The sequence below is a fragment of the Corynebacterium sp. HMSC08F01 genome (assembly GCF_001807545.1).
In the GTDB taxonomy this organism is placed as follows: domain Bacteria; phylum Actinomycetota; class Actinomycetes; order Mycobacteriales; family Mycobacteriaceae; genus Corynebacterium; species Corynebacterium coyleae.
The window spans coordinates 113737-208220 of sequence record NZ_KV789323.1 but is presented as its reverse complement, the minus strand read 5'-3'; the positions used below and the strand labels follow the sequence as shown (position 1 = coordinate 208220).

Sequence of the window (94484 nt, the reverse complement as noted above, 5' to 3'; positions counted from 1 at the left end):
GATGCGCTACCAACTGCGCTACATCCGCATGCTCTCCGCGCTTACCGCGCTGATTGCGAGAACAAACCTTATCCTCATTCACCGCTTGTATCCAAATCGGCAGTTCACGGCACTTGGTGCGGGTTGGTTAATGAGGTTTCAGCGATGTAATTCTCGGGAGCCGCACGCGATTCAAGGTGTCAAACTAGGCAGGGGAAGGCTCTCTTGGGGGGAAAGTGGTTGTGGCCTGCGGATTCGTCCGTGGCGCTCCATCCGTGTAATCTAGCAACTCGTTCGGTCCTATGGCTCAGTGGAAGAGCGTTCCGTTCACACCGGAAAGGTCGCTGGTTCGATCCCAGCTAGGACCACAACGCAAACCGTCAGGAAACTGACGGTTTTTCTTTTTCTTCAGGCAGTCAGGGCGGGGGCCTGCGATTCCTAGCTGCCAATATTGGGGGTTTTGTGCCAGTGTGGGAACTATTCGGCCGTTTTAGGCGACTACTCATTTCGAGTGCGAAAATTACGCACTCAATAGTTTGAACAAGGAGACGAAATGCCCAAACCTGCACATTGCAGGCAAGTTGCACGAGTGGGCGGTATTGCTGCCGCGGCGTTGGCAACTGCTCTGGTTACCTCGGCTCCCGCGGTTGCGCATGACGTTGTTATCGGATCCAACCCCGAAAACAAGTCTGTGGTGCAGGACTTTCCTGAGCGGATCGAGCTGGAGTTTTCTGGCGAGCCCAAGGAAGGTTTCAATACCGTCGCCATCTCACGTACGGAGAATGGAAGCACGGATGTGCTGTTCACCGGCGAACCGGTAATTGAGGGCCGAAACGTCACACTCGACCTTCCGCCAGATCTGCAGCCGGAGGCCGGAGACTACAAAGTTGGCTTCCAAATCGTCTCGTCCGACGGACACGCAACTAAGGGCATGACCTCGTTTAGCTATCAGCCAGATGGCGCTGGCTCGCAATCGCAACAGAATTCGACCGCTACTAACGCTGCAGAAACGAATGAAAACTCAAGCGTTTCTGCTCTCTGGCTGCTTGCTCTTGGCGCCATCGTGCTTGCGGTCATCGCGGTGTTGGCCGTGACGAATCGTTCGAAGAAGAGCAAGACCATAACTGATGACGTGCGCAAAGGCGCGCAGTAAGGAAACATGATGAAGAATCGTTTGATGGCCACGGCAGTTGTCGCTGCTTTCGCTTTGACCCCGGCGCTGACCGCCTGCTCTAGCGACTCCAATGAGGCGGCAACCGACACAGCTACCTCGTCCGCTGCAACGTCGGCAAGTGAGACTGCCACGGATGCTGCCGCCACCTCGGACGTTGAACTCGTCGATGGCACTGTGCGTGCAAAGGCTGCCAAGGACGCAGAAAATGGCAGTGATATGACGGCGATCTTTGGCACCTTGAAAAATGGCACGGATGAAGACATCCACGTGATTGGCTTCACTACCTCGCTGGGTGAAGCCATGTACGAAATCCACGAGGTTGTGGATGGCGTCATGCAGGAGAAGGAGGGGGGCATCGTCATTCCGGCCGGTGGCACTTACGAGCTGAAGCCGGGCGGTGACCACTTCATGGTGATGGGCTACCCGGACGAGATTCCTGCTGGAGACACCGTTGATGTCACGCTGCTGACTGAGGGTGGCACCACCATTGATATTCCGGAAGTAGCCGTCCGTACCATGCTGCCGGGCGATGAGGACTACGGCGAGGATGGCCAGGTCATGGACCACAGCCAGCACAAGCACGGCGACGATGCAGCGCATGGCGAACACGCCGAGCACAGCGAAACCGCTGAGCACAAGCACTAGGAGGAGCGAATTCAATGGTTGAGCCACAGCGTGGCGGAGTTTCCCGCCGGGTGTTTCTGGCCGGTGCGGCTGGGGTGGCGGGGGTTGCGTCATCAAGCATGGCGCTCGTTGCGTGTAGCGGTGAGGATGATCGCGAAACTGCATCACGGGCACTTACCGAATCAACTATCGCATTCGATGGCGCTCATCAGGCAGGCATCCAAACGACTACACAAGCGAATCTCAACCTCGTTGGGTTCAACCTCAAGGACGGCGTGAAGGTTGATGGTCTTCGCCGTCTTATGCGGTTGTGGACGGAAGATGCGCGAGAGCTCGTCTCCGGCCGCAACCCTTTGTCAAGCCTTGAGCCAGAAATGGTAGACAAGCCGGCAAACCTTACAATCACATGCGGGCTAGGCGAGCGAATCTTTGACGTCGCCGCCCCCGAAAGTAAGCCGGCGTGGCTGCACGACATTGAGTCGATGCCACGGGAGAAACTCGTTCCAGAGTGGGGACAAACCGATATCGTTCTCCAGATCTGCTCGGATGACCCGATGGTGTGCGCATGGGTAATGCGCCACATGACCCGCGCAGGGATGGACTACGTAAAAACTGCGTGGGTGCAGCAAGGGTTCATGAACGCCTACGGCAATATTCCGAAAGGCCAAACCCCGCGCAACCTCTTCGGTCAAGTCGATGGAACCGTCAACCCACATTCGGACGATGAATTCGCGGAGCAGGTGTTTCACGAGGATGGCTCTTCCTCACTGGTAGTGCGCCGGATCGCGATGGATCTCGACGATTGGGAGCGGCTCGACCGGGCTTCACGCGAGGAGTCTGTCGGCCGCAGGTTGAGCGACGGTGCCCCGCTCACTGGCGACAGCGAATTCGACAAACCAGATCTCGATGCAATTGATGAATACGGTCTGCCCGTCATTGACAGGAACTCGCACATGGCGCGAGCAATGCCGCCGAAGGACCATCCGGAGCAGCGTTTCTTACGCAGACCGTACAACTACAACCTTCCGCCGGACCCGAACTCGAAAGGTCTCTCAAATGCAGGCTTGGTCTTTCTGACTTTCCAGAAGGACCCGGATATCCAGTTCACGCCGGTGCTTCGCCGTCTGCTGGAGATGGATCGCCTTAACGAATGGACGACTCACATTGGTTCCGCGGTGTACTGGGTGCCACCGGGCACTGTGGAGCCGGGTAGTGGTAACTCCGGTGATACGTACTGGGGCGAAGCCGTACTTTCCGGCACTCGGGGGTAGAATCCCTATCGACCGGCGTGCGTCTGCGCCGTCGGGACAGTGAACAGCACGATGGGGTTGCGTCCAGGTATGACGCAGCCCAATGACGCGCAAAGGAGCGCACGACACCTATGTCAAACGAAGCAGTAGTCGAGTTTGCAACGTTCGAGGTCCCCGCAGGCACCGCCGTGGGTGCAGCGATGCGGGAGTTGAACTTGCCAAACAAGGGCGACGACGCCGTCGTTTGCGTCTTGGATGCAGAGGGCGAACTCAAAGATCTTTCCCACGTGCCGGAGCAAACCGCCACGTTCACTCCTGTCCCGGCAAACACTGAGCTTGGTCGCTCGGTTATCCGCCACTCCTGTGCGCACGTACTTGCACAGGCTGTTCAGACGGAGTTCCCGGGAACCAAGCTGGGCATTGGCCCTGCGATTGAAGATGGCTTTTACTACGACTTTGATGTCGCCGAGCCGTTTACGCCTGAAGATCTGAAAACGCTTGAACGGCGTATGAAGAAGATCATCAAGCAAGGCCAGAAGTTTGTCCGCGGTGTCTACGCATCCGTGGAGGAAGCAGCCGAGGATCTCAAGGATGAGCCGTACAAGCTCGAACTGATCAACGACAAGGGCAACGTCGACCCAGATTCTGACGAAGCTACTGAAATCGGTGCAGGCGAGCTGACCCACTACGACAACGTCAATCCCCGCACGGGCGAGGTGGAGTGGCATGACCTGTGCCGTGGCCCGCACGTTCCAACGACGAAGTACATCCCGGCATTCGCACTGACCCGTTCGTCCGCTGCCTACTGGCGAGGCGACCAGGACAACGCTGGTCTGCAGCGTGTCTACGGCACGGCGTGGGAGTCGAAGGAAAAGCTCGACGAGTACATGACCATGCTCGAGGAGGCTGAGAAGCGCGATCACCGCCGTCTTGGCAATGAGCTGGATTTGTTCTCCTTCCCAGACGAGGTCGGTTCTGGTCTTCCGGTATTCCACCCGGACGGTGGCATCGTGCGTATGACCATGGAGCAGCACTCGCGTGAGCGTCACGTGGCAGCCGGCTACTCCTTCGTCAACACCCCGCACGTGACCAAGGGTGACCTTTTCAAGAAGTCTGGTCACCTGGATTGGTACGCGGACGGCATGTTCCCGCCGATGAAGCTCGACGGTGAGGTTGACGCTGACGGCAACGTGACTAAGCAGCCGGTGGACTACTACGCCAAGCCGATGAACTGCCCGATGCACAACCTGATCTTCGACTCTCGTGGTCGTTCCTACCGCGAACTTCCGCTGCGTTTGTTCGAGTTCGGCACGGTGTACCGCTACGAAAAGTCTGGTGTGGTGCACGGTCTGACTCGTGCTCGTGGCTTTACCCAGGATGATGCTCACATCTACTGCACTGAGGAGCAGCTGGAAGAAGAGCTCACCAGCGTTCTGGAGTTCATCATCTCGCTGCTGCAGGACTACGGTCTGGATGACTTCTACCTCGAACTGTCCACGAAGGACCCGAAGAAATACATTGGCGACGACGACATCTGGGAGCGTTCCACGAGCATTCTCGAGTCGGTGGCGAAGAAGTCTGGCCTTGAGCTGGTTCCGGACCCTGCCGGCGCCGCTTTCTATGGCCCGAAGATTTCGGTGCAGGCACGCGACGCCATCGGTCGCACCTGGCAGATGTCGACCGTCCAGTTGGACTTCAACCTTCCTGAGCGCTTTGACCTGACCTACACCGCCTCTGACGGTTCGAAGAAGCGTCCGGTGATGATCCACCGTGCACTCTTCGGCTCGATCGAGCGTTTCTTCGGCGTGCTGCTCGAGCACTACGCGGGTGCGTTCCCGGCATGGCTGGCGCCACACCAGGTTGTGGGTATTCCGGTTGCTGATGCGTTTGCCGACCACCTTGATGGGGTCGTCGCAAAGCTGCGCGAGCGCGGTATTCGTGCAGAGGTTGACCACTCGGACGACCGCATGCAGAAGAAGATCCGTACGCACACCACGAACAAGATCCCGTTCATGCTGCTTGCGGGTGAGCGTGACGTTGATGCCAACGCTGTGAGCTTCCGCTTCCTTGATGGCACGCAGATCAACGGCGTGAATGTCGATGAGGCAGTGGAGATCATCGCGGACTGGATCGCGGCGAAACGTAACGATCAGCCGAGTGAGGCAAACGTTGCAGCCCAGCGGCAGTAATCATGGCGAGGACCCCTACATCGATACCGGTGTAGGGGCTCCTGACCGTCTTGTACGTCTGTGGGCGCCCTACCGGTCGAGTTACATTGCGTCGGCGCCGAGATCGTCGAAAAGCAATGACCCGTTTCTAGAGATACCGAAACTCAGCGACGAAGACGGATTGATTATTGCCCGTGGCACGCGTGTATACGCGGTGTTGAACCTGTATCCGTACAACGCCGGACATCTCATGGTTGTGCCGTATCGCAAGGTCGCGGAGCTTGAGGCGCTTGACGACGAAGAAACAACCGAACTGATGGCGTTTGCCAAGCATGCGGTAAAGACGCTGAAGCACGTGTCGAGCCCAGAGGCAATTAACGTCGGCTTGAACCTGGGCAAGGCGTCCGGGGGGTCGGTTGGAGATCACCTGCATCTGCATGTGGTTCCGCGCTGGTCCGGTGACTCGAATTTTATGACTGTGCTTTCCGGAACCAAGGTTCTGCCGCAGCTCCTGCAGGAGACTCGCGAGCTGCTGGCGCAGGGGTGGCGCGAGGTCGAACAGGGCGAGGGGAGAAGCCACGATGCTTAGTGTGCATGGGCGTAAACCGGCAGCTGTTGTCGTGGAACCGGTGGCGAAGGGCTTGTTGAAAGCCGGCGTCACGCCGAACATGATCACTCTTGCCGGCACGATTGCCACGATGCTGGCGATGATGGTTCTCATCCCGACGGATCATCTCGTGTGGGCAGCGGTGTTGAGCACGATTTTTGCAGCGTGTGACATGGTGGACGGCACCATGGCGCGATTACGTGGTGGTGGGACGGCTTTCGGCGCAACACTAGACGCCAGTTGTGACCGTCTCACGGACGGCGCCCTGTTTGGGTCGATCGCTATGTGGATGGTCTACGTTGCGGACTTGTCTGCGGCCCATGTTGCAGCCTGCCTAGCTGTGTTGGTCCTCTCGCAGGCGATCAGCTACATCAAGGCTCGCGCAGAAGCCGGCGGCATCAGCGTCGTCGGCGGCCTCATTGAACGGCCAGAGCGTTTGATCCTTGCTTTGGGCGGGCTAGCGCTCGAGGGGTTTGGGGTGCCCAACGCTGTCGTGGTGTCAATTTGGCTTCTGTTAGCAGGGTCGCTGTTTACCGTGGCGCAGCGGCTGGTCTTCGCCGCGCGAGACGATCAGGCGAACGCGAAGATGGCGCCACCAGCAGGGGCGTAGATGAGCGGCATTGGAAAGCGTGTGTCTTCGGCGGGTTACATCGCCGGGTGGAAGATCGTCGGGGTGCTGCCGGAACGCATAACGCGTCCGTTAGCTGCTGCTGGTGCGGATTGGGTATCAAACGACGGCGCCGGAATGGACATGCTGCGCCGCAATCTCACACGCGTCGTCGGTGCAGAAAACGTCACCAAGGAGCTGGTGCGTGACAGCGTGCGTTCCTACGCAAGGTATTGGCTCGAAGCTTTCCAACTGCCTCGCATTGCGGATGATCCAAACTTGGATGAGCGACTCACTGCAGGTCTGGTTGGTAGGGAGTATTTGCAGGAGTCGATCGATGCTGGCAACGGGGTCGTACTGACTCTGCCGCATTCCGGGAATTGGGATATGGCGGGAATGTGGCTTGCAAAGCACTATGGAACGTTTACAACGGTTGCTGAGCGGCTCAGGCCTGAGAAGCTGTTTGATGCGTTCGTGGAGTATCGCGAAAGCCTGGGTTTCGAAGTACTTGCCCTCACCGGGGAGAAAACTCCTCCCTATGCAAGGCTCAAAGAGGTCCTCCAAGGCGGGGGCATCGTGTGTTTGATGGGAGAGCGCGACCTTGGGCGTCGAGGTGTGCCAGTGACATTTTTCGGCGAGGATACGACTTTTCCTGTAGGGCCAGCAAAGTTGGCATTGGAGACAGGCGCGGGCCTTCACACGGTGCATACGTGGTTTGCAGGTTCGCAGACGGATCCTGGCTGGGGGATGCGCGTTGCACCTGCGCTGAAAGTAACCACGCTTGAGCGAACGGTGCAGGCAATTGCAGACGAGTTCGCTGTCGCGATTGCCCACCACCCGCAGGATTGGCACATGCTGCAGCCGTTGTGGCCTGTCGATGTCCCGGTTCGCGGGAGGCGCTGGGCGCTCGACAATCGTTCAGTCATCTCAAGGGAGACCTAGCCGATGCGGGTTGGGCTAGTCTGCTCCTATTCTTTTGATGAACCTGGTGGGGTTCAAGCGCATGTCCTTGACTTGGCGGAGCGGTTGCGGGAAATGGGACATCACAGTGAAGTCCTTGGCCCTGCATCTGCCGATACCCCGTTGCCCGAGTGGGTAACTCGTGGCGGGCCAGCGGTTCCGATTCCTTACAACGGTTCTGTTGCGCGCTTGTCGTTTGGCCCGCGAGTAGTGAGGACGACTAAGCGATTCATCGAACTCGGCGATTTCGACGTGCTGCATATCCACGAGCCAAATTCGCCGGGCTACGCCATGGTTGCGAACCGAATAGCCGCGGGTCCGATCGTGGCTACCTATCACACCTCTGCGGAGAGCTCCTACGCGCTGAAAGTAGCACTGCCTGCGTTGCGAGCGAACTTGGAGAAGATTCGTGCCGGAATCGCAGTGAGCGAGTTGGCATGGCAGTGGCAGGCAGAACAGATTGGCACTGACCCTGTGATCATTCCGAACGGAGTTGACACGCGACGCTTCGCGCGGGCTCGTGGTGTGCGCAATGACTCTTCAGACGTGGAGGTTGTGTTCCTTGGGCGACTCGACGAGCCACGTAAAGGCCTCGATGTGTTTTTGGCTGCACTGGAGCGTCTTCCGCGCCTTCCTCAGGTGACGGTGATGGGCGGAGGTGCTGCACGCGAAATGGACGGGGTGCGTTTCGCTGGGAAGGTTACGGAGGATGAAAAGGTCGAGATTCTCGGCCGCGCCGACATTTTTGTTGCCCCGAACCTCGGCGGCGAGTCGTTTGGCATCATTCTGGTCGAAGCAATGGCGGCGGGGTGTGCCGTGGTAGCCAGCGATATCCCTGCTTTTGCCGCCGTTGGCTCTGACGCTGCGGCATTCTTCCCGCCGGGGGATCCCGATGCTTTGGCGCAGCAGTTGCAGCTGCTTATCGACGACGCCACTTACCGCAATGACTTGATTAACCGAGGCGCACGTCGGGCCAGGGGATTCGACTGGTCAGTGGTGGCGAACCGTATTTGCGCTGTGTATGAGGCTGTTTCCTACAACGAGAAGGTGAGGATTGAGCGGTGACATTTGGTGTCGTGCTTCTCGTCGTCGCGCTGATCTGCGTTGTCATTGTGGCTGCCTGGGCGTTTCACACTGCGCAGCGACTTCACCGATTGCATATTCGTTTGGATAGGTCCCGTGATGCGCTGCAGGCTGCTCTTGACCGCCGCTGCGCTGTAGTTGCGGCGCTGTTTCCGGAGCTCGCGAAGCAGGCTCACGAAACGGAGGCGCTTCGGTTCAGCTCGAAGGATCTTCGGCTGCGTCTTGGCGCTGAGGGGGATCTGATGCAGGTGGTCAGGGAGTCGTCGCAAAGCGGTGGCGACGTACCGGCTGAACTCCGTGATGCACATACCCGAGTAGAACTCGCCCGGCGGTTCTATAACGATGCGGTTGCGGATACGTTGGCGCTGCAGTTGCGACCTATGGTGCGGTTTTTCCGTCTTGGCGGTACTGCGGTAGTGCCGCAGTTTGCCACCGACGGCCAGTAACAGCGTATTTGTGCAGCTGGCGTATACTTGCGCTCTGTTAACCGTCAACAGAGGAATGAAGGGGTGCTCGATGGCAGGCCACTCAAAGTGGGCAACGACCAAGCACAAAAAAGCGGCGAACGATGCAAAGCGTTCCAAGCTCTGGGCGAAGATGATCAAGGATATCGAGGTCGCCGCCCGCACAGGCGGCGGTGACCCCGCTGCTAACCCGACCCTCGATGACATGATCCGCAAGGCGAAGAAGGCCTCGGTCCCCAACGACAATATCGAGCGCGCTCGCAAGCGTGGCTCCGGCGAGGAAGCCGGCGGATCCGACTGGGAAACTGTCATGTACGAGGGCTACGGCAACAACGGTGTTGCTGTGTTGATTGAGTGCTTGACCGACAACCGCAACCGTGCCGCAACCGAGGTACGTACCGCCATGACCAAGAACGGTGGCAACCTGGGCGAGTCCGGCTCTGTCGGTTACATGTTTGAGCGCACCGGTGTGGTCACGATCAAGAAGGGTGACCTCTCCGAAGATGACGTGCTGATGGCAGTGCTCGACGCTGGCGCTGAGGAAGTCAACGACCTCGGTGAGGAGTTCGAAATTACCTGCAAGCCGACTGACCTGCCTGCAGTGCGTGAGGCGCTGATCGGTGAAAGCATCGAGATTGAAGACGCTGGCCAGGAATTCCGTGCCGACGTTCAGGTCGATCTGGATCTCGAGGGCGCACAGAAGATGATGCGCCTGATCGACGCGTTGGAAGATTCCGACGACGTCCAGAATGTCTACACCAATATGACGATCTCTGACGAGGTTGCAGCGCAGCTCGACGCATAACACTTCGTCGTGAACCGGCGCGCCCTCTTTGAGAGGCGCGCCTTTTTCGCACGTTGTGGTAGAACATATGTGTCATGAGCGAAGGAGTGGTTGCGTGAACCTCGAAGGACTACGGGTGATGGGCATTGATCCCGGTCTGACGCGTTGTGGCTTGTCTGTTGTGCAGGCAGGTCGTGGCCGCCAGATCATTCCCGTAGCAGTTGGCGTCGTGCGAACTCCCTCAACAGCGGAGCTTGCGGAGCGCCTGCTCAGAATCTCTCGGGCGGTGGGCGAGTGGATGGATGATTACCAGCCCGATGTTGTTGCTATGGAACGTATCTTTGAACGTGGCAACGTCTCCACGGTGATGCACACAGCGCACGCTGTCGGTGTCATGGTCTTAGCCGCTGCGGAGCGTGACATCCCGGTGCACATGTACACCCCTTCAGAGGTAAAGAAAGCAATATCTGGCAACGGGCGTGCGGACAAGAAGCAAATGACCACTATGGTCACGCGCATTCTTGGTTTGAGTGAGGCGCCGAAACCAGCAGATGCTGCTGATGCGCTGGCCATTGCAGTCTGTCACTGCTGGCGCGCGCCACTTATCGCTCGAACGCAACATCTCCAACAACTTCAACACCCCAATACGAAGGCGGCAGTGCAATGATTGATTCTCTCAACGGTGAGGTGCTCACTATTGGTCTCGACCATGCGGTCATTGAGTGTTCTGGGGTGGGCTATAGGTTTCTTGCTACACCGCAAACGCTTGGCGGTCTTGTGCGTGGTGAAACGCATCGAGTGATGACCTCGATGGTGGTCAAAGATGACGGCGTCACCTTGTATGGCTTTGGCGACAATGAATCGCGCGAGATGTTCCATAAGTTGCAGACCGTGACTGGCTTGGGGCCGAAGTTGGCTATTGCCGCGTTGTCTGTTTTTGAGCCTGGCGAGCTTTCGACGCATATTGCAAACGGTGACGCGAAGAAGGTTCAAACGATCCCCGGCGTGGGCAAGAAAATGGCCGAGCGCATGATCCTCGAGCTCAAGGACAAAGTTGAAGCGATGTTGCCGGCGCAGTCACCAAACGGTGTGGGGGCTGGTACAGCAGCAAATCCAGCCACCACTTACGCCTCGGAACAGGTTGTGGAAGCGCTGGTCGGACTCGGATTCCCAGAGCGTACGGCACAGTCGGTCGTAGATCAGCTGACAACAGACCAGCCGGATCTCGACGCTTCTGCGTTGTTGCGTCAAGCGCTGACGCATTTGGGCAAGAAGTAGGCTAATGCGCAATGTCTGATGTGGAAAAGACCGAGTTCCAGCTCCCTGAAGGTTTTTCAGCGAAAGCACCGTCGCCTGTCGACGCCAACGTGCAGGCCGACGAACACGATATTGAGCGTTCGTTGCGTCCGAAGTCCATTCAGGAATTCATCGGCCAACCCAAGGTACGAGAACAACTCAGTCTTGTGCTTACGGGCGCCCGAAATCGTGGTGTGACGCCGGATCATATCTTGCTGTCTGGTCCGCCTGGACTGGGCAAGACCACAATGGCAATGATCGTCGCACAGGAATTAGGCACGTCGTTGCGCATGACCTCAGGGCCTGCTCTTGAACGGGCAGGCGACTTGGCGGCGATGTTGTCTAACTTGATGGAGGGTGATGTGCTCTTCATCGACGAGATTCACCGCATCGCACGGCCGGCTGAGGAAATGCTCTATATGGCCATGGAGGATTTCCGTATCGACGTCATTGTTGGCAAGGGCCCGGGCGCGACATCGATTCCGCTAGAGATTCCTCCGTTTACCCTCGTCGGGGCAACCACGAGGGCAGGTATGCTCACCGGCCCGTTGCGTGACCGCTTTGGGTTTACAGCTCAAATGGAGTTTTACGATGTCGACGACCTCACCAAGGTTGTTAGTCGTGCAGCGAATATCCTTGGGGTGCAGATTGATACTGATGCTGCGGTTGAGATCGCCTCGCGTTCGCGTGGAACCCCGCGAATTGCGAATCGCCTCCTGCGTCGTGTGCGCGACTGGGCTGAGGTGCATGGCGATGGCAGGGTAAACCTGGATGCCGCACGAAGTGCGCTCGAAGTGTTCGATGTCGACGAGCTAGGGCTAGATCGCCTCGACCGTGCTGTGCTTGGCGCCCTGATTAGGGGACATGGCGGTGGACCGGTAGGTGTAGGGACCCTTGCGATCGCGGTTGGCGAGGAATCCGGCACTATCGAAGAGGTCTGTGAGCCTTATCTGGTGCGCGCGGGACTGATGTCGCGAACAGGCCGGGGCAGGGTTGCTACTGCCGCCGCGTGGGAGCACTTGGGTTTGCAGGCACCTCCCGAAGCGCCTGGGCAGATGCCGCTCTACTAAGCCCACGATTGTGTTGTGCAATGATGGTTTCTCATGGAACCAATTTTGCTCATTGTCATTCTGGCCTTGTTCTTGCTGCCTTCCATCCTCATGATGCGTGGCCAGAAGAAGCGTCAGGCTCAGATTGAACAACTGCGTCAGTCGATTCAGCCTGGCGATCAGATTGTCAACGTTGCAGGCTTCCACGCCACGGTCGTGGAGCACAATGGCGAGACCATGCTTGTGGAGCTTGCCCCGGGTGTAGCCGTGACGATGGATACGGCTGGTGTGATGCGCAAGATTGAGCCTGTGGCACCTGTCGACACAAATGAGGTACCCAACTAAGTTTTTCTGGCCTGATGGCGTAGCATATTTGCGTTGTGCCATCACCGGCTCGCGCGATTGTTTGTGTCCACCGCACCTTGAAAGATGCTGCTGGATCGGCGTGTGCGCCGGTGTAAGGCGGAAAACCCGAGCCTGAACAAAGAGGAGTCTGCTCAGTGTCTACACGCACTCGGCGATCCGGCGAGGCGAAGTCGAAGCGGCAGTGGCCCGCGAAGGCGCTTGCCCTATTCGCTCTCATCGTCATCGGCGTCTACGCCCTTGTATTTTTTACCGGCACGAAGAGTGCTACCCCGAAGCTAGGTATTGACTTGCAGGGCGGTACTCGTGTGACACTGGTGCCGCAGGGTGAAGAGCCTACGTCAGAACAGCTCCAGGATGCTCGTCGGATTCTGGAGAACCGTGTCAACGGCATGGGCGTCTCGGGCGCATCGGTCGTCGTCGATGGCAACACCATCGTGATCGAAGCAGCCGGTGACGATACCTCGGAGATCCGTAACATCGGACAGACCTCCCAGCTGTTCTTCCGACCTGTGCTTGACCCTCCGGCTGCAAACCCAGCTGAAGCAGATAAAGCCATCTTGGATATGGCGAACGAGTGGGTAAAGTACGGCATCTTCACGCCCGAAGAGGGCCAGTCACTGCTGAAACAGTTCGCGGCTCGCAAGGAGCAGGCTGAGAAACAAGCCGAGGAGCAGGCCAAAGCTGCTGAGTCAGGCGATGCAAACAACCCAGAGGTTGGCAAGGACGTCGCGCCAAGCGAGGAAGAAGCGCCAGCAGAGCCGAAGAACGTCCCACAGATTTCCGCTGAACCACTGCCGGAACCGAACGGTCCGGTTGAGGCCGCTGAGCGCCGCCAGGAAACAACCGAAATGCTGCGGAAGACCCGCCAGTCGACTGACCCGACTCAGCAGTACGCTGCGTTGACGTTGATGTCCGCACGCTGCTTCGGCCAGGCAACCGACCCGCTCGCTGGCTCGGATAAGCAAGATCTTCCGCTAGTCGCTTGTGACCCGTCGACCGGTCAGGCGATGTTGCTTGACGAGGTCCCCCTGCTGAGCGGTGTAACAGATCCGGAAGGGCCCCGCCTGACCGGCGAGCAGATTGATACCAGCCGCGCGATTACCGGCGGATACAACCCGCAGTCGGGACAGATGGAGATCAGCTTCGCCTTCAACCAGGCTGGTGATGTCAACGGTTCCGCTACCTGGGCGAAACTCACCAGTGAGATGCTGCAGAAGCAGATCGCAATCACACTTGACTCCCAGGTGATCTCCGCGCCAGTTATCCAGGGCGCAACCCCAGTCGGTTCCGCAACCTCGATCACGGGTCAGTTCACTCAGGAGGAAGCTGAGGGTCTCGCGAACAACCTGCGATACGGCGCGCTGCCGCTGTCGTTCGCCGGTGAAAACGGTGAGCCAGGCGGAACTGCGATGACGGTTCCCCCTTCACTCGGTCAGGCCTCCTTGAAGGCTGGCCTGTATGCGGGGCTGGTGGGTCTTGCCATGGTGGCGATCTTCGTTTTCGCCTACTACCGCCTCTTCGGCTTCATCTCGTTGGTCACCCTGGCAGCAGCGGGTTTGCTTGTCTACGGCATGCTCGTGTTGCTCGGTCGCTGGATTGGATACTCGCTCGACCTGTCGGGCATCGCTGGTCTGGTCATCGGTATCGGTACGACCGCAGACTCGTTCATCGTGATTTATGAGCGCATCAAGGACCAGGTACGCCACGGCAAGACATTCCGTTCGGCGACCGCGTCCGGTTGGGAACGGGCCAAGGAGACGGTCATCACAGGCAACATGGTGACTCTGATTGGTGCGGTCATCATCTACTTCCTGGCAGTTGGCGATGTCAAGGGCTTCGCCTTCACCATGGGTCTGACAACCATCTTCGACCTGTTGGTCACCTTCCTGGTCACTGCGCCGCTTCTGGTGCTCGCATCTCGCAGCAATTTCTGGTCGAAGCCGTCTGTCAACGGTATGGGTGCCGCATTCCGCACCGCAGAAGAACGCCGCGCTGCAGGTGATCTTGAGGAGGGCGACGGCGTCGTCGTCAAGCAACAAGCTTCCGTGGAAGCATCCGCCGCGAATGAGGAGGCCTAATCATGTCGAGCACTGTAGCTACGACCGAAACCCCCACGACGAAGCGCGGCTTTGCACGTCGCGACCGTGAATCGCTGTATGACGGCTCCGGCGGCCTCGACTTCGTTGGGCACCGCAAGACCTGGTACAGCATCACCCTCGGACTTATGGTGGTCGCGATCCTGGCGATGTTCATTCGTGGCTTCAACATGGGTATCGACTTCGAGGGCGGCACCAAGCTGACGATGCCTGCCGGCGATTTGGTCGCGACCGAGGTCGAGGAAACCTTCGTCGAGGCCACCGGTGTGACACCTGAGCTCACCCAGATCGTTGGCGCTGGCGACGCCCGCACGCTGGAGATCAACTCTGCCCATCTTTCGCAGGAGCAGATCGATGCCGCGCGTCAGGCTATTTTCGATACCTACCACCCACAGGATCACAACGGTGAGCCGAGCGCTGACGCTATCGGTGACTCCACCGTGTCGGAGTCGTGGGGTTCCACGATTACGAACCGCATGCTCCTGGCTATGGTCGTGTTCCTTTTGGCAGCGTCCGTGTATGTCGCGGTGCGTTTGCAGCGCGCGATGGCGCTGGCTGCCATGGGGGCGCTGTTGGTTGATGCCATCCTCATCATGGGTATCTACGCATTGTTCGCCCTTGAGATCACCCCAGCGATGATCATTGGTTTCCTGACTGTGTTGACGTTCTCGCTTTACGACACGGTGATTGTGTTTGACAAGGTCAAGGAGAACACGTCGGGAGTGCTTGATTCTCGACGATCCACCTACGCGGAAGAGGCCAACCTCGCGGTCAACCAGACCGTAATGCGTTCGATTTCCACCTCGGTTATTTCTGCGCTGCCGATCATCGCACTGATGATTGTCGCGGTATGGATGCTGGGTGTGGGTACTTTGAAGGACCTTGCGCTCATCCAGCTCATTGGCGTCATTCAAGGCGTGATCTCCTCGTTGTTCTTGGCCACCCCGATGTTGGTCAGCCTGGTAAACCGCCGTCAGGAGCACAAGGACCACAATGCTGCGGTTGAGGCATTCCGTAGCCGTGGCCAGGTCGAAGAAGTTGAAGAGGAACCGGTCGAAGAGAAGAAGCGCCACGTGGCTACTCCGATTCGACCTGTGGAAGACACGGGTGCATCTTCGACAAGCACCTGGCGTCCGAACGCGTAAGAAAGCGGCTGAAAACTAGTGGTGCGTGGACTCATGAGACCGAAAATGGTGATTGGCAGCAAGGTTGCGGCTGTGTTGGCCGCAACGGCGCTGGTGCTTTCCGGGTGCGCATCTTCAGACAACGACGATGATGAGTCCACGAAACTTTTCGGTTACCAGGTAACAAGCAACCTGCGCACCACAAACGCTGGATCCCTCGAAGGATCGACAGACTTAGCGCAATCGTTGTCCGGTCGCCTGTACCCCGGGGTGTATGTTCCTGGTCCAAGCGGACAGTTGATCCCCAACACTGACCTTGTAAAAACCCAGGTGCTGCCGGGGGATCAGCGCAAGGTGATTTACACCTTGTCGGAAGCGGCAGTGTTTTCGGACGGCACTCCCGTCACCTGCGCTGACTATCTTTTGACGTTTGCTGCCGGACAATACCCGGCGACGTTCGGTTCGAATATGCCTTTGTTCGGCGACACGGACTCGCTGTCGTGCACACCCGGATCGAAAGAGTTCACTGTGACCTTCAAGGAAGGCCGTGGTGCACGCTGGCGTGGTCTTTTTGAACCAGGCACGGTCCTTCCCGCACATGCTGTTGCTGCAAAGACCAATCGATCTGTCGAGGACCTCGTCGCTGATCTACTCTCGGATGATCTGGAGCGACTCAAACCAATCGCGCAGGTGTGGCGCCACGGGTTTGACCTCAAAGAGTTCGATCCTGAACTCCAAGTCTCGTTTGGCCCGTTCAAGGTTGCGGAGGTAGGAGAAAAGGGCCAGGTTCGGCTCGTCGCTAATGAGCATTACTACGGGGACGCTCCGCAGACAGCAGCAATGGTGGTGTGGCCTGGTTCCGTAGATTCTGCGGAGCTAGCAGCATCCAAGGCGATGAAGATCGGCGACCTGCGGCAGTTGCAACCACAGTGGTACGACGAGGACGCAGAAGGCAATCGACTGGATGTGAAAACCACCATCGGTGAGCTCACCGAGATGTTGACCCTGCCGGAGGTTGGTTTTTGGGCGGATCCGGAGAACCGGAAGGCACTTGCACGTTGCATCGATCCTCGCGCTGTTGCCGCCGCTTCAAGTGAGAAGGCGGGGGTTGAAGTGCCAGTTGCACCGTTGCATGTCATTCAGCACACCGACCCGTTGGCTCAGCGTATGGCAGATATCGCTGCGCCGCTTTTGGACGTGAATATCCAGGAAGCTTCCGCACTTCGGGGTTCCACGTTGCGTATCGGTTACGTGTATCCGGACGAGCGTTGGGCCGCGATGGTGGAATCGATGCGCCACACCTGCGAGCCAGCAGGAATTACGATCATCGACGTCACAGGCGAGGGGAAGACGCTCGCTGACCTGCCTCACGCGGAGTACGACGAGTGGCGCAACGAATCCGTGCATGACGGCGAAGCCGACGCTATCTTGCGAGTCGTTGACCCGATGAGCGAGTACCCAGCGGCCAACAATCGCGCCCAGGATCTGGGGGCGTTGCGTGCCCAGGAGGGGCATCTGTGGAAGACGCTGCCATCGATTCCGCTGGCCGCACAACCCCGAACCTTTGTCGTCGATAATGCAGTGCGCAACGTGGTGCCGTATACAGGACTTTCCGGCATTGGCTGGAACATGGACCGATGGTTCAACTGACCAAACTCAATTCCCGACCCTAAAAACCCGATAAACCTGACCAGGAGACGATCCGAAATCATGTCGCCCACCCCGTCGATCAGCCCGCATGGCGGTCAGCCTTACGCTTCCGCTCTTGAGGCACTGCAGGACAAGATTCGCCGCGTTCCGGATTTTCCGGAGCCGGGAGTGCTGTTCGAGGACCTGACTCCGGTGCTTGCCGACCCAGCCGCGCTCAACGTGGTCATTGCAGAGATGGCCGAGGCGAGCAAGGAGCTCGGCGCCGATCTCGTCGGCGGTCTTGATGCCCGAGGGTTTTTGCTCGGCTCCGCTGTGGCGTACGAGATGGGCACCGGCATCCTTGCGATTCGCAAGAAGGGCAAGTTGCCGCCACCGGTGATTACCCAGGAGTACACCACGGAGTACAGCTCCGCTGCGCTGGAGATCCCCGCTAATGGGGTGGATATCTCTGGCAAGAGCATTGTGCTTGTCGACGACGTCCTGGCTACCGGCGGGACGTTGATCGCGGCGCGCGACTTGATTGAGCGCGCCGGCGGGCGAGTTGCCGGCTACGTCGTCGTCTTGGAAGTCCCGGGACTTGGAGGGCGCGAGCGACTCGACGGCGCTCCGCTTGTGGTTTTGGGGAAAGAAGAGAACTAGCCGAGTAGTATCACAGACTTAGTACCTGCTGACAGTGGAGGAGTCCTGACATGACAGATAAACCAGTCAAACGGTCGGGCCCGACCGTGCGCAGTGTCTCCGCCAGGTTGGCCCGCTCTCTTACGGGAGGTGGGCGTCCGCGAACGAACCCAGTGCTCGATCCGCTGTTGTCGATTCACCACAAGTATCACCCGAAGGCTGACGTAGAGCAGCTCGGATTTGCATACGAAACGGCAGAGCGGTTGCACGAGGGTGTATTCCGCAAGTCAGGTGATCCCTACATCACCCACCCGCTCGCCGTCGCAACGATTTGTGCCGAGATTGGTATGGATACCACCACGCTGGTGGCGGCTCTGCTCCATGACACGGTAGAGGACACCGACTACTCACTTGATGAGCTCACCCGTGATTTTGGCCCTGAAGTGGCCAAACTTGTCAATGGCGTGACCAAACTGGACAAGGTCGCGCTCGGCGCCGCCGCAGAAGCGGAAACGATCCGCAAAATGATCGTTGCTATGTCCGAGGATCCTCGCGTACTGGTGATTAAGGTCGCGGACCGATTGCACAACATGCGCACAATGCGTTTCTTGCCGCCGGAGAAGCAGGCGAAGAAGGCACAGGAGACGCTCGACGTCATCGCACCGTTGGCGCACCGCTTGGGTATGGCAACGGTGAAGTGGGAGCTAGAAGATCTCGCGTTCGCTATTTTGCAGCCGAAGAAGTACGAGGAAATCGTACGTCTTGTGGCGGATCACGCTCCGTCACGCGACCGTGCCCTGCGCGAGATCACTACCGATCTGCAGCGCGAGCTGAGCACGAATGGCATCCAGGCTGAGGTCATGGGCCGTCCGAAGCACTACTGGTCGATCTATCAGAAGATGGCTGTGCGCGGTCACGACTTCGCGGAGATCTTCGATCTGGTCGGTATCCGTGTTCTGGTGGATACGGTGTATGACTGCTACGCCGCTGTTGGTGTGGTCCACTCGCTGTATTCGCCGATGCCGGGCAGGTTCAAGGACTACATTTCCAACCCGCGTTTCGGTGTCTACCAGTCGCTGCATACGACGGTGATGACGACGACCGGTCGCCCCCTTGAAGTGCAGGTGCGTACACACGAGATGCACTACAACGCCGAATACGGTGTGGCTGCCCACTGGCGTTACAAAGAGACGAAGGGCTCCCACAAGGGCGATCAGGCCGAGGTCGACCAGATGGCGTGGATGCGTCAGTTGCTTGACTGGCAGAAGGAAGCCGCGGACCCGAATGAGTTTTTGGACTCGTTGCGTTACGACCTGACAAGCCAGCAGATTTTCGCGTTCACTCCGAAGGGCGATGTAGTGGATTTGCCGGCAGGCTCTACTCCGGTCGATTTCGCCTACGCCGTGCACACTGAAGTTGGCCACCGCTGCATTGGTGCGAAGGTTAACGGCAAGTTGGTCACCCTAGAAACCGAGCTGAAGTCCGGCGACAGGGTAGAGATTTTCACTTCAAAGGATCAAAACGCTGGGCCAACGCGCGATTGGCAGGACTTTGTTGTCTCCCCGCGCGCGAAGGCGAAGATTCGACAGTGGTTTGCCAAGGAACGTCGCGAGGAGCAGCTCGACGCGGGTCGCGATGCCCTGGCTGCTGAGGTGCAGCGTGGCGGGCTGCCGTTGCACAGGCTGTTTACCAACGAGTCGATGCGCCAGGTAGCAACGCGTTTGCACTACCAGGACGTTGATGCGCTGTATACGGCTATCGGCGCGGGAACAGTGTCTGCAGCGCACGTCGCGCACTTGCTCATGGACATGTTCGGCGGCGACGATGACGCCGTAGACGCCCTCACAGCGCGTACCCCTGTTTCTGCACTTGTTCGCCCGCAAACAACCGGCGACGGCCCTGCGATCCTGGTTGAGGGCAGCCCGGATGTGATGGCGAAGTTGGCGAAATGCTGCCAACCCGTCCCCGGCGATGCCATCTTCGGGTTTGTCACCCGTGGTGGGGGAGTTTCCGTGCACCGGACTGACTGCACGAACGCGACCAAACTTAACAACGAGCCAGAGCGTCTCGTCGAAGTGTCATGGTCCGCCCCCGGTGGCACCAAGAGTGCGTCACGCGCGACGATTCAGCTGGAAGCACTCGACCGCAATGGTCTGCTTACCGAGACCACCGGGGTGCTCTCCGAGGCGAAACTCCCAATCCTCGCGATGTCGTCTCAAGCAGGGGAGGACCGAGTGGCGACGATCCGACTGACCATTGAGGTGTCAGACATCAAACAACTCGGCTCGATCATGAACCAGATTCGCAACATTGAAGGTGTGTTCGACGTCTACAGAGTGACTGCGTAACAGTAAGGCGCCCTCCCACAAATCATGTTCGGGAGGGCGCCTTTCGCGTTGCGTCTTAGCGCATGAACTTCATGGCAACCGTAGCCACCTGGCTCAGGATGCCGATGATCGCGGTGACAACTGCGAGCCAATCCTGGATCTCGGACGGACTCATGTCGCGCATGGACGAGCCCTCTTCGTTGGACGAAGATCCATTGTCGTTAGTGGTGTTGGTGGTGTTATCGCCGACGACAGTCGGCGCAGCCTGAGCAACACCTGCACCGGTGAAGGCGACTGCGGTGACGGTAGCGGCGGCGATAAGGCTGGTGCGGGTCTTCATGAGGGTCCTCACTGAAAAGGTTTGAAACGGAATCTCTGCAGGATGCTATCGCCTGCGAGGGTTGCGTGCAATAGCGATACCGGTGTGGAAGAGCGGAGTGCTACTGCACAGTGCTACTTCACAGTGGCCTTGGTGATGCGTACTTCATCTGCCGGTGCGCCGTCAGTCCCGCCGCCTTCAACGCCCTTTTCGGCGATCTTGTCCAGGGTGGCAAGGCCCTCGTCGTCAATCGTGCCGAAGTAGGTGTACAGCGGCGGCAGGACCGAGTCGCCGTAGTTAAGGAAGAACTGGGAGCCGTTGGTGTCCGCGCCGGCGTTAGCCATGGCGATCGTGCCACGGTCATAGCGCTTAGGCTCGTTTTGCAGCATCATCTGCAGGGTTTGGTTTTTGGTTGCCTCATCCATATCGGCTGGTAGGTCGAGACCTTCGGTGTCGATGCCGTCGAGTGCCTCGTCAGTGGGAAGCTCGTTGGCGAACTGGAAGCCAGGGCCACCCGCACCGGTGCCATCCGGGTCGCCACACTGCAGCACCTTCAGCCCGTCGGCAGTGTTCAGACGGTGGCAGACCGTGTCGTTGAAGTATCCCTCGGAGGTCAGGTACTCGATGGCGTTGACCGTGCACGGGGAAGCTGCGCGATCGAGCGTCATGCCGATCGGACCCTGGTTGGTCTCGAGCTCGACGGTGACGGTGCCTTCGGTGGACACGTTCTCGGTCGGCGGGGTGCCAGCGCGCAGCTCGGCGCCGTCCTCGTTTTCATAGGTGCACGAGACGGTAGCCGGCAAGGCCTTCTCGCGCTTCGTAGCAATCGGCGCGAAGGTGGAAGCGTCGAATTCTTCCTGTTCCGCGTTGTCAGTCTCCGAAGCGGCGGAGGTATCGTCAGTTGCTAGATTGTCCTCGTCGCCCTGGTTGGCTGCGACGTAGACGCCGCCACCAATCAGCGCGATGGCAACGGCGGAAAGCGCTGCGACAGACCACGGGCGGGACTTTTCCTTGCGGTCGCGGGAATCGAGTTCCCGTTCCAGATTGGACAGGGCCTCTTTGCCACGCTGTTCGTTGCTAGCCACTGGCGATGCACCTCTTCGAGTATCGGGGAAAGCGCGTGCGTGATGTCGTCGAAAAGCACGCGCGCATTGAACGGTGCAAAAGCCTAGCAGGGCTAATCGCAACAGCGGTGGAAAGACCACAGCGACAAGTGCGCCCGCACAGGGGAGAGGTTGGTTAGACTAAGGCCTCGTGAGTGAGAATCAAGCCGAGCAGTTCCAAAAACTTTCCGCACCGAAAGGCGTGCCCGATTATGTGCCGCCCGCCTCGAGTGCGTTCATCCATGTCCGCGACGAGTTCGCGCGCCAGGCACGGATCGCTGGCTACCAACACATTGAGCTGCCGGTGTTCGAAGACACCACCTTGTTTGCCCGCGGCGTCGGTGAATCTACTGACGTAGTGAGCAAGGAGATGTACACCTTCGAGGACCGCGGTGGCCGTTCGGTAACGCTGCGTCCCGAGGGCACCGCCGGCGTCATGCGCTCCTTCATCGAGCACAACATGGACCGCGGTTACCTGCCCGTGAAGCTCAACTACTACGGACCGTTCTTCCGCTATGAGCGCCCGCAGGCCGGACGCTACCGTCAGCTGCAGCAGGTGGGCGTGGAAGCCATTGGTGTCGACGATCCGCTGCTCGACGCCGAGGTGATCGCCTTGGCAGACCGCAGCTACCGTGCGATCGGCCTGAGCGGTTTCCGTCTGGAGATCACCAGCCTCGGCGACAAGAATTGCCGCCCGGCCTACCGCGAGAAGCTGCAGAAGTTCCTGTTTGATCTCCCACTCGACGAGGAAACTCGCCACCGTGCTGAGATCAACCCACTTCGAGTGCTCGACGACAAGCGTGAGGCGGTCCGAGAGATGACCGCCGATGCGCCGTTGATGCTGGATCACCTTTGCGACGAATGCCGTGCCCACTTCGAGGCCGTCACCGCAGCGCTGGATGACTTCGGCGTGCCGTACGTCATTAACCCACGCATGGTTCGTGGTTTGGACTACTACACCAAGACCACCTTCGAGTTCGTCCACGATGGCCTCGGCGCACAGTCCGGCATCGGTGGCGGTGGACGATACGACGGCCTGATGGCCCAGATTGGCGGCCCGGACCTCTCCGGCATCGGCTACGGTCTCGGCGTTGATCGCGCGGTACTCGCCCTCGAAGCTGAACGCGTCGAGCTTGAAGCAGCAGCCCACCGTGTCGATGTGTTCGGTATCGCGATTGGCGACGAAGCACGAGTGAAGATGAGCAAGCTTGTCGACGAACTCCGCGCGGCCGGTATCAGCGCCGACATGGCTTACGGCCACCGCGGGCTCAAGGGCTCAATGAAGGGTGCTGACCGCGCGGGCGCACGCTTCGCGCTGGTGCTCGGCGAGCGTGAGCTGGAGGCAGGCGAGGTTGCAGTCAAGAACCTCGCCGAGCACTCACAGGAGGCCGTTGCGCTTTCCGCTGAAGCGGTCGCGCAGGCAATCAGCACTCAGTAATGTTCACGGGCAGGCCGAGCTGGACTGCGAGGCCACCCATGGACGTTTCCTTGTACTGAGTCATCATGTCGCGGCCGGTGGCTGCCATGGTCTCCACCACGTCGTCGAGGGTGACGATGTTGGTGCCATCTCCAAGCTTCGCCAACCGTGCCGCGTTGATGGCCTTTACGCCACCAATTGCGTTGCGTTCGATGCACGGAACCTGGACCAGACCGCCCACAGGATCGCAGGTCAGGCCAAGGTTGTGCTCGAGCGCGATCTCAGCTGCGTTTTCAACCTGCTCAGGGGTGCCGCCCAGGATTGCGCACATGCCAGCAGCGGCCATCGAAGAAGCCGAACCGACCTCGCCCTGACAGCCGACTTCTGCGCCTGAAATCGAGGCGTTGGTCTTGATGATCGACCCGATCGCACCAGCCGTAAGCAGAAATTCGCGGGCGCGCTCAGCAGTGAAGTCGTCGGTGAAGTCGCGGCAGTAATGCATAACTGCAGGGATAATGCCGGCTGCGCCGTTCGTTGGCGCGGTAACCACCTGGCCGTGAGCCGCGTTTTCTTCGTTCACGGCAAGCGCGTACAGGTTCACCCATTCCATAGCGTCAAGCCCACGGGCAGTGGATGCTTCGTACTCTGCAGTCAGTAGACGGTGAAGACGGTTCGCGCGACGCCTTACGTTCAAGCCGCCTGGAAGGATTCCCTCTGTCTTCAGGCCATGCGCAACGCATTCCTGCATGACGTCCCACACCGCATCCAAATGGGAGTTGAGTCGCTGCGCCCCGTGGATCGACTCCTCGTTCGCACGCATGATCTCTGCGATTGTCATCCCATGTGTTCGGCACTGCTCCATGAGTTCTGCGCCATTGTTAAACGGGTAGGGGACCGTCGCAATTTCACGAGCGGATGCAACACCGGATTCTTGTCGGTGCGCTTCCATCTCCCAGCGATCCAGAATGAAGCCGCCGCCGACAGAGTAATAGTCCTCGCGTTCGGCGATCATGGTGCCGTCTGTGTCCCACGCATCGAAGATGAGACAGTTCGGGTGCTCGGCCACCGGTGCCGGGTCGAAGCGAAGCTCGTACTCCACGCGCCCTGTCGGGCCTTCGATCACGCCTGTGGAAGGGATCGGCTCCCCAGGTTTTGGAGCAATGTCTGCAGAAGTGGTGGTGGGGGTGTACCCAACCAGCCCGAGCAACGCAGCACGGTCGGTGCCGTGGCCGACTCCCGTGGCGGCGAGGGAACCGCGTAACTCAACGACAACCTTCGCCGGCACCTTCCCGAGTTTCTCCACAAATGTCATTGCGGCGCGCATCGGGCCAACGGTGTGGGATGAAGAAGGACCGATGCCGATACTGAACAGGTCGACAACACTGACAAAGTTTGCTGACATGCGGCGAATCCTACCGCAGAAACAGGCTGTGGATCGTCGATAAGCGGGATGCGCTACTGCGCTTGAGAAAGCGCGGGGATGTCGGTTGCCCCCAGGACCGAGATCGGCCGCTGGTTTGACTTGCCGTGCTCGGTGATGATGGCCAGGCGAGGCACTGCGCCGGTTTCCAAAGGAGTGCTCAACGCGTCAACCGCACGTGCGGCGGTCACGGTGCGTGGCAGAAATACAGGGTGGTCGAGTTTGCCGCTGTGGGTGAGCACATCACGCACGGTGGTAGCGGGAATGTGGTCATCGTCTGTGAGTTCCGCTGCCACCCAGCGCGCGATTGCATTCGTGGTAAGCAGCCCTATGCATTTGCCTTCGTCGTAGATCGGGAATTGCGTGAGTCCCTGTGTCGCGATTGTCTTTAGCGGCTCATGGATGTCCGTCTCCGGCGTAAACGTAATCACCTTCTGGTGCGGGACCACTTCGAGCGCCAACGGCGGGGAGAGGATTGCGTCGCGCAAATGCTCGATTGTTTGAACCGTCTCGGGGAGCGGTTCTGCAATCGGGCGGAGGTTGTCGTATTCCCCATGGCTAATCGCGTTGCGTAGATCCGCAAACTCGCGCAAGGTCTCGGCCTGGTCGCGAGCAAGAATCCCTTTCTTGGCTGCGATGCCCACCATCCACATAAACGAATCGGATCGTTTGGCATCCAATTCGCTGCGCAAATGAGACTCGATCGAATTGAACGCGGCAAGAAACGGGATAGCGCGGTTTGGTGCGGACTTGGTCATAAGCGAACGGTGCCTTTTAGTTGTAGACACCGCGGTTGAGCGTGTCGCAGGCGGCCATCTGTCCAGAGTTGTACCCGGAATTAAACGCTTCCATACGCTGCTCAGAGGAGCCATGCGTCCACGCATCCGGGTCGACGTCGCCGCCTGAGCGTCGTTGAATGTTGTCGTCGCCAATCGAACGGGCGGTCTGCAGTGCCTGCTCGAGCTGTTCGTCGGTGATCGGTTCCAAAACGCCCTGCTCGGCAGCATGTTTTGCCCAGATTCCGGCGTAGCAGTCCGCCTGCAGCTCAATTGCGACAGCCGCAGAATCCTGGCCTGGGTTCTTATAGTCGCTCAGCCCCAACGTTCCTTCCAGATGCTGGATGTGGTGGCCGTACTCGTGGGCAGTTACGTACTCCTGAGTAAGCGGACCGTTCGCGCCGCCGAGTTGGCCCAGCTGCTCAAAGAAGCTCACGTCAAGGTAAGCGGTGGTATCGCGAGGGCAGTAGAACGGGCCGGTATCGGAGGTAGCGTAGCCGCAGCCAGTGGTGACATCGTTGCGGAAAAGCACCATATCTGCCGGCTCAAATTCGACATTCGCCTGCGCGGGGAGTACTTCGCTCCAAATCTGTTGGGCAGACCCGAAGGTTGCCGCCGCGCGGCAATCGTCGTAGGTGTTCGAGGATCCTTGTTCGTTGCAATGCTCGAGTGAGTAGTCACCCTGCGACTCAGACTGGGATTGAGAATTGCTCCCGCCGCCAAGGAGTCCATCTAACGCACCGCTGAAGTACAGCACCGCGAGCAATATCAAGATGACAGTCCCTCCGCCACCGCCGCGAAGCAGCATCGGAAGAATTGCCATTGCGCCGGGGCTGACCCCGCCGCCTCCGCGACCGGAGCCGGAGCTTGTCCTGACGTTGCCGCCCTGACCCTGCGCGTAATCACCACGAAATGTCATGGCTGAATTGTGCCAAAGATCCCTACCGAGTGTCGCGGTTGGGCCAAAACATCGTGTCTCGAGCGACTGGGGTGGTGTGGGGCGGACCTCGCCGAGGCACCACTCAGCCGGGGTAGGTAGACTTTGTCAGGTTAGATTCGCCATCACGTGGAAGGACGTGGAAGAAACCGTGCTGCGCACTCACCTTGCGGGGAACTTGAACAAAGAACTCGACGGTCAGACCGTCACGCTCACAGGTTGGGTGGCCCGCCGCCGTGACCATGGCGGGGTCATCTTTATCGATCTGCGGGACCGCTCTGGTCTCGCTCAGGTTGTATTCCGTGAGTCCGAAGTAGCGGAGGCTGCACACGACCTGCGCAGCGAGTTCGTCATCCAGGTCACCGGTGTGGTTGAGCCACGCCCGGAAGGCTCTGCGAACCCGAACCTTGCATCCGGTGAAATCGAGGTCAACGTCACTGACCTGAAGGTGCTGAACAAGGCTGCAGCCCTGCCATTCCAGATCGAGGATGCATCCTCCAATGAAGTTGGCGAGGAAGCACGTCTGAAGTACCGCTACCTGGACCTGCGCCGCGAGCGTCAGGCTAAGGCAATTCGCCTCCGCGCTAAGGCCAATCAAGCCGCCCGTCGCGTCTTGGACAACCACGACTTCACCGAGATCGAAACGCCTACGCTGACGCGTTCGACCCCGGAAGGTGCACGTGACTTCCTTGTTCCTGCTCGTTTGAAGCCAGGTTCTTGGTATGCGCTGCCGCAGTCGCCGCAGCTCTTTAAGCAGCTGCTGATGGTCGCGGGCATGGAACGCTACTACCAGTTGGCACGCTGCTACCGCGATGAAGACTTCCGCGCAGACCGCCAGCCTGAGTTCACCCAGCTCGATGTCGAGGCATCCTTCGTTGATCAGGACGACATCATCGAGCTGGCCGAGGAAATCCTCGTCGAGCTTTGGAAGCTGATCGGCTACGACATTCAGACGCCGATTCCGCGCATGACCTACAAGGAAGCGATGGAGAAGTACGGCTCCGACAAGCCGGACCTGCGCTTCGACATTCCATTGGTCGAGTGCACCGACTTCTTCAAGGACACCACCTTCCGCGTATTCAAGGCCGAGTACGTGGGTGCTGTTGTGATGGAAGGTGGCGCATCCCAGCCTCGTCGTCAGCTTGACGCATGGCAGGAGTGGGCAAAGCAGCGCGGTGCGAAGGGCCTGGCCTACATTCTCATTCAGGAAGACGGCGAGCTCACCGGTCCGGTGGCGAAGAACATCACTGACGAGGAAAAGGCTGGCATCGCTGCGAACGTCGGCGCGAAGCCGGGTGACTGCATCTTCTTCGCAGCAGGCGAAACCAAGGCGTCTCGTGCACTGCTTGGCGCAGCCCGCGGTGAGATTGCGCGCAAGCTTGACCTGATCAAGGAAGGCGATTGGGCGTTCACGTGGGTTGTGGATGCACCGCTGTTTGAGCCTGCTGCAGACGCAACCGCATCCGGTGATGTCGCGTTGGGCCATTCCAAGTGGACCGCAGTCCACCACGCGTTTACCTCTCCGAAGCCGGAGTTCCTGGACAACTTCGAGCAGAACCCGGGCGAGGCTCTCGCCTACGCATACGACATTGTGTGCAACGGTAACGAGATCGGTGGCGGCTCCATCCGTATCCATGAGCACGATGTCCAAAAGCGCGTGTTCGAGGTCATGGGCATCACCGATGAGGAGGCCGAAGAGAAGTTCGGCTTCCTGCTCGAAGCGTTCAAGTTCGGTGCTCCTCCGCACGGTGGTATTGCCTTTGGCTGGGACCGCATCGTGTCGTTGCTCGGTGGGTTTGAATCGATCCGCGATGTGATCGCTTTCCCGAAGTCCGGCGGCGGTGTCGACCCGCTTACCGACGCGCCTGCTCCAATTCCGGCTGAGCAGCGCAAGGAAACTGGAGTGGACTTCAAGCCGAAGAAGGTTGAAGACAAGGCAGACGGCGAAACGGACACGAAGTAGCCGATTGAATGCAGCCACCGCAGGAACCTGCTCCTGCGGTGGCGCACGACAAAGGGGACCGGATGCAGCCCGAGCAAGTAAGTGACGAGCAAGTCGTTGCAAGCGCTACAGACATTCTCACTCGCCGTTACGGCGGTGAGCAGTCGTTGTTTGAGGTTGAACGCCTTAATGGCTCCGGTCCCTCGATCGTGTTGAGAGCTCGTGTTAAAAGGAACCCGTTTTTCCAGCAGCGCTCAGTCATCATTAAGCAGGCGCCGCCAACGGAGTCTGTCTTCGAAGAGGCGGCGTACCTTCGAGAGGTTGTCGCGTACCAATTCGCCACTTCCTTAAGTGAAAAGACCAGGCCTGGCCCTGCGTTGTTGGGCTACGACACGCAGCAACGCATCATTATCATCACCGACTCCGGTGATGGGGAAACTCTCGCAGAAGCGCTTGAGACTGCAAGCGAAGAGGACCACATCGCACTGTTGCGCAGCCTGGGCACAGCACTTGGCCGAATGCATGCAGGTACTGCCGATGAAGAGGAAGCGTTTAACGTCTTACTGCATCGGATGACGCGTTCACGGCCCAACGCTGCACCGCTTCAACGTTTGAGGGACCGGTTGCTGTCCCATCGGATCAGAGTTGGCTTGCGGATCATGCGTGAGGCCGGAATTGAGATTCCTCAAGAGGTGGTTCTCACGGCTCGTAACATCGAGCGCCGGCTGCTGCGTGGCGGTATGCGTGCTTTTACGCCGTTTGACCTGGCACCAGATAACGTCATTCGGTCTGGGAACTCGTTTCACTTTCTTGATTATGAATCAGCGGGCTTTCGGGATGTTTCATTCGATGTTGCCTACGTAGTTGCGCGGTTCCCGGTGTATTTGGCTTCGCAGCCGTTTAACGAGGAAGCGACCAAGGCGTTCGTCGATGCGTGGCGGATACAGGTCTCTGACCTTTGGCCAGGAGTGCAGCATCCTGATACGTTGCAGGCGCGCATCACGGGTGCACTGGTGGGGTGGGCGCTTAGTAGCGTCGCCATGTTGGAACCGAAGCCTATGGCCGCGTTGTTGCAGGATGATCCGACATTTGAGAAAGAGCTTGAAGCTGCTGGTCTTTCGGCAGGTGATATTCAGGATTTTGATCTTGTAGATGGGGTAGCCGAAGCCATTGGCGACGACGCCGAAGAGAATGCTGGCGTTGTGCTTCGACCGCGAGGTGGAGAACCATTGACCGAAGATGAGCTTCTCGTGCGGCGTGATTTGCGCGAGACGTTCGAGTCGTTGGCAGCTTATGCGGGTAGCGGTAAAGACCCCGCATACGTTGTCGTTGCTGAGTTCGCGTCCGAGGTCGCAAGGCGGTTGCGTTAAGGCAATGGGCCAAGAAGAACTTTTCGCGGCTGCTTCTAGCAACGACGTTCCCGGTGCAGCATCGGGAAATAGGGGTACCTCATTTTTTGAAGCTGGCTCGACAGCACCGCTGGCCGCACGGATGCGCCCCCAGTCCCTAGATGAGGTAGCGGGGCAGAAGCATTTGCTCAGCGAGGGAAAGCCGCTGCGTCGGCTCATCGAAGGCTCTGGTGCAGCATCGGTGATTTTGTATGGTCCGCCTGGGACAGGTAAGACCACGATTGCATCGTTAATCGCAAAAACGATGGGGCAGAACTTTGTGGCGTTGTCCGCGCTGTCTTCCGGCGTGAAAGAAGTCCGCGCGGTTATCGACGAGGCGCGGCGTGACCTCATCCGCGGTGAGAAAACCGTGCTCTTTATCGACGAGGTCCACAGGTTTTCTAAAACGCAGCAGGATGCGCTGCTTGCGGCCGTCGAAAATCGCACAGTGTTGCTGGTTGCCGCCACGACGGAGAACCCGAGTTTTAGCGTTGTTGCTCCGTTGTTGTCGCGCTCGCTGCTGCTCAAGCTCGAGTCGCTTAGCGACGAAGACCTTGGCGGAGTCATCGACCGCGCATTGGCAGATGAGCGGGGGTTGCAGGGGCAGGTTTTGCTTGACGACGAAGCCCGCGCACAACTCATTCTGCTCGCTGGAGGCGATGCGCGTCGGGCGCTGACGTACCTCGAAGCTGCCGCTGAAGCTGTTTCTGGCGGTGGCACGATCACGCTGGAGATTGTGCGTGAAAACGTCAATCGTGCGATTGTTCGCTACGACCGCGATGGCGATCAGCATTACGACGTGGTCAGCGCCTTTATCAAGTCGATCCGCGGGTCTGATGTCGATGCAGCGCTGCATTATCTGGCGCGAATGATCGAGGCCGGGGAGGACCCCAGGTTTATCGCACGACGTCTGGTCATTCACGCTTCGGAAGATATTGGTATGGCAGATCCGACTGCGTTGCAGACTGCTACCGCTGCGGCGAATGCAGTGCAGTTTGTCGGCCTGCCAGAAGGGCGTCTTGCGCTAGCACAGGCGACAATTCACCTGGCTACGGCGCCGAAGTCGCCTACCGTCATTAAGGCCATCGATCGTGCTTTAGCGGACGTGCGTGAGGGGCATGTGCCTCCAGTGCCGGCCCATTTGCGCGATGGCCACTATGAGGGCGCAAAACAGATGGGCAATGCGGTTGGATATGTCTACCCGCATGACGACCCGCGGGGAGTGGTCGAGCAGCAATATATCCCGGATGGGCTGGAAGAAGCGGTGTATTACGAGCCGACGGAACACGGCGCGGAGCGCCGAATTAGCGAGTTTATTGGTCGGTTACGCCGACTTGTTCGCGGGCGGTAGCCCAACTGTAGAGGAGTCGCGGGTAAAGTAAGCGCGGAAAAACTCCGGAGCAGTTGAAAGGACACCGAAGCGTGCAAACCCATGAGATCCGAGAGCGGTTTACCAACCATTTCGTTGAGGCCGGGCACACCCCGGTACCGAGCGCCTCGCTGATTCTCGACGATCCGACGCTGCTGTTCGTCAACGCAGGAATGGTGCCGTTCAAGCCGTACTTCTTGGGCGATCAGACCCCAGACTTTGCCAATGGCACGGCGACATCGATTCAGAAGTGCGTGCGTACCCTCGATATCGAGGAAGTGGGTATCACCACCCGCCACAACACGTTCTTCCAGATGGCTGGCAACTTTTCGTTTGGTCAGTACTTCAAGGAAGGCGCCATTACTCACGCGTGGAACCTGTTGACGGGTGCTGTTGCTGACGGTGGCTATGGCCTTGATCCGGAGCGTCTCTGGGTTACGGTCTTCCTTGACGACGACGAGGCGGCCGCAATCTGGCGCGACAAGATTGGCGTTCCGGAAGAGCGTATTCAGCGCATGGGCATGGAGGATAACTTCTGGTCCATGGGTATCCCCGGTCCGTGCGGCCCTTGCTCTGAGATCTACTACGACCGGGGCCCGGAGTACGGCAAGGAAGGCGGCCCAATCGCCGACGACAACCGTTACATGGAGATCTGGAACCTTGTGTTCATGGAGTCCATTCGCGGCGAAGGTGATAAGAAGGGCAACTTCGAGATTGTCGGCGAGCTGCCACAGAAGAACATCGATACCGGTCTTGGCATTGAGCGTGTGGCCTGCATCCTGCAGGAAGTAGACAACGTCTACGAGACGGACCTTCTGCGCCCAGTCATCGATGCAGCGGTAGAACTGACCGGTTCGAAGTACGACGACGGCAACAAGGAAGACGATGTCCGCTTCCGCGTGATCGCTGACCATGCCCGTACCGGCATGATGATCATCCTCGACGGTGTTACCCCGTCGAATGAGGGCCGCGGCTACATCCTGCGCCGTCTGCTGCGTCGCATCATCCGCTCCGCGCGTCTGTTGGGTGCGACGAAGCCGGTTATGGAGACGTTCATGAACACGATCATGGACACCATGACGCCGTCCTTCCCGGAGATCGCGGACAACCGCGAGCGCATTTTGCGTGTTGCTGTTGCGGAAGAAAAGGCGTTTTCCAAGACACTGGAGTCCGGCACGTCGCGTTTCGACGAAGCCGCAACCGCAGTGAAGGCTTCGGGTGCTGCTGTCCTGCCGGGTGATCAGGCCTTTGAGCTGCATGACACCTACGGCTTCCCGATCGACCTGACGGTCGAGATGGCGCGCGAGGCCGGCCTGGACGTCGATATGGATGCCTTTAACGCTGCGATGCAGGAACAGCGAGAGCGCGCGAAGGCCGACAACAAGGCGAAGAAGCACCGCAACGTTGACGAGTCGCTGTACCGCGAATGGGTTGACAACAACCCGACGGAATTCGTCGGCTACGAGCAGTTGGTCCACGACGGCACGGTCATTGGCCTCGTGCGCGACGGTGAGAAAGTTGGCGAGGTTTCCCAGGGCGACGAGGTCGAGGTCATCCTCGACGTCACCCCGATGTATGCCGAATCTGGTGGTCAGATGGCCGACCGTGGCCGCTTGATCATGGGGGACACGATCCTCAACGTCAACGACGTGCAGCGCGTGGGCAAGAAACTGTGGCTGCACAAGGCGACGGTCCAAAACGGTGGACTGGATCTCGGCTCGACGGTCACGGCTGAGGTTGACGGTGCGTGGCGCCACGGTGCCCGCCAGGCGCACTCCGCAACGCACCTCATTCACGCTGCGCTGCGTGAGGTGCTCGGCCCCACAGCAGTCCAGGCTGGTTCCTTGAACAAGCCGGGTTACCTGCGCTTCGACTTCAACTACACCGAGGCGCTGACCGAGGCACAACTGCAGGAGATTGCGACGATCACGAACCAGGCTGTCGACGCAGACTTTGCTGTCAACACCATTGAGACCACGCTGGACAAGGCGAAGGCCATGGGTGCGATGGCGCTGTTCGGCGAAAGCTACGGCGACGTTGTCCGCGTCGTCGAGATCGGCGGACCGTTCTCCGTCGAGCTTTGTGGCGGTACCCACGTGGAGCACGCCTCCCAGATCGGCCCGGTCGCCGTGCTTGGCGAGTCCTCGGTCGGTTCCGGAGCCCGCCGTATCGAGGCGTACTCCGGTATGGATTCCTTCAAGTACCTGTCGAAGGAGGCAGCGCTGGCTTCTGGCCTGGCTGCGGAGTTCAAGACGCCGACGGAAGATCTTCCGGACCGTATTGCCCAGCTTGCTGAGCGACTGCGTGCGGCTGAAAAGGAAATCGAGAACCTGCACCGTCAGCAGCTGTTGGCTTCCACTGCAAGCCTTGCGGAGGAAGCAGAGACCATCGGCGCGCGTCGCCTCGTCGCAAAGCAGCTGCCCGACGGGATCAACACGGGTGATCTGCGCACGATTGTTTCTGACCTGCGTGGCAAGTTGCAGTCCGAGGATGCGCTGATCGTGCTGACCTCGAAGGTTGGCGACAAGGTTTCTCTGGCGGTTGCAGCAACAAAGGCTGCAGTGGAAGACGGCATCAAGTCGGGAGACGTGGTCAAGGTGCTTGGCGAGTACGTCGATGGCAAGGGTGGCGGAAAGCCTGACCTTGCGCAGGGCTCTGGTGCGAAGCCCGAAGGCATTCCTGCTGCTTTGTCCGCTGTGCGTGACTGGCTTCGCCGGGACTAAGCCTCGCGTTCGCGGACAAACTCGACGCTGACACGCCGAATGCGCGTCCGACGAGACGCACAGCTAACGGCTAGGTTGAGACCAGGCCAGCAGACACGGAAAGGAGCAGCGATGAAGGTGGAGCCAGATCGCCCTGGGGTCGACGACCCCGGTGCGGGACGCCGACTTGGCATTGATGTCGGCACTGTGCGCATTGGCGTTGCCCGCTCCGACCGGGATGCCCGCCTGGCAACACCGGTCGAAACGATTGACAGAGTGACCGGTTTCAAGGACCGCGATGGGCAAGATATCGAGCGGATATTGGAACTCATCGCTGAGAATGAAGCAGTCGAAGTCATTGTGGGGCTTCCTCGTGATCTGCAAGGCAATGGATCAAAAAGCGTGAAACATGCGAAGGAAATCGCATTCCGTATTCGCCGGCGTAGCGATGTGCCGGTGCGGATGGCGGATGAGCGTCTCACCACAGTTGCTGCGACGCATTCATTGCGGATGTCTGGTGTGAATGAGAAAGCAGGCCGTGCGGTCATTGATCAAGCAGCTGCTGTAGAGATTTTGCAATCGTGGCTTGACGGCCGACTGAACTACCTCAAGGAGAACTAACCGTGTCTACCCGTGAAGCCGCACGCCGGCGTACCCGAGGCACCGCGGTGCTAGTCGCATCCATTTTGCTCATCATTGGCCTTGTCGCTTGGATTGCCGTCTTGCGCAACCTTTCGGGTTCGGCAGACTTTGAGGGTGCAGGCAACGGTGAGGAACAGGTCGTTCAAATCAAGGAGGGATCGAGCCTGTCAGCGCTCGGCCCAGAGCTTGAAGAGCGCGGCATTGTTGCCAGCGACGGTGCTTTCCAAACAGCGGCAGCGAATAACCCTGATGCGGGAAACATTCAGCCTGGCTTCTACAGATTGCAGGGCAAAATGAGCGCGAAGTCAGCGGTTGAGGCACTCCTTGATCCCGCGCAGCGCATCACCCCTCTGCAGGTTTACGGGGGTGCGACGTTGATGGATATCAACGTCGTTGGCGGCCAGACTCGGTTCGGTATTTTCTCGATGATCCAGTCGGCTACCTGTGGCGAGGAGGTAACACCGGATTGTGTCAACGTGGAGAAGCTGAACAACGCTGCGGCGAACAGTGATCCTGAGAAGCTCGGTGTGCCGGAGTGGGCTCGTGAAACGGTTGCTGCCCGTGCTGGCGACGCGAAGCGTTTGGAGGGCCTCATTGCCCCTGGTGAGTACATCATCGACCCGCACGCGAGCGCCGAGGATATTCTTTCGGATCTGGTGACGCGCTCTGCGAAGCAGTATGACGCAACCGACATTGTCAACCGCGCGCAAGTGATTGGCTTGAGCCCGTACGAGTTGCTTGTCGCTGCGTCCTTGGTTGAGCGTGAGGCGCCGGCCGGAGAGTTTGACAAGGTCGCTCGCGTCATCTTGAACCGTCTCGATGAGCCGATGCGACTGGAATTCGACTCCACGGTGAACTACGGGCTGCCGAGCGTTGAGGTTGCAACCACAGATGAAGACCGCAAGCGGGTTACTCCGTGGAACACGTACGCAATGGATGGCCTGCCGCAAACACCGATTGCATCTCCGTCCATTGAGGCGATCGATGCAGTAGAGCACCCAGCTGACGGCAACTGGCTGTTCTTCGTCACCGTGGACAAGGACGGCACAACCATCTTCAACGACACGTTCGAGCAGCACCTCAATGACACGCAGCGCGCGATCGAGTCGGGCATCCTGGACTCGCAGCGTTAGTTATGGAGTCCTCGCGCAGCATGAACTCAGCCAAACCTGTGTCGGGGACTGTGACGAATCGGGCAGCGGTCCTCGGTTCACCGATCGAGCACTCCTTATCGCCGGTTCTTCACAATGCGGGTTACGAGGCGGCGGGCCTCACTGGGTGGCATTACTCGCGCCAACAGTGTGTTGCAGATGATTTGGCTGATCTCGTCCGCAACGCCGATCCGAGTTTCCGGGGCTTTTCTGTAACCATGCCGTGCAAGTTTGCCGCTCTCGCGGTGGCGGATGAAGTCACTGACAGGGCACGTGAGATCGGCTCCGCAAACACACTGACGCGTATCGACGACAACCGTTGGCGCGCCGACAATACTGACTGCGAGGGCGTGATTGCTGCCATTGGGGAGCTACTTGGTCCCGATTCCCCGGTTCACGCCGTTATCGTTGGCGCGGGCGGTACAGCGCGCGCAGTGATGTGGGCCTTGCGGCATATCGGAGTCCGTGAGGTAACCGTGGTCAACCGCACTGACCGCAGCGGGGAGTACACAGACCTTGCTGCGGGGATGGTGCTTAACTTCGTGGATTTCGAGGCACCTCTAGCGGACATTACGTCCGCATCGGACCTCGTCATTTCGACTGTCCCCGCCGGGGCAGCTGACTACGTGGCATCCGATCTTGCACACGCCCCGGTGTTTGACGTGATCTACGACCCGTGGCCCACGCGGCTCGCCGTAGAGGCTGCAGCGAACGGCTACCGCACCGTTGGTGGACTGTCGATGCTTGCCGGACAGGCGTACGCTCAGTTCGAGCAATTCACCGGTGTGGACGCACCGCGACAGGCGATGCGCGACGCGCTGATGCGGCACGCGAACTCGTAAGAAGCAGCTCGCTTGCCAGAGCGGTTCGAAGTACTCAACTTCGGTACGCTGTCCATATGGAATTCGGGGGAGTTTTGGGGGCCACTGTTGCTGCCTGCTGGACAGCGGCCCTGATGGTGTTTGATGTTGCGTTTCGGCGTCTGCCGAATGCGCTGACAGTGCCGCCGGCCATTGTGGCGCTGATTGCTTGCCTTCTCGCGCCATTTCTTGGCGAGGCGACGTTGCTGTGGGCACTGCTGTGGCCGGGGCTGTATCTGTTTTCGCCTCAGGGGGTCGGTGGTGGGGACGTTAAGTTGGCGCTGCCGCTGGCGATGGTGTGTGTGATCTCCGGAAAACTGCCGGCGGTACTCGTTGCGATTGGTGTGTCCGGCCTGCTCACAGTCTTAATGGCGTGGTTAAGTCGCAGCCGAACCGTCGCACATGGTCCATCGATGCTTGCCACAACGTGGCTCGTCGTAATGTATTTCGGGGTATAAGCACATCTATCGCAGCTGCTTGTGCGAGAATGTCGCCATGCTTCGTTGGACTACAGCCGGTGAATCGCACGGCCAGGCCCTCGTAGCCCTCGTTGAGGGCATGCCTTCTGGGGTGCCGGTATTGAAAGAAGAAATTGCTCATCAGCTCGCTCGTCGCCGTCTCGGTTATGGCCGTGGCGCGCGAATGAAGTTTGAGGCAGATGAGCTCACTTTGCTGACGGGCGTCGTGCACGGCTCATCTATCGGTAGCCCGGTGGCTATCCAGATTAGCAACACCGAGTGGCCGAAGTGGACCACGATCATGTCTGCTGAGCCGGTTGATGCCTCTGACCCTGAGGTGGCAAAAGAGTTGAGCTCTGGTCGCGGTGCGTCGTTGACCCGTCCGCGTCCGGGGCACGCCGATTTCGCCGGCATGATCAAATACGGTTTCGGTTCTGCACGTCCTGTGCTTGAGCGTTCCTCTGCACGAGAGACTGCTGCCCGCGTAGCAGCCGGTACGGTTGCCCGTAGCTACCTGCGTGAGGTTCTCGGGGTTGAGGTGTTTTCCCATGTGGTGTCGATTGGGGAGTCGGTGCCGTACGCAGGAGAATCGCCAAGCTTCGCCGATATTGAGGCAATTGATGCTTCCCCTGTTCGTGCGTTTAACAAGGACGCCGAGGCGGACATGGTCGCGTGCATTGAGGCTGCGAAGAAATCGGGCGACACGCTCGGCGGGATCGTTGAGGTCATTGTGGATGGGCTGCCGATCGGCCTTGGCTCCCACATTTCTGGCGAACGACGCTTGGATGCGCAGTTGGCAGGCGCGCTGATGGGTATCCAGTCGGTGAAAGGCGTCGAAATCGGCGACGGTTTCGAGGAGGCGCGTCGCCGTGGATCGCAGGCACACGACGAAATCGAGCGCACCGAAGATGGTGTGCGGAGGCTGACCAACCGTGCAGGCGGTATCGAAGGTGGCATGACGAATGGGGAGCAGTTGCGCGTTCGCGCTGCGATGAAGCCCATCTCGACTGTCCCTCGTGCCTTGAAGACGGTTGATATGAGCACTGGCGACGCTGCCACGGGGATTCACCAACGCTCCGATGTCTGTGCCGTGCCCGCTGGTGGTGTCGTTGCAGAGGCAATGGTTGCGCTTGTTCTGGCACAGGCTGTCTCTGAGAAATTCGGGGGAGACACGATTGAGGAGGTGAAGCGCAACGTAGAGTCGTACAAGGAGTACGTCGCACAACGTCTTGCGTTTGATCAAGTTAGGGATGCCGATGACTGAGCTCACTGATTTGCAGGCAGTAGAGGCATGCAACGAGGAGACAACGGGTACAACTCCGGCGACGGTTCATACGGCTCCTCGCGTGGTGCTCGTCGGTATGCCGGGGTCGGGTAAGTCAACGATTGGTCGTCGAATAGCTAGCGCGCTGAACCTGCCGATCGTGGATTCGGATCTGCTCATCGAGCAGGCTGAAGGCAAAGCGTGTGGCGAGGTGTACGCCGAGTTGGGTGAGGATGCCTTCCGTGAGCTCGAAGTCGGGTTTGTGGCACGTGCTCTGGCCACCGGTGGGGTAGTCAGCCTCGGGGGCGGTGCGATCGTGACCGAGGAAGTGCGACAGCTGCTGCAGCGCCACACTGTTGTTTGGATCGATGTCAGCGCGGAAGAGGGTATTCGCCGCACAGCACAGGATTCCACTCGACCAGTGCTTGACAGTGATGATCGCGAGCAGCGTTACCGCGACCTCATGGATCAACGTGAACCGCTGTACCGCGAAGTGGCCACGTTCCGCGTCCGCACGGACGCGCGGCCACCGCAGCGTGTTGTCGCAGAGATTTTGGGTTTCATCGACGGCGAGTAGTTTCCGTCAGGCTTCAGTTCTGTCAAGCGAAGGAGCAAACAATGGCAGTGGTATCCGTCACGGGCCCAAGTCCGTACGACATTCATATTGGCAGCAATAACCTTGACGCCGTAGCAGGTCACCTTGCGGATTCCGGCGCACGCCGTGTGCTGGTGGTCCACCAGGAACCGTTGCGTGCCGTTGCTGAGGACCTTGAGCACATGCTTGAGCAAGCGGGCCTGGCGCCGGTCTTGGCATGTGTTCCCGATGCGGAGGCTGGAAAGGATCTTCCGGTGCTTTCCCACTTGTGGGACGTGTTGGGGGAGCACGGGTTCTCGCGCCAGGACGCCGTTGTCGGTTTGGGTGGCGGCGCTGTGACAGATCTTGCCGGTTTCGCCGCGGCCACGTGGATGCGCGGTATCAAGGTTGTGCATGTGCCGACGACATTGCTCGCGATGGTTGATGCGGCAGTCGGCGGCAAAACTGGCATCAACACGACCGCAGGCAAAAATCTCGTCGGTGCGTTCCACGAGCCGAATGCGGTGTTTATTGATCTCGCTCGTATTGCAACGCTGCCTGAGCAAGAGGTTGTTTCAGGTTCTGCTGAGTTGGTAAAGACGGGCTTTATTGCGGACCCGCGGATTTTGGAGCTCTATCAGGAGGGCCCAGAGCATCACTGGGCGGAGCTTGTCGAGCGCTCTGTCAGCGTAAAAGCCAAGGTCGTGGGGGAGGACCTCAAGGAAGCTGGGCTGCGCGAGATTCTTAACTATGGCCACACTCTGGGCCATGCGATCGAACGTCGCGAGCATTACATGTGGCGCCACGGCAATGCCGTCGGGGTGGGCATGATGTTTGTGGCACACCTTGCTCATGCGCGCGGGCTTATCGACGATGACCTGGTCGCCCTCCACGAGACCGTCATCAGTGGTGCGGGACTTCCCACGCGCTACGAGGCCGGTGCGTTTGAAGAGTTGCATGAGGCGATGCTTCTGGACAAGAAGAACCGCGACGGCAAGATCCGATTTGTAGTCCTGGACGGCCTTGGGTCCTGCACTCGCCTGGAGGACGCAACTGTGGAAGAGATGCGCGCGGCGTACGCAAAGATTTCGGAGTAGAACATGAAAATCTTGGTACTCAATGGTCCGAACCTCAATCGACTCGGCAAACGCCAACCGGAGGTGTATGGGACGGTCACGCTGGCGGACGTCGAAAAGCAATTGCACGATCACGCAGCCGATCTTGGGGTTGAAATGGAGTGCCGCCAGTCCAACTACGAGGGCCAACTGATTGATTGGGTGCATGAAGCGGCCGATAACACTTGGCCGGTGATCATTAACCCGGGTGGTTTTACCCATACCTCGGTCGCGCTTCGTGATGCGCTGGTAGAACTAAATGATCACCAAGGTTTTATTGAGGTGCATATTTCGAACGTGCACGCGCGCGAGTCGTTCAGGCACCATTCGTACCTCTCGCCAATCGCCGTAGGCGTGATCGCGGGGTTGGGTACGGAAGGCTACCGGCTCGCGTTGGACTACTTCGCAAGGAGGAAATGATGGCATTGGCCGATACTCGTTTTGAAACTCGTCGGAGGAAACTCTCGTCGCAACTTGCGGCACAGCGTATCGACGACATGCTGGTCACCCATTTGACCCACGTGCGTTACCTGTCTGGTTTCTCCGGCTCGAACGGCGCGCTTCTGGTGTCGAAAGACCGTACTGCGAAGATCGCAACCGACGGTCGTTACACCACCCAGATTGCTGAAGAGGTCCCGGATATCAAGGCGACGATTGCTCGCGCGACAGCAACCGAGTTGTTGTCGCAGGTTACCGAAGGCCACCGTGTGGGCTATGAGGCCGATTTCGTTTCCGTTGCGGAGCTCAAGCGCCTCGAGGATGCATGCCCGGAGGGCGTAACCCTTGTGCCGGTTTCTGGCGTGATTGAAGGGATCCGCTTGTTTAAGGACAACCTTGAACTCACCCGTCTGACTGAGGCTGCCGAGCTGGCCACACAGGCGTTGGAGGAACTCGTCGCCGCAGGAGAATTGCGAGCAGGCCGTTCTGAGCGTGACATTGCCGCTGACCTTGAGTACCGCATGCGTCGACTTGGTGCAGAACGCCCAAGTTTTGACACGATTGTCGCCTCCGGCCCGAACGCCTCGAAGCCACACCATCAGGCCGGCGACCGTCTTATCGCCGAAGGCGATTTGGTGACCATTGATTACGGTATGCACCGCCTCGGGTTCAACTCCGATATGACCCGTACGTTTGCTATCGGGGAAATCGGTCAGTTGGAGCGCGAGATTTACGAAGTGACGCTTGCATCCCAGCTTGCTGGCGTGAAGGCAGCCACGGCGGGAACGGCACTTGTGGATGTAGACAAGGCCTGCCGCGACGTTATTGAAGAGGCAGGCTTCGGCGAGTACTTCGTTCACTCCACTGGCCACGGTGTCGGCCTGGACGTGCATGAAGCCCCGTCTGCCGCACAGACCGGCAAGGGAGACCTAAAGGAAGGTATGACCCTGACCATTGAGCCGGGGATCTACATTCCGGGCAAGACCGGTGTGCGTATCGAGGACACGTTGATCATCACATCAGGGAAGCCACGGATTATCACCAAGTACCCGAAGGAATTGACGGTGCTGTAGCATTGCTGTGTTTGTACACGTTCCGAAACAATTACGAGGAAGGTACCACCCATGGCAACTACCGCCGATTTTAAGAACGGTCTTGTGCTGAAGGTCGATGGCAAACTGCAGCAGATCGTTGAGTTCCAGCATGTCAAGCCCGGTAAGGGACCGGCATTCGTGCGCACCAAGCTTAAGGATGTCGTCTCCGGAAAGACCGTTGAGAAGACGTGGAACGCAGGTGTGAAGGTGGAGACCGCGACGGTTGATCGTCGCGATATGACCTACCTGTACAACGACGGCACGAGCTACGTTGTCATGGACGACAAGACCTTCGAGCAGTTCGAGCTGCCGGCCGACAAGTTCGGCGATGCAGCACGCTTCCTGCTGGAGAACATGCATGTTCAGGTTTCTTTCCACGAGGGTGAAGCACTTTTCGCTGAGCTTCCGATCTCTGTGGACCTCAAGATCGAGCACACCGAGCCGGGTCTGCAGGGCGACCGTTCCACCGGTGGTACCAAGCCGGCAACGCTGGAGACTGGTGCTGAGATCCAGGTTCCGCTGTTCCTGGAAACCGGCAACGTGGTCAAGGTTGACACGCGTACTGGCGAGTACCTCTCTCGCGTGAACAACTAATGCTCGACTACAAACGTCATGGCGCCCGTTACCGGGCGCGCCGTCGTGCGGTAGACATGCTGTTCGAGGCGGAGACACGGGATATCGATCCGGTTGCCATCGTTGAGGACCGCACTGAGCTTTCGCGGAATCCGTTGAACGCAGTTGCGCCGGTTGCTGATTACACCCGCGAGATTGTCGCAGGCGCTGCTGAAAAGCTCGACGATTTGGATGACGCGATCGAGCGCTCACTCAGCGAGGACTGGGAGCTGTTTCGCTTGCCAGCCGTCGACCGTCAGATCCTGCGTGTGGCCGCCTGGGAGATTTTGTTTAACGACGAAGTCGATGCGCCAATCTCGATCAAGGAAGCTGTCGAGATGGCTTCTGAGTACTCGGGCGCCAAGGCTGCGCCTTACATCAACGCTGTGTTGGATCGGATTGCATCGTCCGTTGATCCGAATTCGCCGTTCTTCGTGTCGCCTGATAGCGAAGAAGACGCCGAAGATACCGACCAGTCCGCAGACCAGGACGGTGGCGTAGGCGTGGCGGAAACGTCGGAGGATGACGCCTCCGAGTAATCCAACTCGCTCAAACCCAGATAGGCCGTTGCCAGCAGGTTTTCCTCATTAGGGAATGAACCTGCTGGCAACGGTTTTGTTTTTCTTCGGTTCTTCCTCGGCTGTGCCCAGACACCTGTAAGGTTACTAACGACAATCATTTTCAGTAACCTTAAGGAGTGGCCATGCCCCGCCGTACTACTTCCGCTATGGGCGATCTAAAAGACGTGCATCCTCGGAAGAGCTTTGTGGCGCTGTTATCCGCGGTAGCGCTCACGGTGCTGTGTGCACCGTTGTCGTGGAGTGAAGCCTCACAGCCGGTTGTGCGAACCCAAACACACGTCGACTCACCCCACGCTGTGTGGGAGGATGGAACGTTTCGCCTCATGTCCAATAGTGCGGGCTACCTGCCCATTGAGGACACCGTGAACTGGGTGAGTAGGGGACGCGTGGACGGCGGCCTAGGTGCCTACGCCTGGCGTGTGCCTGACGATCCCCGATTCGATTTCCTCGACCCGTACGACGAGCAACTGATGTACTTCGGTGGGCCCGCGCACGGTTTCCCTAAGAACACCATGCCGATTTGGGCAGGTTTCGGAGCGGCCGCTGACTTGCCGACAGAGGATTTCCGTGCGGCTTCCTTCAATATGGAGATCGTCGATTTCCACGGTCCCGGAAAGATGGAGTTGTTTAACTACAGCGACGAGGTCTATCCGCTTAACCGGCTCTGGTCGTCCCACGATCCAGGTTTCCGTGCAACGTGGGTCAACGCCGGTACCCACACTCACAACTCGACGACCTTCACTCGACCGGGGCGCTATGAGGTGACGTATCGGGCGACAGCCCGTGGCAAAGACGGTGCCTTTATCCATTCGGAACCCCAGACACTCGTGTGGCAGGTCGGCGGTACGAACCCGGCTGACCGCACAATCAACGATTTGCCCCGAGCCTATAGTCAGGCAAACACGTCGGGGACAGGTTCCCCAACGTTCCAGATGCGCCCTGCACAAGGAGAGACCAAGGGCGCACAGGAGGGGATCCTGACCAATTTGGCGTTTGATACCGGTAACCCGAAAGATGCTGGGCATGTCGTGTTCCTTATCAACGGCTTCTACCTTGCGGAACGGGAAGTAGTCGACGGCAAGGCCTCGTGGGATGAGATGATCGGCGAAGAGTTTTCCGACTTCCAGGCGGTCTACATTCCTGTATCTGGATCGCCGTCGCCACGTTGGATTTCTGCGCCGTTGACGTTTAGGACTGGGGCGGTGGCGTCGTCGACAAGCGAGCGCGCTGAGGAGCTTCCAACCCCGCAGATGGATGACATCGCGCCTTTTGAAACCGAGCCGTTCAACATCACCAGTCCAGATGTCGTGGTGTCTACGGGAGAGGTCTACGGCGAGGACGACCGCAACATCGACATCACGGTGCGCCCAGCTGATGATCGCACCACGCTTCGTGTCTCCGGTGGTTTCTACCGCATCGACGGTGACCCGTTGACTGAATTGCCAGAACACGCCATCGCCGATTGCGAAATTGAATTCACCTCAGCTCCTGGCACCCGAACCAGCAAACAACTCGTTGACGGTTGCCGCCGTCCTGGGCATCAATTGATCCTCAAGATTGTGCCCGAAGCGCGATCGAACGCCACTGACGCAGCTTTGTTTAACCACCTGCAGGAGGCTGATTACTCGCCGATTCCCGAGACCACAGTGACGTTGGGTGAAGCACCTGCAACGCCACCTGCAGCACCGACTGCAACCTCTGAAGCGCCGTCGCCGCAGCCGTCTTCACCGGCGCCTTCGGCGGAACCCTCACCATCGTCGACGCCCACTCCAGCGCAGGAGAAAGTGCTCAACCTGCACTCCGGGCACGTCGATATTGCACCGCTCTACGAGTCAGGCACACTTCACCTGCGCGTGAAAGACGAGACGAATCTTTACGACAAGGGTGCGGTGTGGCGCTCGCCATCCAGCGTTGCTTTCACCGTGCCGAAACAGGTCGGGACAGTGCTGGATGACGATATCGAAGGCTTCGCAAAAGCAGGGGAGGTCGCATATATTCTCCCAGAAACACAGCGCCGTGGAGTTGTCTGGCCTGGCTTAAGCACAGAGCATGCTTTCGGTGAGACAGGGAAGAACTACACCTTCACGCTGACACCTGTATCTGCACCACGGGGCGGTAACTGGATCGCGTTTCGCGGTGATCAGACAGATCCGAGCATGCGTCTTGCAGGCAACGACGCAACCCGTGCGTACACCACCGACGGTCCAGAACACATGCATGTTTCCTGGGCCTTTAATAAGCCAGGCAGCTATGAAATCGGAGTGTCCGTCGCCGAGGTAGGAGGATCCACATCAAAGCAGGAAATTCTGCGGTTCGAGGTAGCAGCCGACGGGGAGTTCGTTCCGCCGACGGCACCAACGCCGGCACCGACAACGGCACCAACGGCAGCACAGACAACGGCACCAACGGCAGCACCGACTACGTCTGCCCAGGCGACGACCCTGCCGTCCTCAGAACCTCCAGCTGAGACTACGCCGGTCGAGATCACCACAGGCCATGTTGATTTTGGTCCAAAGGTTATCGACGGCAAGACTGGCTTCTTCGTCCACGAAGGAAGTACCCATCACATCCCCGAATCAGTTGCACTGCGTGTATTCGACGCTCGGAAAACTACGATCGATCAGCGCACTGCACAGGCTGCAACGAATGTCGGATTCCTCCAGGAAGGTGACACGGTGTATCACCTTCCGCTCGGGCAGCTTCACGACGCCGTCTGGCCCGGGTGGGACACGATGAAAGTAGCGGAGACTTACCCAGATGGTGTCAACATTGAAGTGCGCCCGAAAACTGCGCCAACAGGTGGACGTTGGTGGGCGGGGCACCTGCCAACTATCGGCGTGCCGCCTGCGACGTTGGCCGATGATTCCCAAACGCACACCATCACGGGAGTCACACCGGGCAATTTCCACGTGCACGCAGACTGGATCTTTACGCAGCCCGGCGTCTATGACATTGAGATGCGTACCGTTTCGCTTAGCGGCGAACCTGTGACGGAATGGTCAACGGTGACGTATCTCGTTGGCGATGACACGCAGATTTCCAGCAGGAACGACGTGCCTCAGGCGTCGCCATCGGCCAGCGGCTCGGCATCGGCCAGTGGCTTGCCAACGCCTACCAGCCCAACGAGCACTGTGCGAGAGAGTCAACAGGCAACCGCTCGGCCAACTGTGTCTGCGACGGTGACTGCGTCCGCGTCACGGACTGCGGCATCATCAACGGGCTCGAAACAGAAAACCCCTACGAGCCTCACGACCCCCACGACGCAGCGGTCGCGTGCAAGCTCGGCGGTTGCGCAAGGCGCAGCCGTCGGCAGCACACAGAAGGTGGCGCGGGGGACCGGAGAAGGTACCGCGCAAAGCCCTCGTGTCTCTGATGAACAACGAGGAGGTTCGCTGGCCTCGACGGGAGCTGAAGTCCGCAATGCTCTCGGCTTGGCAATCGCGTGCCTCATCGTTGGAGGCGTTTTGATGAGCAGGCGTAAATAGGGGAGAAGGGCGACCTAAGCGGTGAGAAAACCGCTTAGCTCTCCTCGGTATCGTTCTGCGCTGCGCTTGCTTCCTCAGCGGTGCGCTTGATCTCGCCCACCAGCACCTGCATGGCATCTTGGGTTTCCAACACACCAGCAACAGCGGCCTTGAGCGAGGACGCGAGTTGCTCGTCGCTTAGCCCTGCGCCGATCGCGATTTCCGATTCGGTGCGCACAACGATCGTCTCGGTGCGGTTGACCACGAGCGCACGCGCGTCGAGGTACGAGCTGTTGACCTGGTTTGCGGCCAGGTACAAGGTGGCATCGGGCGTGTCGGACGGGGTGTCGGTAACCGAGTCCGCACGCAGGATCAACACTGAGTCCAACAGGACAAACAGCAGGTTGAATCCCTTGTAATGGGCGTGGCCTGCGCGGCCAGACGGGTCGTCGGAAACTTCGATGCCCTGCTTCGCCATCGTTTCGATGACGCGGTCGATGGTTACTTGAGTTGCGGTGCTCACTGCTGCGGTTCCTCCCAGTTCACGACGGTCGGGAAAGTGGTTTTGAGGTAGTCGAATGCCTGAAGCGTGGCGTCGATAGACGTCACAATGAAAGAGCCGAGCTGGTTGAATGAGGCTCCATCGGCGATGTTCATCGAGCGAATGGCGCTCACAGCCAGGTTGTCCTCACCGCGTTCGAAGAAACGCAGGGTCGGTGCAAAATGCGTCTGGTTGTGCTCGTTGCAGGCAAACAGCACCTGCGATGCGCTATCGCGGGGAAACTCGCCACGCCACAGGGCCTCGAAGATGAGGTGATCGCCGTCGAGGGCAATGACGATTGCTGCGTTGATAAAACCAGAGCGCACGGCTTGATCTTCGACGCGGTATTCAAGATTTTCTTCCTCAAAAATCGCGGCGATTGCTTCGGTAGTCACCGGTTCCGGAACGTTGCGTTCTGGGTGCTCGTTGGGCTGGATGGCTTCAGTCTCTTCTGTAGTCACACTTGCGAGAATACCCATCTGGGTGAAACTCCTCGCGATGGCGCGGTGCTGGTGCTAATGTGAAGCGCAGTCTCCGAGACTTCACACGGCCCCGATAGGCGGGACCGCGTCGATATTTCCTTTAAATGCCGCACAGAGAGGCGGGGAAGGAGGTTCGATGAGTGGAAACGAACGGTCGACGGTTGAGCTGCTGAACGCTCAGGACGTCGGTCGCACTGTTGCACGCATCGCGCACCAGATCATCGAGAAGACAACGCTGGACGACAGCGACGGACCGCAGGTCATTCTGCTGGGGATCCCGTCCGGTGGTGTTCCGTTAGCGCAGCGTATTGCGGAAGCGGTTGAAGAATTTTCAGGCGTGAGCGTGCCAGTAGGCAGTCTCGACGTCACTTTGTACCGCGACGATCTCCGCGACAAGCCACATCGGGCACTGCGCCCAACCCACATTCCGGTCGACATCGACGGGGCAATTGTCGTGCTTGTCGACGATGTCTTGTACTCCGGCCGAACCATTCGCGCCGCCCTTGATTCGCTGCGCGACATCGGTAGGCCAGCCGCGATCCAGCTCGCAGTGCTGGTCGATCGTGGCCACCGGGAGCTGCCAATCCGCGCGGATTACGTAGGCAAGAACATCCCCACATCGAAGGACGAAGATGTCACTGTCGCGATCGCCCAGCTCGACGGTGAAGATCGCGTGACCCTGGAACGGGAGGCGTAAATGAAGCACCTCATCGATATTGCAGATCTCAGCCGCGAAGAGATCATCGAGCTGATGGATGAAGCGGACCGCTTCCGGGAAGCTCTGGATGGTCGTGAGATCAAGAAGCTTCCGACCCTGCGCGGCCGCACTGTGATGACGTTGTTCTACGAGAACTCGACGCGTACCCGCTCGTCGTTTGAGACAGCGGGCAAGTGGATGAGCGCCGATGTGATCAATCTGTCTGCGTCTTCATCTTCGGTGAAGAAGGGTGAATCGCTCAAAGACACCGCTGCAACCTTGGAGGCAATCGGTGCAGACGCGATCATCATGCGCCACCCTGCTTCGGGTGCGGCACAGCTTCTGGCCAAGTGGTTGCCGAATACAAGCATCGTGAACGCAGGTGACGGCCAGCACCAGCACCCGACACAGGCTTTGCTAGATGCGGTGACCATGCGCCAGCACATTGGCGATGTCGCTGGAAAGCGTGTCCTGATCGTCGGCGATATTTTGCACTCCCGTGTTGCTCGCTCGAACGTGGACCTGCTGCACATCTTGGGCGCAGAGGTTGTGTTGGTTGCGCCGCCGACGCTGCTGCCTACCGGTGTGGAGTTCTGGCCGGCACGTGTCTCGTATGACTTCGATGCCGAGATTGAGTACGCAGATGTCGTGATGATGCTGCGCGTGCAGGCCGAGCGCATGAACGGCGGGTTCTTCCCGTCGCACCGCGAGTACGCCACCTTGTACGGCTTGAGCGTTGACCGAGCCGACCGCATGAAGGATTCGGCGTTGATCATGCACCCGGGTCCGATGCTGCGTGGCATGGAAATTAACTACGACGTGGCCGATCGCGACAATGCTGTCGTTCTCGGCCAGGTCTCTAACGGCGTGTACACCCGCATGGCCGTGTTGTTCACACTGCTCGCCGGCACTGGCGGCGAAGAAGGAGCGATCAAGTGACCAAGCTTGCACTCAACAACGTTCGTCCATATGGCGAGGACGTGACCAGCATTCTCATTGACGTGGAAGACGGTGTCATCGACTCCATTGGGGAAAACCCGTTTGACGATGCTGATGAAACCATCGACTGTGGTGGCAACGTGTTGCTTCCTGGTCTCGTCGATATGCACGTGCACCTGCGTGAGCCGGGCCGCGAGGACACCGAAACCATCGCTACCGGCTCGGATGCTGCCGCCAAGGGAGGCTTCACCGCTGTATTCACCATGGCGAATACCAACCCAGTGATCGACCAGCCGTTCCTCGCCGAGGCGGTCTGGGAGAAGGGCCAGACGTACGGTAAATGCGATGTCTACCCGGTGGGCTCGATTACCAAGGGACTCGAGGGCAAGACGCTTACCGAGATCGGTCTGATGGCCCGCAGCGGTGTGCGCATGTTTTCTGACGATGGCAAGTGCGTCAACGACCCGCAGCTCATGCGCCGCGCTATCGAATACGCCAAGGCACACGACGTGATTCTCGCCCAGCATGCGGAAGATCACCGAATGACCGAGGGCGCTGTCGCCCACGAAGGCGAGCAGGCAGCGCGCCTGGGGCTTCGCGGTTGGCCGCGTGTCGCGGAGGAATCCATCGTCGCACGCGACGCCATCATGACTCGTGACTACGGTGGTCGTTACCACCTCTGCCACGCGTCGACCGAAGGCACGGTCGAGCTGCTTCGCTTCGCCAAAGCACAGGGCATCAACGTTACGGCAGAGGTCACCCCGCACCACCTGCTGCTTACCGACGAAATGCTGTCCACCTACGACGGCCTGTTCCGCGTCAACCCGCCGCTGCGCGAGAAGCGCGACGCTGAAGCGCTCAAGCAAGCGCTTCTCGACGGCACCGTGGACGTCATCGCCACCGACCACGCTCCTCACGGATCTGAAGACAAGTGCGTGGAGTTCGAGCACGCCAAGCCAGGCATGCTCGGCCTAGAAACGTCCATGGCGATCGTGCACCGAGTCTTCGTCGAATCGGGTCTTGCTGACTGGCGCTTCGTGGCCAAGGTCATGAGCGAGCGCCCTGCCGAAATTCTGCGGCTTGAGGACCAGGGCCGTCCGATCGCGGTTGGCGAGCCAGCAAACCTGACCTTGATTGATCCACAGGACACCTGGACCGCAAAGGGCAAGGATATGGCGTCGAAGGCGTCGAACACTCCCTACGAAGGCATCGAATTTAACGCACGCGTAGTTGGCACCTGGCTGCGCGGCACCCAAACCTACTCTGCAAAGAAGGCCTAAACCCATGACACAAACACAGCAGCAGCGCACCCGCGCACAACTCGTCCTCGACACAGGCGAGAAATTCACCGGCTTCGTCTTCGGCGCAGCACCGGAAGGTGACATTGAAGGCGATCTCAAGAGCATCATCGATATGTTCGGTTACGAGCGCGAAATGTGCTCTGCCGATAACGACGGCAAGATCCTGGTGTTCGCTACACCGCACATCGGCAATGTTGGCTGGACAGGTGAAGGAGCAGGGGAGGGACGTACGGCAATCACGGCAAAAGCCGTGGTGATCCGCGATCTCGCTCGCATCGCATCGAACCAGGAAGCAAAGCACAGCCTGGAAGAAGAAATGAAGGCGCAGGGCATTACCGGCATCTGGGGTGTAGACACCCGCAGGCTGGTCCGCCACGTCTCTCAGGCGCAGCACGAGGGTAAGTCGGTGCGCGTGCAGGTAATCGTCGAAAAGCAAGAAGCTTAAAAGAAAGACCAGGAGAAACATTATGAAGCGAGAAGATCTCAACCACGTCCTGGTCATCGGCTCCGGGCCGATCGTCATCGGACAGGCGTGCGAGTTTGACTATTCCGGCACCCAGGCGTGCTGCGTGCTCAAAGAAGAAGGCCTGCGCGTCACCCTGGTCAACTCGAACCCGGCGACGATCATGACCGACCCTGAGTTCGCCGACCACACGTACGTAGAGCCGATCCAGCCGGAGTACATCGACCGCATCCTCGCCCGCGAGGCAGAGCAAGGCCACCCGGTTGATGCGATTCTGCCGACGCTTGGTGGGCAGACTGCGCTGAACACAGCCATCAAACTCGACCGCCTTGGCATTCTGGAAAAGCACGGCGTTGAACTCATCGGCGCAGACATCGACGCGATTGAGCGCGGCGAAGACCGCCAAAAGTTCAAGGACATTGTTGAAAAGATCGGCGGCGAGTCCGCCCGTTCCCGTGTCTGCTACACCATGGAAGAAGTGGAAGAAACCGTTGCGGAGCTCGGCTTCCCAGTCGTCGTGCGCCCGTCGTTCACCATGGGTGGTCTCGGTTCCGGCCTTGCCTATGACATGGATGACTTGCACCGCATCGCCGGCGACGGCTTGACCGCATCGCCAGAAGCGAACGTGCTCATTGAAGAATCCATCCTCGGTTGGAAAGAAATCGAGCTCGAGCTCATTCGTGACTCGGATGACAACTGCATTACGGTTGCGACGATTGAGAACGTGGATGCCATGGGTGTCCACACGGGCGACTCTGTCACGGTGGCGCCGGTGTTGACGATGACCGAGCCCGAGGTCACCAAGATGATCGAACAAGGCAAGGCCATCATCCGTGAAGTCGGTGTCAGGACCGGTGGCTGCAATATCCAGTTCGCCATCAACCCCAAAGACGGCCGCATGATCACGATCGAGATGAACCCGCGCGTGTCGCGTTCGTCTGCACTTGCGTCGAAGGCGACCGGCTACCCGATTGCAAAGGTGGCAACCCGACTAGCTATTGGCTACACGCTCGACGAGATTGCCAACGACATGACCGGTGGCGCGACCACTGCGCTTGAGGAGCCGTCCCTCGACTACGTCATCGTCAAGATGCCACGCTTTACCTTTGAGAAGTTCCCGGGCTCGGACGAGACTCTGGGCACCTCCATGAAGGCGGTTGGCGAGGCCATGGGTATTGGCCGCAACTACATCCAGGGCCTGAACAAGGTCATGCGCTCGATGGAAGACAAGCCAAACGGCTTCTGGACTCGTTCCGACGAGTACGTCGCAGGAGAGCGTGCAAATGACGTCGCAGCGGTGCTCGAAGACCTTAAGGTGCCGACCGACAAGCGTCTCTACGATGTCGAGCTTGCGCTCCGCCTCGGCGCGAGCGTTGATGAGGTCTACGCAGCCTCCGGCATCGATCCGTGGTTCCTCGAGGAAGTCGCTGGGCTGGTCGAGTTCCGCCAGGTGCTTATCGACGCCCCTGTGCTTGACGCAGGTCTCCTGCGTGAGGCAAAGGCTCAAGGCTTGTCCGACGCCCAGATTGCTACGCTGCGCCCAGAACTCGCGGGCGAAGACGGCGTGCGTCAACTGCGATGGACGCTGGGTATCCACCCGACCTTCAAGACCGTCGACACCTGCTCGGGCCAGTACGAGGCGAAGGTTCCGTACTTGTACTCGGCGTACGAACTCGACCCGGCTGCCGAGTCTGAGGTTGACCAGTTCACCGGTGCAAAGGAAAACAGCAAGGGCAAGGTCATCATCCTGGGCTCTGGTCCGAACCGCATTGGTCAGGGCATCGAGTTCGACTACTCCTGTGTCCACGCCGCCCTGGAACTGTCCCGCGTCGGCTACGAGACCGTGATGGTCAACTGCAACCCGGAGACCGTTTCTACCGACTACGACACCGCGGACCGTCTCTACTTCGAACCGTTGACGTTCGAAGACGTGATGGAGATCTACCGTGCGGAAGCCGCTACCGGTGAGGTCGCTGGCGTTATTGTGCAGCTCGGCGGTCAGACCCCGCTGGGCCTCGCGCAGCGACTCGCGGATGCGGGCGTGCCGGTTGTCGGTACGAGCCCCGAGGCAATCGATCTGGCGGAGGACCGCGGCGAGTTTGGCAAGGTGCTCGAAGCAGCCAAGCTTCCAGCTCCCGCATTTGGCACCGCAACCTCCTTCGAAGAGGCTCGCGAAGTGGCCAACAAGGTTGCTTACCCCGTCCTCGTGCGCCCGTCTTACGTGCTCGGAGGCCGTGGCATGGAGATCGTTTATGACGAAGACTCCCTGCGCAACTACATCGAGCGCGCAACCGAGCTCAGCCCGGACCACCCAGTGCTTGTGGACCGCTTCCTTGACAACGCCATCGAAATTGACGTCGATGTGTTGTCTGACGGCAACGAGGTCTACCTCGGTGGTCTGATGGAACACATCGAGGAAGCCGGCATTCACTCTGGCGACTCCGCCTGTGCGCTTCCGCCGATGACGCTCGGCCCCGACGACATTGAAAAGGTTCGTCGCTCCGCTGAGGCACTCGCTCACGGTATCGGGGTGAAGGGTCTGATGAACGTCCAGTTCGCATTAAAGGACGACATCCTCTACGTCATCGAGGCAAACCCGCGCGCGTCGCGTACGGTGCCGTTCGTCTCCAAGGCGACCGGCGTCCACCTTGCGAAGGCTGCAGCACGCGTCATGCTCGGCGCGACGATCGCTGAACTTCGCGACGAGGGCCTCATCCCGTCCGACTACGATGGCGGATCCTTGCCGCTGAACCACCCGATCGCTGTGAAGGAAGCGGTACTACCGTTTAGCCGCTTCCGCCGCCCAGACGGGTCGATTCTGGACACCATCCTCGGCCCGGAAATGAAGTCCACCGGTGAGGTCATGGGGCTTGCCCCGTCGTTCGGTGTGGCATTTGCTAAGACCCAGGCCGCTGCTTACGGCGAACTGCCAACGGAGGGCACGGTCTTTGTCTCCCTGGCTAACCACGACAAGCGCACCCTGATCTTCCCGATCCAGCGTTTGTCCACCATGGGGTTCAAGGTGATCGCGACGGCAGGTACAGCGCAAATGCTGCGCCGCAACGGCATCGAATGCGAAGTAGCACTCAAGGGCTCCGAGGTCCGCGAAGGTGCGAAGGGCCGTTCCATCGTGGAGCGGATCTTGGACGGCGAGATTGATCTCATCCTGAACACTCCGGCGGGCTCGACAACCGCGCGCCACGATGGCTACGACATCCGTGCCGCAGCCGTGATCGCGGATGTACCGATCATGACCGATGTGCAGGGTGTTACCGCCACAGTCCAAGGCATCGAAGCAGTGCGCAGCAACTCTATTGATGTGACCAGCCTCCAGGAGCTCGAGCACAGCGTCTCCAAGAACGCAGAGGGTGGCCAGTAGTGGTACAGCCCCATGCCTCCTTCGGGGAGCGTCTCGTTGCCGCTGGTAACGAATATGGCCGACTGTGTGTAGGCATCGACCCGCACGCGGCGCTGCTAGACAAGTGGGGTCTTCCGGACACCATTGATGGTCTGCAACGGTTTTCCTCGGCGTGTGTCGAGGCCTTTGCAGGATCAGTTGCGTTGGTCAAGCCACAGGTTGCCTTCTACGAGCGGTTCGGCTCTGCGGGTTTCGCGGTACTCGAGGAGACCCTCGCCGCACTCCGTGAGAGCGGGACGCTCGTCGTCGCGGACGCCAAGCGCGGCGATATCGGCTCCACGATGGCCGGATACGCCGCCGCGTGGCTGCAGCCAGGCTCACCGTTGGAAGCGGACGCGCTCACGCTGACACCGTATCTGGGTGTCGGGTCGCTGGAGCCTGCCATCTCACTTGCTGCAGCGCACGGTAAGGGCGTGTTCGTGATGTCTGCGAACTCCAACCCTGAAGCTGAAGCGTTTCAGACGAGTGAAATCGATGGACGCATGGTGTCGCAGTGGATGGTCGATGAATGCGCCACGTACAACCAGGGCGCTGCAGTAGGCCACGTTGGTGTCGTTGTCGGTGCAACCGTGGCGAAGCCGCCGGTGCTCGACGCGCTCAATGCTCCAGTGCTTATGCCTGGAGTCGGAGCGCAGGGAGCGACGATGGAAGACGTGGCGCAGATTGCAGGTGCAAACGCACACCTGGTGTTCCCGAATGTTTCCCGTTCCGTCTTGTCTGCTGGGCCGGACGTTATTGAACTGCGGAAACGTGTCGCTGAACTGGTAAAACAGCCATAACTAGCGGGTCCATTTCATCGGCTGAGAAAAACCCTGGTAGTTTAGGTGCGTCGCAACGGTGACATGGAGAAATGCAGCAAGAATGCGCTCCATTTTCCCGGTGCCAACCAGATGCAGTGTTAGACTGTGTCGGATGCGGTGCGTCTCCTGGAACGCAGAGTGTGGAGGAGGCCCCGCGCCGGCACGAGTCGGCCTGAACATATTGAATGAACTACCTACATGGAGGAACCCGTGGCACTTCCACAGTTGACCGATGAACAGCGCAAGGCAGCCCTCGAGAAGGCGGCTGAGGCTCGCAAGAAGCGCGCTGAGCTGAAGGCCTCCCTGAAGCGCGGCGAGACCACGCTCAAGGACGTGCTGGAGAAGGCTGACACCGACGAGATCATCGGCAAGACCAAGGTTTCCGCTTTGCTCGAGGCCATGCCGAAGGTTGGCAAGGTCAAGGCTCGCGAGATCATGGAGGAGCTGGAGATCGCTCAGACCCGTCGCCTGCGTGGCCTGGGTGAGCGTCAGCGTCGTGCTCTGCTCGAGCGCTTCGGCTTCGAAGAGAACTAAACATGGCTGAGGTGGCGCCCCGCGGGCAGCTGGTCGTTTTGGCCGGACCGTCTGCCGTAGGTAAGTCAACGGTGGTTAGCCGCCTGCGCGGCGAGGTGCCGGACCTCTACTTTTCTGTCTCGATGACAACTCGGGCTCCACGCCCGGGCGAAGTCGACGGCAGGGATTACTACTTCGTCTCCTCGAATGATTTTCAACAGCGCATCGATGCTGGTGAGATGCTGGAATGGGCTGACATTCACGGAGGCCTTCAGCGCTCGGGCACGCCTGCGGGTCCGGTCCGTGAAGCTCTTGCAGACGGGCGCCCGGTACTCGTAGAGGTGGACCTCGCAGGTGCTCGCAACATCAAGCAGCTCATGCCTGAAGCGCGTACAGTGTTCCTTGCACCCCCGTCGTGGGAAGTCCTCGTTGAACGTCTCACGGGTCGTGGGACCGAGACGGAAGCTGTGATTGAGCGCAGGCTCACCACCGCGCGCGAGGAGCTCGATGCGCAAGGGGAGTTCGACACCGTTGTTGTGAATGACGATGTCGACGATGCCGTTGCACACATTGCGCGCATCCTTCTAGGCGCAACATCCGACAACAATTAGCGAGTGGGTTTTAGTGACTGAATCAACCAATGACCTGTCGCAGGACACCGCTGTTGAGGAGACTCAGCAGGAACGTGTCTACGACACCCCGGACGGCATTACCGCGCCCCCGATCGATGAACTGCTGACGAAGGTCTCGTCGAAGTACGCTCTGGTGATCTTTGCAGCCAAGCGTGCACGTCAGATCAACAGCTTCTACCAGAACTCCGAAGATGGTGTTTTCGAGTTCATCGGCCCGCTGGTAACGCCAGAGCCTGGTGAGAAGCCGCTGTCGATCGCGCTGCGTGAGATCGAGGCAGGTCTCCTCGAGCACGAGGAAGGCCAGTAAACGCTTCTGCTAATGACGCCGTTGTGCGAGCCATTGGGGCTCGCACAACGGCGTTTTTGTATGCTTGGCCCACATGAGCGAAGCCACGTCTGCCCCCAAGAACGTTGTGATCGGTGTCTCCGGCGGAATTGCTGCGTATAAGGCATGCCACTTGGTCCGCGACTTTAAAGAGCATGGCGATAATGTGCGCGTTATCCCTACGGAAAGCGCGTTGTCGTTTGTGGGTGCGGCAACATTTGAGGCGCTGAGCGGAAACCCTGTTGATACTGGGGTATTCAAACGTGTCGACGAAGTCCAGCACGTCCGTCTCGGTCAAGAGGCCGATCTCATCGTTGTCGCACCTGCAACCGCTGATCTCATGGCCCGTGTCGCAGCAGGCCGAGCAGATGACCTGTTGGCTGCAACCATTCTTGTGGCCACATGCCCCGTCGTGCTTGCGCCTGCAATGCACACCGAAATGTGGAATAACCCAGCTACGCAACACAATGTAGAGGTGCTTCGTTCGCGTGGGATTACGGTTCTTGAGCCGGCGCATGGGCGCCTGACGGGAAAGGACACGGGTCCGGGTCGTTTGCCGGACCCTGAGGCGATTGCGCAGCTAGCCCGTACGGTGTTGGCAACCGGTCCAATGAAGCAGACGCTCGCAGGAACCCGCGTACTTATTAGCGCGGGAGGAACGCAAGAAAATATTGATCCTGTGCGTTTCATTGGTAACCGATCCTCTGGCAAGCAGGGGTTTGCGCTCGGGGACATCGCAGCGCAGCGGGGAGCACAGGTCACGATCGTGGCTGGAGCAACCGCGGAACTATCTGTGCCCTCAGGGGCAGAAGTGGTGCGTGTGCAATCCACACGTGAGATGAAAGACGCGATGGATGAGCGTGCCGCAGACGCAGACATCATCGTGATGGCGGCCGCCGTGGCCGATTACCGTCCAGAATCGGAAGCTACGACGAAACTGAAGAAGGGCACGAGTGATGACGCGCTCTCCGTTGTTCGCTTGACCGAGAACCCGGACATCCTTAAAGGTCTCGTCGAAAAGCGAGATGCCGGCGAGACTCATGCCACGATCGTCGGGTTTGCAGCTGAGACGGACAACGAACTTGAGAATGGTCGCGCGAAACTCAAGCGTAAGGGCGCGGATTTGCTCATGCTGAACTCGGTTGCTGGTGGCAATGTGTTTGGCCAGTCAACTAATCGCGGTTGGTTGTTGAGTGCGTCTGGCGAAGAACTGGAAATTGAGGACGGAACGAAACACGAGGTAGCTGCTCGGATCTGGAATGCGATTGAAAAGCTTCGCGCTTAGCTTTGCGTACTTAGACCGCTTGGTCTAGTCTGTTGGAGAATCAGCCTCAAGGCCACGTAAAGGAAAGATCCGTTGTCACTCGACACTTACTACCGACTGTTCACCAGTGAGTCCGTCACTGAAGGGCACCCAGACAAAATCTGCGATGCGATCTCGGACGCGATTTTGGACGACATGCTCGCGCAGGACCCACAGTCCCGCGTTGCAGTGGAAACGCTCGTTACCACTGGACAGGTTCACGTTGTTGGAGAGGTGCGCACGTCTGCGTATTCCAATATTGCGAAGATCGTGCGCGACAAATTGGTGGAAATCGGGTTCACCTCTTCCGAGGTTGGTTTCGACGGCAACAGCTGTGGCGTCAACATCGCAATCGGTGATCAGTCGCAGGAGATTGCGGATGGCGTGACCACCTCCCAGGAGGTGCGCGAACAGGCCTCCACTGAAGAGACTGACCAGTCTGGTGCGGGTGACCAGGGGCTAATGTTTGGGTACGCCTCCAACGAGACCCCTGAGTACATGCCGTTGCCGATTGCGACTGCGCACCGCCTTTCACGCCGACTGTCCCAAGTGCGCCACGAGGGCATCGTCGACGGCCTTCGCCCAGACGGCAAGACTCAGGTCACGTTTGCGTACGACGGTGATACCCCGGCGTTTATCGACACGATCGTGATCTCCACGCAGCACGACCCACACTTCACTGGTGAGGCACTTGAGAAGGCGCTGCGAGAGCACGTTATCGCTTGGGTCATGGAAGATGCCGGTCTGGAGAAGTTCTACCGCGAGGACACCAAGGTCCTGATCAATCCGTCTGGCTCGTTTATCTCCGGTGGTCCGATGGCGGACGCAGGCCTGACCGGACGCAAGATCATTGTGGATACCTACGGCGGTATGGCACGCCATGGCGGTGGCGCGTTCTCTGGCAAGGATCCCTCAAAGGTGGACCGCTCCGGCGCGTATGCGACACGTTGGGTGGCGAAGAACATTGTCGCTGCGGGCCTCGCAGACCGTGTTGAGGTTCAGGTTGCGTACGCAATTGGTCGTGCAACCCCGGTTGGCCTGTACGTGGAGACGTTCGGTACCGCCGCTGAGGGGCAGACCAACGAGTCGATCCAGCAGGCAGTGGAGAAGGTCTTCGATCTGCGACCGGATGCGATCATCCGTGATTTGGATTTGAAGCGCCCGATCTACAGCCAAACCGCTGCCTACGGCCACTTTGGTCGCACAGACATCGATGTGCCTTGGGAGCACACCGACAAGGTGGACGACTTGCGCGCAGCCGCAGGCGTTTAAGTTTCCTTCGAAGCCGCTTGGGGTTTGTCCCAGGCGGCTTTTTGCTGTTCAGACTTCTTGTGGTTGCGCAAGGCCACGATTCCGACAACCACGCCAATGAGGATTGGCAGCCAGATCTTGGAGTATTCGAGCGCAACAAGAACCCACTCGGGCAAGTCTGGGAGGTCTAATTCAGGCCAGTTGATCTGGGGGAGCGGAAGATCCATTTGGGGAAGGTGCGGGACCGGAAGATCCATGTGCGGCAAGGTGATGTCGGGGAGTTCCCAGTCCGGAAGGTAGCGCAGAAGTCGGTCGATGATTCGGCTTACGATCGGACCGAGGACAATCACCGCCAGCGCCCAGCCACCTTTGCCCAAGCCTTCGGCCATAGGGATGAGTGTGCGCTTGAGCGAACTCGATTCCATTGTCCGACGCCGTTTCGCACCGCGTGAGCCTTCTGGAGGGTCGAACTCGACGATGGTGTCGCCCTCCCGAAACTCGACACTGAGCAGTTCGTCGAAGCCACTTGCACGCAGTTTAAGGTGAGGCTTTTGGCGGTCAACGCCGATCCCCATTGGAGTCTCGAGTTTTGCCCCGCCGTTTCCAAAAAGGGGGAGTCGCCCGCTGTTCACGTCGTTGTAGCGGTGCTGCACGGTGCCGTCGACACACACTTCCATGCGCTCACTCGGATTCTTTGCCCAGAGTTCGATGCGTTCGCGCAGGGTGTGCTCGTCTGTGGCTAGCGTACCTTCCTTGTCAGTCTCATCTCCGGGCCACTCAGGGTCCTCTGCCGCGAAGTCGCGGTCGAATCCCACACGCAGTTCGATAAGCCCATACTTCGGGTGGTTGAGGCTCCAGGTTTCCATCGGCTACACCTGCGCACTGCTTGTCGACGACACCGGGGCCGGCTGCTTGCGCACCAAAGACATCAGCCATGCGCAAAGTGCCGACACGACAGCCACGCCGAGTGCATAGATGAAGGTGCCGTTATTGAAGTAAAGGATCTTCGCCACCCAGAAACCGCCAGCGGCGGATAGTGGCAATGTCCAAGAGGGACGGAAGCAGTAGCCGTCGACAAGCCCCGCGATAGCAGCGACAGCAAAGATGAAACCAACGAGGAGCCATGGCGTGCCAGCGACGGGAATGAGGAGTGCAGGTGCGATCACATACAGTGCAAAAACGGCATAGGGAAGTGCCTTGAGCCAACCTTCGCGGTCTGCAGTGTCTTCCGATTGCTCGTCTGTATGCTCGCCTGGATCAGTCATGGCGACGAAGTCTAACGGCTAATTCGCGTGGGTGTACACACGCCCCGGGACGGGGTCCTTAATCATCTCGTCGAGGCTTACCGGACGCAGCCCCTTGGCGCGCAGACCATCGATGATGCATTCCGCTGCGTTGATGGTCGGCTCGTGGATGTCGTGCATGAGCACAATCGATCCAGCTTGCGCCTGATTGACCGCTATGGAGCAGGTGCGTGCGGTGTCACGGTGGCTCCAATCCATCGTGTCAACGTCCCAAATTGCCAGCGATAGGCCACGGGCCTTGGAAGCATTGATTACACGGCCGTCGTAGGAACCATAGGGCGGGCGCACCCAGTGCACCTTCACTCCCGATTGCTTCTCAATGGCAGCACTCGTGTCGCTGAGCTGTGACCCGATCGTCGCGTCGGATTGGCGCGCCAGGTCCGGGTGTGAATACGAGTGGTTGCCAATCGTGTGGCCCTCGGCGCGGATGCGGCGCAGGATCTTCGGGTTTGCATTGACGTTGTTACCGACGACGAAAAACGTCGCATGCGCATTCTTGCGCTTGAAGATGTCGAGCAGGCGCTCCGTACCGGGAACCGGTCCGTCGTCGTACGTAATTGCTACGCAATTGCTGCAGTTGGTTGCGTTAGGAGACAACGTTGGCTCCGCTGCCGGGACCACGGTTACCGGCACAGTCTCTTCTTCCTGCGGTGCAGGGCGCAGGTGAGGTGGCACGCTATCTCGAACTTGTTGGGGGAGTTGGTTGTATGCCTTGCGCCAGTTGTCCTGTACGGCTTGCTGTGCGCCTTGCGACGAGCCGTGGATGTAGGCGGATACGTTGTCGATCGGCGAGCCGTTACCTGGACTAAGTATCGGGCCAAGGGAGGAGCCTGCAAAAAGCTGTTGTGTCTGCTTGCTTCCTAGCGAAAGATTTGTGACGTCAACCGCATGTGCTTGGGGAGCAGTCATGGCTCCTGCGGCAACTGCAGCGGATATACAGACGGATAAGACTGCGGGAAGCAGACGTTTCATGGCGGAAGCGGGTCCCTCATCGGCGCGATTGATTTGTGATGCATCTATTACTACCGCACTGTTTCGCACAGCTGAGCCTTAGGCCCGGAGTGTCGTGTCGTGGCGTGGTTTAGAATGCTGCACCATGTCGAACACGCGAGCTGCCAACCTGCCTGTGGCCCGCGTGCTGCCTATGTTGGGGCTCGCGCACCTTGATCGGGCCTTCGATTATCTTGTCGACGAGCAGGATGCCGATGCCGCACAGCCAGGCGTCCGCGTGCGGGTTCGGTTTGCAGGCAGGCTCGTGGATGCGATCGTGCTGGAGCGGGTGTCGTCGACAAGCCATGAAGGCTCACTGCGCTTCATCGAACGCGTTATCTCACCCGAGGTCGTGGCCCCGGAGCACACGCGCATGCTTATCGACGCACTCGCGGACCGGTACGCAGGCATCCGATCCGACATTTATCGCTCTGCAATACCCGCACGACATGCGAAAGCGGAAGAAACGGATACCTCCACACCATGGGTGGAGCTCGGGGAGGTCGCCGAGCCGGACCTTTCCGCATGGACGACGTACACACACGGTGAGTCCTTCGTCGATGCCGTAGTAGAGGGAAAGCTGGCTCGTGCCGCGTGGCAGTTGGTGCCGGGCGAGGATTGGCCTGCCGCGCTTGCCGCACTCGCTGTCAAGGTGGCAAAGGACGGCGGTGGCGCGCTCATCGTGGTTCCGGACCAAGATGCTGTTGACCGTTGCGAGGAAGCGCTACGCGAGCTCGTTGCGGCAAAACAAGTGACGACTTTGACCGCCTCCCAGGGACCCCAAGCACGGTATTCCCGCTACCTGTCCGTTCTGCACGGCCAAGGGCGCATCGTGGTAGGGACCCGCTCCGCCGCGTTCGCGCCGGTCCAGAACTTGCGGTTGATGGTCGTCATGTTCGACGGCGATGACAACCTCGTGGATCCTCGCGCGCCCTACGTTCACGCCAGGGAGGTGCTCACGACGCGCTCGAGCCTTGAGCGCGCATGTTTGGTCATCGGTGGATTCTCACGCACAGCAGAGGCGCAACTGTTGGTGGAATCTGGCTGGATGCACGAACTGGTCGCACCCCGCCAAACGCTTCGTACACGTTCGCCTTACATTCACGCCGCGGGCGATTCTGACTTTGAGCTTGAACGGGACCCGAGGGCTAAACAGGCGCGTCTGCCTTCGTCAGCATTTGCAGCCGCGACGAAAGCCCTCGAGCGGGGCACACCCGTGTTGTTCCAGGTGCCACGCACCGGCTATATCCAATCTCTTGCGTGTGGGCAGTGTCGTACACCGTCGCGTTGCCGTTGGTGCAACGGACCGCTGGGGTTGCCGTCCGGTGGTGAAGCAGCGGCACCGACATGCCGGTGGTGTGGCCGAATGGACCCTGCACATGTGTGTCCGGCATGCGGTTCCCGGCGTGTGCGGGCTGTCGTACTGGGCACCGAACGCACCGCAGAAGAGCTTGGCCGTGCGTTTGCGAAATATAGGGTCAAAACGTCCGGGGGCGATCGTATTTCGCGCACGATTGACGCGGGGCCTGCGATTGTCGTCGCCACGCCAGGCGCAGAACCTCGAGTACCAGGCGGATACGGTGCTGCTGTGCTGCTTGACGCGTGGGCGCTCGTGCAACGCCCTGACTTAAGGGCAGTGGAGGACACGCTGTCGAAATGGATGGCTGCTGCCACGCTTGTCCAACCGCATGCCGATGGCGGAGAAGTCGTAGTGGTAGCGGAGCCGAGCATGCCGGTCGTGCAGCATCTCATTCGCTGGGACGCGCCGGGATTTGCAGCTGCAGAGCTGGCTTTGCGCCGCGAGGCGAGATTTCCGCCGGCGGTCCACGTTGCCGTGGTTGACGCGCCCCGAGACGCGCTGGAGCCGTTCTTTGAGCGCACCGACCTGCCGGACTACGCGGAGATCCTGGGGCCTGTGGATTTGCCCCCGGGTGTGCGTTTGCCCGGCGAGTGGGATCAGCGTGAGTACGGTCCGGCGCAGCGCATGCTGGTGCGCGCGCCGTTAACTGGGCGGTCTGCGCTGGGCAAGGCGCTGCGGGCAGGGGCAGTCGCGTGGACGACGTCGAAGCAGGAGCTGCCACTGCGTATCCAGGTCAATCCGGTGGATATCGGGTAAGCGAAATTTCGCTTGTCCAGGTCAGTACACTTGGCGTTCATGGCCATACGCGACATTCGTCTATTCGGGGATCCGGTGCTCAACACGGCAGCGGAGGAGGTGGATGTGTTCGACGAACGCCTGCACAGGCTCGTGGGTGACATGCTTGAGACGATGGATGCGGCTGGGGGTGTTGGCCTAGCGGCAAACCAGGTCGGTGTCGCACAGCGAGTGTTTGTGTTCGATTGTCAGGGCCTTCGGGGACACATCGTGAACCCGGTGTGGACGCCGTTGGGCGAAGATACCCAAATTGGTGTGGAGGGATGTCTTTCGGTGCCTGATGTTCGCGGGACTGTTGAGCGGCACAACACCGTGGTTGCCCATGGCGCCGACATGTGTGGGCGCCCGCTGACACTACGCGGCAGCGGATTGCTCGCACGCTGCATTCAGCACGAAGCAGACCATCTCGACGGCGTGATGTTTACGGCCCGAATGTCGCCAGCTGACCGCAAAGCGGCACTCGATGCGATTGCCGCGGCGGAGTGGAATAAGGAGAACTAACTGTGAGACTTGTATTTGCAGGTACCCCTGAGCCGGCGGCAGTGGCACTGGAGCGGCTGCTGGCATCGGAACATGAGGTAGTGGCCGTGCTGACGCGACCCGATGCACGCAAGGGTAGGGGGCGTACGTTGCATCCGTCGCCGGTGAAGGCAGTTGCACTCGAGCATGGCATTGAGGTGCTCACACCCGAGAAACTTGACGACGACACCGCGGCCCGACTGCGCGACATCGCCCCAGACGCGATCCCGGTCGTTGCGTACGGCAACCTGATTCCTGCTGGCATGCTCGATATTCCGACGCACGGTTGGGTGAACTTGCACTTCTCGCTGCTGCCGCAGTGGCGCGGTGCTGCGCCGGTACAGGCCGCGATCCGCGAGGGCGATGCCTCCACCGGTGCGACGACGTTCCGGATCAACGAAGGGTTGGACACCGGCGACATTTTGGACACGCTCACAGACACAATTTCCGACGACGACACCGCCGGTGTTCTTCTCGAGCGTTTGGCGTACTCCGGCGCAGACCTGCTCGTTCGCACCATGGATGGTCTTGAATCCGGCACACTGACGCCGAAAGCACAGCCTGAAGAGGGAACCTATGCGCCAAAGATTCTCACTGCAGATGCGCGCGTTGACTGGGCCGCCGATTCCACGGTCATCGATCGGGCAATTCGTGCGCATACTCCAGCGCCTGGTGCATGGACTATGCGAGGCGAGGAGCGATTCAAGCTCGGGCCAGTAACGTCTGTCGATTCAACCGAGCTCGCCCCGGGCCAGGTTGCATTTGGCAAGAACGAGGTGCGAGTGGGAACCGGTACTCGTGACGTCGTGCTCAGCACGATTCAGGCACCCGGCAAGAAAATGATGAACGCAGCTGATTGGGCTCGAGGCTTGGCAAACGACGTGCGGGCGGAAGGGATGACGTTCGAATGAGTGGTGGATTCCGGTCACGCGCAGCAGGGCGCCGTGAACACCAGCCGAAGCGAAACGGGCGAGCAAACACGCGGCAGGCGCCGAGGCGTCGCAAAGAAGCAGCACCCGTGAACGAAACCGCACGCATCGGTGACCCGGCGCGCGAGGCGGCATTTGAGGTGTTGGTACGCGTCGAGCGCGACGCGGCGTTTGCAAACCTCACTCTGCCGACGGTCTTGCGTGAGCGAAAGATCACCGGTCGTGACGCGGCGTTTGCAACCGAGCTGACTTACGGTACGCTGCGCAGCCTTGGTGTTCTTGACGCTGTGATTGCAGACAACGCATCCCGCGGCCTGGACCGAATGGCTGTTGAAGTGCTGACTGCGTTGCGGCTCGGCACCTACCAGTTGCTGTACACGCGAGTGGAGGACCATGCGGCCGTCGACACCTCCGTGCGTTTGGTTGAAGCGGCCGGTCAATTCAAGGCCAAGGGCTTTGTCAACGGCGTATTGCGCTCGATTACGCGGACTCCAGCGGAGGAGTGGCTCCGCAAGCTTGAACCGGAGGACCCGCTTGCTGCGGTGGCGTTCCGCCATGCGCACCCGGTGTGGATCGCGGAATCGATCCGTGCTGCACTGGGCTCGAGAGAAGACGAGCTTGAGGCCGCACTTGAGGCCGATTCAGCCCGTCCGGTCGTACATCTTGTTGCGCGACCAGGCGAGATGAGCGCAGAGGAGTTAGCGCTGGTCACTGGCGGGGAAGAGGGGCGCTACTCACCGTACGCCGTCTACCTCCCCGAAGGAGATCCAGGACAGTTGCAGCCGGTACGCGAGGGGCTCGCCGCAGTTCAGGACGAGGGCTCGCAGGTGATTGCGCGTGCGGTAGTGGACGTGCCGGTCGAAGACGACCAAGGCCGATGGCTCGACTTGTGCGCTGGTCCGGGAGGTAAGGCGGCCCTCATGGGGGCGCTGGCTGCTATCGATGGCGCAGTAGTTGATGCCGTCGAAGTGAGTCCGCACCGTGCTGAACTCATTCGGAAAACCGTGCGTGATCTTCCTGTGCGCGTCCATACTGCCGATGGTCGTCATTCTGGCCTTGAGCCGGGCTACGACCGTGCTCTTGTCGACGCACCCTGTTCTGGTCTCGGAGCGCTTCGCCGCCGCCCAGAGGCGCGTTGGACCAAGCGTGAGGAAGACATCGCGGAACTCAACGTGCTTCAGCGCGAATTGCTCTCGGCTGCAATCGAGCTAGTTAAGCCCGGCGGTATTGTCGTCTACTCCACGTGCTCACCCGATGTGCGCGAAACCAGAGGAATCGTCGACACGATCCTCGCTGACGGCAAGGTCGAGGAGCTCGATGGGAGCCAGTACGCAGCGGGCATGGATGACGTTGGCGACTTGCCAAGCGTCCAGATGTGGCCGCACCGACACGGAACAGACGCTATGTTTTTCGCTGTACTGCGAAAACTCGGACCCGAGCCGACCACCGAAGTTTAAGGACACCTCATGATTTACATCGCACCATCGATTCTTGCCGCTAATTACGCAGCGCTTGGCGACGACGTCCGCAAGGTCCCCAACGCAGACCTGATCCACGTTGACATCATGGACGGCCACTTTGTGCCCAACTTGTCCTTTGGTCCCGACGTGACCAAGGCGGTTAACGGCGTGACGGACCAATTCCTGGATATGCATTTGATGATCGAGGAGCCGGAGCGGTGGTTTGAAACCTACGTCAAGGCCGGCGGCGACCGCCTCGTGTTCCATGTCGAAGCGACCGACGACCATGTAGCTGCTGCGAAGCAGTGCCGCGAACTCGGTGTACAGTCCGGCTTCGCCATCAAGCCAGGGACCGCAATCGAGCCGTACCTCGATGACCTCGAGCATTTTGATCAGGTCATGGTCATGAGTGTCGAGCCAGGATTTGGCGGCCAGAAGTTCATGCCCGAGGTCCTGGGCAAGGTGATGACGCTTCGCGATCGCATTGCGGAAGCGGGCCTGGACACAATCATTGGTATCGACGGTGGCATTGCCAACAGCACTATCGCACAAGCGGCAGCGGCCGGTGTGGACGCATTCGTTGCTGGTTCCGCCGTATTCGGCGCTGATGACCCAGCCCAGGCGGTAGAGCGCCTCCGCGAGTTGGCAACTGAGGCTGCGCAGGCGTGACACGTGATAATCCCGCGTTAGCCAACGCGGTTTCTGCGGCCATAGCGGCGGGTGACGCAGTGCGCGGGACGACCTCGCCGAACCCGCCGGTGGGCTGCGCAATCGTGACCGCATCCGGGGAAGTTATCGCGACTGGCGGGACCTCTCCCGCGGGCGGGCCCCATGCTGAGGTCAACGCCCTGCGTGAAGCGGGACCACGGACGAAGGGCGCGACAGCCGTTGTCACTTTGGAACCGTGCAACCACACTGGCAGGACAGGTCCGTGCACCCAAGCGTTGGTGGATGCCGGAATTGCGAGGGTGGTGTATCTGACCGCTGATCCGTTTGAGCCTGCATCCGGCGGCGCGGATTGGCTGCGAACACATGGATTGGATGTGGCCCTACTTCACACCCGTGTGGAGGCACTGCAGCCCTGGCTTCGCTCGGTGCGCAACAACCGCCCGAGTGTGACGCTGAAGTTTGCGTCGACGCTGGACGGGTTTACGGCAGCGGCCGATAAGACGAGCAAGTGGATCACTTGCGACGAAGCCCGCGCCGCTGTGCACGCAGATCGCACGAAACGTGACGCGATTGTCATTGGCACGGGGACCGCGCTTGCTGACAACCCATCGTTGACCGCCCGCCACAGCGATGGCGCTCTGTATGAGCACCAGCCGCGACGTGTGGTCGTCGGTAAGCGGGCTTTTCCCAGCGGCAACCTGACCGAGCTCGGGTTTGAGCAATACGACACTCCACAGGCCGCGCTGACAGCGCTGTGGGATAGCGGCGCGAGAGATGTGCTTGTAGAAGGCGGGGCAACATTGGCGGCGAGTTTCCTGGAACTCGACCTGGTCGACGCGGTGCAGGCCTACATTGCCCCTGCACTGCTGGGGGCCGGACGGGGAGTGCTCGACTGCGAAATCGCGGGAACGATTGGTGACGCTAAACGTTTCCGCACCACTGATGTGCGCCGGATCGGCAACGATGTGCTTATAGAAATGGAGAAGGACTGAACTGTGTTTACGGGACTCGTTGAGGAGATTGGTGTCGTTGACACGCTTGAACAGCTCGAGGATGCCGTTCGGATCGCGGTGCGTGCGCCGAAGGTCACCGAGGATGCATCACCGGGGGACTCCATCGCGGTCGACGGCGTGTGTCTGACGGTGGTTGACAACGTTGCTGGCGTATTCACCGCTGACGTGATGCGCGAAACGCTGGATCGCTCGCGTCTCGGCACCTATAGCGAGGGGAGCAAGGTCAACCTAGAGCGCGCATTGGCTGCTGGCCAGCGCATGGGCGGACATATCGTGCAGGGCCACGTCGATGGTGTCGCGGAAGTAGTCTCTCGTACGCCGTCCCAGCACTGGGAGGTAGTGCGCTTCACCCTGCCCGCGAATCTTGGTCGGTATGTGGTGGAGAAAGGATCCATTACGGTCAACGGAACATCGCTGACGGTTTCCGCAGTCGGAGACGACTTTTTCGAGGTGTCGCTGATCCCCACCACGCTGCGCGATACCACTGCTGGTGACCTTACGGTCGGTGATCCAGTGAACCTCGAGGTGGATATCGTGGCCAAGTACGTTGAGAAAATGGTGCAGGGCTAGGGTTGAACGGTATGACAGCATCCGCCGGTAGCGCCGGTAATCACACCACCGAATTGGACACTGTGGAGGAGGCGATTGCCGCCATCCGCGAGGGCAAAGCAGTCGTCGTCGTGGACAGTGAGGATCGCGAAAACGAGGGCGATCTCATCTTCGCCGCACAAGACGCCACGCCGGAGTTGGTGGCGTTTATGGTGAGGTACACCTCTGGCTACATTTGCGTGTCCATGTCGGACGAACGGGCCACGGCCCTCGATCTGCCCCCGATGGTTGCGCAAAACCAGGACCTGCACGGGACTGCCTACGCCGTGACCGTTGATGCAGCAACCGGCACCACCGGTATTTCCGCACGTTCGCGCGCCACGACGATCGCATTGCTTGCCGACGATTCCGCGACCCCAGAGTCGTTTACGAGGCCCGGACACGTTGTGCCCCTGCGGGCGCGTGACGGGGGAGTGCTTGTCCGGGACGGACACACGGAGGCAGCGGTAGACCTTGCAACGCTTGCGGGTAAGGCCCCCGTCGGCGCACTGTGCGAGATCGTTTCTGAAGATGACCCTGCAGACATGGCTCGATTCGACGAGCTCCGCAGGTTCGCGAATACGCACGGGCTTCCGATGATTTCGATCGAGCAGCTCGCTGCGTACCGTCGCCAGCATGAACGATTTGTCGAACGCAGCACTGCTACTCGTTTACCAACGGAGTTCGGTGAATTCACTGCGGTTGGCTACCTGGATACGTTGACTGAGACCGAGCATGTTGCGCTGATCGCGGGGGAACTTGATGCACTGCGCGACGCCGAGGACGTTCTCGTCCGTGTGCATTCGGAATGTCTCACCGGCGATGTGTTTGGCTCCCGGCGTTGTGACTGTGGTCCGCAGCTTCAGGAATCAATGCGCCGCATTCAGCAGGAAGGCCGCGGCGTTATCGTCTACTTGCGTGGACATGAGGGACGCGGAATCGGGTTACTCGCCAAGCTGCGCGCCTACCGTTTACAGGACGACGGGCTCGACACCGTTGATGCAAACCTTGAACAAGGCCTGCCAGTCGACGCACGCGACTATTCCGCAGCAAGCGACATCCTTGCAGACCTGGGTATCGGTTCGGTCGATCTGATGACCAACAATCCCCAAAAAGTCGATGCCTTTGCCGGTCTGATCCCCAAGGTTGCTCACCGCAGTAGGATCGAAGTGGTTCCTAACCACGACAACATCGCCTATTTGCGGACGAAGCGCGACAGGATGGGACACGACCTGCCCGGCATTCTCGGTTGGGCTGAAGAACACAACACACAACACCCACAACACCACACCAACTAGGTATCAAGGAGACCCACCAGTGGCAGCTACTGGAGCACCCGAGGACTATTCCCTGCAAGCGGAGGGGCTTACCGTCGCCGTCGTTTACACCCGCTGGAATGAAAAGATCGTCGAGATGCTGCGCGCTGGCGCACGAGATGAGGCCCGAGAACTGGGCGTTAAAGTCGATGAATATGCGGTAGCAGGCGCGTTGGAGTTGCCAGTTGTGGTGCAGGCATGCGCAAAGCGCTACGACGCGGTAGTGGCCCTCGGCTGCGTCATCCGTGGCGAAACTGCCCACTTTGATTACGTTTGCGACTCTGTCACCGCTGGCCTCACCCGTATTGCATTGGATGAGGAAACGCCGGTAGGCAACGGCGTGCTCACGGTTGAAGAAGAAGACCAGGCTTACGAGCGTGCCGGTGGGGAAGACGCGAAAGAAGACAAAGGCGCCGAAGCGATGCGTGCGGCCGCTGGGGCCTTAGTTGAACTGCAGAAAGTTCGCGCTTTGCCGCTAAAGGGTTAAAGTAGCCGGAGCGAGCGCGGCACGGAGTCGTCGAGAAGCAAGAGCGTTTTCAAGTTGACAAGGAGTGCGGAAGTGACTGATCAACCAGCAGGCACACACATAACGAACGAGCAGGAAGCTGCTTATCTGACTGCGCTTGATCCGCACGCCAACACCTCGACGAAGCCGTGGGAGCTTGAGATTTCGTCGAGGTACCTGCGAACCGTGGCGATCGGCTGGATCATCCTTGTCATGGCCGTGCATTTCTTCATGGCGTGGGCCGTGGACGCGCAATTCTCGGGCATCGCGATTACCAGCGTGGATAAGTTCGCGTTCGTGGGCGTTGGCCTGATTATTTCCGTCCTGTCCTGGATCGCACTGACTCGCCCTCGGGTGCGCGCCAACGAAGACGGTGTCCAGGTAGCCAACATCATCGGCACCCGTTTCTACCCCTGGACCGTCATTTACGGTTTGAGCTTTCCCAAGGGCTCCCGCATGGCGCGACTCGAACTTCCGGAATTCGAGTACGTCACCCTGTGGGCGATCCAATCAGGCGATAAAGAGCGCGCGATTCAGGCTGTCGAGCAATTCCGCAAGCTCGAAGCCAAATACATGCCTAAGGATTAACCCTTGGCTGACCCCCAGTCTTACCGCCCAGCGCCCGGAACGATCCCAACCGATCCGGGCGTGTATAAGTTCCGGGACCGCGACGGGCGTGTCATCTACGTTGGCAAAGCCAAAAATCTTCGTGCGCGCCTGAGCAACTACTTTCAGCCACCGGAGACTCTGCACCCGCGGACCCGGCAGATGGTCTACACCGGCGCTTCAGTCGAATGGACCGTTGTCGCATCCGAGGTAGAGGCGCTCCAGCTCGAATACACATGGATCAAGCGCTTCGACCCATGGTTTAACGTCATGTACCGCGACGACAAGACATACCCAATGCTTGCCGTCAGCGTGCGCGAACGCTACCCGCGCGCGTTCTTCTACCGTGGCCCCAAACGTAAGGGCGTACGCTATTTCGGCCCGTACTCGCATGCGTGGGCGGTGCGCGAGACCCTCGATCTGCTCACGCGCGTGTTCCCGATTCGGACGTGTTCCAACGGTGTGTTTAACCGTCACGAATCCCTTGGACGCCCTTGCTTGCTTGGCTACATCGACAAGTGTGCGGCACCCTGCGTCGGTCGTGTCGACGAAGCCGAGTACGACGAGATCGTCCAGGGCTTCCTTGGCTTCATGGCAGGTCGCTCCGAGAAGCTTGTCCGTGGCATCACCGCACAGATGGAGGAGGCCGCGGAAAACCTCGAGTTTGAAAAGGCGGCGCGGCTTCGCGACGACCTCGGTGCCGTCGAAAAGGTAATGGAGCGCCAGACGGTCGTCCTCAGCCAAGACACCGATGCGGACATCATCGCCTTTGATACCGACGAGCTTGAAGCGGCGGTGCAGATTTTCAACGTCCGTGATGGGCGCATCCGTGCACAGCGGGGCTGGGTCGTGGAAAAAACGGGCGATGAGCCCGGAGCAGCAGAACGTCTGGAGGAAGGCCAGACCGACCCAACGTTGCCAACGTTGATGCAGAACTTCTTGGTCCAGTACTACTCGGATGCGGTCGAGCGAGTGAAGCAAGAGCGTGAAGAGGACCGCAAGATCGAAGCGCAGAAGGTTCGTCGCCGAGGCGTAGATCAGGAGTCACGTGCGCAAGCGGCGGCACCGATGCCGGTGCCGCGTGAGATTCTCGTCGAGACGCTGCCCGCGGAACTGCCGGAAGTGACCCAACTGCTCGAAGAACTACGTGGCGGGCCTGTGGACCTTCGCGTGCCGCAGCGCGGTGATAAACGTGCCCTGATGGAAACAGTGCACAAAAACGCCGCCGAAGCGCTCCACCAGCACAAGTTGAAGCGGGTCGGTGACCTGACCGCACGATCGCAGGCCCTGCAAGATATCCAGGACGCGCTCGGGATGGACGAAGCGCCGCTGCGTATTGAATGCACCGATATTTCCCACATCCAAGGCACCGACGTTGTAGCCTCCCTCGTGGTGTTCGAGGACGGTTTGCCCAAAAAGAACGACTACCGTCGATACCGCATCAAGGAAGCAGCCGGCGATGGTCGATCCGACGACGTCGGGTCCATCGCCGAGGTCACACGCCGGCGCTTCAAGCGCTACAACGAGGACAAACTCGCCAACCCTGATGAGGTCGCTGAGGCGCAGACCTTCGAGGACGAGGCCGACGAATCGACCGGTGCGAAACGCTTCGCTTACCCTCCCCAGTTGTTCATCGTCGACGGCGGCAAACCCCAGGTTAATGCCGCACAGGCTGTGTTCGACGACCTCGGCATCGTCGATGTACAACTCATCGGATTGGCCAAACGCCTCGAGGAAGTGTGGGTGCCAGACGACGACGAGCCGGTGATCCTGCCGCGAAACTCCGAAGGCATGTATCTGCTCCAGCAGGTGCGTGATGAGGCCCACCGGTTCGCCATCACCTACCACCGCCAGCAACGCTCGAAGCGCATGCGAGCGTCCGCCCTCGACGCAGTCCCGGGACTAGGCCCCGCGCGGAGAACCGATTTGGTGAAGCACTTTGGCTCGGTGAAGAAGATCAAAGAGGCTTCTATCGAGGAGATCCAGGAGGTTAAAGGCGTCGGTCCGAAACTCGCCGCGACGATCTACGAGCACCTTCATACGTAGCTGGTTGTGAGGCTGGTTTTGTGGCAGCTTTTGCGGAACCGCGACGCGGCTCGCTGCGCTTCGTTAGGATGAGCGCCATGTCCACAGCTTCTGCTCAAGCATTGCCACACGATTTGCGTTCCGCCAGTTGGCGTCCGGTGATCATCACCGGCTTGTCCGGTGGCGGATTGTCCACCGCAGCGAAAGTATTCGAGGACAAAGGTTTCTTCGTTTCACAGAATCTGCCACCCCAGTTAATTCTGGAGCTTGTGGACCTTGCAGCAGCGGACGATTCCCCAGTGGAACGGCTGGCGGTCGTGTCGGACGTGCGCGCAGACCGGTTCAACGGTTCATTGGCCGACACCCTTGAGGGGCTCCGTCGACGTGGTTACTCACCGTTCGTGCTGTTTCTTGAGGCGCGTGACGATGTGCTGATCCGCCGATTCGACTCCGTGCGGCGCACGCACCCGCTGCAGGGCGATGGTACCTTGCAGGACGGCATCGATCGCGAACGCGAGGAAATGGAAGGCATCCGTTCGGCCGCAGATGTCATCATCGACACGTCCAATTTGTCTGTGCACGACCTACGCCGCGCTGTTGAGGCATCGGTCGGCGAGCTGCCGGTGGAGCGTCAACACGTCACTATTGAGTCTTTCGGATTCAAGCATGGTTCGCCACGTGACGCTGATCTGATCATTGATGTGCGATTCCTACCCAACCCATACTGGGTTGAGGAGCTGCGCGACTTCCGCGGTATCGACGCACCTGTAGCAGACTATGTCCTGTCGCAGGATGGTGCGAAGGAATACGTGGATCATTTCGTTGATCTGTTGTCGAGCACGTTGAAGGGCTACCGCCACGAAGGTAAGGACTTCATCACTGTGGGCGTTGGCTGCACAGGTGGGCACCACCGCTCGGTTGCGGTCGCAGAAGCGATCGGGAGGCGACTGCGACAGCAGGGCCAAGTTGATGTCAATGTCATCCACCGTGATTTGGAGAAGCACTAATGCGCGCGACTGATCCCGCGGCGATGACGTACACATGCCTCGGGGGAGGGCATGGGCTCTACCAGACGCTCACGGCCGCGCGCGTTGCCGGCGCAGCTCGTATTAACGCTGTGGTGACAGTTGCCGATGACGGCGGCTCGTCGGGCCGCCTGCGTCGCGAGATGGAGATTGTTCCTCCGGGAGATCTCCGCATGGCGCTGGCAGCGCTTACCGACGACAGCGGGGACGGCGCGATGTGGCGCGACACGCTCCAGCACCGCTTCGGTGGGCATGGCGCAATGGCTGGACACGCCTTGGGAAACTTGATCATCGCCGGACTTGCGGAGCGCCTTGGTGACACACAAGCGGCGCTGGACCAGGTTGGCAAATGGACCGGCTCCCAGGGACGAGTCATTCCAGTGAGCCCACAACCCCTCGACATTGAAGCTGATGTTGCAGGGCTTGACGACGACCCACGGGTGCTGCGCTCTGTACACGGCCAAGTCGCCGTTGCGACGACACCGGGCACTGTGCGCCGTGTGCGGCTGACTCCGTCCGAACCGCCAGCGAGCCGGGACGCCATCCAGGCGATTATGGACGCGGATCTGGTCACCATTGGGCCTGGTTCGTGGTTTTCCTCTGTGATCCCGCACCTGTTGGTGCCTCAAGTGCGCGATGCGCTGAACGAGACCGAAGCGAAGGTGGTTGTGGTACTTAACCTCTCCCCAGAAGCAGGGGAGACCCATGGGTTTACCACCGAGCGTCATATCCATGTCTTTGCGCAACACGCCCCCAACCTGCGGGTTGATTGCTTCCTGGCGGACAGTGACATGGTGACTACGCACGGTGAACGTGAAAACGTCCGCCGTGCGGCGGAACGGCTCGGCGCGGACGTCGAGTACCGCTCCTTACGCGTCGAAGGCGACGATGGTGTGAAGCGCAACCTTCATGATCCGTTGAAGCTTGCTGCTGCGCTCAAGGACCTCTCGACGAGCAGCTAACAGCTGCAAGCTAGACTGCTCCGGGTTAAAGGGGGCGATGAAAGGACGGAAACATTGGCGCTTACGGGCAAGGTGAAAGAAGAGCTACTCGCCGTATCTTGTGGTACCACCGAGGCTCGGGCGGCGGAAGCCACCGCGCTTATTCGTTTCGCCGGCTCGATCCAGCCTTCCGATAACGGTCTGGCCATCGTCGCAGAATTCGGCGAGAAGCCGGTGGCGGTGAGGCTCGCGGAATCCATTCAAGAACTCTGCGCAGTCCAGCCTGCCATCGAGACCGTACCCCCTGTCCAAGGCAGTAAAGACACCACGTATGTCGTTCGGGTGGAACGTGACGTGGCTGATGTCATCCGCCGGCTGAAGCTTGTGACAGCGTCTGGTCACCCGGTGGTTGGTATGCCGCGACAGGTGATTTCAGGATCAATGGCCGGCGTTGAGGCAGCTTGGCGTGGCGCGTTTCTCGCGCGAGGAAAGCTGATGGAGCCTGGCCGTACCGCGACTCTTGAAGTGGCGTGCCCGGGCCAGGAAGCTGCGCTCGCACTCGTTGGGTTGGCCCGTCGTCTGTCGGTGACCGCGAAGACCCGTGAAACCCGAGGTGTGGAGCGAGTGACTATCCGCGACGGCGAGACCATCGGAATCCTGCTGAGTCGTATGGGGGCACCACTGACCCGCCTGGAGTGGGACCGCAAGCGCGCGGCGAAGGCTGTGACAGCGAAGGTAAACAACCGCTTGGCTACCTTCGATGACGCCAATACGCGCCGTTCGGCGCAGGCTGCAGCAGCTGCTGCAGCACGGGTGGAGCGTGCGATGGACATTCTTGGCGACGATGTTCCTGAGCACCTTGCAGAAGCGGGCTACCTCCGCGTGGAACACCGTCATGCTTCACTCGAGGAACTTGGTCGTTTGGCTGACCCGCAGATGACCAAGGACGCCGTTGCAGGACGTATTCGACGACTGCTGTCGCTCGCTGACCGTCGAGCAGCCGAGATGGGGATCCCGGACACACACGGAGTGGAAACGGCTCCGAATCCTGTGAATTCAGATTAACGTCCAGAAGGTGTTCGGAATCACAGTTGCCTGCGGGGTACATGAGGTGCCCTGAGCGGGCGGTATTTCCCCAGGGGGAGTGGGGGTGCTGAGGTGTCGTGGTGTGGGAAACCACATTCGGAATCGGCACGGCGGGGGAATGTTCCCCCTGGTTGTGGGGAGGGGGCCTTGGGGCGAATTTGCGCCCTGCAGGCTGTGAGAGGCGCAGATACACTGGCTTGCGTACGAGGTTTTCTACAACCATCGAGGAGAAAATACAGTGACTACGCGCATTGGCATTAACGGTTTCGGTCGTATCGGACGTTCCGCGCTCCGCATCATCGAGGACGAGTACAAGGGCGAGCTCGAAGTCGTCAAGATCAATGACTTGACGAACAATGAGACTCTCGCACACTTGCTGAAGTACGACACGGCCTACGGCCAGTTCAAGCACGACATCGAGTACGACGACCACTCGATCTCTATCGATGGCCGCCGCATTGAGGTCTCTGCTGAGAAGGACCCGGCACACCTCGCCTGGGGTGACCTCGATGTTGACATTGTCTTGGAGTGCACCGGCGTATTCCGCAAGGGGCCGGAGGCTCAGGCGCACATCGACGCCGGCGCGAAGAAGGTCATCATCTCCGCACCGGGCAAGGAAGTTGACGGCACCTACGTGTGGGGTGTGAACCATGCCGACTACACCGGCGAGGAGAACATCATCTCCGCGGCATCGTGCACCACGAACTCTCTGGCGCCGGTTGCGAAGGTCCTCGATGAGGCCTTTGGCATCGAGCGTGGCCTGATGACGACCATCCACGCTTACACAGGTGACCAGCGGATCCAGGATGCTCCGCACAAGGACCTGCGTCGCGCCCGCGCGGCAGCGCAGAACATTGTTCCGACGACCACCGGTGCAGCTAAGGCTGTGGCGCTCGTGCTCCCGAGCCTTGAGGGCAAGCTCGATGGCTTCGCAATGCGTGTGCCGACCATCACCGGTTCCGCCACCGACCTCACCGTGACCCTGGGCAAGGATGTCACTGTCGAGGAGGTCAATGCGGCAGTGAAGAAGGCTGTGGAGGACAGCGAGTTCGGCCAGGCGCTGAAGTACACCGAGGACCCGATCGTCTCTTCCGACATCATCGGTGACCCGCACGGCGCTATCTTCGACGCTGGCATGACTCGCGTCATCGACGGCAACCTGGTCAAGATCATCTCGTGGTACGACAACGAGTGGTCTTACACCGCCCAGTACATCCGTCTGACCAAGCTGGTCGCGGACAAGCTCTAAGTTATGGCACCCCCGGGTCCGTGGCGCTTCCAGCGCGGCGGACCCGTTTTTCATACGATGGGATGCGTTCACCGAACTAAAAGGAGAGACCCCTTGACTAAGAACTTGCAGCAGCTTCTCGACGAAGGCGTCGACGGCCGCCACGTCCTCGTTCGTTCCGACTTCAACGTTCCGCTCGACGAGAACGGCAACATCACCGATGCCGGTCGCATTGACGCGTCGCTGCCTACGCTGAAGGCGCTTCTCGACGGCGGCGCGAAGGTCATCGTTATGGCACACCTCGGCCGCCCGAAGGGCGAGGTGAACCCGAAGTTTTCTCTCGCACCGGTTGCAGAGGCGCTGTCGGAACGTCTCGGGCAGTTTGTCCCGCTGGCAGGCGACGTCAGTGGCGAGGACGCCCACGAGCGTGCCAACGGCCTGACCGAGGGCGAGATTCTGCTCCTGGAGAACGTCCGTTTCGATCCGCGCGAGACTTCAAAGGACGAGGCGGAGCGCGCGGAGTTCGCAGCTGAGCTCGCTGCGTTGGCGGCTGACAACGGCGCGTTCGTCTCTGACGGTTTCGGCGTTGTGCACCGTGCCCAGGCGTCTGTGTACGACGTTGCGAAGAAGCTGCCGGCGTACGCCGGCTTCCTCGTCGATAAGGAAGTAGAGATCCTGTCTGCGGTCAAGGACAAGCCAGAGAACCCCTACATTGTGGTGCTCGGTGGCTCGAAGGTGTCCGACAAGCTCGGTGTGATCGAGGCGCTTGCAGAGAAGGCAGACAAGATCATCATCGGTGGTGGCATGTGCTTCACCTTCCTTGCGGCCCAGGGCCACAACGTGCAGAAGTCGCTGCTGCAGGACGACATGATCGATACCTGCAAGGAGCTCATCGCACGTTTCGGCGAGAAGCTGCTTCTGCCGGTTGATGTCGCTGCGGGTGCTGGCTTTGACAAGGACACCGAGAAGAAGGTCGTCGGTCTGGATGAGATTCCGGAGGGCTGGATGGGCCTGGATATCGGACCGGAGACCGCAAAGAACTACGCCGAGGCAATCAAGGGCTCCAAGACAGTGTTCTGGAACGGCCCCATGGGTGTGTTTGAGTTCCCGAACTTCGCCGACGGCACCAAGGCAGTGGCTGAGGCAATGATCGCAGCGACGAAGGACAACGGTTCCTTCACGGTTGTCGGCGGCGGCGACTCGGCGGCATCCGTGCGCACTCTGGGCCTCGACGAAGAGGGCTTCTCCCACATTTCGACCGGCGGCGGCGCTTCCCTCGAATTGATTGAGGGTAAGGACCTGCCTGGCGTTTCTGTTCTGCAGTAAGGAGGTCTATCCATGGCACGTACACCACTCATCGCGGGCAACTGGAAGATGAACCACGATCACCTTGAGGCGATCCAGAGCGCGCAGAAGCTTGTCTTCGCGTTCCCGAAGGATGGTTACGAGGTAGTCGATATCGCCCTGACTGTCCCGTTCACAGACCTTCGTTCAATCCAGACGTTGGTGGAAGGCGACAAGCTCCAGATCACCTACGGCGCGCAGGACGTGTCTGAGCACGACAACGGCGCGTACACCGGCGACATTTCTGCCGCGATGCTGGAGAAGCTCGGCTGCACCTGGGTGGTCGTCGGCCACTCGGAGCGTCGCGAGTACCACGGCGAAACCAATGAGCAGGTCGCTGCCAAGGCGAAGAAGGCCCTTGAACACGGCATCACGCCAATCGTCTGCGTCGGCGAGCCACTCGAGGTCCGCGAGGCGGGCGACCACCTCGACTTCGTGGTCAAGCAAACGCGTGAGTCGTTAGCTGGTGTGGATGCGTCCAAGGTCGTCATCGCCTACGAGCCCGTCTGGGCAATCGGTACTGGCAAGGTAGCCTCCGCCGCGGACGCGCAAGAGGTCTGCCATGGCATCCGTGAACTTGTCCGTGAGCTTGCGGGCGACGACGCAGCCGATCAGGTCCGCATCCTCTACGGCGGTTCGGTGAAAACGGACACCGTCGCAGAGATCGTGGGCCAGCCCGACGTCGACGGTGGACTCGTCGGCGGCGCCTCCCTGGATGGCCAGGAGTTTGCGAAGCTTGCTGCCGCTGCCGCGAACGCGTCGATGTAAGGTCCCACCAGAAAGTGGTGTAGGCTCAACAGAGTTTGCACCAATGTGATTTGGAAAGGTATCGCAGATGGCTCTTGCTCTCGAGATCGTGCTGGTGATTTCGGCGATCCTCATGACCGTGTTCGTCTTGCTGCACAAAGGCAAGGGCGGCGGTCTGTCCAGCCTCTTCGGTGGCGGCGTTCAGGCGAACCTGTCCGGCTCCACCACCGTGGAGCGCAACCTGGACCGCGTGACCGTGCTGATGGCGATCATCTGGATCGCCTGCATCATCGGTCTGAATCTGATCCAGACGTTCGCGTCCTAACAGCGAATTAGTTCAACGGTCCTGCTGCATCCTCGGTGATGCGCAGGACCGTTTCTTTACGCCCAACTGCGCCGGCGACCGGCCAATCCTGAGCTGCCGTAACACCGTCACCTGCGTGGGAGGCAGCCTCGGCTTTCTCTGCGCCGGAAACGAGCAACCACACACGGTCGGCTGACTGGACCGCAGGCAGGGTCAGGGTCGCCCGCTCGGCTGGCGGCTTGGGGGAGTCAGTAACCGTGACGACCATGGCATCATGTTCGCGCACGGCGCTGGTGTGAGGGAACAGCGAGTTGATGTGACCCTCGCCGCCCATACCGAGCAAGTGGAGGTCGAAGCCATCCGGCGCAAACTCCGCTAAGGCTGCTTCATAACGCGCTACCGCGGCATCCATGGGCCCACCGTCCAACCCGTAGCCGTGGATGTTCGTTTCGGGTATGTCGACATGGTCAAGCAACGCCTCCCGGGCCTGGCCCTCGTTGGACTCGGGGTGGTCTACCGGTACGTTGCGTTCATCGCCGAAAAATATGTCTACGTTTGCCCAGTCGATCGCTTCGGTGCGCAGACGTCGCAGGAGAGCGATGCCCGCGGTTCCGCCGGTCAGTACCACTCGAGCGCGGCCGTCGCCTGAGCGCTGAGCGTCGCGGATGACGGCCGCAACGTCGGCGGCGGTGTCGTCGATAAGAGCTTCGAGATTCGGGTAAATCATGCGTGTCGTACCTTTCCTAAGCCGTTCAAAGCGTTGCCGTAGATGGCATCGGGACCGAGGTGGCGAAGTTCTTCGGCAAGACATTCGGCGTCAGTGCGCTCACCCATTGCGACGCGCGAGTCAGCCATGTCTGGTACCGAAATGCGTACCGTGTACTCACCCTCAGCAACGACTTCAACATCGCCGCCGTCAGTGTGGATGATGGTGTGGGCGATGGGGAAGCCGGAGATATGCTCATCGCAACGTGTTACCTCCACATCGAGGCTGTCAGCGAGCCAGCCGGCCGCAAGATCCACGCTGGGGTCTCCAGGAGCACCGGCGACCTCTGCACCCGTGATTGTGTGCTCAGGGAACCGGTCAAGCGCCGAAGCGAGAATTCCCCTCCAGGGAGTGATTTGAGACCACAACATATCGGAATCGCCGGGCGTATAGCCTGCCGCCAACTCCGCGAGCGATCCATCGCGGCTCGCACCACGAATGTTGGTAATGCGACGTTGCGCAATGTGTCCCAACTGATCTTCGGCGGGCCGTTTTGGAGCAGCGCCTGGCCAATATGAGACGACGGGGGTGTCGGGAAGCAGAAGGGGTGTCACCACGGCACCGAGGTGCTGCGTCAATTCACCGCACAGATGCATGACGACGACCTCGGACGCGCCAGCGTTGGACGCAACCATCACTTGAGCGTCGAGACGCGATTCCTTAGCCGGGTCGCCGGAGACCAGCACGAGTACACGTGCTGGGTGCTCGAAAGAGGCGTCCCGGAGGGTGGACAAGGTGTTGTCGAGAAGCTCGCTGTCTTCATCTACCGCAACCAAAAGCGTCAGGACGCGACCGGTAGCTAGCGAATGGCTCTCGCGCACGCGTGCGAGTGACGTCTCAATTTGTTTCGTGGTGGTGTTAGGAAGATCGATGATCATACGTCGAACCCTTTCCGTTCCGTTACGGACGACGCCACGCCCGGCCCTCGCGGGCAAGCATCTCATCAGCGGACGCAGGACCCCAGGTGCCTGCCTCATAGTCTTCAGGGGCGCCATGTTCCGCCCAGTAGTCCAACACCGGATCCAGAATCTGCCAACTGCGCTCCACCTCGGCGTTAGTGGGGAACAGGCTGGACTCGTCAAGCAGCGCATCAAGGATGAGACGCTCGTACGCCTCTGGGGACTGTTCCGTGAACGCCTCCGAGTAGTGGAAATCCATGTTCACGTCCCGAAGCTCCATACCCGGGCCGGGGACCTTCGAACCGAAGCGCATGAGAACACCTTCGTCGGGCTGGACGCGGATGACCACTGCGTTGTTGGTCAGCAAATCCGTCTGGCCTTCTGTAAACGGCTGGTACGGGGGTTGTTTGAAGACAAGCGCGATTTCGGTCACCCGTCGGCCTAGGCGCTTGCCGGTGCGCAGATAAAACGGCACACCAGCCCAACGTCGCGACGCGATTTCTAGCGTGCATGCTGCGTACGTCTCAGTTGTCGAATTCGGATCGAACCCGTCTTCCTCCCGCAGCCCTACGACGCGTTCAGAGCCCTGCCAACCCGCGGTGTACTGGCCGCGTGCCGTCGTCTCAGAGAACGGACCGACAGCGGTGGTGGCACGAAGCACCTTAAGCTTCTCCGCGCGCAGCTGCCGTGGCGAGAACGATGTCGGCTCCTCCATGGCAACCAACGCGAGCAGCTGAATCAGGTGGTTCTGGATAACATCGCGCGCTGCGCCGATGCCGTCGTAGTAGCTCGCCCGACCACCGAGGCCGATGTCCTCGGCCATGGTGATCTGCACATGGTCGATGTAGTGCGAGTTCCACACGGGCTCGAAGAGCTGGTTAGAAAAGCGCAGGGCCAAAATATTTTGGACGGTTTCTTTGCCCAGATAATGGTCGATGCGGAACACGGAGCGCTCGTCGAACACGGCGCCTACCACCTCGTTGAGCTGGTGTGCTGACTGCGCGTTGTGCCCAAATGGCTTCTCGATGATCACGCGCCGCCACTCGCCTTCACCTGCGTGGGCCATACCACTGCGATCAAGTTGGTGGATCACATCCGCGAAAAAATCGGGAGGTACCGACAGGTAGTACGCCCAGTTGCCAGCAGTGCCGCGTTCCGCGTCGCTGCGTTTCAACGTGGCCGCAAGGGCGTCGAAGGCGTCGTCGTCATCAAAGTTGCCCTTGACAAACTGAAGACCTTCAGCGAGGCGCTGCCACACATTCTCGTGAAAGCTAGTGCGCGCGCCCGCATCAATTGCTTCACGGACATAGGCCTGAAAATCAGCCTGTGTCCAGTCCCTCCGCCCGTAGCCGACGAGCGTGAACCCGCCGGGGAGGAGGCCACGATTCGCTAGATCATAGATCGCGGGAAGAAGCTTTTTGCGGGCCAGATCGCCGGTCACACCGAAGATAACCATGCCGGAAGGTCCAGCGATCTTGGGCAGCCGCTTGTCCTCAGCGGAACGGAGTGGGTTAGTCACATTAGGCGAGTTTAGCTGTCATCGAATCGAGCAGCTCCTGCCACGCGTCCACAAACTTCTCTACGCCTTCGCGCTCTAGCGTGGCGACGACATCCTCAACGTCAATGCCAACCTCACGCAGCGCCGCAAACACCTCGCGGGAGACAGCTTCGGTGCCGGTGAGCGTGTCGCCGTGCACACCGCCATCCGCGAGCGCCGCGTCAAGAGTCTTCTCCGGCATCGTGTTTACAGTATCCGGTCCGGCCAGCTCCGTGACGTACATCGTCGCAGGGTACTCAGGGTTCTTCACACCCGTTGACGCCCAAAGCGGACGCTGCTTGTTCGCGCCGTTAGGCAGTTCGTCGATGAGCTCCGCCTCGAACTCCTTTTGGAACAGCGCATACGCCAAGCGGGCGTTCGCAATGCCTGCCTTGCCACGAAGCCCGAGAGCCTCGTCGGTGCCGATGACCTCGAGGCGCTTGTCCACCTCGCTATCCATACGGGAAACGAAGAACGATGCCACCGAATGGATAGTGCTGACATCGTGGCCGTTCGCGGCAGCCTGACGGATGCCCTCCTTGTACGCGTCGATGACCTGCTGGTAGCGCTCTACCGAGAAGATCAGCGTCACATTGACCGAAATGCCTTCAGCGAGGGCGGCGGTGACGGCCGGAAGCGACTCGTCGGTCGCGGGAATCTTGATCATCAAGTTCTCCCGGTCGACCTGGTTCCAGAGCTCCTTTGCCTGTTCGATGGTCTTTGCCTCGTCGGCTGCGTAGCGAGGATCTACTTCAATGGACACGCGACCGTCCTTGCCACCCGTTGCCTCGAACGTATCGCGGAACAGGTCGCACGCATCTTGAACGTCCTTGACGCTCATTGCGTAAACCGCTGCATCAGCAGCAGATCCAGCAGCCTTCAACTCGGCGAGTTGCTCGTCGTAGTGTGTGCCCGAGCTCATCGCCGCAGCGAAGATCGCCGGGTTAGTGGTTACGCCGACAATCGATTTCGATGCCTTCACTTCAGCAAGGTTGCCGGTAGCAATGCGTTCACGCGACAGGTCATCCAGCCACGTTGACGTGCCTACGTTGTACAGATCGTCGATAGCAGTCATGCACTCCTACTTTCCGTCGCCGCGGGTTGGTTCGGACTCGGTGTCGCCAACACGCTGGCTCGTTGGCACGCTGCGGTTATCTCGCACGCATGCAAGAGTCTCGCGGGCGACGCGGACAACGTTGTCGGTGGTGAAACCAAAGCGTTCGAAAAGCTCCGCGCCCGGGGCAGAAGCACCGAAGTGCTCCAGCGACACAGCGCGGCCGAACTCGCCGAGGAAGCGGAACCACGGCATGGAGGTTGCTGCCTCGACAGACACACGGGCCTTGACCTCGCGAGGCAAAACAGCGTCGATGTAGTCTTCGTCCTGTTCCATGAACCAATCAATGGACGGCACGGAAACCACACGCGTTGCGGTGCCATCTTCCTCGAGCACCTTGGCGGCCTCAACCGCGTACTGCACCTCGGAGCCGGTCGCCATGATGATCAGGTCCGGAGTCTCCTTCGAACTCTCAACCAGGACGTAAGCGCCGCGGGCGACACCGTCGAACGCCTTCTCCTTGGTGCCCTCGAGCACCGGCAGGTTCTGGCGCGACAGGGCCAGGGCCTTCGGCTGTTCCTTCGCCTCGAGTGCCGCGATCCACGCAGCAGAAGTCTCGTTCGCATCTGCCGGACGAATCACTGCAACGTCCGGGATAGCGCGCAGCGCAGCCAGAGTCTCCACCGGCTGGTGAGTTGGGCCGTCCTCGCCAAGGCCGATCGAGTCGTGCGTAAACACGTAGTAGCCATCGATGCCGGACAGTGCGGCAACGCGGATGGCGGGGTAGAGGTATTCAGAGAAGATGAGGAAGGTGCCACCGTATACGCGAGTACCACCGTGCAAGGCAATGCCGTTCATGACAGCGCCCATCGCGTGCTCACGAATACCGAAGTGGAGGTTGCGGCCGTACGGGTTCGCCGTGAACATCTCCGTAGAGATCGACTCAGGACCGAACGACGGCTCGCCCTTAATGAGGGTGTTGTTGGAACCAGCAAGATCCGCAGAACCGCCCCAGAGCTCAGGCAGCATAGCGGCCGCAGCCTGGATCGCAGCTTCAGAAGCCTTTCGGGTAGCTAGGCCCTTGGCATCCGGTTCCCAAGTGGGGAAGTCCTTCTTCCAATCCGCAGGCAGCTCACGGGCAGTGAGGCGATCCAGCAGCGCCTTGCGTTCCGGGTTTGCCGCAGCCCAGGCGTTGAACTTCTCATCCCACTGGGCACGCTTTTCGGCTGCGCGCTCACGCAGCTTGCGGGTGTGGTTGATCACGTCGGCTTCCTCAGGGAAGTGAACGTCGGTATCGAAGCCGAGTTCAGCCTTCACCGCAGCTACCTCGTCCGCGCCGAGAGCTGCGCCGTGGATAGCACCAGTGTTCATCAGGTTCGGGGCCGGGTAGCCGATGACGGTCTTCACACGGATAATGGTCGGCTTCGTGGTCTCGGCCTTCGCCTCTGCGACGGCTGCTTCGATTGCCACGACATCCTCGCCCGACTCGACGGTCAGCGTCTGCCAACCGTAGGCCTCGTAACGCTTCATCACGTCTTCGGTGAACGCGATTTGGGTGTCGTCCTCAATGGAGATCCGGTTGTCGTCCCAGAACAAGATGAGGTTGCCCAGCTGCTGGGTACCTGCAAGCGAAGATGCCTCTGCGGTGACGCCTTCTTGGAGGCAGCCGTCGCCAGCGATGACATAGATGTAGTGATCGAACGGGGACTCGCCAGCAGGCGTCTCAGGGTCGAAGAGGCCGCGCTCTCGTCGAGAAGCCATTGCCATGCCCACAGCGGAGGCAAGGCCCTGGCCGAGTGGACCCGTAGTGATCTCCACATGGTCCGTGTGGTTGTACTCCGGGTGCCCCGGCGTCTTTGCACCCCAGGTGCGCAGATCCTTCAAGTCCTGCAGCTCGAGGCCGAAACCACCGAGGTAGAGCTGCACGTACTGGGTCAACGACGAGTGGCCGTTGGACAACACGAAGCGGTCGCGGCCAACCCAATCCTTGTCGGACGGGTCAACATTCATCACACGCTGGAACAGGGTGTAGGCGAGCGGCGCCAGGGACATCGCCGTACCCGGGTGTCCGGACCCGCAGTTCTCCACCGCGTCGGCCGCCAGCACGCGGGCGGTATCAACCGCGCGGGTGTCAGTATCGGTCCAATCCGACGGGTAGTTGCGGACAGTCATGGCTTGCAGCTCGGGTGGCAGCGTCACTTCATTCCTCGCTTAAGTTGAGTCTGATGAGGTCTCCCAAGAGCATACTGCGTGACCCTTATGGCGTGTTCGATTCGTGCCTACAGTGGGGGAACGGCTACCATCGTCCAAAGGTATGAGTGCCCTGCGCCACCTGAAGAATAAAAAGGAGAGAGTTGTTGGAGACCATTAAGGCATATTTCGCGTTGACGAAGCCGAGGGTCATTGAACTACTCCTGGTCGCCGCAATCCCGGCGATGCTCCAGGCTGACCGCGGCGAAGTTCACGTTTGGCTCGTCTTCGCAACTCTCCTCGGAGGCTGGATGGGTGCCGGCGCCGCAAACACGTTCAACATGGTGGCCGACTACGACATCGACCAGAAGATGGGGCGTACGCGCGCCCGCCCGCTGGTCCGTCACAAGATCACCAAGCAAAAGGCCGCCGTCTTTGCATGGGCACTGCTGATCATCAGTGTGCTGTGGCTTGGTTTGCTCTGTGAGTCCTGGTTGGCGGCGTTCTTCATCATCTTGACCAACGCGTTCTACATCTTCGTCTACACGAAGTGGCTCAAGCGCCGCACGTGGCAAAACGTGATTTGGGGCGGCGCGGCTGGCTGCATGCCGGTGCTCGTCGGTTGGGCCGTGATCCGCGACAACGTCACCGACGGAACGCCAGACCACTGGTGGCAGGCCATCGTGATGTTCCTGATCATCTTCTTCTGGACGCCACCGCACACCTGGGCGCTAGCAATGAAATACAGGGAAGACTACGCGCGTGCGAATGTGCCGATGCTGCCGGTGGTGGCCTCGCCAGAAGAAACCAGCCGTCAGATCGTGCTGTACTCCTGGCTGACCGTCATTGTCTCGTTTGGCCTCGTGCCGGCTGCGTCGTGGATTTACCTCGTGATTGCCGTGGTATCCGGTGTCGCATTCCTCGTCATGGCGACCAAGCTGCACAACGGCATCGTGCGAGGCGAGAAGGTCAAACCGCTAAAGCTGTTCATCTTGTCGAACAACTACCTCGCGGCCCTGTTCCTCGGCCTGTCCTTTGACGCCGTGCTTGGCTGGGAGACTATCGGAGAACTGCTCTTCTAATCTCGCTCGATCTTGAGCACTACAGAACCTGTGGTCTTACGCGCCTGCAGATCCTCATGGGCTTTGCGGGCGTTCTTGAGCTCATACGGCGGGTGGACGCGCATCCGGACGGTGCCGTCCTCGATCGCACGGACAACTGCCTGTGCGCGCATGAGGAACTCCTCGTCTGTGGCAACGTAGTGCTTCAGCGAGGGGCGGGTGAGGTACAGTGCTCCGTGCTGGTTCAACTCTTGAATCTTGAACGGCTCCACGTCGCCCGACGCGGAACCGAAGGAGCACACGAGGCCGCGCGGGCCTGTGACCTCAAGGGCGAACTGGAAAGTGTCCCTGCCAACGCCGTCGTAGACCACGTTGACGCCCTTGCCACCGTTGGCTTCCTTGATCTCCTCTGCGAGAGCGGAGCCCTTGTCTCCGTAGCGGAACACCTTGGTCGCTCCGGCTTTGTACGCGAGATCCTCTTTCTCGTCACTAGAAACAATCGAATAAACCGTGGTTTCGAGCGCCGCAGCCATCTGGGTCAGGATAAGGCCGACGCCACCGGCGCCAGCAGTGATGACCATGGTGTCTCCCGGCCTGGTATCTCGAACACCGTGGAGAAGGTAGTGCGAGGTCATCCCCTGTAGAAGCATGGATGCCGCAACCTCGGGCTGCACGCCTTCCGGCACTGCGACGAGACGGTTGCGGTCGACTGCAACCTTTTCTGCGTAGGACCCTGGAGCGTCGTGCCAAGCGACGAGCGTACCCGGCGCGATTTCCCCCAATGGGTCGTCGACCACTCGGCCGCAACCTTCGGTGCCGGGGGTGTAGGGAGGCTCAGAGGCGTACGTTCCGGAGCGGAAGTACGTGTCTATGTAGTTGACGCCGGCATAGTCGACGTCGACAAGCAATTGCCCCTCGCCTGGAACGGGATCGGCGACCTCGGTGTATTCGAGTACCTCCGGGCCGCCATGTTTGGTAACAAGAATTGCCTTCATGTCACACTAGCGTAGGCAAACGACGCTTTCCGTGTGCGAAAAGGAATGCACTAAATGCCACGACCGTTGATGACATGCCGATGTGGGCTGGGATTGTCCAGCGTGGAACACCCATCCTGAACTGGATGACGCCGATGGCCCACTGCACAAAAATCAATGCAATGAGCACCCAGACGGTTCGTTTTGCGTCTGCAGGGGCATCAGAGCGGCGCAAGATGAAAGCGACGACGAAGGTTGCGATGAGGTAGACGTACATGCAGATGGCGTGGACATAGGCGAGCATCCGGGTGTCGAGGTCGAGACGACCTTCCATGCCAACACCGGAATCACCCGAGTGTGGACCCGAGCCGGTAACCATAGTGCCGGTAACGAGGACAAAGCAGAGCGCGACGGCGGCGATGACGGTCCAGGTCTGAGCATGCGCGGGGAAGCGGCGCGTCGGATCGGCCGCATCGGTTTCTGCGATGCGCATGTAGAGCACTGCCGCAACCCACACGAGCAGCATCGACGGCAGGAAGTGCACCGCGACGGACCACCATTGCAGGTCGAGGCGTACTGAAATGCCGCCGATGACGGCCTGGACAACAACGCCGAGGAAGGAAACCCAAGCCATCGTCTTGATTGCGTCGCTGCGCTTCGCTTTGTATACCGCAATTAGGACAAGGACTGCGGCAGCGGCGACGACGAAGGCGAGCAGGCGGTTACCAAACTCGATTGTCTGGTGAATCCAAGGTGCAGCGCCCGCAACCGGCACGAGTGAGCCCTCGTGGCACAGCGGCCAGGTGTCGCAACCGAGACCGGAACCGGTCACGCGGACAAGCGAGCCGGTGACCGTAATGCCACCTTGGCAGATGAGCAGCACCATGCCGAGAACGCGCTGCAGGTGGAGTGAGGGATCTTGCCAGGCCTCTTTGAAGCGGCTTTGGGACTTTGGCTTGGCGGTGGTGGTCGACAAAACTTCTCCAACTTTCGGATGAATAACGGCTTGAGTGTATCGCGGTTAGTCGTCAAAGCGGAACAGGCGCACCGCCCCGATGATCGCTAGGACAGTCCATACTGCGAGCGAGACCCAAGCCGACACGTTAAAACGCAGGTCAACAGCATCTGCCAAAGCGCCGGCTAGCGCGACCGTGGGCACAGCATTCCATACGCCGGCACTAGAAAGGTCTCCGGAATAGACCACCCATCCAACGATGCCCATGAACGCAATCCAGATCAGGTTTGCCAGCGCAAGGACTAGCTCGGAGCTCAACGTGCCGCCCATCAGTAGTCCCATGGCGGTAAACGCCGCCACGCCGAACAGCAGGGTAATCAGGCCGAATCCAGCGCCTGCGACCGAAACTCGCCAGCCCAGGTATAGGGCAATCGCGCCGAGGACGACGATCTGTACCAAAACGGTGGCGAGAACACCGAAGATTTTCCCGGCGACGATGGTCCATGGTGGCACGCCCGAGGCGCCCACGCGCTTGAGCGCTCCGTATCGACGATCAAACGCAAGGGCAATCGCCTGGCCCGTGAAGCCAGCCGAGGTAGCAGCAACAGCAAACACCATCGGAACGAGTGCGTTGAAGTCGGTGTCGTCGCCAAACATCGGCATGTGCGTGGCTGCGATGAGCACCGCAGCAGGGATGATGAGGTTGACGAGGAGCTGCTCGCCGTGGCGCAGCATCAGCCTTGCTTCAACGCGGCCTTGTGCCAGTGCCATCTGTGCAAGTGATGCACGTTGCGGGTTCGGCGTGAAAATACCAGGGGTAAGAGCTCGGTCGGTGGTCTGGGCTTGCGTGGTCATTGCGTTAGCTCCTCAACTCTCGTCCGGTGATATCCAAAAAGACGTCCTCAAGGTCGCGGTGCGAAACCGACAAATCCCGGATCAGCACGTTTTGCTGGGCAGCACTTCGCGCAAGCGCTTCGATGACGGCCGGGGAACCGGCACCGAGAATTCGGTAGCGCTGAGGGCTGACTGCCTCGGCGGTAATGCCGAGCGCTCGGAGTTCGTCGCTAAGCAGGTGCACATCGAGCTCACGGTCCGTGCGGACAGCAACAACCGGGTACTCCTCATGACTGGTCAACTCCGCTGGGGAGCCTTGGACGACGAGTTTGCCATGGTCAATGATCGCAACGTCGTCGGCGAGCGTTTCCGCTTCGTCCATCAAGTGGGTGGTAAGGAGCACAGTGGTGCCGTCACGCTTCATCGCCTGGATGATGTCCCATACTGCGAGGCGCGACTGGGCATCCATGCCCGCAGTGGGTTCGTCGAGGAAGATGAGTTCCGGGCGACCAATCATCGCGAGCGCGAGCGACAGTCGCTGCTGTTGGCCACCCGACAGGCGGCGGTACGTGGTCTTTGCTACGCCTTCGAGCCCGAGCAGCTCTATAAGCCAGTCCGGGTCGTGAGGATTGGTGTTGTACCGCGCAGCGAGCTGCAGGATCTCGCGAACCTTCAACGACGCATAGGATCCGCCCCCTTGCAGCATGATGCCGATGCGGTCACGGACCTTCTGCGGTTGCGTAACAGGGTCGATGCCAAGCACCCGGATAGACCCGGAGGTTGGTTTGGTAAACCCCTCGCACATCTCAATCGTCGTCGTTTTGCCGGCACCATTCGGGCCGAGCAGTGCCAAAAGTTCACCACGGCGCGCGGTAAACGTCAGTCCGTCGACAGCCCGCTTTTCGCCGTACTCCTTGACGACACTGTCGACTTCAAGAGCAAGATCACTCATGGCCGATCAGTCTAGCCCGCGGCCCCGCCAGTACCGGAAACCCAACCAGGCAACAAGCACTAACGCAGCGAACGCAACAGCAGCTGACCCGTAGATTGTCACCACAGCAAACGGCGGCAGTGCCAGCCCGCGCGGGAGCACGAGGAAGCTAAAAACCGCGCTATAAGACGCCACAATCACCCGGAAAAAGAACCGGTTCGCCCAGGCCGCTAGCGGCAAGATCGCCCAGAGCGGATACCAGGGGTGCACCACCGGGAACAGGATCACGAGCACCAGCATGGATACGCCGAGCCCGCCAACGGGGTGGATCGTGCCTTTAAACGTTGCCCACAACATTCGCACCGCGAACGCCGCCGCGACGGCGAGCCCTGCGCCACGCGTCATGACGAGTATCGCCTCGGTCTGATCGCCAAGTCCCAGCAGCATCCCAATGAATCCACTGATGACGCCGATGTCGGTGGTCAGCGAGAGCCAACTGCGTATCGACGCAGCACCGCCCTGTCCCGTCACCCACCCGAACCCGATGCCGGTACCGAGGGAGACGAGTGTGATCGTCGCTAAGAAAATAAGCGTTTGCACGGCGACTGCCCGCGCAATGGAGCGCACCGTAGAGACTCCCCTGAGGTGAAAACTGCGCGCGAGCGCCATGCCAATAAACCCCAGCGGGATGAACCCGGTCACCTTCACCAACCCCGCACAGGAGAGGAGGGCGCCCGATGCTATCAGGATGATCCAAGTACGGAAGGTTGCATCGCCAGTTCGGATCGGATCGACTGCTCTGAGCCCGAGCTCGAGGCCGACGAGGACGAAGCCGACCAGTAACGCCTCGTTGTGAATACCTCCGACCAGGTGCAGGATGGTCAGTGGGTTGAGCAGGCCGAGCCACAGCGCAGCCGAGGCGTTGACGCCACACCGTTGCGCAAGGGCGCGCAGCCCCCACGATGCTGCGAGCAATCCCGCGACAGAAAGCACACGGTGCAGGAAGACCCCCCAAAACACTGCATCGGCGGTAACAATGGAAATTAACGCCGCGATGCCGAGTGCGACCGGCCCGTACGGGCTTGGAGAGTGCGCCCAAATGAACGGCACAGATCTGGCCAGTGGGTGGTCGACGCCGAGGATCTCTACTGGCCCGGCGGCGTACGGGTCAAGGCCCATGCGCACAATCGCGCCGTTAGCCAAATAAGAATAAATGTCCTGAGTGAACAGGGGCGCGGTCAACATTAATGGCAGCACCCATGCGACGAACGTGCGCTGCAGCGCCGGTGCTCCGATGCGTGGTGCGTGCCCACCTGCGCCGACAAACGGCGCCATAATCAGCCATGACGCGACAAGCATGCCCACGCCGATGAGCACGATGGCGTTAGAAGCCAGCATCATTCGGCTCATGGTCGCCCCAAAGGGGAAGGCGAACCACGGATTATCGACGACTGGGAGCGCCCCGCCACCTAAACCACCGAGCGCGATGAGACACGCGCCCAGGGCTCCGAGCCAGCGCAAAAGGAAAAACCGGTCCCGCTCCCGGTAAGACGGTTGTGGAATGGACGAACCACCATCAAACCCGGGCGACGGATTGTGCAGTTCCGAGGAACGCGAACCGGGCCGCCCCATGTGGGGAAACTCCGCAAGGACCGCACGGCCAGGGCGCCGCAGATGCGGCAATCTCGGCGAGCGGGGAGGCTGGGCAGTCACGTCGCTAGAGCTTACTTGGTGCGCGCCACGCCAAGGAGACCCGCTTCGGCGGGAATAATTACGACACACTAGTGTTGTGTAAAGGCGAGCAGAGAGCCAAGGAAAGGGGTTGCATGGTGGCAGAGAAAGACACTGCATACCGCGTGAACGGAACAACCCGTTCGCAGGTGATGTCTATCCTGCTCAAACAAGGGCCCGTTGCGGCGGCCGAAATCGGCACCGAGCTTGGACTTTCGCCCGCCGGCGTACGACGCCATCTGGACAAACTCGTTGAAGAAGGGATGGCAGAAACCTGCCCGCCGCGTGCGGTAGCAGGGGATCAGGCATCCCGCGGCCGTCCGGCAAAGCACTTCCAGCTCACCGTCAAGGGCAGGGAAGAGTTCGGTACGAGCTACGACACCATCGCACTTGAGGCCGTTGATGTGATCGAATCTATCGGCGGCGAGGAAGCAGTGCGTGAATTCGCTCGCAGGAGGGCCGAACGCATCTTCTCAGATGTCCAGACTGGTGCTGACAGTGACGACCCGGAAGCAGCAGTGCAAGCTGTTGCTGCCGCGCTCGAAGCCCACGGATACGAGCCCACCGTCAGGCGTACGCCAGCAGGTATCCAACTGTGCCAACACCACTGTCCAGTCTCCGCGGTAGCGGCTGAGCATCCAGAATTGTGCGAGGCGGAACACGAGGCCATTGCGCGCATCGTCGATACGCATGTGCAACCGCTCGCCCTTATTGTGGACGGACACGGCATCTGCACGACTAACATCCCTCTCGCCCCAAAGGCGGGAAACGAAACGAAAGGAGCGGCTGACAATGACTGAAGCGAAGCCAACGCCAGGTCTTGAAAAGCCGATGAACGACGACGAGATCATCGAGTCCATCGGCGCTTACAACTACGGCTGGCACGACTCCGATGTTGCCGGCGCATCCGCGCGACGCGGCCTCAACGAGGACGTTGTCCGCGACATTTCGGGCATCAAGGAAGAGCCGGAATGGATGCTGAACCAGCGTCTCAAGGCGCTCGACATCTTTGAGAAGAAGCCAATGCCGACCTGGGGTGCAGACCTCTCCGGCATCGACTTTGACAACATCAAGTACTACGTCCGCTCCACCGAGAAGCAGGCAACCTCCTGGGATGACCTGCCCGAGGACATTAAGAACACCTACGACAAGCTCGGCATCCCAGAGGCTGAGAAGCAGCGTCTCGTCGCAGGTGTGGCCGCGCAGTACGAGTCTGAGGTTGTCTATCACCAGATCCGCGAGGATCTGGAGGAAAAGGGCGTCATCTTCGTTGACACCGACACCGCCCTGCGCGAGCACGAAGACCTGTTTAAGGAATACTTCGGCTCCGTCATTCCGGCCGGCGACAACAAGTTCTCTGCGCTGAACACCGCAGTATGGTCGGGCGGCTCCTTCATCTACGTCCCGCCGGGGGTCCACGTGGACATCCCGCTGCAGGCCTACTTCCGCATCAACACGGAGAACATGGGCCAGTTCGAGCGCACCCTCATCATTGTCGACGAGGACGCGTACGTGCACTACGTCGAGGGCTGCACCGCCCCGATTTACAAGTCGGACTCGCTGCACTCCGCCGTGGTGGAGATCATCGTGAAGAAGGGTGGTCGCTGCCGCTACACCACCATCCAGAACTGGTCGAACAACGTCTACAACCTGGTCACCAAGCGTGCCAAGGCTGAAGAGGGCGCGACCATGGAGTGGGTCGATGGCAACATCGGCTCCAAGGTGACCATGAAGTACCCGGCTGTCTGGATGACCGGCGAGCACGCCCGCGGTGAGGTTCTTTCTGTCGCATTCGCAGGTGAGGGCCAGTTCCAGGACACTGGTGCGAAGATGACGCACATGGCGCCGCACACGTCGTCGTCGATCGTGTCTAAGTCCGTCGCCCGAGGTGGTGGCCGCGCTGCCTACCGTGGCTTGGTTCAGGTCAATACCAATGCGCACGACTCCGCATCTAACGTTGAATGCGACGCGCTTTTGGTCGACAACATTTCCCGCTCGGACACGTACCCCTACAACGACATTCGTAACGACCGCGTCACGCTCGGGCACGAGGCGAAGGTGTCGAAGGTTTCCGAGGACCAGCTGTTCTACCTCATGTCCCGTGGCATCGCCGAGGAAGAGGCAATGGCAATGATCGTGCGCGGTTTCGTCGAGCCGATCGCCAAGGAGCTACCTATGGAGTACGCCCTCGAGCTGAACCGTCTCATCGAGCTGCAAATGGAAGGATCGGTGGGCTAAATGTCTGAAACCGTCAAGAACGCCACAACGCATAACAACAAGG

The 94484-nt window shown here is 59.8% G+C and carries 89 protein-coding genes and 1 tRNA gene (1 of these 90 running past the window's edge); 70 read left to right on the top strand and 20 right to left on the bottom strand.

From position 1 onward, the window contains the following. Positions 1-275 precede the first annotated feature (275 nt). The 20 genes from HMPREF3171_RS10380 to HMPREF3171_RS10285 all read left to right on the top strand — a co-directional run bounded on the left by HMPREF3171_RS10380 (position 276) and on the right by HMPREF3171_RS10285 (position 20247). Positions 276-347 (top strand) — tRNA-Val (locus HMPREF3171_RS10380). 185 nt (positions 348-532) lie between these two features. After that, positions 533-1132 carry a copper resistance CopC family protein gene (locus tag HMPREF3171_RS10375; protein WP_070484860.1) on the top strand — a complete coding sequence of 200 codons (600 nt, stop codon included), beginning with the start codon at positions 533-535 and terminating at the stop codon, positions 1130-1132. 9 nt (positions 1133-1141) lie between these two features. Continuing rightward, positions 1142-1798, top strand: a complete 657-nt coding sequence (locus HMPREF3171_RS10370) for a copper chaperone PCu(A)C (RefSeq protein WP_070484859.1) — start codon at positions 1142-1144, stop codon at positions 1796-1798. A 14-nt stretch (positions 1799-1812) separates the two neighbouring features. Further along, complete coding sequence (locus HMPREF3171_RS10365) at positions 1813-3048, top strand: Dyp-type peroxidase (protein ID WP_070484858.1); 1236 nt, start codon at positions 1813-1815, stop codon at positions 3046-3048. Positions 3049-3158: 110 nt separating this feature from the next. Beyond that, a complete protein-coding gene (gene thrS / locus HMPREF3171_RS10360; RefSeq protein ID WP_070451320.1) occupies positions 3159-5216 on the top strand; it encodes a threonine--tRNA ligase in 2058 nt (685 codons plus the stop codon). Further along, entirely contained in the window at positions 5185-5784 is a 600-nt protein-coding gene (locus HMPREF3171_RS10355) for an ATP adenylyltransferase (protein ID WP_246815370.1), read from the top strand. The genes thrS and HMPREF3171_RS10355 overlap by 32 nt, the downstream gene beginning before the upstream one ends. Beyond that, complete coding sequence (gene pgsA, locus HMPREF3171_RS11945) at positions 5777-6412, top strand: phosphatidylinositol phosphate synthase (RefSeq protein ID WP_070423065.1); 636 nt, start codon at positions 5777-5779, stop codon at positions 6410-6412. Before HMPREF3171_RS10355 ends, pgsA begins: the two co-directional genes overlap by 8 nt. Then, a complete protein-coding gene (locus HMPREF3171_RS11940) occupies positions 6413-7351 on the top strand; it encodes a phosphatidylinositol mannoside acyltransferase (RefSeq protein ID WP_070484857.1) in 939 nt (312 codons plus the stop codon). 3 nt (positions 7352-7354) lie between these two features. Beyond that, complete coding sequence (locus tag HMPREF3171_RS10340) at positions 7355-8434, top strand: glycosyltransferase family 4 protein (RefSeq protein WP_070484856.1); 1080 nt, start codon at positions 7355-7357, stop codon at positions 8432-8434. Continuing rightward, entirely contained in the window at positions 8431-8898 is a 468-nt protein-coding gene (locus tag HMPREF3171_RS10335) for a LemA family protein (protein WP_224212653.1), read from the top strand. The genes HMPREF3171_RS10340 and HMPREF3171_RS10335 overlap by 4 nt, the downstream gene beginning before the upstream one ends. A 70-nt stretch (positions 8899-8968) precedes the next feature. Then, positions 8969-9721, top strand: a complete 753-nt coding sequence (locus HMPREF3171_RS10330) for a YebC/PmpR family DNA-binding transcriptional regulator (RefSeq protein ID WP_070423069.1) — start codon at positions 8969-8971, stop codon at positions 9719-9721. Positions 9722-9815: 94 nt separating this feature from the next. After that, positions 9816-10367 carry a crossover junction endodeoxyribonuclease RuvC gene (gene ruvC / locus HMPREF3171_RS10325; protein WP_070451330.1) on the top strand — a complete coding sequence of 184 codons (552 nt, stop codon included), beginning with the start codon at positions 9816-9818 and terminating at the stop codon, positions 10365-10367. Further along, a complete protein-coding gene (gene ruvA, locus HMPREF3171_RS10320) occupies positions 10364-10978 on the top strand; it encodes a Holliday junction branch migration protein RuvA (protein ID WP_070484855.1) in 615 nt (204 codons plus the stop codon). Before ruvC ends, ruvA begins: the two co-directional genes overlap by 4 nt. An 11-nt stretch (positions 10979-10989) precedes the next feature. Further along, positions 10990-12066, top strand: coding sequence for a Holliday junction branch migration DNA helicase RuvB (gene ruvB, locus HMPREF3171_RS10315; RefSeq protein WP_070423072.1), 1077 nt, complete (start codon positions 10990-10992; stop codon positions 12064-12066). Positions 12067-12099: 33 nt separating this feature from the next. Continuing rightward, on the top strand, positions 12100-12390 hold the full coding sequence (locus HMPREF3171_RS10310; protein WP_070451334.1) for a preprotein translocase subunit YajC: 291 nt from the start codon (positions 12100-12102) through the stop codon (positions 12388-12390). Between the two features lie 155 nt (positions 12391-12545). Beyond that, positions 12546-14489, top strand: a complete 1944-nt coding sequence (gene secD / locus HMPREF3171_RS10305) for a protein translocase subunit SecD (protein ID WP_070484854.1) — start codon at positions 12546-12548, stop codon at positions 14487-14489. A gap of 2 nt (positions 14490-14491) precedes the next feature. Then, entirely contained in the window at positions 14492-15652 is a 1161-nt protein-coding gene (gene secF / locus HMPREF3171_RS10300; protein ID WP_070484853.1) for a protein translocase subunit SecF, read from the top strand. A 33-nt stretch (positions 15653-15685) separates the two neighbouring features. After that, positions 15686-17281 carry an ABC transporter substrate-binding protein gene (locus HMPREF3171_RS10295; RefSeq protein WP_246815369.1) on the top strand — a complete coding sequence of 532 codons (1596 nt, stop codon included), beginning with the start codon at positions 15686-15688 and terminating at the stop codon, positions 17279-17281. 60 nt (positions 17282-17341) lie between these two features. Then, positions 17342-17920, top strand: coding sequence for an adenine phosphoribosyltransferase (locus HMPREF3171_RS10290; protein WP_070423077.1), 579 nt, complete (start codon positions 17342-17344; stop codon positions 17918-17920). A gap of 50 nt (positions 17921-17970) precedes the next feature. After that, complete coding sequence (locus tag HMPREF3171_RS10285; RefSeq protein WP_070484851.1) at positions 17971-20247, top strand: RelA/SpoT family protein; 2277 nt, start codon at positions 17971-17973, stop codon at positions 20245-20247. Positions 20248-20302: 55 nt separating this feature from the next. Here HMPREF3171_RS10285 and HMPREF3171_RS10280 read toward each other — a convergent pair whose 3' ends face one another. Continuing rightward, positions 20303-20566, bottom strand: coding sequence for a hypothetical protein (locus tag HMPREF3171_RS10280; RefSeq protein ID WP_070484850.1), 264 nt, complete (start codon positions 20564-20566; stop codon positions 20303-20305). Positions 20567-20679: 113 nt separating this feature from the next. Beyond that, positions 20680-21630, bottom strand: a complete 951-nt coding sequence (locus HMPREF3171_RS10275) for a peptidylprolyl isomerase (RefSeq protein ID WP_070484849.1) — start codon at positions 21628-21630, stop codon at positions 20680-20682. Positions 21631-21799: 169 nt separating this feature from the next. Between HMPREF3171_RS10275 and hisS the strand changes: the two genes are divergently transcribed. Continuing rightward, positions 21800-23086 carry a histidine--tRNA ligase gene (gene hisS / locus HMPREF3171_RS10270; RefSeq protein WP_070423081.1) on the top strand — a complete coding sequence of 429 codons (1287 nt, stop codon included), beginning with the start codon at positions 21800-21802 and terminating at the stop codon, positions 23084-23086. Here hisS and HMPREF3171_RS10265 read toward each other — a convergent pair. Genes HMPREF3171_RS10265 through ypfJ form a run of 3 tightly spaced genes read right to left on the bottom strand, consistent with a single transcriptional unit; the run spans position 23073 to position 26180 of the window. Next, positions 23073-24467 carry an L-serine ammonia-lyase gene (locus HMPREF3171_RS10265; RefSeq protein ID WP_070484848.1) on the bottom strand — a complete coding sequence of 465 codons (1395 nt, stop codon included), beginning with the start codon at positions 24465-24467 and terminating at the stop codon, positions 23073-23075. The two genes, hisS and HMPREF3171_RS10265, sit on opposite strands and share 14 nt — an antisense overlap. 53 nt (positions 24468-24520) lie before the next feature. Further along, on the bottom strand, positions 24521-25243 hold the full coding sequence (locus tag HMPREF3171_RS10260) for a CBS domain-containing protein (RefSeq protein ID WP_070484847.1): 723 nt from the start codon (positions 25241-25243) through the stop codon (positions 24521-24523). 16 nt (positions 25244-25259) lie between these two features. Continuing rightward, positions 25260-26180, bottom strand: coding sequence for a KPN_02809 family neutral zinc metallopeptidase (gene ypfJ / locus HMPREF3171_RS10255; RefSeq protein ID WP_070451349.1), 921 nt, complete (start codon positions 26178-26180; stop codon positions 25260-25262). 169 nt (positions 26181-26349) lie between these two features. On the opposite strand from ypfJ, the gene aspS reads away from it, so the two are divergent. The 16 genes from aspS (at position 26350) to HMPREF3171_RS10175 (ending at position 45873) form a co-directional block, all read left to right on the top strand. Further along, positions 26350-28161: an aspartate--tRNA ligase gene (aspS, locus tag HMPREF3171_RS10250; protein WP_070484870.1), complete on the top strand. Its 1812-nt coding sequence runs from the start codon at positions 26350-26352 to the stop codon at positions 28159-28161. Positions 28162-28169: 8 nt separating this feature from the next. After that, a complete protein-coding gene (locus HMPREF3171_RS10245) occupies positions 28170-29510 on the top strand; it encodes a phosphotransferase (protein ID WP_070484846.1) in 1341 nt (446 codons plus the stop codon). A 4-nt stretch (positions 29511-29514) separates the two neighbouring features. Next, positions 29515-30879: a replication-associated recombination protein A gene (locus HMPREF3171_RS10240; protein WP_070484845.1), complete on the top strand. Its 1365-nt coding sequence runs from the start codon at positions 29515-29517 to the stop codon at positions 30877-30879. 71 nt (positions 30880-30950) lie between these two features. Beyond that, positions 30951-33620, top strand: a complete 2670-nt coding sequence (alaS, locus tag HMPREF3171_RS10235; protein ID WP_070484844.1) for an alanine--tRNA ligase — start codon at positions 30951-30953, stop codon at positions 33618-33620. 111 nt (positions 33621-33731) lie between these two features. Further along, the gene (gene ruvX, locus HMPREF3171_RS10230) at positions 33732-34220 is read left to right on the top strand and encodes a Holliday junction resolvase RuvX (RefSeq protein ID WP_070423088.1); all 489 of its coding nucleotides are present in this window, start codon (positions 33732-33734) and stop codon (positions 34218-34220) included. A gap of 2 nt (positions 34221-34222) precedes the next feature. Next, a complete protein-coding gene (gene mltG / locus HMPREF3171_RS10225) occupies positions 34223-35374 on the top strand; it encodes an endolytic transglycosylase MltG (protein WP_070451356.1) in 1152 nt (383 codons plus the stop codon). Positions 35375-35394: 20 nt separating this feature from the next. Continuing rightward, a complete protein-coding gene (locus HMPREF3171_RS10220) occupies positions 35395-36234 on the top strand; it encodes a shikimate dehydrogenase (protein ID WP_070484869.1) in 840 nt (279 codons plus the stop codon). A gap of 56 nt (positions 36235-36290) precedes the next feature. Next, the gene (locus tag HMPREF3171_RS10215; protein ID WP_070451359.1) at positions 36291-36710 is read left to right on the top strand and encodes a prepilin peptidase; all 420 of its coding nucleotides are present in this window, start codon (positions 36291-36293) and stop codon (positions 36708-36710) included. A 37-nt stretch (positions 36711-36747) separates the two neighbouring features. Continuing rightward, positions 36748-37974 carry a chorismate synthase gene (aroC, locus tag HMPREF3171_RS10210; RefSeq protein WP_070484868.1) on the top strand — a complete coding sequence of 409 codons (1227 nt, stop codon included), beginning with the start codon at positions 36748-36750 and terminating at the stop codon, positions 37972-37974. Beyond that, positions 37967-38551 (top strand): shikimate kinase, encoded by a 585-nt coding sequence (locus HMPREF3171_RS10205; RefSeq protein WP_083292063.1) that lies wholly within the window; start codon positions 37967-37969, stop codon positions 38549-38551. The genes aroC and HMPREF3171_RS10205 overlap by 8 nt, the downstream gene beginning before the upstream one ends. Positions 38552-38592: 41 nt before the next feature. Continuing rightward, the gene (gene aroB / locus HMPREF3171_RS10200) at positions 38593-39645 is read left to right on the top strand and encodes a 3-dehydroquinate synthase (RefSeq protein ID WP_070451365.1); all 1053 of its coding nucleotides are present in this window, start codon (positions 38593-38595) and stop codon (positions 39643-39645) included. A gap of 3 nt (positions 39646-39648) precedes the next feature. Then, positions 39649-40083: a type II 3-dehydroquinate dehydratase gene (gene aroQ, locus HMPREF3171_RS10195; RefSeq protein WP_070484842.1), complete on the top strand. Its 435-nt coding sequence runs from the start codon at positions 39649-39651 to the stop codon at positions 40081-40083. Continuing rightward, positions 40083-41174, top strand: coding sequence for an aminopeptidase P family protein (locus tag HMPREF3171_RS10190; RefSeq protein WP_070451367.1), 1092 nt, complete (start codon positions 40083-40085; stop codon positions 41172-41174). Before aroQ ends, HMPREF3171_RS10190 begins: the two co-directional genes overlap by 1 nt. A gap of 51 nt (positions 41175-41225) precedes the next feature. After that, entirely contained in the window at positions 41226-41789 is a 564-nt protein-coding gene (gene efp, locus HMPREF3171_RS10185; RefSeq protein ID WP_070451369.1) for an elongation factor P, read from the top strand. Beyond that, the gene (gene nusB / locus HMPREF3171_RS10180; protein WP_070451371.1) at positions 41789-42346 is read left to right on the top strand and encodes a transcription antitermination factor NusB; all 558 of its coding nucleotides are present in this window, start codon (positions 41789-41791) and stop codon (positions 42344-42346) included. Before efp ends, nusB begins: the two co-directional genes overlap by 1 nt. Before the next feature lie 257 nt (positions 42347-42603). After that, entirely contained in the window at positions 42604-45873 is a 3270-nt protein-coding gene (locus tag HMPREF3171_RS10175; protein WP_441294363.1) for a choice-of-anchor M domain-containing protein, read from the top strand. Positions 45874-45907: 34 nt separating this feature from the next. Here HMPREF3171_RS10175 and HMPREF3171_RS10170 read toward each other — a convergent pair whose 3' ends face one another. Continuing rightward, the gene (locus tag HMPREF3171_RS10170) at positions 45908-46375 is read right to left on the bottom strand and encodes a YbjN domain-containing protein (protein WP_070451375.1); all 468 of its coding nucleotides are present in this window, start codon (positions 46373-46375) and stop codon (positions 45908-45910) included. Beyond that, entirely contained in the window at positions 46372-46854 is a 483-nt protein-coding gene (locus HMPREF3171_RS10165; protein WP_224212667.1) for a YbjN domain-containing protein, read from the bottom strand. The genes HMPREF3171_RS10170 and HMPREF3171_RS10165 overlap by 4 nt, the downstream gene beginning before the upstream one ends. A 157-nt stretch (positions 46855-47011) precedes the next feature. Here HMPREF3171_RS10165 and pyrR point away from each other — a divergent pair, with 157 nt between their 5' ends. The 11 genes from pyrR to metK all read left to right on the top strand — a co-directional run bounded on the left by pyrR (position 47012) and on the right by metK (position 58538). Then, entirely contained in the window at positions 47012-47572 is a 561-nt protein-coding gene (gene pyrR / locus HMPREF3171_RS10160) for a bifunctional pyr operon transcriptional regulator/uracil phosphoribosyltransferase PyrR (protein WP_070423098.1), read from the top strand. Then, complete coding sequence (locus tag HMPREF3171_RS10155; RefSeq protein ID WP_070484841.1) at positions 47573-48511, top strand: aspartate carbamoyltransferase catalytic subunit; 939 nt, start codon at positions 47573-47575, stop codon at positions 48509-48511. Continuing rightward, positions 48508-49791, top strand: a complete 1284-nt coding sequence (locus tag HMPREF3171_RS10150; protein WP_070423100.1) for a dihydroorotase — start codon at positions 48508-48510, stop codon at positions 49789-49791. The genes HMPREF3171_RS10155 and HMPREF3171_RS10150 overlap by 4 nt, the downstream gene beginning before the upstream one ends. Positions 49792-49795: 4 nt before the next feature. Further along, the gene (locus tag HMPREF3171_RS10145) at positions 49796-50257 is read left to right on the top strand and encodes a carbamoyl-phosphate synthase domain-containing protein (RefSeq protein WP_070451382.1); all 462 of its coding nucleotides are present in this window, start codon (positions 49796-49798) and stop codon (positions 50255-50257) included. Between the two features lie 22 nt (positions 50258-50279). Beyond that, positions 50280-53654, top strand: a complete 3375-nt coding sequence (carB, locus tag HMPREF3171_RS10140; RefSeq protein ID WP_246815367.1) for a carbamoyl-phosphate synthase large subunit — start codon at positions 50280-50282, stop codon at positions 53652-53654. After that, positions 53654-54472 (top strand): orotidine-5'-phosphate decarboxylase, encoded by an 819-nt coding sequence (pyrF, locus tag HMPREF3171_RS10135; RefSeq protein WP_070484839.1) that lies wholly within the window; start codon positions 53654-53656, stop codon positions 54470-54472. The genes carB and pyrF overlap by 1 nt, the downstream gene beginning before the upstream one ends. Before the next feature lie 231 nt (positions 54473-54703). Beyond that, on the top strand, positions 54704-55027 hold the full coding sequence (gene mihF, locus HMPREF3171_RS10130; protein WP_070423240.1) for an integration host factor, actinobacterial type: 324 nt from the start codon (positions 54704-54706) through the stop codon (positions 55025-55027). A 2-nt stretch (positions 55028-55029) separates the two neighbouring features. Further along, complete coding sequence (gene gmk / locus HMPREF3171_RS10125; RefSeq protein WP_070423104.1) at positions 55030-55617, top strand: guanylate kinase; 588 nt, start codon at positions 55030-55032, stop codon at positions 55615-55617. A gap of 13 nt (positions 55618-55630) precedes the next feature. Continuing rightward, positions 55631-55945, top strand: a complete 315-nt coding sequence (gene rpoZ / locus HMPREF3171_RS10120; protein ID WP_371325710.1) for a DNA-directed RNA polymerase subunit omega — start codon at positions 55631-55633, stop codon at positions 55943-55945. Positions 55946-56018: 73 nt separating this feature from the next. Then, the gene (coaBC, locus tag HMPREF3171_RS10115) at positions 56019-57248 is read left to right on the top strand and encodes a bifunctional phosphopantothenoylcysteine decarboxylase/phosphopantothenate--cysteine ligase CoaBC (protein WP_101733075.1); all 1230 of its coding nucleotides are present in this window, start codon (positions 56019-56021) and stop codon (positions 57246-57248) included. A 72-nt stretch (positions 57249-57320) separates the two neighbouring features. Further along, on the top strand, positions 57321-58538 hold the full coding sequence (gene metK / locus HMPREF3171_RS10110) for a methionine adenosyltransferase (RefSeq protein ID WP_070423106.1): 1218 nt from the start codon (positions 57321-57323) through the stop codon (positions 58536-58538). On the opposite strand, the gene HMPREF3171_RS10105 is transcribed toward metK, so the two are convergent. Genes HMPREF3171_RS10105 through HMPREF3171_RS10095 form a run of 3 tightly spaced genes read right to left on the bottom strand, consistent with a single transcriptional unit; the run spans position 58535 to position 60730 of the window. Next, on the bottom strand, positions 58535-59383 hold the full coding sequence (locus tag HMPREF3171_RS10105) for a hypothetical protein (protein WP_070484837.1): 849 nt from the start codon (positions 59381-59383) through the stop codon (positions 58535-58537). The two genes, metK and HMPREF3171_RS10105, sit on opposite strands and share 4 nt — an antisense overlap. A gap of 3 nt (positions 59384-59386) precedes the next feature. Continuing rightward, the gene (locus HMPREF3171_RS10100) at positions 59387-59782 is read right to left on the bottom strand and encodes a hypothetical protein (RefSeq protein WP_070451390.1); all 396 of its coding nucleotides are present in this window, start codon (positions 59780-59782) and stop codon (positions 59387-59389) included. A gap of 18 nt (positions 59783-59800) precedes the next feature. Then, positions 59801-60730 (bottom strand): polysaccharide deacetylase family protein, encoded by a 930-nt coding sequence (locus HMPREF3171_RS10095; RefSeq protein WP_070484836.1) that lies wholly within the window; start codon positions 60728-60730, stop codon positions 59801-59803. A 187-nt stretch (positions 60731-60917) separates the two neighbouring features. Here HMPREF3171_RS10095 and HMPREF3171_RS10090 point away from each other — a divergent pair, with 187 nt between their 5' ends. The 18 genes from HMPREF3171_RS10090 (at position 60918) to secG (ending at position 79292) form a co-directional block, all read left to right on the top strand. Further along, a complete protein-coding gene (locus tag HMPREF3171_RS10090) occupies positions 60918-62927 on the top strand; it encodes a primosomal protein N' (RefSeq protein WP_070484835.1) in 2010 nt (669 codons plus the stop codon). A 39-nt stretch (positions 62928-62966) separates the two neighbouring features. Beyond that, positions 62967-63467 (top strand): peptide deformylase, encoded by a 501-nt coding sequence (def, locus tag HMPREF3171_RS10085; RefSeq protein ID WP_070423242.1) that lies wholly within the window; start codon positions 62967-62969, stop codon positions 63465-63467. Positions 63468-63469: 2 nt separating this feature from the next. Next, complete coding sequence (gene fmt, locus HMPREF3171_RS10080) at positions 63470-64396, top strand: methionyl-tRNA formyltransferase (protein WP_070423111.1); 927 nt, start codon at positions 63470-63472, stop codon at positions 64394-64396. Next, the gene (locus HMPREF3171_RS10075) at positions 64393-65871 is read left to right on the top strand and encodes an RsmB/NOP family class I SAM-dependent RNA methyltransferase (RefSeq protein WP_070484834.1); all 1479 of its coding nucleotides are present in this window, start codon (positions 64393-64395) and stop codon (positions 65869-65871) included. The genes fmt and HMPREF3171_RS10075 overlap by 4 nt, the downstream gene beginning before the upstream one ends. Before the next feature lie 9 nt (positions 65872-65880). After that, a complete protein-coding gene (rpe, locus tag HMPREF3171_RS10070; RefSeq protein WP_070484833.1) occupies positions 65881-66543 on the top strand; it encodes a ribulose-phosphate 3-epimerase in 663 nt (220 codons plus the stop codon). Then, positions 66540-67535, top strand: a complete 996-nt coding sequence (gene ribD / locus HMPREF3171_RS10065) for a bifunctional diaminohydroxyphosphoribosylaminopyrimidine deaminase/5-amino-6-(5-phosphoribosylamino)uracil reductase RibD (RefSeq protein ID WP_070484832.1) — start codon at positions 66540-66542, stop codon at positions 67533-67535. Before rpe ends, ribD begins: the two co-directional genes overlap by 4 nt. A 3-nt stretch (positions 67536-67538) precedes the next feature. Beyond that, on the top strand, positions 67539-68126 hold the full coding sequence (locus HMPREF3171_RS10060) for a riboflavin synthase (RefSeq protein WP_070423115.1): 588 nt from the start codon (positions 67539-67541) through the stop codon (positions 68124-68126). 11 nt (positions 68127-68137) lie between these two features. Further along, entirely contained in the window at positions 68138-69442 is a 1305-nt protein-coding gene (locus HMPREF3171_RS10055) for a bifunctional 3,4-dihydroxy-2-butanone-4-phosphate synthase/GTP cyclohydrolase II (protein ID WP_070451594.1), read from the top strand. Positions 69443-69461: 19 nt separating this feature from the next. Beyond that, the gene (ribH, locus tag HMPREF3171_RS10050) at positions 69462-69947 is read left to right on the top strand and encodes a 6,7-dimethyl-8-ribityllumazine synthase (RefSeq protein ID WP_070423117.1); all 486 of its coding nucleotides are present in this window, start codon (positions 69462-69464) and stop codon (positions 69945-69947) included. A 72-nt stretch (positions 69948-70019) separates the two neighbouring features. Further along, entirely contained in the window at positions 70020-70553 is a 534-nt protein-coding gene (locus HMPREF3171_RS10045) for a PH domain-containing protein (RefSeq protein WP_244268731.1), read from the top strand. Between the two features lie 3 nt (positions 70554-70556). Next, the gene (uvrC, locus tag HMPREF3171_RS10040) at positions 70557-72617 is read left to right on the top strand and encodes an excinuclease ABC subunit UvrC (protein ID WP_070451404.1); all 2061 of its coding nucleotides are present in this window, start codon (positions 70557-70559) and stop codon (positions 72615-72617) included. Between the two features lie 77 nt (positions 72618-72694). Continuing rightward, positions 72695-73603 carry an RNase adapter RapZ gene (rapZ, locus tag HMPREF3171_RS10035; RefSeq protein WP_070423120.1) on the top strand — a complete coding sequence of 303 codons (909 nt, stop codon included), beginning with the start codon at positions 72695-72697 and terminating at the stop codon, positions 73601-73603. Continuing rightward, positions 73603-74583, top strand: coding sequence for a gluconeogenesis factor YvcK family protein (locus HMPREF3171_RS10030; RefSeq protein WP_070451408.1), 981 nt, complete (start codon positions 73603-73605; stop codon positions 74581-74583). Before rapZ ends, HMPREF3171_RS10030 begins: the two co-directional genes overlap by 1 nt. Before the next feature lie 54 nt (positions 74584-74637). After that, positions 74638-75627 carry a DNA-binding protein WhiA gene (whiA, locus tag HMPREF3171_RS10025; protein ID WP_070423122.1) on the top strand — a complete coding sequence of 330 codons (990 nt, stop codon included), beginning with the start codon at positions 74638-74640 and terminating at the stop codon, positions 75625-75627. Between the two features lie 259 nt (positions 75628-75886). After that, positions 75887-76897, top strand: a complete 1011-nt coding sequence (gap, locus tag HMPREF3171_RS10020; RefSeq protein WP_070484830.1) for a type I glyceraldehyde-3-phosphate dehydrogenase — start codon at positions 75887-75889, stop codon at positions 76895-76897. Between the two features lie 93 nt (positions 76898-76990). After that, positions 76991-78202: a phosphoglycerate kinase gene (locus HMPREF3171_RS10015; RefSeq protein ID WP_070770984.1), complete on the top strand. Its 1212-nt coding sequence runs from the start codon at positions 76991-76993 to the stop codon at positions 78200-78202. Between the two features lie 12 nt (positions 78203-78214). Then, positions 78215-78988 (top strand): triose-phosphate isomerase, encoded by a 774-nt coding sequence (tpiA, locus tag HMPREF3171_RS10010; RefSeq protein ID WP_070484828.1) that lies wholly within the window; start codon positions 78215-78217, stop codon positions 78986-78988. A 67-nt stretch (positions 78989-79055) separates the two neighbouring features. Further along, positions 79056-79292: a preprotein translocase subunit SecG gene (gene secG / locus HMPREF3171_RS10005; RefSeq protein ID WP_070423126.1), complete on the top strand. Its 237-nt coding sequence runs from the start codon at positions 79056-79058 to the stop codon at positions 79290-79292. A gap of 7 nt (positions 79293-79299) precedes the next feature. On the opposite strand, the gene pgl is transcribed toward secG, so the two are convergent. The 5 genes from pgl to tkt are packed head-to-tail and all read right to left on the bottom strand — an operon-like array spanning position 79300 to position 85699. Further along, positions 79300-79998 carry a 6-phosphogluconolactonase gene (gene pgl, locus HMPREF3171_RS10000; RefSeq protein WP_070484827.1) on the bottom strand — a complete coding sequence of 233 codons (699 nt, stop codon included), beginning with the start codon at positions 79996-79998 and terminating at the stop codon, positions 79300-79302. Beyond that, positions 79995-80915, bottom strand: coding sequence for a glucose-6-phosphate dehydrogenase assembly protein OpcA (locus HMPREF3171_RS09995; protein ID WP_070484826.1), 921 nt, complete (start codon positions 80913-80915; stop codon positions 79995-79997). The genes pgl and HMPREF3171_RS09995 overlap by 4 nt, the downstream gene beginning before the upstream one ends. Before the next feature lie 22 nt (positions 80916-80937). Then, positions 80938-82455 (bottom strand): glucose-6-phosphate dehydrogenase, encoded by a 1518-nt coding sequence (zwf, locus tag HMPREF3171_RS09990; RefSeq protein ID WP_070484825.1) that lies wholly within the window; start codon positions 82453-82455, stop codon positions 80938-80940. Position 82456: 1 nt separating this feature from the next. Then, on the bottom strand, positions 82457-83548 hold the full coding sequence (gene tal, locus HMPREF3171_RS09985) for a transaldolase (RefSeq protein WP_070484824.1): 1092 nt from the start codon (positions 83546-83548) through the stop codon (positions 82457-82459). 6 nt (positions 83549-83554) lie between these two features. Continuing rightward, complete coding sequence (gene tkt / locus HMPREF3171_RS09980; RefSeq protein WP_083292069.1) at positions 83555-85699, bottom strand: transketolase; 2145 nt, start codon at positions 85697-85699, stop codon at positions 83555-83557. 182 nt (positions 85700-85881) lie between these two features. Between tkt and HMPREF3171_RS09975 the strand changes: the two genes are divergently transcribed. Then, positions 85882-86799, top strand: a complete 918-nt coding sequence (locus tag HMPREF3171_RS09975; protein ID WP_305764012.1) for a heme o synthase — start codon at positions 85882-85884, stop codon at positions 86797-86799. On the opposite strand, the gene HMPREF3171_RS09970 is transcribed toward HMPREF3171_RS09975, so the two are convergent. From HMPREF3171_RS09970 to mptB, 5 genes are read right to left on the bottom strand one after another with little or no spacing between them, the layout of a single operon-like run. Further along, positions 86796-87773, bottom strand: coding sequence for a quinone oxidoreductase family protein (locus tag HMPREF3171_RS09970; protein WP_070484822.1), 978 nt, complete (start codon positions 87771-87773; stop codon positions 86796-86798). The two genes, HMPREF3171_RS09975 and HMPREF3171_RS09970, sit on opposite strands and share 4 nt — an antisense overlap. A 1-nt stretch (position 87774) precedes the next feature. Next, on the bottom strand, positions 87775-88728 hold the full coding sequence (locus HMPREF3171_RS09965) for a COX15/CtaA family protein (protein ID WP_070484821.1): 954 nt from the start codon (positions 88726-88728) through the stop codon (positions 87775-87777). A gap of 45 nt (positions 88729-88773) precedes the next feature. Further along, a complete protein-coding gene (locus tag HMPREF3171_RS09960) occupies positions 88774-89562 on the bottom strand; it encodes an ABC transporter permease (RefSeq protein ID WP_070423134.1) in 789 nt (262 codons plus the stop codon). Positions 89563-89566: 4 nt separating this feature from the next. Then, positions 89567-90493: an ABC transporter ATP-binding protein gene (locus tag HMPREF3171_RS09955; protein ID WP_070484820.1), complete on the bottom strand. Its 927-nt coding sequence runs from the start codon at positions 90491-90493 to the stop codon at positions 89567-89569. Positions 90494-90499: 6 nt separating this feature from the next. Then, a complete protein-coding gene (gene mptB, locus HMPREF3171_RS09950; protein WP_070484819.1) occupies positions 90500-92104 on the bottom strand; it encodes a polyprenol phosphomannose-dependent alpha 1,6 mannosyltransferase MptB in 1605 nt (534 codons plus the stop codon). 194 nt (positions 92105-92298) lie between these two features. Between mptB and HMPREF3171_RS09945 the strand changes: the two genes are divergently transcribed. The 3 genes in view from HMPREF3171_RS09945 to sufD are tightly spaced (each overlapping or abutting the next) and all read left to right on the top strand, a layout consistent with a single transcriptional unit that may run on beyond the window. Further along, positions 92299-93003, top strand: a complete 705-nt coding sequence (locus tag HMPREF3171_RS09945) for a helix-turn-helix transcriptional regulator (RefSeq protein ID WP_070484818.1) — start codon at positions 92299-92301, stop codon at positions 93001-93003. Beyond that, entirely contained in the window at positions 92894-94441 is a 1548-nt protein-coding gene (gene sufB / locus HMPREF3171_RS09940) for a Fe-S cluster assembly protein SufB (protein ID WP_371327147.1), read from the top strand. The genes HMPREF3171_RS09945 and sufB overlap by 110 nt, the downstream gene beginning before the upstream one ends. Beyond that, positions 94442-94484 carry the 5' portion of a Fe-S cluster assembly protein SufD gene (sufD, locus tag HMPREF3171_RS09935; protein WP_070484816.1) on the top strand. 1121 nt of this gene lie beyond the right edge of the window, so 43 of the gene's 1164 nt are visible here — the first part of the coding sequence; its start codon is at positions 94442-94444; its stop codon lies beyond the right edge, outside the window. It begins immediately after the preceding gene.

Coding starts and splice junctions, on each gene's coding strand:
- tpiA (WP_070484828.1), top strand. CDS start 78,215: ATGGCACGTACACCACTCATCGCGGGCAACTGGAAGATGAACCACGAT.
- tal (WP_070484824.1), bottom strand. CDS start 83,548: ATGACTGCTATCGACGATCTGTACAACGTAGGCACGTCAACGTGGCTG.
- secF (WP_070484853.1), top strand. CDS start 14,492: ATGTCGAGCACTGTAGCTACGACCGAAACCCCCACGACGAAGCGCGGC.
- HMPREF3171_RS10190 (WP_070451367.1), top strand. CDS start 40,083: ATGGCATTGGCCGATACTCGTTTTGAAACTCGTCGGAGGAAACTCTCG.
- HMPREF3171_RS10030 (WP_070451408.1), top strand. CDS start 73,603: ATGCGCGCGACTGATCCCGCGGCGATGACGTACACATGCCTCGGGGGA.
- HMPREF3171_RS09960 (WP_070423134.1), bottom strand. CDS start 89,562: ATGACCACGCAAGCCCAGACCACCGACCGAGCTCTTACCCCTGGTATT.
- tkt (WP_083292069.1), bottom strand. CDS start 85,699: ATGACTGTCCGCAACTACCCGTCGGATTGGACCGATACTGACACCCGC.
- HMPREF3171_RS10055 (WP_070451594.1), top strand. CDS start 68,138: ATGACAGCATCCGCCGGTAGCGCCGGTAATCACACCACCGAATTGGAC.
- ruvX (WP_070423088.1), top strand. CDS start 33,732: ATGAAGGTGGAGCCAGATCGCCCTGGGGTCGACGACCCCGGTGCGGGA.
- HMPREF3171_RS10265 (WP_070484848.1), bottom strand. CDS start 24,467: ATGTCAGCAAACTTTGTCAGTGTTGTCGACCTGTTCAGTATCGGCATC.
- pyrR (WP_070423098.1), top strand. CDS start 47,012: ATGAGTGGAAACGAACGGTCGACGGTTGAGCTGCTGAACGCTCAGGAC.
- HMPREF3171_RS10295 (WP_246815369.1), top strand. CDS start 15,686: ATGAGACCGAAAATGGTGATTGGCAGCAAGGTTGCGGCTGTGTTGGCC.
- HMPREF3171_RS10370 (WP_070484859.1), top strand. CDS start 1,142: ATGAAGAATCGTTTGATGGCCACGGCAGTTGTCGCTGCTTTCGCTTTG.
- thrS (WP_070451320.1), top strand. CDS start 3,159: ATGTCAAACGAAGCAGTAGTCGAGTTTGCAACGTTCGAGGTCCCCGCA.
- rapZ (WP_070423120.1), top strand. CDS start 72,695: ATGTCCACAGCTTCTGCTCAAGCATTGCCACACGATTTGCGTTCCGCC.
- HMPREF3171_RS10100 (WP_070451390.1), bottom strand. CDS start 59,782: ATGACTGATCCAGGCGAGCATACAGACGAGCAATCGGAAGACACTGCA.
- HMPREF3171_RS10075 (WP_070484834.1), top strand. CDS start 64,393: ATGAGTGGTGGATTCCGGTCACGCGCAGCAGGGCGCCGTGAACACCAG.
- pgl (WP_070484827.1), bottom strand. CDS start 79,998: ATGATTTACCCGAATCTCGAAGCTCTTATCGACGACACCGCCGCCGAC.
- HMPREF3171_RS10220 (WP_070484869.1), top strand. CDS start 35,395: ATGAACTCAGCCAAACCTGTGTCGGGGACTGTGACGAATCGGGCAGCG.
- HMPREF3171_RS10245 (WP_070484846.1), top strand. CDS start 28,170: ATGCAGCCACCGCAGGAACCTGCTCCTGCGGTGGCGCACGACAAAGGG.
- pgsA (WP_070423065.1), top strand. CDS start 5,777: ATGCTTAGTGTGCATGGGCGTAAACCGGCAGCTGTTGTCGTGGAACCG.
- HMPREF3171_RS10155 (WP_070484841.1), top strand. CDS start 47,573: ATGAAGCACCTCATCGATATTGCAGATCTCAGCCGCGAAGAGATCATC.
- HMPREF3171_RS10090 (WP_070484835.1), top strand. CDS start 60,918: ATGTCGAACACGCGAGCTGCCAACCTGCCTGTGGCCCGCGTGCTGCCT.
- carB (WP_246815367.1), top strand. CDS start 50,280: ATGAAGCGAGAAGATCTCAACCACGTCCTGGTCATCGGCTCCGGGCCG.
- gmk (WP_070423104.1), top strand. CDS start 55,030: ATGGCTGAGGTGGCGCCCCGCGGGCAGCTGGTCGTTTTGGCCGGACCG.
- HMPREF3171_RS09970 (WP_070484822.1), bottom strand. CDS start 87,773: ATGAAGGCAATTCTTGTTACCAAACATGGCGGCCCGGAGGTACTCGAA.
- HMPREF3171_RS10240 (WP_070484845.1), top strand. CDS start 29,515: ATGGGCCAAGAAGAACTTTTCGCGGCTGCTTCTAGCAACGACGTTCCC.
- coaBC (WP_101733075.1), top strand. CDS start 56,019: ATGAGCGAAGCCACGTCTGCCCCCAAGAACGTTGTGATCGGTGTCTCC.
- HMPREF3171_RS10095 (WP_070484836.1), bottom strand. CDS start 60,730: ATGACTGCTCCCCAAGCACATGCGGTTGACGTCACAAATCTTTCGCTA.
- ypfJ (WP_070451349.1), bottom strand. CDS start 26,180: ATGACATTTCGTGGTGATTACGCGCAGGGTCAGGGCGGCAACGTCAGG.
- mptB (WP_070484819.1), bottom strand. CDS start 92,104: ATGGGGCGGCCCGGTTCGCGTTCCTCGGAACTGCACAATCCGTCGCCC.
- HMPREF3171_RS10290 (WP_070423077.1), top strand. CDS start 17,342: ATGTCGCCCACCCCGTCGATCAGCCCGCATGGCGGTCAGCCTTACGCT.
- secG (WP_070423126.1), top strand. CDS start 79,056: ATGGCTCTTGCTCTCGAGATCGTGCTGGTGATTTCGGCGATCCTCATG.
- HMPREF3171_RS09955 (WP_070484820.1), bottom strand. CDS start 90,493: ATGAGTGATCTTGCTCTTGAAGTCGACAGTGTCGTCAAGGAGTACGGC.
- HMPREF3171_RS09945 (WP_070484818.1), top strand. CDS start 92,299: ATGGTGGCAGAGAAAGACACTGCATACCGCGTGAACGGAACAACCCGT.
- HMPREF3171_RS10260 (WP_070484847.1), bottom strand. CDS start 25,243: ATGACCAAGTCCGCACCAAACCGCGCTATCCCGTTTCTTGCCGCGTTC.
- def (WP_070423242.1), top strand. CDS start 62,967: ATGGCCATACGCGACATTCGTCTATTCGGGGATCCGGTGCTCAACACG.
- aroQ (WP_070484842.1), top strand. CDS start 39,649: ATGAAAATCTTGGTACTCAATGGTCCGAACCTCAATCGACTCGGCAAA.
- sufB (WP_371327147.1), top strand. CDS start 92,894: ATGTGCAACCGCTCGCCCTTATTGTGGACGGACACGGCATCTGCACGA.
- rpe (WP_070484833.1), top strand. CDS start 65,881: ATGATTTACATCGCACCATCGATTCTTGCCGCTAATTACGCAGCGCTT.
- HMPREF3171_RS10310 (WP_070451334.1), top strand. CDS start 12,100: ATGGAACCAATTTTGCTCATTGTCATTCTGGCCTTGTTCTTGCTGCCT.
- aroC (WP_070484868.1), top strand. CDS start 36,748: ATGCTTCGTTGGACTACAGCCGGTGAATCGCACGGCCAGGCCCTCGTA.
- ruvB (WP_070423072.1), top strand. CDS start 10,990: ATGTCTGATGTGGAAAAGACCGAGTTCCAGCTCCCTGAAGGTTTTTCA.
- HMPREF3171_RS10340 (WP_070484856.1), top strand. CDS start 7,355: ATGCGGGTTGGGCTAGTCTGCTCCTATTCTTTTGATGAACCTGGTGGG.
- aroB (WP_070451365.1), top strand. CDS start 38,593: ATGGCAGTGGTATCCGTCACGGGCCCAAGTCCGTACGACATTCATATT.
- HMPREF3171_RS10105 (WP_070484837.1), bottom strand. CDS start 59,383: ATGGAAACCTGGAGCCTCAACCACCCGAAGTATGGGCTTATCGAACTG.
- HMPREF3171_RS10205 (WP_083292063.1), top strand. CDS start 37,967: ATGACTGAGCTCACTGATTTGCAGGCAGTAGAGGCATGCAACGAGGAG.
- HMPREF3171_RS10375 (WP_070484860.1), top strand. CDS start 533: ATGCCCAAACCTGCACATTGCAGGCAAGTTGCACGAGTGGGCGGTATT.
- ruvA (WP_070484855.1), top strand. CDS start 10,364: ATGATTGATTCTCTCAACGGTGAGGTGCTCACTATTGGTCTCGACCAT.
- HMPREF3171_RS10330 (WP_070423069.1), top strand. CDS start 8,969: ATGGCAGGCCACTCAAAGTGGGCAACGACCAAGCACAAAAAAGCGGCG.
- HMPREF3171_RS11940 (WP_070484857.1), top strand. CDS start 6,413: ATGAGCGGCATTGGAAAGCGTGTGTCTTCGGCGGGTTACATCGCCGGG.
- HMPREF3171_RS10215 (WP_070451359.1), top strand. CDS start 36,291: ATGGAATTCGGGGGAGTTTTGGGGGCCACTGTTGCTGCCTGCTGGACA.
- efp (WP_070451369.1), top strand. CDS start 41,226: ATGGCAACTACCGCCGATTTTAAGAACGGTCTTGTGCTGAAGGTCGAT.
- HMPREF3171_RS10285 (WP_070484851.1), top strand. CDS start 17,971: ATGACAGATAAACCAGTCAAACGGTCGGGCCCGACCGTGCGCAGTGTC.
- HMPREF3171_RS10365 (WP_070484858.1), top strand. CDS start 1,813: ATGGTTGAGCCACAGCGTGGCGGAGTTTCCCGCCGGGTGTTTCTGGCC.
- HMPREF3171_RS09995 (WP_070484826.1), bottom strand. CDS start 80,915: ATGATCATCGATCTTCCTAACACCACCACGAAACAAATTGAGACGTCA.
- HMPREF3171_RS10280 (WP_070484850.1), bottom strand. CDS start 20,566: ATGAAGACCCGCACCAGCCTTATCGCCGCCGCTACCGTCACCGCAGTC.
- nusB (WP_070451371.1), top strand. CDS start 41,789: ATGCTCGACTACAAACGTCATGGCGCCCGTTACCGGGCGCGCCGTCGT.
- HMPREF3171_RS10145 (WP_070451382.1), top strand. CDS start 49,796: ATGACACAAACACAGCAGCAGCGCACCCGCGCACAACTCGTCCTCGAC.